This window comes from Lutibacter oricola, assembly GCF_900106565.1.
Classification (GTDB): Bacteria; Bacteroidota; Bacteroidia; order Flavobacteriales; family Flavobacteriaceae; genus Lutibacter; species Lutibacter oricola.
The window spans coordinates 1-115,343 of record NZ_FNNJ01000009.1; the positions used below are offsets into that span (position 1 = coordinate 1).

The 115,343-nt window shown below is 30.6% G+C and carries 108 protein-coding genes and 1 tRNA gene (1 of these 109 running past the window's edge); 38 read left to right on the forward strand and 71 right to left on the reverse strand.

The features are described from left to right. The first annotated feature begins 141 nt into the window (after positions 1 to 141). Positions 142 to 381, forward strand: a complete 240-nt coding sequence (locus tag BLU40_RS13695; RefSeq protein WP_090124686.1) for a hypothetical protein — start codon at positions 142 to 144, stop codon at positions 379 to 381. Positions 382 to 603: 222 nt separating this feature from the next. On the opposite strand, the gene BLU40_RS13705 is transcribed toward BLU40_RS13695, so the two are convergent. The 5 genes from BLU40_RS13705 to BLU40_RS13725 form a co-directional block, all read right to left on the reverse strand. Further along, positions 604 to 1,158: a TIR domain-containing protein gene (locus BLU40_RS13705; RefSeq protein ID WP_175454797.1), complete on the reverse strand. Its 555-nt coding sequence runs from the start codon at positions 1,156 to 1,158 to the stop codon at positions 604 to 606. A 5-nt stretch (positions 1,159 to 1,163) separates the two neighbouring features. Next, the gene (locus tag BLU40_RS13710) at positions 1,164 to 2,048 is read right to left on the reverse strand and encodes a DUF4231 domain-containing protein (protein WP_090124694.1); all 885 of its coding nucleotides are present in this window, start codon (positions 2,046 to 2,048) and stop codon (positions 1,164 to 1,166) included. Next, positions 2,049 to 2,633, reverse strand: coding sequence for a TIR domain-containing protein (locus BLU40_RS13715; protein WP_090124697.1), 585 nt, complete (start codon positions 2,631 to 2,633; stop codon positions 2,049 to 2,051). It abuts the gene before it with no gap. A 184-nt stretch (positions 2,634 to 2,817) separates the two neighbouring features. Then, the gene (locus BLU40_RS13720) at positions 2,818 to 3,177 is read right to left on the reverse strand and encodes a DUF2493 domain-containing protein (RefSeq protein ID WP_090124700.1); all 360 of its coding nucleotides are present in this window, start codon (positions 3,175 to 3,177) and stop codon (positions 2,818 to 2,820) included. A gap of 93 nt (positions 3,178 to 3,270) precedes the next feature. Further along, positions 3,271 to 3,675 (reverse strand): DUF6943 family protein, encoded by a 405-nt coding sequence (locus BLU40_RS13725; RefSeq protein WP_090124703.1) that lies wholly within the window; start codon positions 3,673 to 3,675, stop codon positions 3,271 to 3,273. A 521-nt stretch (positions 3,676 to 4,196) separates the two neighbouring features. Here BLU40_RS13725 and BLU40_RS13730 point away from each other — a divergent pair. Beyond that, on the forward strand, positions 4,197 to 4,916 hold the full coding sequence (locus BLU40_RS13730) for a T9SS type A sorting domain-containing protein (protein WP_090124705.1): 720 nt from the start codon (positions 4,197 to 4,199) through the stop codon (positions 4,914 to 4,916). A gap of 1,464 nt (positions 4,917 to 6,380) precedes the next feature. Here BLU40_RS13730 and BLU40_RS13735 read toward each other — a convergent pair. From BLU40_RS13735 to BLU40_RS13830, 20 genes are all read right to left on the reverse strand, one after another. Continuing rightward, positions 6,381 to 7,052 (reverse strand): P-loop NTPase family protein, encoded by a 672-nt coding sequence (locus BLU40_RS13735; RefSeq protein ID WP_090124708.1) that lies wholly within the window; start codon positions 7,050 to 7,052, stop codon positions 6,381 to 6,383. A gap of 238 nt (positions 7,053 to 7,290) precedes the next feature. Continuing rightward, positions 7,291 to 7,974, reverse strand: coding sequence for a hypothetical protein (locus BLU40_RS13740; protein WP_090124710.1), 684 nt, complete (start codon positions 7,972 to 7,974; stop codon positions 7,291 to 7,293). 5 nt (positions 7,975 to 7,979) lie between these two features. Continuing rightward, a complete protein-coding gene (locus tag BLU40_RS13745; protein WP_090124712.1) occupies positions 7,980 to 8,258 on the reverse strand; it encodes a helix-turn-helix domain-containing protein in 279 nt (92 codons plus the stop codon). A 362-nt stretch (positions 8,259 to 8,620) separates the two neighbouring features. Next, positions 8,621 to 9,466, reverse strand: coding sequence for an RteC domain-containing protein (locus BLU40_RS13750; protein ID WP_090124714.1), 846 nt, complete (start codon positions 9,464 to 9,466; stop codon positions 8,621 to 8,623). Between the two features lie 57 nt (positions 9,467 to 9,523). Further along, entirely contained in the window at positions 9,524 to 10,792 is a 1,269-nt protein-coding gene (locus tag BLU40_RS13755; protein ID WP_090124716.1) for a site-specific integrase, read from the reverse strand. A gap of 222 nt (positions 10,793 to 11,014) precedes the next feature. Then, a tRNA-Arg gene (locus BLU40_RS13760) sits at positions 11,015 to 11,088 on the reverse strand. A 16-nt stretch (positions 11,089 to 11,104) separates the two neighbouring features. Further along, positions 11,105 to 11,554, reverse strand: coding sequence for a GatB/YqeY domain-containing protein (locus tag BLU40_RS13765; protein WP_090124718.1), 450 nt, complete (start codon positions 11,552 to 11,554; stop codon positions 11,105 to 11,107). 126 nt (positions 11,555 to 11,680) lie between these two features. Then, positions 11,681 to 13,702, reverse strand: coding sequence for a cell division protein FtsZ (ftsZ, locus tag BLU40_RS13770; RefSeq protein ID WP_090124720.1), 2,022 nt, complete (start codon positions 13,700 to 13,702; stop codon positions 11,681 to 11,683). 33 nt (positions 13,703 to 13,735) lie between these two features. Further along, positions 13,736 to 15,088, reverse strand: a complete 1,353-nt coding sequence (gene ftsA / locus BLU40_RS13775; RefSeq protein WP_090124722.1) for a cell division protein FtsA — start codon at positions 15,086 to 15,088, stop codon at positions 13,736 to 13,738. A gap of 3 nt (positions 15,089 to 15,091) precedes the next feature. After that, positions 15,092 to 15,814, reverse strand: a complete 723-nt coding sequence (locus BLU40_RS13780; RefSeq protein ID WP_245729954.1) for a cell division protein FtsQ/DivIB — start codon at positions 15,812 to 15,814, stop codon at positions 15,092 to 15,094. Further along, the gene (gene murC / locus BLU40_RS13785) at positions 15,804 to 17,150 is read right to left on the reverse strand and encodes a UDP-N-acetylmuramate--L-alanine ligase (RefSeq protein ID WP_090124724.1); all 1,347 of its coding nucleotides are present in this window, start codon (positions 17,148 to 17,150) and stop codon (positions 15,804 to 15,806) included. The genes BLU40_RS13780 and murC overlap by 11 nt, the downstream gene beginning before the upstream one ends. Further along, positions 17,151 to 18,242 carry an undecaprenyldiphospho-muramoylpentapeptide beta-N-acetylglucosaminyltransferase gene (gene murG, locus BLU40_RS13790; RefSeq protein ID WP_090124726.1) on the reverse strand — a complete coding sequence of 364 codons (1,092 nt, stop codon included), beginning with the start codon at positions 18,240 to 18,242 and terminating at the stop codon, positions 17,151 to 17,153. Continuing rightward, a complete protein-coding gene (locus tag BLU40_RS13795; RefSeq protein ID WP_090124729.1) occupies positions 18,226 to 19,419 on the reverse strand; it encodes an FtsW/RodA/SpoVE family cell cycle protein in 1,194 nt (397 codons plus the stop codon). The genes murG and BLU40_RS13795 overlap by 17 nt, the downstream gene beginning before the upstream one ends. Continuing rightward, positions 19,419 to 20,750 (reverse strand): UDP-N-acetylmuramoyl-L-alanine--D-glutamate ligase, encoded by a 1,332-nt coding sequence (gene murD, locus BLU40_RS13800; RefSeq protein WP_090124732.1) that lies wholly within the window; start codon positions 20,748 to 20,750, stop codon positions 19,419 to 19,421. Before murD ends, BLU40_RS13795 begins: the two co-directional genes overlap by 1 nt. Continuing rightward, positions 20,751 to 21,977 (reverse strand): phospho-N-acetylmuramoyl-pentapeptide-transferase, encoded by a 1,227-nt coding sequence (gene mraY / locus BLU40_RS13805; protein WP_090124736.1) that lies wholly within the window; start codon positions 21,975 to 21,977, stop codon positions 20,751 to 20,753. It lies immediately after the preceding gene. A gap of 3 nt (positions 21,978 to 21,980) precedes the next feature. Continuing rightward, positions 21,981 to 23,444: a UDP-N-acetylmuramoyl-L-alanyl-D-glutamate--2,6-diaminopimelate ligase gene (locus tag BLU40_RS13810; protein WP_090124739.1), complete on the reverse strand. Its 1,464-nt coding sequence runs from the start codon at positions 23,442 to 23,444 to the stop codon at positions 21,981 to 21,983. Next, on the reverse strand, positions 23,445 to 25,355 hold the full coding sequence (locus BLU40_RS13815) for a penicillin-binding protein (RefSeq protein ID WP_317040141.1): 1,911 nt from the start codon (positions 25,353 to 25,355) through the stop codon (positions 23,445 to 23,447). It abuts the gene before it with no gap. Between the two features lie 83 nt (positions 25,356 to 25,438). Continuing rightward, on the reverse strand, positions 25,439 to 25,765 hold the full coding sequence (locus BLU40_RS13820) for an FtsL-like putative cell division protein (RefSeq protein ID WP_090124746.1): 327 nt from the start codon (positions 25,763 to 25,765) through the stop codon (positions 25,439 to 25,441). A 4-nt stretch (positions 25,766 to 25,769) separates the two neighbouring features. After that, positions 25,770 to 26,663 (reverse strand): 16S rRNA (cytosine(1402)-N(4))-methyltransferase RsmH, encoded by an 894-nt coding sequence (gene rsmH / locus BLU40_RS13825; protein ID WP_090124749.1) that lies wholly within the window; start codon positions 26,661 to 26,663, stop codon positions 25,770 to 25,772. Then, positions 26,653 to 27,123, reverse strand: coding sequence for a division/cell wall cluster transcriptional repressor MraZ (locus tag BLU40_RS13830; protein ID WP_090124751.1), 471 nt, complete (start codon positions 27,121 to 27,123; stop codon positions 26,653 to 26,655). Before BLU40_RS13830 ends, rsmH begins: the two co-directional genes overlap by 11 nt. A gap of 209 nt (positions 27,124 to 27,332) precedes the next feature. On the opposite strand from BLU40_RS13830, the gene BLU40_RS13835 reads away from it, so the two are divergent. Genes BLU40_RS13835 through BLU40_RS13845 form a run of 3 tightly spaced genes read left to right on the forward strand, consistent with a single transcriptional unit; the run spans position 27,333 to position 29,398 of the window. Continuing rightward, entirely contained in the window at positions 27,333 to 28,097 is a 765-nt protein-coding gene (locus BLU40_RS13835; RefSeq protein WP_090124754.1) for an alpha/beta fold hydrolase, read from the forward strand. A gap of 1 nt (position 28,098) precedes the next feature. Next, a complete protein-coding gene (gene yihA, locus BLU40_RS13840) occupies positions 28,099 to 28,710 on the forward strand; it encodes a ribosome biogenesis GTP-binding protein YihA/YsxC (RefSeq protein ID WP_090124757.1) in 612 nt (203 codons plus the stop codon). Position 28,711: 1 nt separating this feature from the next. Further along, positions 28,712 to 29,398, forward strand: a complete 687-nt coding sequence (locus BLU40_RS13845) for an RluA family pseudouridine synthase (protein ID WP_090124760.1) — start codon at positions 28,712 to 28,714, stop codon at positions 29,396 to 29,398. A 93-nt stretch (positions 29,399 to 29,491) separates the two neighbouring features. Here BLU40_RS13845 and argH read toward each other — a convergent pair whose 3' ends face one another. The 17 genes from argH to BLU40_RS13930 form a co-directional block, all read right to left on the reverse strand. Beyond that, positions 29,492 to 30,769 carry an argininosuccinate lyase gene (gene argH / locus BLU40_RS13850; RefSeq protein WP_090124763.1) on the reverse strand — a complete coding sequence of 426 codons (1,278 nt, stop codon included), beginning with the start codon at positions 30,767 to 30,769 and terminating at the stop codon, positions 29,492 to 29,494. Positions 30,770 to 30,940: 171 nt separating this feature from the next. Beyond that, positions 30,941 to 31,999, reverse strand: a complete 1,059-nt coding sequence (locus BLU40_RS13855; RefSeq protein ID WP_090124766.1) for a M20 family metallo-hydrolase — start codon at positions 31,997 to 31,999, stop codon at positions 30,941 to 30,943. 72 nt (positions 32,000 to 32,071) lie between these two features. After that, a complete protein-coding gene (gene argB, locus BLU40_RS13860) occupies positions 32,072 to 32,854 on the reverse strand; it encodes an acetylglutamate kinase (RefSeq protein ID WP_090124769.1) in 783 nt (260 codons plus the stop codon). Between the two features lie 109 nt (positions 32,855 to 32,963). Next, positions 32,964 to 33,911 carry an N-acetylornithine carbamoyltransferase gene (locus BLU40_RS13865; RefSeq protein ID WP_090124771.1) on the reverse strand — a complete coding sequence of 316 codons (948 nt, stop codon included), beginning with the start codon at positions 33,909 to 33,911 and terminating at the stop codon, positions 32,964 to 32,966. An 88-nt stretch (positions 33,912 to 33,999) separates the two neighbouring features. Further along, positions 34,000 to 34,779, reverse strand: a complete 780-nt coding sequence (gene proB / locus BLU40_RS13870) for a glutamate 5-kinase (protein WP_090124773.1) — start codon at positions 34,777 to 34,779, stop codon at positions 34,000 to 34,002. Further along, complete coding sequence (locus BLU40_RS13875; RefSeq protein WP_090124776.1) at positions 34,763 to 35,959, reverse strand: glutamate-5-semialdehyde dehydrogenase; 1,197 nt, start codon at positions 35,957 to 35,959, stop codon at positions 34,763 to 34,765. The genes proB and BLU40_RS13875 overlap by 17 nt, the downstream gene beginning before the upstream one ends. Continuing rightward, positions 35,959 to 37,083, reverse strand: a complete 1,125-nt coding sequence (locus BLU40_RS13880; RefSeq protein ID WP_090124778.1) for an aspartate aminotransferase family protein — start codon at positions 37,081 to 37,083, stop codon at positions 35,959 to 35,961. Before BLU40_RS13880 ends, BLU40_RS13875 begins: the two co-directional genes overlap by 1 nt. A 3-nt stretch (positions 37,084 to 37,086) precedes the next feature. Next, the gene (gene proC, locus BLU40_RS13885; protein ID WP_090124781.1) at positions 37,087 to 37,881 is read right to left on the reverse strand and encodes a pyrroline-5-carboxylate reductase; all 795 of its coding nucleotides are present in this window, start codon (positions 37,879 to 37,881) and stop codon (positions 37,087 to 37,089) included. A 21-nt stretch (positions 37,882 to 37,902) separates the two neighbouring features. After that, positions 37,903 to 38,880, reverse strand: coding sequence for an N-acetyl-gamma-glutamyl-phosphate reductase (gene argC / locus BLU40_RS13890; RefSeq protein ID WP_090124784.1), 978 nt, complete (start codon positions 38,878 to 38,880; stop codon positions 37,903 to 37,905). 2 nt (positions 38,881 to 38,882) lie between these two features. After that, entirely contained in the window at positions 38,883 to 40,064 is a 1,182-nt protein-coding gene (gene argG, locus BLU40_RS13895; protein WP_090124787.1) for an argininosuccinate synthase, read from the reverse strand. 4 nt (positions 40,065 to 40,068) lie between these two features. Then, on the reverse strand, positions 40,069 to 40,686 hold the full coding sequence (locus BLU40_RS13900; RefSeq protein WP_090124791.1) for a GNAT family N-acetyltransferase: 618 nt from the start codon (positions 40,684 to 40,686) through the stop codon (positions 40,069 to 40,071). Between the two features lie 428 nt (positions 40,687 to 41,114). Further along, entirely contained in the window at positions 41,115 to 42,377 is a 1,263-nt protein-coding gene (gene ilvA, locus BLU40_RS13905; RefSeq protein WP_090124794.1) for a threonine ammonia-lyase IlvA, read from the reverse strand. Between the two features lie 12 nt (positions 42,378 to 42,389). Next, positions 42,390 to 43,862, reverse strand: a complete 1,473-nt coding sequence (gene ilvC / locus BLU40_RS13910) for a ketol-acid reductoisomerase (protein ID WP_090124797.1) — start codon at positions 43,860 to 43,862, stop codon at positions 42,390 to 42,392. Between the two features lie 18 nt (positions 43,863 to 43,880). After that, positions 43,881 to 44,402 carry an acetolactate synthase small subunit gene (gene ilvN, locus BLU40_RS13915; protein WP_090124803.1) on the reverse strand — a complete coding sequence of 174 codons (522 nt, stop codon included), beginning with the start codon at positions 44,400 to 44,402 and terminating at the stop codon, positions 43,881 to 43,883. 2 nt (positions 44,403 to 44,404) lie between these two features. After that, positions 44,405 to 46,138, reverse strand: coding sequence for a biosynthetic-type acetolactate synthase large subunit (gene ilvB, locus BLU40_RS13920; RefSeq protein WP_090124806.1), 1,734 nt, complete (start codon positions 46,136 to 46,138; stop codon positions 44,405 to 44,407). A 3-nt stretch (positions 46,139 to 46,141) separates the two neighbouring features. Further along, entirely contained in the window at positions 46,142 to 47,824 is a 1,683-nt protein-coding gene (gene ilvD / locus BLU40_RS13925) for a dihydroxy-acid dehydratase (protein WP_090125050.1), read from the reverse strand. 379 nt (positions 47,825 to 48,203) lie between these two features. Continuing rightward, the gene (locus BLU40_RS13930; protein WP_090124809.1) at positions 48,204 to 49,748 is read right to left on the reverse strand and encodes a hypothetical protein; all 1,545 of its coding nucleotides are present in this window, start codon (positions 49,746 to 49,748) and stop codon (positions 48,204 to 48,206) included. A gap of 150 nt (positions 49,749 to 49,898) precedes the next feature. Here BLU40_RS13930 and BLU40_RS13935 point away from each other — a divergent pair, with 150 nt between their 5' ends. The 7 genes from BLU40_RS13935 to BLU40_RS13965 all read left to right on the forward strand — a co-directional run bounded on the left by BLU40_RS13935 (position 49,899) and on the right by BLU40_RS13965 (position 57,000). Next, entirely contained in the window at positions 49,899 to 51,074 is a 1,176-nt protein-coding gene (locus BLU40_RS13935; RefSeq protein WP_090124812.1) for a 2-isopropylmalate synthase, read from the forward strand. Between the two features lie 40 nt (positions 51,075 to 51,114). Continuing rightward, the gene (gene leuB, locus BLU40_RS13940) at positions 51,115 to 52,230 is read left to right on the forward strand and encodes a 3-isopropylmalate dehydrogenase (RefSeq protein ID WP_090124815.1); all 1,116 of its coding nucleotides are present in this window, start codon (positions 51,115 to 51,117) and stop codon (positions 52,228 to 52,230) included. Between the two features lie 142 nt (positions 52,231 to 52,372). Next, the gene (gene epsC, locus BLU40_RS13945; RefSeq protein WP_090125053.1) at positions 52,373 to 53,164 is read left to right on the forward strand and encodes a serine O-acetyltransferase EpsC; all 792 of its coding nucleotides are present in this window, start codon (positions 52,373 to 52,375) and stop codon (positions 53,162 to 53,164) included. After that, entirely contained in the window at positions 53,161 to 54,045 is an 885-nt protein-coding gene (gene cysM, locus BLU40_RS13950; protein WP_090124818.1) for a cysteine synthase CysM, read from the forward strand. Before epsC ends, cysM begins: the two co-directional genes overlap by 4 nt. Positions 54,046 to 54,133: 88 nt before the next feature. After that, the gene (locus BLU40_RS13955) at positions 54,134 to 55,261 is read left to right on the forward strand and encodes a DegT/DnrJ/EryC1/StrS family aminotransferase (RefSeq protein ID WP_090124821.1); all 1,128 of its coding nucleotides are present in this window, start codon (positions 54,134 to 54,136) and stop codon (positions 55,259 to 55,261) included. Positions 55,262 to 55,264: 3 nt separating this feature from the next. Beyond that, positions 55,265 to 56,272 carry a UDP-glucose 4-epimerase GalE gene (gene galE, locus BLU40_RS13960; protein WP_090124824.1) on the forward strand — a complete coding sequence of 336 codons (1,008 nt, stop codon included), beginning with the start codon at positions 55,265 to 55,267 and terminating at the stop codon, positions 56,270 to 56,272. A 155-nt stretch (positions 56,273 to 56,427) separates the two neighbouring features. Beyond that, entirely contained in the window at positions 56,428 to 57,000 is a 573-nt protein-coding gene (locus tag BLU40_RS13965; RefSeq protein WP_090124827.1) for a hypothetical protein, read from the forward strand. A 64-nt stretch (positions 57,001 to 57,064) separates the two neighbouring features. On the opposite strand, the gene fabD is transcribed toward BLU40_RS13965, so the two are convergent. Next, a complete protein-coding gene (gene fabD, locus BLU40_RS13970; RefSeq protein ID WP_090124830.1) occupies positions 57,065 to 57,946 on the reverse strand; it encodes an ACP S-malonyltransferase in 882 nt (293 codons plus the stop codon). Between the two features lie 74 nt (positions 57,947 to 58,020). On the opposite strand from fabD, the gene BLU40_RS13975 reads away from it, so the two are divergent. Beyond that, positions 58,021 to 58,710: a queuosine precursor transporter gene (locus tag BLU40_RS13975; protein ID WP_090124832.1), complete on the forward strand. Its 690-nt coding sequence runs from the start codon at positions 58,021 to 58,023 to the stop codon at positions 58,708 to 58,710. Between the two features lie 76 nt (positions 58,711 to 58,786). Continuing rightward, entirely contained in the window at positions 58,787 to 61,387 is a 2,601-nt protein-coding gene (locus tag BLU40_RS13980; RefSeq protein ID WP_090124836.1) for an AsmA-like C-terminal region-containing protein, read from the forward strand. 291 nt (positions 61,388 to 61,678) lie between these two features. Here BLU40_RS13980 and BLU40_RS13985 read toward each other — a convergent pair whose 3' ends face one another. Both BLU40_RS13985 and BLU40_RS13990 read right to left on the reverse strand, forming a co-directional pair. Next, positions 61,679 to 62,581, reverse strand: a complete 903-nt coding sequence (locus BLU40_RS13985; RefSeq protein WP_090124839.1) for a YitT family protein — start codon at positions 62,579 to 62,581, stop codon at positions 61,679 to 61,681. A gap of 7 nt (positions 62,582 to 62,588) precedes the next feature. After that, positions 62,589 to 63,386: a DUF2797 domain-containing protein gene (locus BLU40_RS13990; RefSeq protein ID WP_090124842.1), complete on the reverse strand. Its 798-nt coding sequence runs from the start codon at positions 63,384 to 63,386 to the stop codon at positions 62,589 to 62,591. 45 nt (positions 63,387 to 63,431) lie between these two features. Between BLU40_RS13990 and BLU40_RS13995 the strand changes: the two genes are divergently transcribed. Then, positions 63,432 to 64,943 (forward strand): GH3 auxin-responsive promoter family protein, encoded by a 1,512-nt coding sequence (locus tag BLU40_RS13995; protein WP_090124845.1) that lies wholly within the window; start codon positions 63,432 to 63,434, stop codon positions 64,941 to 64,943. On the opposite strand, the gene BLU40_RS14000 is transcribed toward BLU40_RS13995, so the two are convergent. From BLU40_RS14000 to BLU40_RS14040, 9 genes are all read right to left on the reverse strand, one after another. Then, the gene (locus BLU40_RS14000) at positions 64,944 to 67,595 is read right to left on the reverse strand and encodes a DEAD/DEAH box helicase family protein (protein WP_090124848.1); all 2,652 of its coding nucleotides are present in this window, start codon (positions 67,593 to 67,595) and stop codon (positions 64,944 to 64,946) included. Continuing rightward, the gene (locus BLU40_RS14005; RefSeq protein ID WP_090124850.1) at positions 67,573 to 68,550 is read right to left on the reverse strand and encodes a polyprenyl synthetase family protein; all 978 of its coding nucleotides are present in this window, start codon (positions 68,548 to 68,550) and stop codon (positions 67,573 to 67,575) included. Before BLU40_RS14005 ends, BLU40_RS14000 begins: the two co-directional genes overlap by 23 nt. Positions 68,551 to 68,588: 38 nt before the next feature. Beyond that, positions 68,589 to 69,626: a dual-specificity RNA methyltransferase RlmN gene (gene rlmN / locus BLU40_RS14010; protein ID WP_090124852.1), complete on the reverse strand. Its 1,038-nt coding sequence runs from the start codon at positions 69,624 to 69,626 to the stop codon at positions 68,589 to 68,591. Positions 69,627 to 69,696: 70 nt separating this feature from the next. Further along, positions 69,697 to 70,746 carry a tRNA preQ1(34) S-adenosylmethionine ribosyltransferase-isomerase QueA gene (gene queA / locus BLU40_RS14015; RefSeq protein ID WP_090124855.1) on the reverse strand — a complete coding sequence of 350 codons (1,050 nt, stop codon included), beginning with the start codon at positions 70,744 to 70,746 and terminating at the stop codon, positions 69,697 to 69,699. 88 nt (positions 70,747 to 70,834) lie between these two features. Beyond that, on the reverse strand, positions 70,835 to 72,049 hold the full coding sequence (locus BLU40_RS14020) for a 3-phosphoshikimate 1-carboxyvinyltransferase (protein WP_090124858.1): 1,215 nt from the start codon (positions 72,047 to 72,049) through the stop codon (positions 70,835 to 70,837). Between the two features lie 209 nt (positions 72,050 to 72,258). Beyond that, positions 72,259 to 72,498: a hypothetical protein gene (locus tag BLU40_RS14025; protein ID WP_090124864.1), complete on the reverse strand. Its 240-nt coding sequence runs from the start codon at positions 72,496 to 72,498 to the stop codon at positions 72,259 to 72,261. Further along, on the reverse strand, positions 72,498 to 72,824 hold the full coding sequence (locus tag BLU40_RS14030) for a nucleotide pyrophosphohydrolase (RefSeq protein ID WP_090124867.1): 327 nt from the start codon (positions 72,822 to 72,824) through the stop codon (positions 72,498 to 72,500). The genes BLU40_RS14025 and BLU40_RS14030 overlap by 1 nt, the downstream gene beginning before the upstream one ends. 42 nt (positions 72,825 to 72,866) lie before the next feature. Next, the gene (aat, locus tag BLU40_RS14035; protein ID WP_090124870.1) at positions 72,867 to 73,505 is read right to left on the reverse strand and encodes a leucyl/phenylalanyl-tRNA--protein transferase; all 639 of its coding nucleotides are present in this window, start codon (positions 73,503 to 73,505) and stop codon (positions 72,867 to 72,869) included. 76 nt (positions 73,506 to 73,581) lie between these two features. Further along, entirely contained in the window at positions 73,582 to 73,953 is a 372-nt protein-coding gene (locus tag BLU40_RS14040; RefSeq protein ID WP_090125056.1) for a DUF3127 domain-containing protein, read from the reverse strand. Between the two features lie 212 nt (positions 73,954 to 74,165). Here BLU40_RS14040 and BLU40_RS14045 point away from each other — a divergent pair, with 212 nt between their 5' ends. Beyond that, a complete protein-coding gene (locus tag BLU40_RS14045; protein ID WP_090124873.1) occupies positions 74,166 to 75,317 on the forward strand; it encodes a sensor histidine kinase in 1,152 nt (383 codons plus the stop codon). On the opposite strand, the gene BLU40_RS14050 is transcribed toward BLU40_RS14045, so the two are convergent. Both BLU40_RS14050 and greA read right to left on the reverse strand, forming a co-directional pair. Then, positions 75,314 to 75,703, reverse strand: coding sequence for an HIT family protein (locus BLU40_RS14050; protein ID WP_090124875.1), 390 nt, complete (start codon positions 75,701 to 75,703; stop codon positions 75,314 to 75,316). The two genes, BLU40_RS14045 and BLU40_RS14050, sit on opposite strands and share 4 nt — an antisense overlap. A 75-nt stretch (positions 75,704 to 75,778) precedes the next feature. After that, positions 75,779 to 76,255, reverse strand: coding sequence for a transcription elongation factor GreA (gene greA, locus BLU40_RS14055; protein WP_090124878.1), 477 nt, complete (start codon positions 76,253 to 76,255; stop codon positions 75,779 to 75,781). Between the two features lie 65 nt (positions 76,256 to 76,320). Here greA and BLU40_RS14060 point away from each other — a divergent pair, with 65 nt between their 5' ends. The 3 genes from BLU40_RS14060 to purE are packed head-to-tail and all read left to right on the forward strand — an operon-like array spanning position 76,321 to position 78,540. After that, positions 76,321 to 76,794: a Rieske (2Fe-2S) protein gene (locus BLU40_RS14060; protein ID WP_175454798.1), complete on the forward strand. Its 474-nt coding sequence runs from the start codon at positions 76,321 to 76,323 to the stop codon at positions 76,792 to 76,794. 48 nt (positions 76,795 to 76,842) lie between these two features. Next, positions 76,843 to 78,000: a 5-(carboxyamino)imidazole ribonucleotide synthase gene (locus tag BLU40_RS14065; RefSeq protein ID WP_090124885.1), complete on the forward strand. Its 1,158-nt coding sequence runs from the start codon at positions 76,843 to 76,845 to the stop codon at positions 77,998 to 78,000. Positions 78,001 to 78,048: 48 nt separating this feature from the next. Continuing rightward, positions 78,049 to 78,540, forward strand: coding sequence for a 5-(carboxyamino)imidazole ribonucleotide mutase (gene purE, locus BLU40_RS14070; protein ID WP_090124887.1), 492 nt, complete (start codon positions 78,049 to 78,051; stop codon positions 78,538 to 78,540). Here purE and BLU40_RS17850 read toward each other — a convergent pair. Continuing rightward, complete coding sequence (locus tag BLU40_RS17850) at positions 78,535 to 78,660, reverse strand: hypothetical protein (protein WP_262493714.1); 126 nt, start codon at positions 78,658 to 78,660, stop codon at positions 78,535 to 78,537. The genes purE and BLU40_RS17850 overlap by 6 nt on opposite strands. A gap of 166 nt (positions 78,661 to 78,826) precedes the next feature. Between BLU40_RS17850 and BLU40_RS14075 the strand changes: the two genes are divergently transcribed. From BLU40_RS14075 to BLU40_RS14110, 9 genes are all read left to right on the forward strand, one after another. Next, positions 78,827 to 80,857, forward strand: coding sequence for a M3 family metallopeptidase (locus tag BLU40_RS14075; protein ID WP_090124890.1), 2,031 nt, complete (start codon positions 78,827 to 78,829; stop codon positions 80,855 to 80,857). A 442-nt stretch (positions 80,858 to 81,299) separates the two neighbouring features. Further along, entirely contained in the window at positions 81,300 to 81,809 is a 510-nt protein-coding gene (locus tag BLU40_RS14080; protein WP_090124893.1) for a CAP domain-containing protein, read from the forward strand. A 43-nt stretch (positions 81,810 to 81,852) separates the two neighbouring features. Beyond that, positions 81,853 to 82,026 (forward strand): hypothetical protein, encoded by a 174-nt coding sequence (locus BLU40_RS17630; protein WP_175454799.1) that lies wholly within the window; start codon positions 81,853 to 81,855, stop codon positions 82,024 to 82,026. Positions 82,027 to 82,205: 179 nt separating this feature from the next. Next, positions 82,206 to 83,606, forward strand: coding sequence for a dihydrolipoyl dehydrogenase (gene lpdA / locus BLU40_RS14085; protein WP_090124896.1), 1,401 nt, complete (start codon positions 82,206 to 82,208; stop codon positions 83,604 to 83,606). A 66-nt stretch (positions 83,607 to 83,672) separates the two neighbouring features. Next, positions 83,673 to 84,974: an aminodeoxychorismate synthase component I gene (pabB, locus tag BLU40_RS14090; RefSeq protein ID WP_090124898.1), complete on the forward strand. Its 1,302-nt coding sequence runs from the start codon at positions 83,673 to 83,675 to the stop codon at positions 84,972 to 84,974. 14 nt (positions 84,975 to 84,988) lie between these two features. Next, on the forward strand, positions 84,989 to 86,332 hold the full coding sequence (gene tilS / locus BLU40_RS14095; protein ID WP_090124901.1) for a tRNA lysidine(34) synthetase TilS: 1,344 nt from the start codon (positions 84,989 to 84,991) through the stop codon (positions 86,330 to 86,332). Between the two features lie 25 nt (positions 86,333 to 86,357). After that, positions 86,358 to 86,720, forward strand: coding sequence for a hypothetical protein (locus BLU40_RS14100; protein WP_090124904.1), 363 nt, complete (start codon positions 86,358 to 86,360; stop codon positions 86,718 to 86,720). Between the two features lie 103 nt (positions 86,721 to 86,823). Continuing rightward, complete coding sequence (locus BLU40_RS14105; RefSeq protein WP_090124907.1) at positions 86,824 to 89,412, forward strand: phosphoenolpyruvate carboxylase; 2,589 nt, start codon at positions 86,824 to 86,826, stop codon at positions 89,410 to 89,412. A gap of 6 nt (positions 89,413 to 89,418) precedes the next feature. Next, on the forward strand, positions 89,419 to 89,934 hold the full coding sequence (locus BLU40_RS14110; protein ID WP_090124911.1) for a DinB family protein: 516 nt from the start codon (positions 89,419 to 89,421) through the stop codon (positions 89,932 to 89,934). Between the two features lie 92 nt (positions 89,935 to 90,026). Here BLU40_RS14110 and BLU40_RS14115 read toward each other — a convergent pair whose 3' ends face one another. The 4 genes from BLU40_RS14115 to BLU40_RS14130 form a co-directional block, all read right to left on the reverse strand. Then, entirely contained in the window at positions 90,027 to 90,758 is a 732-nt protein-coding gene (locus BLU40_RS14115) for a T9SS type A sorting domain-containing protein (RefSeq protein ID WP_090124913.1), read from the reverse strand. 3 nt (positions 90,759 to 90,761) lie between these two features. Beyond that, positions 90,762 to 91,040 (reverse strand): hypothetical protein, encoded by a 279-nt coding sequence (locus BLU40_RS14120; protein WP_139170974.1) that lies wholly within the window; start codon positions 91,038 to 91,040, stop codon positions 90,762 to 90,764. 248 nt (positions 91,041 to 91,288) lie between these two features. Then, positions 91,289 to 93,457, reverse strand: coding sequence for a histidine kinase (locus BLU40_RS14125; RefSeq protein ID WP_175454800.1), 2,169 nt, complete (start codon positions 93,455 to 93,457; stop codon positions 91,289 to 91,291). After that, on the reverse strand, positions 93,396 to 94,118 hold the full coding sequence (locus BLU40_RS14130; RefSeq protein ID WP_090124925.1) for a LytR/AlgR family response regulator transcription factor: 723 nt from the start codon (positions 94,116 to 94,118) through the stop codon (positions 93,396 to 93,398). Before BLU40_RS14130 ends, BLU40_RS14125 begins: the two co-directional genes overlap by 62 nt. Before the next feature lie 203 nt (positions 94,119 to 94,321). Here BLU40_RS14130 and BLU40_RS14135 point away from each other — a divergent pair, with 203 nt between their 5' ends. The 3 genes from BLU40_RS14135 to BLU40_RS14145 all read left to right on the forward strand — a co-directional run bounded on the left by BLU40_RS14135 (position 94,322) and on the right by BLU40_RS14145 (position 99,380). Then, the gene (locus BLU40_RS14135; protein ID WP_090124927.1) at positions 94,322 to 96,712 is read left to right on the forward strand and encodes a penicillin acylase family protein; all 2,391 of its coding nucleotides are present in this window, start codon (positions 94,322 to 94,324) and stop codon (positions 96,710 to 96,712) included. Beyond that, positions 96,705 to 97,739 (forward strand): LacI family DNA-binding transcriptional regulator, encoded by a 1,035-nt coding sequence (locus tag BLU40_RS14140; protein ID WP_090124929.1) that lies wholly within the window; start codon positions 96,705 to 96,707, stop codon positions 97,737 to 97,739. The genes BLU40_RS14135 and BLU40_RS14140 overlap by 8 nt, the downstream gene beginning before the upstream one ends. A 105-nt stretch (positions 97,740 to 97,844) precedes the next feature. Continuing rightward, on the forward strand, positions 97,845 to 99,380 hold the full coding sequence (locus tag BLU40_RS14145; protein WP_090124932.1) for a YifB family Mg chelatase-like AAA ATPase: 1,536 nt from the start codon (positions 97,845 to 97,847) through the stop codon (positions 99,378 to 99,380). Between the two features lie 3 nt (positions 99,381 to 99,383). On the opposite strand, the gene BLU40_RS14150 is transcribed toward BLU40_RS14145, so the two are convergent. After that, complete coding sequence (locus tag BLU40_RS14150; protein ID WP_245729955.1) at positions 99,384 to 100,226, reverse strand: DMT family transporter; 843 nt, start codon at positions 100,224 to 100,226, stop codon at positions 99,384 to 99,386. Between the two features lie 357 nt (positions 100,227 to 100,583). Between BLU40_RS14150 and BLU40_RS14155 the strand changes: the two genes are divergently transcribed. Further along, on the forward strand, positions 100,584 to 101,009 hold the full coding sequence (locus BLU40_RS14155; RefSeq protein ID WP_090124935.1) for a hypothetical protein: 426 nt from the start codon (positions 100,584 to 100,586) through the stop codon (positions 101,007 to 101,009). A 67-nt stretch (positions 101,010 to 101,076) separates the two neighbouring features. On the opposite strand, the gene ahcY is transcribed toward BLU40_RS14155, so the two are convergent. Next, positions 101,077 to 102,393 carry an adenosylhomocysteinase gene (gene ahcY / locus BLU40_RS14160; RefSeq protein ID WP_090124938.1) on the reverse strand — a complete coding sequence of 439 codons (1,317 nt, stop codon included), beginning with the start codon at positions 102,391 to 102,393 and terminating at the stop codon, positions 101,077 to 101,079. A gap of 86 nt (positions 102,394 to 102,479) precedes the next feature. Between ahcY and BLU40_RS14165 the strand changes: the two genes are divergently transcribed. From BLU40_RS14165 to BLU40_RS14190, 6 genes are all read left to right on the forward strand, one after another. Next, the gene (locus BLU40_RS14165) at positions 102,480 to 103,118 is read left to right on the forward strand and encodes a 4'-phosphopantetheinyl transferase family protein (RefSeq protein WP_090124941.1); all 639 of its coding nucleotides are present in this window, start codon (positions 102,480 to 102,482) and stop codon (positions 103,116 to 103,118) included. Continuing rightward, on the forward strand, positions 103,111 to 103,818 hold the full coding sequence (locus BLU40_RS14170; protein WP_090124944.1) for a phosphoglycerol geranylgeranyltransferase: 708 nt from the start codon (positions 103,111 to 103,113) through the stop codon (positions 103,816 to 103,818). The genes BLU40_RS14165 and BLU40_RS14170 overlap by 8 nt, the downstream gene beginning before the upstream one ends. Before the next feature lie 3 nt (positions 103,819 to 103,821). Next, entirely contained in the window at positions 103,822 to 104,454 is a 633-nt protein-coding gene (gene pnuC / locus BLU40_RS14175; protein ID WP_090124947.1) for a nicotinamide riboside transporter PnuC, read from the forward strand. Then, a complete protein-coding gene (locus tag BLU40_RS14180) occupies positions 104,415 to 104,990 on the forward strand; it encodes an AAA family ATPase (protein WP_090124950.1) in 576 nt (191 codons plus the stop codon). The genes pnuC and BLU40_RS14180 overlap by 40 nt, the downstream gene beginning before the upstream one ends. A gap of 21 nt (positions 104,991 to 105,011) precedes the next feature. Then, the gene (arfB, locus tag BLU40_RS14185; RefSeq protein ID WP_090124953.1) at positions 105,012 to 105,416 is read left to right on the forward strand and encodes an alternative ribosome rescue aminoacyl-tRNA hydrolase ArfB; all 405 of its coding nucleotides are present in this window, start codon (positions 105,012 to 105,014) and stop codon (positions 105,414 to 105,416) included. 207 nt (positions 105,417 to 105,623) lie between these two features. Beyond that, the gene (locus BLU40_RS14190) at positions 105,624 to 108,011 is read left to right on the forward strand and encodes a TonB-dependent receptor (protein WP_090124956.1); all 2,388 of its coding nucleotides are present in this window, start codon (positions 105,624 to 105,626) and stop codon (positions 108,009 to 108,011) included. Positions 108,012 to 108,084: 73 nt separating this feature from the next. Here BLU40_RS14190 and BLU40_RS14195 read toward each other — a convergent pair whose 3' ends face one another. From BLU40_RS14195 to BLU40_RS14230, 8 genes are all read right to left on the reverse strand, one after another. Further along, positions 108,085 to 109,395: an NAD(P)/FAD-dependent oxidoreductase gene (locus BLU40_RS14195; RefSeq protein WP_090124959.1), complete on the reverse strand. Its 1,311-nt coding sequence runs from the start codon at positions 109,393 to 109,395 to the stop codon at positions 108,085 to 108,087. A gap of 111 nt (positions 109,396 to 109,506) precedes the next feature. Further along, positions 109,507 to 109,713, reverse strand: coding sequence for a YgaP family membrane protein (locus BLU40_RS14200; protein WP_090124962.1), 207 nt, complete (start codon positions 109,711 to 109,713; stop codon positions 109,507 to 109,509). A gap of 58 nt (positions 109,714 to 109,771) precedes the next feature. Then, complete coding sequence (locus BLU40_RS14205) at positions 109,772 to 110,047, reverse strand: heavy-metal-associated domain-containing protein (RefSeq protein WP_090124965.1); 276 nt, start codon at positions 110,045 to 110,047, stop codon at positions 109,772 to 109,774. A gap of 208 nt (positions 110,048 to 110,255) precedes the next feature. Then, positions 110,256 to 111,713, reverse strand: a complete 1,458-nt coding sequence (locus tag BLU40_RS14210; protein ID WP_090124967.1) for an NAD(P)/FAD-dependent oxidoreductase — start codon at positions 111,711 to 111,713, stop codon at positions 110,256 to 110,258. A 3-nt stretch (positions 111,714 to 111,716) separates the two neighbouring features. Further along, on the reverse strand, positions 111,717 to 112,283 hold the full coding sequence (locus BLU40_RS14215; protein ID WP_090124970.1) for a Tll0287-like domain-containing protein: 567 nt from the start codon (positions 112,281 to 112,283) through the stop codon (positions 111,717 to 111,719). Between the two features lie 2 nt (positions 112,284 to 112,285). Further along, positions 112,286 to 112,696, reverse strand: coding sequence for a rhodanese-like domain-containing protein (locus BLU40_RS14220; RefSeq protein WP_090124973.1), 411 nt, complete (start codon positions 112,694 to 112,696; stop codon positions 112,286 to 112,288). 118 nt (positions 112,697 to 112,814) lie between these two features. Next, the gene (locus BLU40_RS14225; protein WP_090124977.1) at positions 112,815 to 114,233 is read right to left on the reverse strand and encodes an MBL fold metallo-hydrolase; all 1,419 of its coding nucleotides are present in this window, start codon (positions 114,231 to 114,233) and stop codon (positions 112,815 to 112,817) included. 115 nt (positions 114,234 to 114,348) lie between these two features. After that, positions 114,349 to 115,343, reverse strand: the 3' portion of a protein-coding gene (locus BLU40_RS14230) for a SulP family inorganic anion transporter (RefSeq protein WP_217633402.1). It continues 745 nt past the right edge of the window; 995 of the gene's 1,740 nt are visible here — the last part of the coding sequence; its start codon lies beyond the right edge, outside the window — the gene reads right to left on this strand; the stop codon is at positions 114,349 to 114,351.

The following is a 115,343-nucleotide window of genomic DNA, read 5'->3' on the forward strand; positions in this document are numbered from 1 at the left end:
GGTTGTATTGCTCCGGTTACCTATTTATCTGGTATTGGAAAAGGAACTACTTCAAAACTATTATTTCAAAAAATTGTATCGCTATGCTACCAAGCTTTTGAGCGAAAAGAAAAAGTAATCTTAACCATTAAATCATAACTTATGAAACTTAAAGAACGTTATAAAAAACCTACTCCTCCATTTTTTAGAAAATTGAGAAATATTGGAATTGCATTAGCCACCGCAGGTGGTGTTATAATTGCTGCTCCAATTTCATTACCTGCAGCAGTAATTACTGTTGCAACTTATTTAACTGTTGCCGGAACAGTAGCTACGGCTGTAAGCCAAGCTGTTGTTTCTGATAAAAAGAAAGACAAGGATCTAGATTCTAAAATTGACTAACTCTTAAATTTAGCAATTGAATTGGAAAACAATATTCAAATAAAGTCTGGGGTTATTGGTGGGACTTTGCTATCCACTGCACTAAACATTAGCATAAACGATGTAATTTTTACCGTTGTTATGGCTGTTATTGGAGCAGTGGTTAGTTTTTTTGTTTCATTGTTCTTAAAACGATTGTTTGGTCAGTGAAATTAATGGGCTTATAAACGCTGTAGTCAATAATTATTTTATTTGTTCAATTATTGCTTTTGGATTGAAACCAATTATTTCATCTGCCGAATTTTCAATATATTTTGGAATCTGTTTACTTTGCCAAGGTTTTACAGCAATTATTTTTTTACCTAGAGACTTTGCTATTTCAACTTCTTTTTTTATCCAATAATTGTTCGAATATTCTCCTGCAAGAACAAGTAAGCATCTAGCATATAATAAATGATTCTTAATTCTTGTTTCTATTTCTTTTGAGTTTTTTGAATCATCATTTTTTTCAATAGATATGCTATTGTTATAATATTGAAATCCTTGTTTCTCAAAACCATTTATTAATTTATTATAGTCATTATTATGCTCCCATGAATGACTAACAAATATCCGAGGTTTTTTTTCTCTTTTCTTCTTATTAGATATTTTTTTATCAGAAGACTCTTCAATATCTGATGTTTCACTATTAATTAAATAACTAACTAATTTTGATATTAAATGAGCAATTAAAATTAAACCTCCAATAGATATTATTAGTGGAAGCCACGAATTATTATTTGTTTTGTTGTTTTCCATATATTTTATTTTCTTCTTTGTGCAACCCATAAAGTATGCTCTCGTGAGATTGCATTCTCTGAATCTAAAATAAATTTTGATAATTCATCTTCTGTTTTTACTTTTTCGGATAATGAAACGATAAAATTTAATTCTTGAGAAGCTGTTGTGTATGCTTGTTTTAATTCTTGATATTGTTTTAGTTGCAACCAACTTATAGAAGAGGATGCTACTGTTGTAAATAGGCCAACAAAATTCCAATTATTTTCAGGGTTTTTAATTAGAAAGACAACACTTATTAAAGCTAGAACTTGAGAAATAATAATTATATAAAACCATAAGTTATACTTCCCTTTATTGTGCTCTGCTTTTGTTGAATACCATTCCTTTTGGTCTTCAATTCTTTTGGAAATATAATAGGATTTTCTATCTGAAAAATCCATAGCTCTTAATTCAAGCATTTTTTTTGTTACAATGGGAAGATTTAATGTTTTTGAATTCAATTCTTTAGTTAGAGAACTGAATTCATTAGTAATTTCTTTTATTCTTTCAATAAACCTTTCTTTAACTTTAATTTCTAAAATATTTTTTTCGAAATATTCTGAACACATAATGAATCTCCAAGTTAATGTTTTGCAAGATTCAGCTAAAGCTCTTCCTTGATACCAAGTATCTTCAAAATTTTTGCTTTTTAAAATGATGGTTAAAACTAAACTTAATAATAAAAGAAGTCCTGATATTATATAAATGAATAATTTATATTCTGTTAATTGATAATTATAAATTGCTAAAGCCGAAGCTAAAATCATAGATACTAAATCTACTCTAATAAAATGTAAATAATTTGATTGAGATTGGACTGATATATTATCTGAAGCTTGAAAGTAATTTGGAAAATCCGAGTAATTCATTTATGGTTTTACTTTAGTTTTATTTGCAATATCATTACTTCTTTTATCAAATGCGTTATTGATGAATATTTCTGGGTTTGCAATGAAATCCTCCCATTTTACTAAAACACAATATCTATCTTCTTCTGCCCAAGAACACTTATCATTAGGAATGTAATAGTTATATGAAAACTCTTTTATTACTGTGCTATCATTTATTTTGACATTCGTATGAGAATTGTTACAAATTGAGCAGTTATATGACCCAGCAAAAATTGAGCTATACATATTAGGCAACACTATTCCTAGTATTCCACTTTTCGTATTATTTTGACCATCATATAATGAAGCTTGTAATTCTCTTTTTATAAAATTTTGATTTTGAAATATAGAGTTTTCAGCACTAACATTTCCAATTAAAAAAATAGTAACAGTCGATTCAGATAAATAATCTTCACGAATTTTTCGCATTATATAATCTTCATCTTCTGAATCGATAGGTTCATTCATTGATTTATCTATCATATCTACATCTAAATCATTCTGAATGTAATCCTTATAATCAGAATCTTCTGTTTTAAATGAGATGAAACATTTGTGTCCCATAGTTCTTTTTTAAATTATTGCCAACTTGTTATATCAAGATAAATTATCCTCTTTAACAATTCTTATATATATTAAAAAGTGAAATTTGTAAAAATAAATGATACTAAAGCTTTGCAATTTTTATTAGTATTTCAAATTTATAACAAGTAGTTGAGTTATTTAGTGATAATTGTCAGAATTGTTTTCAATTAGTATTATTATAAATAGTTCTAATTTTTAAACCTCTTATTTCTGCAAGTTGTATCATATTTTTAGTCCCTCTACTTTCCCCATCCCAAAAGGCAATTAAAGTATCTGCGTAATTTGCCATATGCTGGTTGCGTTTTGGTCCTGCAGCTCTTCCAAATTTATTCCAGTATGCAGGAAATCTAGTTATTTTATATCCTCTCTGTTTTGCGTATAGCTCTCCTAATTTATCGGCTCCTCTGTAATAAGCTCCAGATACAATTTCAATATTGCTTTGATCCTGGAGAATGTTGTCGCATTCAGTGCATAATTTTTTGTAGTCGGTGAAGGTTCTGGTTCCGGCAATTATTAGTTTCATAGTTTTTAGTTTTAAATGGTGAGATTCCCAGTCAAGCTGAGAATGACGATTTCCACCCCCTTTGTCCCCCTTGAAAAGGGGGAGATTTATTTCTTAGGACCTCAACAAAGCAACTTTCAATTTTGAAATTGCTTGTAATTGTAATTTTAGATTTTGCTCAAAGGCTGTTATTTTTTTAAGCTTTTCAACTTTTGATTCCCATTGCTGCAGTTCATAGTTTTGTAAGGCTGTGTTTATTACTTTTTTAGCATCTGAAATACAGATAAACGGAATAACACTACCTTTTAAATAGTAGCCAAAGAATTGACCTGTTTTAAGTGATAAACACAGGTAATACAAAGACTCTCGGGTTTCTTCTGAAACTGTTGTGATTACAAAACAGTTTGGGCAAGGTTGCTCCATTGGCCTACCACTATTTAAACCTTTGTTTAAAATAAAAAAGTGCGGTTTGTTGTAGGTTCTTCCTTCCTGGTGTGTCTTGATTTCATAAGTTGACATAGCTTCGCATTTAAAATTATGCGCTTCGCGCACATAATTTTCTTCGGAAGTGGAGAAAAAAGACAGCTACAATACTGGTTGTGGGGGAATGCTGTCAAGGTTTTTGGAGAAATATTTTGATGATTTGTGAGAAGTGAAAAGTTAGAAGTTAGAAGTGAGATGTTATGAGTTCTTATGCAAAATATTTTTTCAAAACCCGTAGGGCTTGACCTTGATTGCATTCGTGCGGCTGGTGATGGGAACAACCTATTTTTGCTAAGTTTTTTTAATATTAAATTCGACAAAAGATGATATAAATCACAATATGATTCTAACAAATAACATAAATTAGCTGAACTATAAAACTAAATCCCTGCAACGATTGCTATTAAAAATTACTTGTTTTCTCAAACTATAGAAATTCTATACGGATATTCAGTGAGCCTGTTCTTGCTAGTTTACCAGTTTATTATTACAACTATTTTAAATAATGCTGTCAGCAGAAATTAAAACCAAGTTTAATAATTAAAAATTCAAAATTTATGAAACAATTTTACAATGGAACAATTTTAGCTATTTGCTTAATTGTATTTAACTTTACTCAAGCACAAACATATAATATTAATTCTTCCGGAAATGGTGATTGCGGGACCGGAGGAATAGATGGGCCATATATATGTGCGACGTATGGACAACCTGCAGTAGATTTAGGAACTTTCACAGATACAAATGCACCTGGAGAAGAAATTACTTCTATGACCTTGGTTGTATATAATGCGTGTAATGGAGAATTTGAAATTTTCCTTAATGGAGTGTCTATAGCAACAGGAACGAATTCTGGAACTGGATGTTCTTGTGAAACAATTGCATCAAACTCGAATATAACTAATACTATAGACGTTACCCTTACACCTGCTATAATTGCAGCTTATGTAGCTGGAGGTAGTAATACTTTATCTGTATCGACATCAATTAGTACACAATGTTTTTATGGTGCAGATGTTACTGTAACTACAGGTACATTAGATGTTAATGAATTAGATTATAGTACCGTTAAAATATTTCCAAATCCTGTTTTGGACAGAATTACAGTAAAAGGATTGATAAAGTCTGAAAATTATAAAATTTATGATATAATTGGAAATGAAATACTTAAAGGAGAGATAGATAGCGATAAAGAGATTGAATTCAAGAATTTTGCAAAAGGTCTATACTATTTAAAATTTGAAAATGGAAATACTTTAAAATTCATAAAAAGATAACTGCATTAAAAATGTACAAATTTTATGTAAAAAAAGACCTTTCTTCTGAAAGGTCTTTTTTTATTTTTTTCTAATTCACAATAATAACATGTTTATTCTGTTCTAATCTTTTTTGATTTGCTTGACAGGTAATCGCAAGCAAAAATGCAATAGCATTTACGCGAGCCGCCGCGAGCTGAACGGAGGGTGTTGGAGCAAAAGTACGTTGCCATCGGCATAAGTACGTGCAACGACTACGTGGTACACGCAAAGGGTGGCGGTGTTTTTGATGCGGATGGCAAGACAAGGGCAATTTATGTAGTGGTATTTATTGTTAGTCATATTCATTTTGCCTTGATGCAAAACGAAGCAAAAAATCAAGACTTCTTAAAATAGCTTTGAATACTACGCTATCTCACTTTCGACTCCAGGCCGCTTCGCTCTTTGGATTACTCATGCGTTTCGATAACTTGTATTTCTACAGCTATTTTAATAGGTCGTTTTTGTGAGTGTATTTTAAATATTAAATAATTATTAATCCTATAAATATAACGGAATACTTTGCTCTTGTGTGCGTTTGCAATATGTTTTAAGAGTGACTGAAAGAAGCGATTAAATTATATGCAAAATGGATGCAATCAAAAACTGTGACACCCTTTTTTTAGCCCGAAGTGAGCAGCAGGCGAGCGAAAATAGTGTAATAGCGGTTTGCCCCTAATAATTATGAATTGATACCTAAGTGGGTTTTAGGGGCAAAAGATAGCTATGCGTGAGTAATACGTGGAATGTGTGTAGTAAAATAAGTAACTAGTGCTAAATGAGGACTGTGGACGAATTAGTGCTATTTATGGTATATGCAAGGGAATTCTTAACCCCTCCACCGTTGGCACCTCCCTTTTAAAAAGGAGAGGATTTATGTTTTATGTATTGAATGCCCTTGCAGATATATTTTATGAAACAAAATGGAGCATATTGCGAACACCTTATTACCTGCGGAATATTCTGTTTTGTAGTTCATATTTTTATGGAAACGGATTTAAAAAGCGCAAAGGCTAAAAGTAAGTGCTTTTTTTAAGCTCTTACTGTGCGGAATTGAAAGCTGTATGAAATGGAGTGCTAACGGAATGGAATAATGCTGGAAATGAAAGGCTTTGAGATTGTTCAAACATTATAATTTAGTTCAAAATTAATTAGAAGACTCAAGTATTTGAATAGTTCGAGGTAAACGTATGTTGGCTAAACAATGAAATAAACGCATTGTTCCGTACAGTTAATCTATTTTGAAACCTTTAAATCAACACTAAATACACCAGAATGAATGAAATAATTTATTTAGAAATATTATTTAACTATTTCTATGCACGCATTGTTAAAGTTCTAAAAAAGAGTATCGCTAATAGGTATAATTACTATATTTGAGTGTTAGGTTTTCATAGGCCTAATCTTTTTCATAGCAATTTTCCCCACCTGATAAGGTGGGGTTTTTTATTGCCTTTTATCTTTTGAATTTTCATCAAAGCTTATCAAATTAAACATTTGCCTTAACCTACTTCTTACTCTATTTCCATAACGCTTTTCTAATTCTTTTGCGTTTAGGTTTGTGGTGATATGCGTAAAAACTTTTCTTTGTGGTTCTGGATTGCAAAAGAGCTCATAACGTGATAATAGAATTTCACCCATTACATTACATTCTTTCGCATAATGACTACCGGTTGGTTCAACTCCTAAATCATCAAAGCAATAGTTTTGAGTTTGGTTGTATTTTTCTAAAACATCGTAACCTTTTGCATTGAAATTAAAAACAATACTCCTAGTTGGTATTAATTCAAAATAAGTTTTGTGCGGAGCTAAATGTACCAATAATTTCATCAGTGAAGTTTTACCACAGCCTACTGGTCCGGTTAATAACAATCCTTTGTTGGTGTCTATACCAAATTGAGCGCAGCTCAAATGGTCTTGAATGAAGTAGCAGCATAGTTTGAAAAGCAAAGGCTCGTCTTCTTTATAAATTTTAAAGTTCTTACCAAACAATAAATGGCCTTTTATGTTGAGGTATGTTTTTATTTTTTCGAATTCGTAATGTACGGTGTTGTTTTTTATTTCTCCTATTTGAAATTTTGAATTTCCTTCGATTTTTATGTGTGGTTGTGGTTTCATAATTTTTGTTTTATCCTTTTCATTTTGCCTTGATGCAAAACGAAACAAAAAATCAAGACTGATTTTAATTTCTTTGAATTCTACAAATGTTTCGCTTTCGCCACCAGACCGCTACGCTCTTTGGTTTACTCAAACGCTTCACAATTTTGAATTACTATAGAAATTAAAATAGGTCAAGTTTTCATAGTTAGTACTTTCTTTTTGATGAGATTCCTGCCTACGCAGGAATGACAACTTCTTATAAAGGTTCGTTGTAGTTTTTATTTTGGTTCGTGTGGAGGTTGTCTTGATTTTGGTCAAGTGGTAAATCGTTTTCATTGTTTGTTCTCGACTGCGCTCGAACTGACAAATTCATTTCTCCAGCTTTTAGCATCCAACTTCTGGCCGTAGCTTGCCAATCAACCATTTTTGCTTTACCTCCAACTTTCCATCCAATTCCCTGGTAATGATTGAAGAATTTTTCAGCTTCTAATTCGGGATAATTTTCTTTTTTAAAAAAATCTAAAATCAATTTTTCTTTTGCGATTGCCTCTAGTTTAATAAAGTTTATATTATGTTTATTAATGTTTATATTAGATACCACTGCTTGTCCATTTATGGTAGAGTCTAAATACAAGGCTTGCTTATCACTTGTACTGAAATTAAACAACTTCACTTTACTGCCTTTAAATGGATTGTGAGAAGGCTTGTAAAGAATATATTTCCAATGACTTAACTCTTTAATACAACGATGATATGTTGTGTTAGAACCAATTTTAGAGAACTTCATTACTTCCTCTCGATTTATATAAAATTCATCTGGAAATCGATTGTAATTCCAAAATTGAAACAGAGCAACATATAGGCTTATATGTGTTGGATTTAAACGCGTGTCTTTTGAGAATTGATGAAAGATACCGTTGAGGTGTTTTATGTAATTCACAATTTTTAAAATTTATTGTGAATACTATTTTCTTTCATCACTTTTGAAATTTCATCTGCATCGTAAAAAATAATTCCTCCAATTTTTGTGTATGGCAGGGTTCCATTAATTCTTAAAGTTTGAAGTGTTCCTGGACTTACTTTTAGCATTTCCATTAACTCATTGGATTTTAAATATTTTTTAGATGATGAAGTACTTGAATTTTGAAGTAAACTTTTGATGTCTTGTAGTAATTCAATTTTGAATTCTCTTAAATCATCTGTTGTAATAATTTCTGTAGGCATTGTTTCAACTTTTTTTAGATTAATAATTTTTATAGCGATTTGACTTTCGTGCTACAAAGCTGAATTGTTTTTTTGAGAATTCTTAGGTAGTCATTAGGTACTACCTAAAAAATTTAACATTTATAAAACTTCAACATATTAAATATCAATACTTTACAGATTTCATACTTTCAAAAAAACTTAAAATTCAGATTTATACAGGGTTATAGTTCAAAAAAGGGTGTGTTTTTCAATGAAAAGAGACGTCTTTTTAGTAAAAAACGTCTCTTTTTTCATTTTTAGGTAGTCATTAGGTAGTCCTATTTATTTTAATTTGCTAAAAAATCATAATCAACTACATTACAGATGTTTAACACGAAAATCTAATTAGATTCAATTCTATTAATAAGTCCTATTTTTAAAGAATCTATAAATTTTGTTTGATCTTTCTCTCTAGCTTTAATTTGCTCAAAAATTTTATAAATATTACCTAATTCAATTTCAAAAAGTAATTCAATTACATTTTTGATTTTTTTAAGTTCTGCTCTCCCATTTCTTAAAACTCCTGATTCTTTTAAAGCAAAAATTAATTCAACTAAATCTGTTTTAGTCCCTGTCCAATTTAAATCTTTTAAAATGGCAGGTTTAACCTCTTCTAAAGGGGCGGCATTTGATTTCTTGTTTTTAAGTATTTTCAACTCGTTAGAAAAATATGCAATTAATAAATCGTGTGCTATAATTTTTGATACTAGGTAATCGTGACTGGTGGTAAACTCTGGGTCTTTAAAGTGATGAGATCTATCAACAAATAAATCTAATTGTTCAATATCTCTTAAAAAATAAAGGTGATCTAGTTTACGGTGATTTAACCTATAATACTTAACAAATTCCATTTGTTTACACCTCCTATTATCTAACTTGTTCAGCTCATTGGATATGAACTTTTGTTGTTTTTGGGTTCCAGAAACAGGCTTTTCAAGTAGATAATTATGTAATTCTTTAAAATACTGAAGTCTTCCTTCTACATAAGGTTTTTGATATTTAAAGAATGTTATTTCATCTTTCTTTAAAGGAAACTTTTTAGACCTTACTAGAGTGCTAAATTCATTTAAACATTCTCTTGAGAGTGTAATCCCTTGTTTTAAATTTGTTAAATTGTTTAAGTTTGATTTTTCAATTACAGCAATAGATTTCTTATACCTATTAAAGGCTGGGTTAATTCTCTTCATAATGGGTTTTTCAATTTTTTTAGATGTCTAAAAATAATAAAAAAACCCAAATAATTGTTAACTGCTTGATTTACTCTGATTCTCTTCTAAATTTTGCTTTGATTTATTGCTTAATAGTGTTTTCAACGCATTCATATCATCGCTAACTTTTCTTTCAATAACACGCGCATAAATTTGTGTTGTTGCAATTTTTGTATGCCCCAACATTTTAGAAACTGTTTCTATTGGAACTCCGTTGGTCAAAGTTACTGTAGTTGCAAATGTATGTCGTGCCATATGAAAAGTAAGGTTCTTTTTAATGCCAGAAAAGTTTGCAACTTCCTTCAAATATGCATTCAACTTTTCATTTGTGATAACCGGAAGAAGCGTACCCGTGATTTGAGTAATAGGATGATTTTCATATTTACCTATTATAAATTGTGCCTTATCAAGTAATGGAACTTTAACCAATGTATTCGTTTTTTGCCGTTTTGTAATTATCCAATTACTACCATCAATTCCTGGTAAAAGATTGTCTTTTGTTAACTTCATTATGTCTACATAAGCTATTCCAGTATAACAACTAAAAACAAATAAATCACGAACACGTTCTAGACGTTCAGAAATAAAATCATATGTTTCTAGATTCGATAATTCACTATCTGAAAGAAATTGTCGATTCGTCTTTTCAAAAGTTGGTTTCCACCTTCTAAAAGGGTCCTTGTCAATCCATTCTAGATGATATGACAGCGTAATCATTTTTCTAAGTCTTTGTATGTGTTTCATCACAGTGTTATGACCCAGAGCCTTCGGATGGTTTTTTGGCCAAAAACAATGTAAGAAGTTTTCAAAATCACAAATAAATCTATAATCCAATTGATTAAGAAAAAAATCAGATGTCTTCATCTTTTGTTCTAAAAACTTTTTAATATACCCTTCAGTTACAGCATAATTTCTAATTGTTCCTTCAGCAAATGTTCCTTCAATTTTATTTGAATGATACTTTATTAAATCATTTAAAGATTTATTATCTTCTCCTTCACCTAAATAAATTGACTTAATCAACTGAGCAGTTATTAATTTATCGTTATTTCTTAAATCTTGATGAATTAAAATTAATTTCGATTTTACACTGTCTAAATATTGATTTAACAAACGTGCATTTTGACTATTACCTTTAGCTCCCGACTTTGATTTGTCCCAGGAATTAATATCAATTTTTCGCTTTAAACTAATATTAGCACGTTTTTGATTTACAGTAATTCTTGCAAAAATTTCTGCTACATTATTTTTTGCACGTGAAGCATTAATCCAAATTAGGATTGAAAAGGTTGTTGATGTTTTCATAGTTGTCGTCTTTTTTAAGTTAAACTTTGTTTAAGACGAAAGTCAAATCAACTATGTTTTTTTGGTCATCTGGTCAACAGTGTTGACCACATATTATTTTGTTGACCGATTTGTTGACCAAATATATGAAATTAAATCAATAAATTTGATAATCAAAAAAACAAAAACCCTTGTAAAATATAGGATTTACAAGGATTAAGGTTTATTTGAGTATAACTCTAGTGACCTCGATAGGATTCAAACCTACAACCCTCGGAGCCGAAATCCGATGCGCTATTCAGTTGCGCCACGAGGCCAATTATTCTCTTTAACTTAAGCTAAAAGTTCTTTAACAGCTTTAGAAATAGCTTTACCATCAGCCTTACCAGCTAATTGTTTAGATGCCATACCCATTACTTTACCCATGTCTTTCATAGTTGTAGCTCCTGTTTTTTCAATAATTTCAGCCACCACTTTTTTCAATTCATCTTCGCTAATTTGCTCTGGTAAAAATTGAGCAATAATTTCAACTTGTGCTAATTCAGGTTCAGCCAAATCGCTTCTACCTTGTTCTGTATATAATGCTGCACTATCTTTACGCTGTTTCACTAACTTTTGAAGCAACTTAATTTCTTCTTCTGCACTTAAATCTTCAGTAGCTCCACTTTTTGTTTTAGCTAATAATATTTCTGATTTAATTGCTCTTAATGACTCTAAAGCTATAGCATTTTTTGCTTTCATAGCTTCTTTCATTTTAACCATTATATTTTTTTGCAGACTCATAATACCGTGTTTTATATTTTATACGAAGATAAAAAAAAAGAACCCGAAATTCCTCATTTTGTTCTGAAGAATTCCGGGTTAAAACTTAGAAAATAATCTAAGGGTAATCGTCTTTGGGCAATATTATTAATCTACATTATCGTGTAAATAAGAATTATTAGATCTTAACTGTATATCATCATTATCATCTACATCTAAAGTTGTTCTAGATTGTGTAGTATCTGATGAGTGCGTTGTTTCATCTAATTCCACGCCCATTCTTTTATAAGCTGGCTCCTTTTCTATCTCGTCAATGTTTCTATTTACTTTATTATGAAATTTATAGTTGAAGTTTTTAAACTTCTCACGTCTTTCCATTGCTTTTGCTTGCAATTCAGAAATAGTTAGGTCTAAAGGCGAAACTTCTTTATGACCAACCACTTCAGTATCATTAATACTAACATCTTCTTTAGCTTCAGATCTAACTGTAATATTTAAATCATCAACTATTTCCTCTTCTATTGAAACAGGTTCTACTTTTTTTGCATTCACCAAATTTTCTTCAACAACATTATAATCTTCTAATGTAAAGTAAACTTGTTCTTCTACCTTTTTAATTTCTTCAACTGGCTCAACAACTTTATGATCTACAACTTCAATTTGGTTTATTGTTTTTAAAGTTGGCTCATCAATTACATCCTGTACTTTATTTACAATTTCTTTAGGAGTTTTTACCTCTTCAACAACATCTTTTTTTAATTCTTCTACCTCACTCAAAGGCATATCAAAAGTAAATGTAATTTGTTGCTCTTCTGGCTTTTCTTCTTTTACCTCTGCAATAACTTTCTCAATCACTTCTTCTTTTTCTGGAGTAACTGGTGTAATTACAAAGTCTTTTTCTTCTATTTTATCTAAAGAAATTTCTTCATAAACCACATCTAAATTTTTAATAAATTCAGTAGTAGGTATCATATTAATTTCTTCTTCCTCTATTTCTCCTAAATCAAATACTATTTTTTCTTCAGCAACAACTTCAACCTCTTGCTCAATAGCATCTTCTACAGAAGGAATTATTGTTTCTGTTTCGGTATTTTCTACAATTTTATTTTCGGTAAAATCGTATTTAGCCTCTTGCTCATCACCTAAAGTGTGAATTATTTTTTTAGCTTCTGTATTAGAAATCTCGTGCTGTTGATCTTTATTAAAACCTGTTGCAACAATAGTAACAGCAATAGAATCTCCTAGAGCTTCATCTTCACCAACACCCATAATAATGTTAACGTTAGATTTTGCTTCAGACTGAATAAAGTCGTTAATTTCTCCTATTTCATCAATTGTTATTTCCTCAACACCAGACACAATTAATAATAATACATTTTTGGCTCCTGTTATTTTATTGTCATTCAACAATGGAGAATCTAATGCTTTTGAAATAGCATCTTCAGAACGATTTACACCAGATGCTGTTGCAGATCCCATAATAGCAGTTCCACTATTTGAAAGAACTGTTTTAGCATCTTTTAAATCGATATTTTGAGTATAGTGATGTGTAATTACTTCAGCAATACCACGAGCTGCAGTTGATAACACTTCATCAGCTTTAGAGAAACCAGCTTTAAACCCTAGATTTCCGTAAACCTCTCTTAATTTATTATTATTTATAACCACCAAAGAATCTACATACTCTCGTAATTTTTCGATTCCTTTTTGAGCTTGATCGTTACGCATTTTTCCTTCAAAAGAAAATGGAATTGTTACTATACCAATAGTTAACAAATCTAATTCTCTTGCAATTCTAGCAATAACTGGCGCAGCACCAGTACCTGTACCACCACCCATACCAACAGTGATAAATACCATTTTAGAATTTGAAGCTAACATATCTTTAATATGCTCAATACTTTCTTCGGCCGCTTGTTCTCCAACTTCAGGATTTGCACCTGCTCCTAAACCTTCAGTTAAGGAAACACCTAATTGAATTTTTGTTGGAATTGGACTGCTTTGCAACGCTTGCGCATCGGTATTACAAACCACAAAATCTACACCGTTTATACCTTGGGTATACATATGGTTTACGGCATTACTACCTCCACCACCTACACCAATTACCTTGATTACGTTAGATTGATTTTTTGGTAAATCAAATGAAATGTTATTAAATTCGCTCATACTATGGTATTTTATATTCTTTTTCTAAATCTTTTATTCTGCGTTATCTAAAAAGTCTTTCAACTTATCTCCCCATTTCTCAAAAATGGATTTTTTTGGTTCTGTTGCTTCTTCTACAGGTTTAGTTTCAACTTGCTCTTCAACTGTTTCTTCTTCTACAACCGTTTCTTCAATCTTATTAGCATTCAATTGCTCTAATTCTTGTTCTCTAGCTTTTTGTTTTTCTAACTTATTTAAACCATTCATTAACAAACCAACTGCTGTTGCATAAAGAGGGCTCGAATAATTTTCGTCAGAATCTCCTGCTAAATTTTCATTCGGATACCCAATTCTAGTATCCATTCCTGTAATATATTCTACTAATTGCTTTAAATGCTTTAATTGTGCTCCTCCACCTGTTAAAACAATACCTGCAATTAATTTTTTCTTTGGCTCTTCGTGTCCGTAATTTTTTATTTCTGAAAAAACTTGTTCTATAATTTCAACAACTCTAGCATGTATTATTCTAGATAAGTTTTTTAATGTAATTTCCTTAGGATCTCTTCCTCTTAAACCTGGTATTGATACTATTTCATTGTCTTTATTTTCTCCTGGCCAAGCCGAACCAAATTTGGTTTTTAATAACTCTGCCTGTTTTTCAATAATTGAACAACCTTCTTTAATATCTTCTGTAATTACATTTCCTCCAAATGGAATAACTGCCGTATGACGAATTATACCGTTTTTAAAAATTGCTAAATCTGTTGTTCCTCCACCTATATCAATCAATGCTACTCCAGCTTCTTTTTCTTCGTTACTTAAAACAGCTTCGGCGCTTGCTAAAGGTTCTAATGTAATACCAGCCAAGTCTAAACCTGCACTTTTAATACAGCGCCCAATATTTCTAATTGAAGAAACTTGCCCTACAACTACATGAAAATTAGCTTCTAGTCTTCCACCATACATTCCAACTGGCTCTGTAATCTCTGCCTGTCCATCAATTTTAAACTCCTGCGGAAGTACATGAATAATTTCTTCTCCAGGAAGCATTACTAACTTGTAAACTTGCTTTTCTAAAATATCTAAATCATCATCGCTTATTACTTCTTCTGAATTGCTTCTTGTAATATAATCGCTGTGCTGTAAACTTCTAATATGCTGCCCAGCAATACCAACAACTGCTTCTTCAATTTTAATTCCAGAAACATTTATAGCCTCATCTACTGCAACTTGTATAGACTGTATTGTTTGTGTAATATTGTTTACAACACCTCTATGAACTCCTAAACTTTTAGCTTTTCCAGTTCCTAACAATTCAATCTTCCCATAATCATTTCTACGCCCAATCATAGCAACAATTTTGGTTGTTCCTATATCTAGTCCTACTGAAATATCATTGTGTTCCATATTCTACTTTTTTGTACACACAACTTGGTTGTTGTATTTTAAATTTAACGTTGAATAATTATTAATAGTTTTATCACCCATTGTTTTATTGTAAAACGATTTTAAGTTCTTAAACTTCACTAACAAATTATTTAATTTGCCTAAAACAATATTGTGCTCACCAACTCTTGGTTTTAATATATACTCGTTTTGCGGCGTTTTTTTAATTCCAACTATCTGTTTTCTTAAAAAATCGTCGCTCAAAATGGCTGATACTAAATAATGAATTTCGGAGTTATCTTCTTCAGAAACACTCCCCGAAACCAACAAAACTCTTGCAGAGTGATTTTTTGACAAAGGCATTATTTTAGCCTGACTATCAATATAATAACTCTTATTACCTGTAAGGATTCTTGCAATAGGTGTGCGTTGTTTTATCTTCGTTTTTAACGAGCCATCAACTGTTAAATATACAGAAGCATGCGCTACCATGGGGTGTGATAGTATATTTACCTCTAATTTGTGTAAATCTATAACAGATTTAGGCTTATTTTTCAGCTGCTCTTCATTTTGTATTAACAACTTATTAACCATTTGGTAATCCATAAAAAGATTGTTTCCTTCTTCAAATTCAATTTTAATAGCATCAATTTTTTTTGCACTATTTCTCTCATTCGAGAAACCGAACAAAAACATTACCAATGCAAGTAATAAAAAACCTTTTATGTAAGTCCAATTAATTTTCAACGGTTAAACTATCTTTTACTTTAAATATTAGTTCTCCAATATCCCCTGCTCCAATCATAACAATAACCTGAGCGTTTGATTCTATAATTTTAGCAACCACATTATTTTTAGTTACTAATTGCTTTTTTTCTAATTTTATTTTATCTAATAACCAAGCTGAAGTAACGCCTTCAACAGGCAATTCTCTAGCTGGATAAATATCCAACAACAACAACTCGTCAAACTTTGCCAAACTCGTTGCAAAATCTTCAACAAAATCATTTGTTCTACTGTATAAATGTGGCTGAAAAACACCTAAAACATTCTTAGCTGGGTACATTTCTTTTACAGCATCTACCACAGCATTAATCTCTGTAGGATGATGTGCGTAATCATCAATTAAAACCAAACTATCCGTTTTAATTCTATACGAAAAACGTCTTCTAATTCCTTTAAATGTTAGTAAAGCCTTAGCAATAACAAGTATTGGAACTCCAAAATTATTTGCCATTGCTAAAGCTGCTACTGTATTTAGCACATTATGTTTTCCTGGTAATGTAGTTTTTATGCCCTTTACAAATTCTGTAGGAGTTTTAATATCAAAAACATACTCACCATTTTCTATTCTTAAATTTTTAGCATCAAAATCTGCTTCTTCATTAATTCCATAGGTTAAACCTTTAACCGGTAATCCTTTTTTTACAATTAATATGTCACTTACTTTTGAAGCGAACTCGTTAAACGAAGCTTCCAATTCACTTGCATTTCCATAAATATCTAAATGGTCTGCATCCATAGAGGTAATACAAGCTATATTTGGTGAAAGTTTTAAAAAAGATCGATCAAATTCATCTGCTTCTACAACCGATATTTCATTACCGCCTAATATTAAATTAGAATTATAATTTTCTGAAATTCCACCTAAAAAAGAAGTTGCATTTGTATTTGCTTCTTTTAAAATATGACCTAATATTGTTGATGTTGTTGTTTTACCATGTGTTCCAGCAACTGCCAAACAAGTCGAATTTTTAGTTATTTCACCTAAAATTTCAGATCGTTTTAGCACTTTAAAACCTGCATTTAAAAAATAATTCAATTCTGAATGGTCTTTAGGTACTGCTGGTGTATAAATTACTAATGTTTTATTAGTGTTTTTATAAACTTCTTCAATATTGCTAACTGCATCTTCAAAGTGAATTTGAATACCAATTTCAACCAAAGATTTAGTTATTGGTGTTGAAACCCTATCATAACCAGCAACATTTTTACCTGTACTTTTAAAATAGCGAGCCAAGGCACTCATTCCAATGCCTCCAATTCCAACAAAATAAACGTTATGTATATTTTTTAAATTCAATTAACTTATTAGTTTTTCAATTTCTTTAACAATATCTTTTGTGGCATTTGGCAATGCCAATTGCTCTATATTTTTGCTTAATTTAATTTGCAAAGCCTCATCATTTAACAATTCTAAAAACATAGTTTGAAACATTGCTAACTCAGTTTCCTTCAACAGCAACGCTGCATCTTTATCTACAACTGCCAATGCGTTTTTTGTTTGATGATCTTCAGAAACATTAGGCGACGGAATAAATATTACCGGCTTACCAACAATACATAATTCTGAAATACTACCTGCTCCTGCTCTACTAATTATAAAATCTGCAGCAGCATAAGTTAAATCCATTCGGTTTAAAAAAGCATAGGTTTTAACACCTTCCAACTCATCATACTTTTTAAACTCGTTATAATACAATTTACCTGTTTGCCAAATAACTTGAACATTGTTTTCTACTAACCAGTTAATTTGACTTTCAATTAAATTATTAATAGTTCTAGCACCTAAACTACCTCCAATAATAACTAATGTTTTTTTAGCTGCATCTAACTCAAAATAGTTTTTAGCTTCTACTTTTTTGCTTTCGATTTCTAACAAATCTTGACGAACAGGATTTCCAGTTTTAATCATTTTTTCTGCAGAAAAAAATCGCTCTAAATTATCGTAAGCAACACAAATTTTATCTGCCTTTTTGCTTAAAAGCTTATTTGTAATTCCCGGAAATGAATTTTGCTCCTGGATTAAAGTTTTTACTCCCAGTATTTTTGCAGCATACAGAGTTGGTCCACTCGCAAAACCACCAGTACCAATTACAACAACTGGCTTAAACTTTTTTATAATTTTAAAAGCATTCCATAAACTACTTATTAATTTAAACGGAAACGCTAAATTTTTTAATGTTAATTTTCTTTGAATCCCTGTAATCCACAAACCTTCTATTTCGTAACCTGCTTGTGGTACTTTTTCCATTTCCATTCTATCCTTTGCTCCAACAAACAAAAATTTTGCATCAGGATATTTCTCCTTCAGCTCATTTGCTATTGAAACCGCAGGATAAATATGTCCGCCTGTTCCACCTCCACTTAATATGATATTAACCGATTGTTTCATGTAAAACGTCTAATGGATTTTCTTCATCATTTTCTTTATCTAACTTTTCTTTATTTGCTGTTACGCTTAATATTATTCCTATTGCAAAACAAGTCATCCAAACGGATGTTCCTCCACTACTAATAAGAGGTAATGTTTGCCCAGTTACAGGAAATAAATTAACTGCAACTGCCATATTTATTACTGCTTGAAATATTATTGGCATTCCTACACCAATTACTAATAACGAACCAAAAACACTACTTGCCTTTTTAGCCGCTACCATTATCCTGAAGAGCAATAAAAAATAAAACGTCATAACCGAAAGTGCTCCAAACACCAATCCGTATTCTTCAATTATAATTGCAAAAATAAAATCGGATGACGATTGCGGTAAAAAATTTTTTTGAACACTTTTTCCAGGGCCTCTACCAGTTAAAACACCTCCACTTGCAATTGCAATTTTTGCTTTTTCAACTTGATAACCTTCAGCACTATTATCTGAGAAATTTTGAATTCTACTTACCCATGTATCGATTCTATTTGGTAAAGCTTCAGGAAATGCTTTAGCTGTTAAAATAAACAGACTAAAAGCTAAAGCACCTAAACCTATTATTGATAAAATATATTTTTTAGGATACCCGCCAATAAAGCACAGTAACAAAACCATACAAAAAATAATGGCTGTTGTAGAAAAGTTTGCAGGCAAAATAAAACCTAATATCACTCCAACAGGAACCCATAAAGGCAGAATACTTTCTTTAAATGTAATTTGTTTCTCTTTATTCTTAGCCAAATATCTAGCCACATAAACCATTACAACAACACTTGCAAAAGTTGATGTTTGAAACCCTACTCCTAAAAACGGAATTTTAATCCATCTGCTCGCATTTGCACCGCCCATTGTTGTACCTTGAGATAAGGTAAATACTAACAACAAAAAAACAAGGGGCAACATAAATACCGAGCCACCACTAAAATACCTATACGGTATTTTATGAGTACCATAAATAATTAGAAAACCAAAAAACAACAATACTATATGCTTAATTAGGTGATAAGCTGGTGTGCCTAAATTAACCACATAAACCAAGTTTGTGCTAGCACTATATACTGGCCCAAAAGACATAAATGCTAAAACTAACACTATACCCCAAATGGCTTTGTCGCCTTCAATATTTTCAAATAGTTTTTTCACTATAAAGCTCTAACTGCGTTTTTAAATTTTCGCCCTCTATCTTCGTAATTTTCAAATAAATCGAAACTTGCACAAGCAGGTGATAATAAAACTGTATCGCCTTTTTCTGCAATTTTATAAGCAACTTTTACAGCTTCTTCTGCACCTGCAGTTTCCACTATCAAATCAACTACATTAGAAAAAGCATTAATTATTTTTTGATTTTCTACACCTAAACAAACAATAGCCTTTACTTTTTCTCTAACCAAAGACATTAGCTCTAAATAATCATTTCCTTTATCAACTCCTCCAACAATCCACACAGTAGGTGTTTTTACACTTTCTAGCGCATAAAACGTTGCATTTACATTGGTTGCTTTTGAATCGTTTATATATTGAACTCCATTTATTTTTAAAACATTTTCAAGCCTATGTTCCGCACCTTCAAAATCTTCTAAACTCTCTCGAATAGAATTACTTCTAACCTTCAATAATGAAGCCGTCATAGCAGCCGCCATTGCATTTTTTGTATTATGCTTACCTTTTAATGCTAATGTTTTTATACTCATTATCTTTTCTTCTGTTTTATATTTTACAACTATATTATTATCTTCTAAATAAACTCCTTGATCTAATTTTTCGACTAATGAAAATGGTAATAAAGTAGCTTTCACTTTATTTTCCGAAAGCCAATCCCTTATCACTTCATCATCGTAATCGTAGATCAAATAATCTTTCTCTGTTTGATTTTTTGTAATTCTAAATTTCGAATTAATGTAATTTTCAAACTTATACTCATACCTATCTAAATGATCTGGTGTAATGTTTGTAATAATTGCAATATGTGGTGCAAATTTTACAATACCGTCTAACTGAAAACTACTCAACTCCAGCACATACAAATCGGAATTAGCATCTGCAACTTGCTGTGCAAAACTATCTCCAATATTACCCGCCATACCAACATTTAAACCAACTTTTTTTAACAGGTGGTTTGTTAACATTGTTGTTGTTGTTTTTCCATTAGAACCTGTAATACCAACTATTTGATTATTGGTATATTCAGCAGCAAATTCAATTTCTGAAACTACAGACACACCTTGCTTTACTAATTTTTGAATTAAAGCAACCTTATCTGGAATTCCAGGGCTTTTCATTACAACATCTGCATCAATTATTTTTGATTCAGTATGAATTTTTTCCTCGAAAGGAATATTGTTATTTAAAAGAACTTCTCTATATTTTTCTGCAATTGCTCCCTTGTCAGAAACAAAAACTTCATAACCTTTTTGTTTACCTAAAATAGCTGTACCTACTCCACTTTCTCCTGCTCCTAATACAACTAATTTCATTTACATCAACTTTAATGTAACTATTGTTAACACTGCCAACATAATTCCAACAATCCAAAAACGTGTAACTATTTTACTTTCGTGATATCCAGATTTTTGGTAATGATGATGAAGTGGAGACATTTTAAATATTCTTCGCCCTACTCCGTATTTTTTCTTAGTTAGTTTAAAAAAAGAAACCTGTAAAATCACCGATAAATTTTCAACCAAAAATATCCCTGCTAAAATTGGAATCAATAATTCTTTTCTAACAGCAATAGCTAAAACAGCAATAATTCCACCAATTGTTAAACTACCTGTATCTCCCATAAAAACCTGAGCCGGATATGTATTATACCATAAAAATCCAACCAACGCCCCAACAAATGCCGCAATAAAAACAGTCATTTCTCCAGAATTTGGTATATACATAACATCCAAATAATCTGCAAAAATTATATTACCAGACACCCAAGAAAACACTCCCAGCGTTAACACAATTATTGCCGAAGAACCAGCAGCCAACCCATCAATACCATCGGTTAAATTTGCACCATTTGAAACAGCTGTAATTATAAAAATTACAATAGGAATAAATAACAACCACGCAAAATCCTTAGCGCCATCTCCTACCCAAGAAATAGCAGCAGCATAATCTAATTCATTATCTTTTAAAAATGGGATTGTTGTTTTGATCGATTTTTTTGCTTCAGCAAATAAAACAGGAGCACCTTGCTCTGAAACATATTGATACTTTGTTGGTAATTGCTCTTTCATCGTTACACTTGGATGAAAATACAACATTGCACCCACAAAAATTCCTAATGTAACCTGACCTAATATTTTAAATCTACCTTTTAAGCCGTCTTTATCTTTTTTGAATATTTTAATGTAATCATCAATAAATCCAATAGCTCCCATCCACAATGTTGTAACCAGTAAAATTACAATGTACACATTGTCTACAATTGAAAATAATAGCACAGGAATTAATGTAGCTAATATAATAATAACACCACCCATTGTTGGAGTTCCTGCTTTTTCAACCTGGCCATCCAAGCCTAAATCACGAACGGATTCACCAACTTGTTTACGTTGTAAATAGTTAATAATTCTTTTTCCGTAAACGGTAGAAAACAACAACGAAACAATAAATGCCATTGCAGAACGAAATGTAATAAACTGAAACAAACCTGCTCCAGCCAAATCGAAGTGTTTATCTAAATATTCAAATAAATAATATAACATTCTCTAGTTTTCTATTGCGTTTAAAATTTCTGATATTTCTTTATAATCATTAAAATAGCTTCGTTCACCATTTATCTCTTGATAAGTTTCATGACCTTTACCAGCAATTAAAATAATATCTCCTTTTTTCGATAATTTAGCTGCCGTTTTTATTGCCTGCCTTCTATCTAATACAGATAAAGTTTTTTTATAATCTTGAGGCTCAACCCCAACTTCAATCTCATCAATTATTGTTTGCGCGTTTTCACTTCTTGGATTATCAGAAGTAAAAATTACTTGAGAACTTAAAAGAGCAGCTATACGCCCCATAACAGGGCGCTTAGCTTTATCTCTATCTCCACCGCATCCCACAACGGTTATAACTTGTTCGTTTCCAGTTCTAATATCATTAATAGTTTCTAGCACATTTTTTAAAGCATCTGGTGTATGTGCATAATCTACAATTGCAGTAATATCACCTTCAGAAATAAAATATTCAAAACGTCCAGATACATTACCTAGCTTACTAATTTCAGTTAAGGCTTCGGTTTTTTCAACACCCAACAATGTTGCCACACCATAAACAGCTAACAAATTATAAGCATTAAAACTTCCTATTAGCTTAGCCCAAACTTCACTATTATCTATATTTAATAACAGTCCTGAAAACTGATTTTCTAATATTTTTGCTTTAAAATTCGCCATTGTTTTTAAAGCATAAGTTTGTTTATTTGCCACTGTATTTTGCAGCATAACCTCACCATTTTTATCATCTACATTTACCAATGCAAAAGCAGATTTTGGTAGCGAATCAAAAAATGCTTTTTTTACATCTCTATAATCTTTAAATGTTTCGTGATAATCTAAATGGTCATGTGTTAAATTTGTAAACACACCACCAACAAATTCTAGCCCTTCGGTTCTTTTTTGATGAATTCCATGTGAGCTAACCTCCATAAAACAATACTCAACACCATCGTTTAACATTTCACTTAAATATTTATTTATTTGAAGTGAATTTGGAGTTGTATGTGTTGCAGCATATTCTTTTTTATCAACTAAAACTTTTACTGTTGACAACAAACCAACTTTATATCCTAAATTCGAAAATAATTGATACAATAAGGTTGCAATAGTAGTTTTACCATTTGTACCTGTTACACCAATTAGCTTTAATTCCGAAGATGGGTTGTTATAATAATTCGAAGCTAATATTGCCAAAGCACTATCTGAATTTTTAACCTCTACATAAGTCACTTCGCTGTTACAATTTTCAGGAATTTCTTCGCAAACAATTGTTTTAGCACCTAATTCAATAGCTTTATCAATAAATTTATGGCCATCGAAAACCAATCCTTTTTGAGCTACAAACAAACTATTATTTACAACTTTTCTTGAATCAAATTCAATAGTAGACACACCCACTGTTGTATTACCAACAATAGCATTTACGTTAACCTTAAACAATATGTCTTTTAAAACTTTCAATTAGCCTAATGTTAATTTAATTACAGCTCCTTTTTTAATCTTTTCTCCAACAGAAATAGATTGTTTTTTTACTTTTCCATTTCCTGAATACTCAACTTTTAAATCTAGATTTTCTAAAAAAGGAATGGCGTCCATTAACGCCATTCCCTTAACGTTAGGGATAGAATTGAATTCCTTTTCAGAAATCACATTGAACGAGTTAAAATTTCTTTTAATCTCATCACTTATCGGGGTAACGTTATTAATACTATTAACTACATGATTAGATGTATATATTTTTTGTGCAATATCTTTAAAAACCGGACCTGAAACATCTGCTCCATAAAACCCTTTTTGAACATGTGGCTTATGAATTACCACCATACAAGAATATTTTGGATTTTCCGCAGGAAAATAACCCGTGAACGAAGACACGTAACGCTTATCCTTTAACCATTCTTCATAATTTCCATATTCAGTTCTAGCCGTTCCTGTTTTACCTGCCATTGAAAAATTTTCAGAATACAATTTCTTAGCTGTTCCTCTTTTCACAACATTTTTTAAAACTTCTCTCACTTTTTTAACTGTAGCTTCCGAACAAATTTTATCGTCTATAACTTCCGTTTCAAAAAACTCAATACTTTTGTCTCTAGATTTTATTTCCTTAACAAATTTTGGTTTTACCATTTTGCCATTATTTGCAATTGCATTGTAAAACGTTAATGTTTGCAAAGGCGTTAATTTCAAGTTATACCCGTACGAAATTGAAGGCAATGCATTTTTACTCCACAAACTATGTTTTGGACCTGGTATAACCGGCGCACCTTCACCTTTTATAGGCAACCCTAGTTTTGAATTCAAATGCATACGATTTAAAATTCCAATAAATTTTTCTGGTTTATTTTTGAAATTTTCATCAACCAAACGAGCAAAACCTATATTAGATGACACCTCCAACGCACGAGCTGCAGAAATTTCACCATAACCTCCTCGTTTAGAATCATTAATATACCTACCATACATTCTATATCTTCCCTTTCCTGTGTCAACCATTGTACTAGTATCAATAACTTTTGCTTCCAAAGCAGCCACCAATGCCATTAATTTAAATGCAGAACCAGGCTCTTGAGATTCGTAAACAGCATAATTTCTTTTTTCGAAATACTTTCCGTCAGATGTTCTTCCTAAATTTGAAATTGCCTTAACATCTCCCGTTTTCGCTTCCATAACAACCACACAACCGTGATCCGCACTGTAATATTCTAGCTGTCTCAATAAAGAATGATGCGCTATATCTTGAATATTAACATCTATAGTTGTAATAATATCTTTACCATCAACTGGTTCTTTTTCATTATTATCGTTAATAGGCTTCCATTGTCCTTTAGCAATTTTTTGCTTTTTTCTCCAACCATACTCACCTTTTAGGTAATCTTTATAAGCACCTTCAACACCAACAAGGCCTCTGTAATTATCGTATCCAATAGTACGCTCTGCTACTTTACCTAACGGATGCGCTCTTACTGTAGATTGCTCTGCAATAAAACCACCTTTATACATACCCAAATTAAAAATTGGAAAACTTTTAATTTTCATATAATCATTATAACCAAGTCTTCTAGCTATAAATAAATACCTGTTTTTTTTATTTCTAGCTTTTTTTATTCTAGTCTCCCAATGCGAAGTAGAATTACCCAACATTTTTGAAAGCTCAGAAGCTAAACCTCTAATATTCTTTTCGAAAACCTCACTTTTAACAGTGTAAGCATCCATTCTAATTTCATACTGAGACATTGAAGTAGCTAATAAACTACCATCCGATGAAAAAACACTTCCTCTATTCGCAAAAATAGTGTCATTTCTAACCGTTAATTGCTTGGACAATTCTCGATACCTTTCACCATCTCTAAACTGAATATTAACCACGCTCACTAACACCGCTATAAATAAAATAGCGATAAAACCGAACACAAAGTACAGTCTATTAGTTATATTTTTTTGAGCTACCGCCAATACTATCTCTTTTTTGAAATTACTTTTATTACTTGAGGCGGAGTCTCACTTGGCTTCAACCCTACCACTTCTACATTTTTTTTAACTGTTGATTCTAATTTCATTTTCATTGAAATTGAGCGAGTATCAACAAACTCAGCCCTTAATTCCTTAATCTCCTTATTTAAACGAGCAACCTCCATTACCTTTTTATCTGAGCTATGGGAACTCGCAATCATTAACAACATTAACAAAACTATAAACGATATAAATCGCCAATTTTTAAATGAATCTTCATTCACCAAAAAATTACCCTTCAGTAAGCCATATATTCTACTCTTAAAACTCATTCTCTTATGAAAGTGTTGCTAATCTAAGTTTTGCGCTTCTAGCTCTATTATTCACTTTTATCTCCTCGGAAGTTGGAACAATAAGTTTCCCTACTTTTTTTAACGGAACAGAAACGTTACCGTAAAAATCTTTCTCTGGTTCACCATCAAACATTCCATTTCTAATAAATCTTTTCACCAACCTATCTTCTAATGAATGGTATGAAATTACACTCAACCTACCTTTTTCATTCAACAACTCTGGCATTTGATTTAAAAACTCTTTCAACACTTCAATCTCTTGATTTACCTCAATTCTAATTCCTTGAAATATCTGAGCTAATATTTTATGCTCTTTCGCTTTCGGAATAAAAGAACTCAACACCTCTTTTAACTGAAAACTTGTTTTTATTCTTTTTTCTGAACGCGCTTCAACTATTTTTTTTGCAATAGACCTAGCACTTCTTAATTCTCCATACTGAAATAAAATATCCGCTATTCGATTTTCATCATATGTGTTCACCACTTCATAAGCAGACAACCCTACAGATTGATTCATTCGCATATCTAACTCCGCATCAAACCGTGTAGAAAAACCTCTTTCAGCCTCATCAAATTGATGAGATGAAACTCCTAAATCTGCTAAAACACCATCAACTTTTTTAACCCCATAAAACCTTAAATATCTTTTTATGAATCTAAAATTTTGAGGAATCAATGTAAATCTTGAATCTTCAATAAGGTTACGTTGCGCATCCTCATCCTGATCAAAAGCAAACAACTTTCCGTTTTCACCTAGCCTACTTAAAATTTCTCTAGAATGACCACCTCCTCCAAAAGTTACATCCACATACACTCCACCAGGCTTAATATTTAAACCATCAACACTTTCTTTTAACAATACTGGATTATGATACATTAGAGTCTGTATTTTTATTTCCCATTACATCTTCAGCCAATTCTGAAAATGGAACTTCTGAATTATTTACTGATGATTCATACATATCCTTATCCCAAATTTCTAAATAACCACCAACTGAACACAGAACAACTTCTTTTTTTATACCCGAAAAAGCCATCAAATCTTTTGGAATTAAAAATCTTCCCGAAGCATCAAGCTCAACTATTTTTACACCTGCATTAAACCTTCTAATAAAATCATTATTCGCCTTAACAAATCGATTTAACCCACTTACTTCTTTGTTTACCAACGCCCATTCAGACATTGGATAAAGCTCTAAACACGATTCAAAAACCGAACGTTTCAAAACAAAACCATCTTGTAAAACACTGGACAACTGCTTTTTAAACCCAGAAGAAAGAGCTACCCTTCCTTTTGCGTCTGCTTTGCATTCGTATGTTCCAATCAGATTAATCATTATATACAAGTATGAATTCAAAAATATAAAAAAATTCCCACAAATCACCACTCTCCCCCACTTTGTTGATAACTTTTACCACAAACCCCTATATAACAGCTAAAAAATTGAGTTTTAAATTGTTAAACTAAATTTACTTTCGTTTTTACATTAATGTTATACTTACAAAAAAAAGGCTACATTTGTACTTACTTTAAAATTGATGTTTAATGAGCAATACACTCATAAAAGAAGGTAAATTTAGCTACCTAGAAAAAGGAGAAGGACAACCAATTATTTTACTACATGGGTTAATGGGTACCCTTAGTAATTTTGATTCTGTTCTAGAACATTTTTCTCAGAAAGGGTACAAAGTAATTATACCTGAATTACCCATATACACTCAGCCTCTATTAAAAACTAATGTTAGAAATTTAGCTAAATTTTTAAAGAGTTTTATCGATTTCAAAAATATTGAAAAAGCAATATTATTAGGAAATTCTTTAGGCGGACATATTGCATTATACTTTACAAAATTAAACTTAGACAGAGTTGCAGGTTTAGTACTTGCTGGAAGTTCTGGTTTATATGAAAAATCGATGGGAGATACTTACCCAAAGCGAGGAAACTACGAGTATATTGAAACTAAAACTCAAGAAGTTTTTTACGACCCTAAAGTAGCTTCAAAAGAAATGGTTGATGAAGTTTTTGAAACCGTAAACAACAGAAATAAAGTTATTAAAACCTTAGCAATTGCAAAAAGTGCTATTAGACATAATATGGCTAAAGATTTAGGCGCTATGCACACACCTGCGTGTGTAATTTGGGGTAAAAATGATACAGTTACTCCACCTGAAGTTGCTGTGGATTTTGAAAAACTATTACCAGATGCTCAATTATTTTGGTTAGACAAATGTGGACACGTACCTATGATGGAACATCCTGAGAAGTTTAATACTATTCTTGAAAACTGGTTAAAAGACAGGGATTTATAACATGAAAATTAAATCTGCCAGTTTTGTAATTAGCAATTCTGACGTTTCTAAATGCCCAAAGGATAGAATTCCTGAATATGCATTTATTGGAAGGTCTAACGTTGGTAAATCATCACTTATAAATATGCTAACCAACCAAAACAAGTTAGCAAAAACATCTGGACGACCAGGAAAAACACAACTTATAAATCATTTTAAAATAAATGACAGTTGGTTTTTAGTAGATTTACCTGGCTACGGTTATGCTAGAGTTTCTAAAACTATTAAAAAAACATTTCAAGGTTTTATAAAAAAATATTTCCTTCAACGCGAACAACTTATTTGCACTTTTGTATTAGTTGATTGTCGACACGAACCACAAAAAGTTGACTTAGAGTTTATGGAGTTTTTAGGCGAAAATGGCATTCCTTTTTGCTTGGTATTTACAAAATCTGATAAGCTTAAACTTTCTGAATTGAACAGAAACATACAGCAGTATTCTAAAAAAATGACGAATACTCTCTGGGAAGAAATGCCACCTTATTTTGTTACTTCTGCAACTTCTTCAGATGGAAAAGAGGAACTACTTAAATATATTGAAGAAATAAACAACAGACTGGATAAAAACCTTTAAAATGGCTTCAACTAAAGATAATTTAGAAGTTTTATTTGAAGACAACCACTTAGTAATTGTCAATAAAAAATCTGGAGATATTGTTCAAGGTGATAAAACTGGAGACAAACCTTTAAGCGATGTTGTTAAAGAGTACATTAAAGATAAATACAACAAACCCGGCAATGTTTTTTTAGGTGTTGTACACCGATTAGATAGACCAACTACAGGCATTATTGTTTTTGCTCGTACTTCTAAAGCTTTGGAACGTTTTAATAAAATGTTACGCGATAAAACCGTAAACAAAACGTATTGGGCAGTTGTAAAAAACAAACCTAAAAAAGACAAAGATACATTAATTGGCTTTTTAAGAAAAAACCCGAAAAACAACAAATCCACTTCTTATTCTTCTGAAATTGAAGGAAGTAAAAAAGCAATTCTTCATTACAAAATTCTTAAATCTTTAGACAACTATCATTTACTTGAAGTAGATTTAGAAACGGGAAGGCATCACCAAATTCGTTGTCAACTTTCCTCAATTGGAAGCCCTATAAAAGGTGATTTAAAATATGGTTTTAACCGTAGTAATAAAGATGCAAGTATCCATTTACATGCTCGAAAGATAAATTTTATTCATCCTGTAACTAAAGAGGAAATTAATATAACTGCACCTACTCCAAATGAAGTAATTTGGAAGGCTTGTAATTAATAAAAATTAACTGCTCAATGTAGGATTCTTCACTACGTTCAGAATGACAAATAAAATAAAAAAGGCTGCTCAATTTGAACAGCCTTTTTTATTTTATGCTTTATTTTTCTTGGCTACAATTTCATCCAAACACAAATTACCAACACTACCTTTATGCGTGTGTTTTACTTTTTTATCCGGATTAAAATTACCTTCATTAATATCTTTACCTACAATTTTATAAGCATCTCTAAAAGGCGTTCCATTTTGAACTAATTCATTTACAACCTCAACACTAAATAAATACAAATACTTATCTTCTTCAACAATATCTTCTCTAACTTTAATGTTTTTTAATGAATACGTCAACATTTCTAAACAAGCTTTTAATGTTGAAAATGATGGAATTAATCCTTCTTTTAACAACTGTAAATCTCTGTGATAACCACTAGGTAAATTATTAGTTATCATAGTAAATTCCATTGGTAAAGCTTGTAATTTGTTACATTTTCCACGAATCAATTCAAAAACATCAGGGTTTTTTTTATGAGGCATAATACTTGAACCTGTTGTTAATTCATCTGGAAAAGAAATAAAATTAAAATTCTGGCTCATATACAAGCAAATATCCATACTCATTTTTGCCAACGTAGCAGCAACAGAACTCAATCCAAAAGAAACTGATTTCTCTAACTTACCACGCCCCATTTGAGCCGCAACAGAATTGTATTTTAAGGTTTCAAAATCTAACAATTTCGTTGTTTCATCTCTATCAATTGGGAATGAACTTCCATAACCAGCCGCTGATCCTAATGGGTTTTGATCTGCAACTTTGTAAGCCGCTTTTAAAAAGTAAATATCATCAATTAATGTTTCTGCATACGCTGAAAACCACATTCCAAACGATGATGGCATTGCCACTTGCAAATGCGTATAACCTGGCAATAATACATTTTTATACTGCTCCGCTAATTGGATTAACAAATCAAATAATTCATCTACACCATCGTTAATTTCAATTAAAGCATCTTTTAAATACAAATGTACATCTACCAAAACTTGATCGTTTCTAGACCTAGCTGTATGAATTTTCTTACCAGTATCGCCTAACTTTTCAGTAAGCATATGCTCAACTTTTGAATGTACATCTTCAAAAGAATCTTCAATAACAAACTCACCAGCTTCAATAGTTTTTAAAATTGCATTTAATTCAACTTCTAAATTTTTAATTTCCTCAGAAGTTAATAAGCCTATTTTATGCAACATTTTAGCGTGTGCAATGTTTCCAATAACATCGTATTTTGCTAGTATTAAATCTAGTTCTCTGTCGTTTCCAACAGTGAAAATATCTATTTTTTTATCGGTTGAAAATCCTTTATCCCAAAGTTTCATTTTGTTTATTTTAGTTGGTGGTTGAGCGGAGTCGAAACCACATTGTTTTACTTTATTATCACTTCGACTCCGCTCAGTGACCTTATATTTTTTTGAATGTCATATTGAGTTTTCTAAAAATATCTCACTCAAACCGAAGAGATTCTTCATTGCATTCAGAATGACATTAAATTATACTATTTCTTCTAATATTTTAATATACAATTGCACACCTTCTTCTATTTCACTTACATAAATAAACTCATCAGCAGTATGTGAACGCAAGCTTTGTCCTGGCCCTAATTTTAATGAAGGACAACTCAATACTGCTTGATCTGACAATGTTGGAGAACCATATGTTTCTCTTCCTAATTTAATTCCTGCTTGTACAATATCGTGATCTTTTGGTATTGAAGAAGAATTTAACCTTAACGATCGTGGACAAACTTCAGATTTAACATTCTCTTTTATAATATCAAATACTTCTTGATTTGAATAGGCATCTGTAACACGAACATCTACTACATATTTACAACTTGCCGGAATTACGTTATGCTGACTTCCAGCCTCAATTTGTGTAACCGTCATTTTTACCTTCCCTAGCGTTTCTGATACTTTAGGAAATTCATACGTTTGAAACCAATTAATATCTTCAATAGCATTATAAATAGCGTTATCACCTATTCCGTGAGCAGCGTGACCTGGAGTTCCTTTACCCTCACAATTCATAACCATCAACCCTTTTTCAGCAATAGCTAAATTCATTAACGTTGGCTCACCAACAATGGCAAAATCAATTTCAGGAATAATTTTCAACATTGAATTTAATCCATTTGAGCCTGAATTTTCTTCTTCAGCAGAAGCAACAATTACAAAATTGTATTTTAAATCTTCTCTGTTATAAAAATAAGTAAATGTTGCTAATAAAGAAACCAAACAACCGCCAGCATCATTACTTCCTAAACCATACAATTTACCATCAATAACTTCTGCTCTTAACGGATCACGCGTATAACCTTTATTTGGTTTTACCGTATCGTGATGTGAGTTTAATAGAATTGTTTTTTTTGAAGCATCAAAATGCTTGTTTTTTGCCCAAACATTATGCTTATCACTTTCAAACGAAATATCGTGATGAGATAAAAATTGCATTATTAACAATGCTGTTTCATTTTCTTCACCCGAAAAAGATTGTGTTGCAATTAATTTCTTAAGCAATTCTATTGCTTCTTTTGTAAGCTGCTGTATCATTTTACACTTTTTTATTCGTCAGCCTGAATCTATTTCAAAATGACGATTATTTATATTTATAAACCTTCTATATCACAAACTTAATGTTGTGTATAATTTAGTTGATTTTTTCACTAGAGAAGCGTCTCCTATTTTCACCTTTCCTACTCCTTTTTTTAGCGAATTGAAACAATTATGCATTTTAGGAAGCATTCCGTCTGCTATTATTCCTTGAGCTACTAACTGCTCATATTTTTCGGCATTAATTTCAGTAATAACAGAATCTTTATCGTCTATACTTTCTAAAACACCTTTTAGTTCAAATACAAAATTTAATTCTGTATTGTATAATTCACTCATTCCAATGGTTACTTCAGAAGCTATTGTATCTGCATTTGTATTTAATAACTGTCCTTTTTTATTGTGTGTAATAGCACAAAAAACTGGAGTTACACCATTTTTTAACAACACATCAATTATTTCAGAATTTATTTCATCTACATCGCCAGCAAAACCGTAATCAATATCTTTTACTACACGTTTATGTGCCAAAATACAATTTGCATCAGCACCAGACAATCCCATAGCGTTGCAGCCAAAACTTTGCAATTTTGCTGTTACTTTTTTATTTAACAAACCTGCATACACCATTGTTACAACTTCAACAGTTGCCTCGTCAGTTACTCTTCGCCCATTAATCATTTGAGGTTTTAAACCCATTGCAGAAGATACCTCGGTAGCTTTTCTACCTCCACCGTGTACTAATATTTTTGGGCCATCTAATTCAGAAAAATCTTTTAAAAATGAAAATAATGCTTCTTCATTATTAATTACATTCCCTCCTATTTTTACAACTTTTAGTGTTTGTTTAGTCATTGTTTTAATTTGATCTTTATGTCATATTGAGCTAAAGCGAAACATCTCCACTAATGGTATGAGATTCTTCATTTCGCTATCTCTTCATTCAGAATGACAATTACTGTAATTACATATCCTCCAATATTCTTTTCAACACAATTTGCGCTGAATACGTACGGTTATTTGCCTGTTCAATTACTACTGAATTTTCTGAATCTATAACCTCATCAGCAACCACCACATTTCTTCTAACTGGTAAACAGTGCATAAATTTAGCACTATTGGTTACAGCCATTTTATCTCCATTAATCATCCAATTTTCATCGGTATTATCTACTTTACCGTAATTTTTAAATGAACTCCAATTTTTTACATACACAAAATCTGCATTTTCAAAAGCTTTCTTTTGGTTGTATTCTATTTTAGAATTTTTTGTAATCTCTTCATCCAACTCATAACCTTCAGGATGTGTAATTACGAAATCTGCATTTTGCAACTGCATCATCTCCACAAACGAATTTGCAACAGCATGTGGCAAAGCTCTTGGATGTGGTGCCCAACTTAACACAACTTTTGGTTTTTCAGCAACCTTATACTCCTCCATTGTAATTGCATCTGCCAAAGCTTGCATTGGATGCCCAGTAGCACTTTCCATATTTACAACCGGAATTCCTGCTAATTTTTTAAAACTCTCTAAAACAATTTCTGCTCTATCTTTTTCCTTATCCGTTAAACTTGCAAACGCTCTTATGGCAACAATATCGCAATATTGAGCTATTACTTTTGCAGCTTCTTTTATATGTTCAGCTTTATCTTGGTTCATTACAACTCCATCTTCATACTCCAATTGCCAACCTTCACTTCCAAAATTCATTACAACTACATTTAACCCTAAATTTTGAGCTGCTTTTTGAGTACTTAAACGCGTACGCAAACTATTATTAAAAAATAATAAACAAATTGTTTTACCTTTTCCTAACTCACTAAATTCTAGTTCATTTTTCTTTAATTCAATTGCTTCTTCAACAGTTTTTTGAAGATTTTCAACGTTGTTTATATGTAAATAGTGTTTCATACTCTTATTGTTTTAAAAACTTTGCAAAAACCGTTATTCTGAAACAAATTCAGATTAACGAAAACAAAACTCTTCTCTACTCTTTATTCTATTTTGTAATTATTTTGGTGAAATCGGATTCATTATTTATTGCATTCACAATAAAATTATCTTTCAATCCATTTACAATCCAAGTTTCAATATTTGCTTCTTGAGCAATTTCGGCAGCTGCTATTTTTGTTGCCATACCACCAGTTCCGTGTTTTGAAATTGAGTTACTTTCTACCTGAGCTTTTAGCGGTTCAATTTCAGAAGTTTCCTTTATTGTTTCAACTTTATCAGCTTCAATAGAAGCCTTCGTATAAATACCATCTGTATTCGTCGCAATCATTAACAAATCAACATTTAATAATGCAGCAGTTAAGGCTGAAAGCTTATCATTATCTCCAAACTTAATTTCATCAGTTGCAACGGTATCATTTTCATTAATTACAGGAATGTAATTGTTATTTACCAACACGTTAATTGTGTTTTTAATGTTCTTTCTAGATTTTTCTTTTTTGAAATCGGAATACGATAATAAACACTGAGATGTAAACAAGCCTAATTCCCAAAAATTTTCATGAAAAATACGCATTAAATGAGGCTGACCAATTGAAGCCAACGCCTGTTTAACATTTATGAGCCTTCCATTACTTTCTAACTCTACAAATTGTTTTGCCACAGCAATTGCTCCTGAACTTACTATTACAAACTCGTAATCATCTTTTAATTGAGCTATTTGACGTGCAATATCCTCAAGTTTTCCTCTTGAAATTTGATTGGTTTCCTTTGTTAACACATTGGAACCTACTTTTAATAATATTCTTTTTTTATCTGATTTGCCCATTTCCTTTTACATACCATTTATTAGTAACCAAATGATGTAATCCCATTGGGCCTCTGTGATGCAATTTATCTGTACTTATTGCTAATTCCCCACCTAAACCAAACTGACCTCCATCGGTAAAACGAGAAGATGCATTTTGATACACTGCAGCACAATCTGTATTTTCCATAAATATTTCAGCTGTCTCGTCATTTTTAGTAATAATTACTGCGGAATGACCTCCACTATATTTATTAGATTTGGCGATTGCTTCTTCTGTAGAATCTACACTTCCTATAACAATTTTGTAATCTAAAAACTCTTGATACCAAATTGATTCATTTTCATATGAAGAAATATTATTATAATTCGACAGTTCTTCATCGCCTAATATTTCAACATTAGCTTCTAGTAATTTATTAACCAAGGTTTTTATAAATTGATCTTTATTCGCCAATTTCGAATTAATCAACACCTTATCTACCGCATTACATACAGAAATATTTGCTGTTTTCCCATTATTAATAATACTTAAAGCAACATCAACATCTGCTTCGGAATCTACATACACAAAGTTATTACCTCGTCCGCTAACAATTACCGGACATTTAGCATTTTTCTTTACAAACTCAATTAAACGTTCTCCTCCACGAGGCACAATTAAATCTAATTGCTGTGTTGGGTTTTCTAAAAACGCTTGTGTTTTTGTACGATCATAATTTAAATACTCAACCCAATCAGTACTAACATTATGCTGCTTTAAAGCTTTATGCCATAATTCAACAATTTTTAAGTTTGAATTTAATGACTCTTTGCCTCCTTTTAATAAAATTTTATTACCAGATTTAAAAGCAATTCCTGCAGCTTCAACCGTAACATCAGGTCTAGATTCATAAATAATTAAAACCGTTCCAAACGGAGCTGTTTTATTTACAATTTTAATTCCATTATCGTGTGTAAAGTTGTACAATTCTTTGCCAATAGGTTCAGAATCTGCCACTAATTGATTTAAAGACAACATCATCCCTTCAATTTTAGCGTCGTCAACTTTTAAACGTTTTTCCATTGCTAAATCGCCTCCATTGTAACCTTCAACATCAATTTTATTTGCTGAAATTATTGAAGCTTGCTCTTTATTGATTAATTGAGCCATTGTGCTCAATACATCATTTTTTTGTTGTGTAGTTAATAGCGTATTCATTATAAAACCTCTTTTAATGCATTAATAAAAACATCTACCTGCTCTTTATTCATTGTTAAAGGAGGCAAAATTCTTAATAGCTTTTTATTCATAGCTCCACCTGTAAAAATCTGTTTTTCAAAAATTAGTTTTTTACGTAATTCACCAACTTCAAAATCGAATTCGACACCTAACATTAAACCATTTCCTTTAACTTTTTGAACTTGAGAAACGCTTTTAATTTGCTCTTTAAAATAAGTCGAAACCTCATTTACGTTTTTCATTAACTGCTCCTCCTCAATAATATCTAACACTGAAATTGCAGCGGCACACGCTAAATGATTTCCACCAAAAGTAGTACCTAACATTCCAAATTTAGCTTCGTGTTTATCTAAAATTAATACGCCTCCAATTGGAAAACCATTTCCCATACCTTTAGCAGTTGTAATAATATCTGGTTGAATATTATGATACTGGAAAGCAAAAAACTTTCCACTTCTACCATAACCACTTTGAATTTCATCTAAAATAAGAAATACTTCATGTTGCTTACATAACTTCTCTACTTCTTGAAAAAAATCAGTTGTACCTTCATCTAAACCACCAACACCTTGAATTCCTTCAATAATTACAGCTGCAACATCTCCTTTACCAATTTCGCGTATAACCAATTCAATAGAATTTAACGGTAAAAATGTTACTTCTTGCTGAAGATTTATGGGTGCATTTATATTTTTATTATCGGTTGCTGCAACTGCTGCTGAAGTTCTTCCGTGGAAAGAATTATTAAAAGAAATAATTCTACTTTTCCCAGTTTTAAATGATGCCAATTTTAAGGCATTTTCATTTGCTTCAGCTCCTGAATTACATAAAAATAAATTATAGTTTTCACATCCAGATAATTCACCTAATTTTTTAGCCAATTGCTTTTGCAAAGGGTTTTGAATTGAATTAGAATAAAACCCTAAATTATTTAATTGGTTTGAAATAGCACTTACATATTTCGGATGCGTATGCCCAACAGAAATAACTCCGTGACCACCATATAGATCTAAATATTTTGTTCCTTTTTCATCCCAAACATATTCTGCTTCAGCCTTAACTGGTGTAACATTATACAACGGATAAACATCAAATAATTCCATAATTTAAATCTGATTAATTTTTTCGAAAGAAGCTTTTACTCCTTTTATTAATGACGAACTTAACCCTTGGTGTTCCATTTCGTTTAAACCTTCAATAGTACAACCGTTTGGCGTTGTAACCTTGTCTATTTCTTCCTCTGGATGATTACCCGATTTTAACAATAAACTCGCAGCACCTAAAGCTGTTTGCATTGAGAGTTCTTGTGCCTCTTCCGCATCAAAACCTAGTTGTACTGCTCCCTGTGTAGATGCACGTATTAAACGCATCCAAAAAGCAATTCCACTAGCGCAAATTACCGTAGCCGCTTGCATTAATCGCTCTTCAATACACATAGTTTTACCTAACGAATTAAAAATAGATTTTGCTATTTCAATATTTTCTTTTCCTTTTTCATTTGCACTTAAACAAGTCATTGACTGCCCAACTGAAATAGCCGTATTTGGCATACTTCTAATTATTGAAATTTCATTTCCAATAATACTTTCAATTTCATTGATTTTTCTACCGGTTACAACAGAAATTACTGTATGCCTTTTTAGATTTAATTGTGGTTTAATTTCTTCTAAAACACCTTGCAATTGCTTTGGCTGAACCGCTAATATTATAACATCAGAAAAACGTACAGCCTTTTTATTATCCGTTGAAATTTTTACATTGGGCAACTTATCCCACTTCTTTAAAGAATCTACATTTCGTTTAGTTAAGTATAAGTTTTTTAAGTTAAAATTATCTTGCGATAAAATTCCCATTGCTATGGAATACCCTAAATTTCCTGTTCCTAAAATTGCTATTTTCATAAGTTAGTTGTGTTGTTACTTTTAAAATGAATTAGCTTTTAATTTTAATCCTTCAGTTTCATTTAACCCAAACATTAAGTTCATATTTTGAATTGCCTGACCTGATGCTCCTTTTAATAAATTATCTATTGCTGAAGTAATTAATAACTGATTTCCGTGCTTCTGAAGATGTAAAAAACAATTATTTGTATTTACTACTTGCTTTAAATGAATTGGTGATTTTGAAACGTGCGTAAACTTTGCATCTTTATAAAAATCTTCAAATAATTCGAACGCTTTTTCAATACTATCTTCAAACTTTAAATAAATTGAAGCAAATATTCCTCTACTAAAATTACCTCTGTTTGGAATAAATAATAATTCTTCATTAAAACCATCTTGAAGTTCAGCTAAACTTTCACCTATTTCACCCAGATGTTGATGTGTAAATGCTTTATAAACCGAAAAGTTATTATCTCTCCAACTAAAATGCGTAGTTGCCATTGGCGAAACTCCAGCTCCTGTAGAACCGGTAGTTGCGTTTACATGCACTGTATCGTTTATTTTTGAAGCTTTTGCTAAAGGTAATAATGCCAATTGAATTGCTGTTGCAAAACAACCTGGATTTGCAATATTTGTAGCTGATTCTATCTCACTTTTTTGAGATTCTGGCATTCCGTATACAAATTTTCTTCCTTGAAAAACGTCATCAGCATTCAATCTAAAATCGTTACTTAAATCGATAACTTTAGTTGAGTTTGAAAATGAATTATTTTCTAAAAACGCTGTTGAATTTCCGTGACCTAAACACAAAAACAACACGTCTACGTTTTCATTAATTGTATCTGTAAATTTTAAATCTATTGAACCTAATAAATCTTGATGTACTTGATAAATGTAGTTTCCTGCATTTGACGTACTGTACACAAAATCTAATTCAGCTTGCGAATGATTAACTAACAATCTAATTAACTCACCTGCTGTATAACCAGCTCCACCTACTATTCCTACTTTAATCATAATTACGAGTTTACGCTGTGATATATTTTATTTGCTGTTCCTAGAATTTTAATAAATCCTTTTGCGTCATCTGCACTCCAAGCTTTGTTCGTTTCGCCGTACTCACCAAATTTAGATTTCATTAAATCGTGTTTAGATTCAATACCATTTAAACTAAAATGATAAGGTTTTAAAGTTACAAAAACTTCACCTGTTACTGCTTTTTGAGAATTAGTTAAAAAAGCTTCTAAATCTCTCATTGCAGGCTCAAAATATTGACCATCATGCAATAAAGTTCCGTAAGTACTTCCTATTCCTTCTTTTAAATTTTGTTGATATTTAGAAAGCGTATGCTTTTCTAATAAATGGTGCGCCTTAATAATTACGGTTGCCGCAGCAGCTTCAAAACCAACCCTACCTTTAATACCTACAATGGTATCTCCTACGTGAATATCTCTACCAATTGCATATTTCGAAGCTATTTCTTCAATTTTTAAAATGGTATTTACTGGTGTATCAAATTGGTCATTTAAACCAACAATCTGTCCTTTTTCAAAATGCAATTTAATATCTGTTGGCTCTGTTTTTTCTAACTGACTTGGATAAGCCTCTTCTGGCAATGCTTGGTGAGATGTTAAAGTTTCAACACCACCAACACTAGTTCCCCAAATTCCTTTATTTATTGAGTATTTTGCTTTAGACCAAGGATAATCTACACCATGTTCTTTTAAATAATCAATTTCTACTTGTCTAGAAAGTTTTAAATCTCTAACAGGTGTTATAATTTCAATATTTGGAGCAAGGGTTTGAAAAATCATATCAAATCTTACTTGATCGTTTCCTGCACCAGTACTTCCGTGAGCTATGTATTTTGCATCTATTTTTTTAGCATATTCAACAACTTCAATTGCTTGAAAAACTCTTTCTGCACTTACTGATAATGGATATGTATTATTTTTTAACACATTACCGTACACCATAAACTTAATAGCTTTATCGTAATAAATATCTAAAATATTTTGATTGGTATGCGATTTCACTCCCATATCATAAGCTTTCGCTTCAACCACTTTCAATTCTTCTTCAGAAAAACCTCCAGTGTTAACCAATACACTGTGAACTTCTAAATTTAATTCGTTTTGTAAATACTTAACACAATATGATGTGTCTAAACCTCCGCTATATGCAACTACAACTTTATCCATGATTTTATTTTTTATTCTTTTTAAGAAATAATGCTTGTTTTATTTTTTTTAATCTGCTTAATACTTTTGAATTGTATTTATGATCTTTTACATCTTTATCATGTTTAGGATCATATAACATTCCTGTACATAGGCACATTTTTTTGTCAGTTCTCATTAAAACATCGTAATTTTTACATGTTTTACATCCGTTCCAAAAAGCTTCGTCGTTTGTTAATTCTGAAAAAGTTACGGGTTGATATCCTAACTCGTAATTTATTTTTAACACCGCCAAACCAGTAGTAATACCAAATATTTTAGCATCTGGATATTTCTCTTTAGAATACTCGAATATTCTTTTTTTAATTTTTTTAGCCAGTCCCTGATTTCTAAAATCTGGATGTACTATTAAACCAGAGTTAACTACAAAAGATTTATTATCCCAGGTTTCTATATAACAGAACCCTGCAAATTTGTCTTTATCTAATGCTATAACAGCATCACCTTTAGTAATTTTATCTGCAACATAATCAGGAGTTCTTTCAGCAATACCAGTACCTCTAACCTTAGCAGATTCTTTAATAGTATCACAAATTATTTCTGAATATTTTATATGCGATTTATCAGCTATAACAATTTTCATTGTTTACTTTTTGAATTATAAAATTGTATTATTTATGTGTTTTTGAGAAGCGAAAACGAACTCATCGTTTTCAATAGAAAATTACGCCCGAAAGGGGCGACGTGTGAAGCGGCGTACAATAGTAGTATGTAACTTGTTAATTTTCATTAGTACAATATTACGCCTTTTTTCTAATATATTACCCTCTTTGTTTAATATTTAACAACATTTACTTAAAGACCCTATATAATTAACAATTATCTTTAATTATTAATTAAGAATTACGAATTCCCAATCGAAACTACCTTCAATAAAAACCAAACAACTAGATAACACGATTAATAAACCCTACACTCACTTGTTTATCCGCCTCTTAAAAAATTAAAGAACGTTAAAATTATTACTTTAAACCTAACAGGTTTTAGAAACCCGCTAGGTTAGTATGCTTTTTAAATTAAGAATTGAAAAAGTTCAGGGTTATCATTTAGATAATCACCTAAAAATCCTTTTTCCTTCATTCTAGAAACCAAAGGTTCAAAATCATCTTTAGATTCTAATTGAATTCCCACTACTGCAGGACCTTTATCTCTATTATTTTTCTTGGTGTATTCAAAGTATGTAATATCATCATTAACTCCCAGAACATCTACCACAAATTCTTTTAACGCACCTGCTCTTTGCGGAAATCGGATAATAAAATAATGCTTTAAACCTTTAAAAAGTAAGGCCCTTTCTTTCATTTCTTCCATTCTGGTAATATCATTATTACCTCCACTTACAATACAAACAACCGTTTTACCTTTAATTTGCTCTTTATACTGTTCTAAAACTGCAATAGACAATGCTCCTGCTGGTTCAACAACCAAAGCATTTTCGTTATAAACTTTTAAAATTGTTGTGCAAATTTGTCCTTCACAAACAGTATCCGTATCATTTAATAATTCTTTACAAAACTCATAGGTAATTTCGCCCATTCGTTTAACTGCTGCACCATCAACAAATTTTTCAATTTCGGTTAATGTAGTGTTTTTTCCATTTTTTAATGAAGTAGTTAATGATGGCGCACCTTTTGGTTCAACACCAATTAACTTAGTTTCTGGACTTAATGATTTAAACACATTTCCAACACCCGAAGCTAAACCTCCACCACCAACTGGCATAAACAAATAATCAACTTGCGTATCAATATCATTCAATATTTCAAGCCCTATTGTTCCTTGTCCTGCAATTACATCTATATCATCAAACGGATGCACAAAAGTACTTTGATTAGCGTCGCAAAATTCCTTTGCTGCTATTTGGCTATCATCATAACTATCTCCAATAAGCTGAACTTCCACATACTCGCCACCAAACATTTTTACCTGATCAATTTTTTGATGAGGCGTAGTAACCGGCATAAAAATAGTTCCATTTACCTGTAATTTCTTACATGCAAAAGCAACTCCTTGCCCGTGGTTTCCTGCACTAGCACACACTATTCCATTTTCTAATTCTTTAGCTGTTAAGCCTTGAATTTTATTATAAGCTCCTCTAATTTTATACGAACGTACAACTTGAACATCTTCTCTTTTAAAATAAATGCTGGCTCCATACTGTTCAGAAAAATTTTTCATAAACATTAAAGGAGTTGCTTGCACAACTCCTTTAATGCTCTGTTGAGCTTTATAAATTTTTTCTAATGAAATACTTTTTTTAGTAGATTCACTCAAAATTTTAACTGTTTAAACAATTTTTTTCATTGCTGTCATAGATTCTCTTAAAAACTCACCAATTTCTTCAACTGGATGATTTCTAATTGCATCATTTATTTCAATTAATTCTTTATTGTCAACACCATTATCACCGCTATTAAAAGGACGACCAACTAAGTTACTCGGCGCGTTTTTAACGTATTCTTCAATTAATGGTTTACAAGCGTGATCGAATAAATAACATCCATACTCTGCAGTATCAGAAATTACACTATTCATTTCGTATAATTTTTTACGTGCAATTGTATTTGCAATAAGTGGCGTTTCGTGTAAAGACTCGTAGTAAGCAGACTCTTCAATAATACCAGCATCTGTCATAGCTTCAAAAGCTAATTCTACACCAGCTTTTACCATTGCAACCATTAACACACCGTTATCAAAATATTCTTGTTCAGAAATTTCAACATCTCCTGCAGGAGTTTTTTCAAAGTTAGTTTCTCCAGTTGCAGCTCTCCAAGTTAATAAGTTAACATCATCATTTACCCAATCTTCCATCATAGTTTTAGAAAAATGACCTGAAATAATATCATCCATATGCTTTTGGAATAACGGACGCATAATATCTTTTAATTCTTCGGAAGCTTTAAAAGCAGCAACTTTAGCTGGATTTGATAAACGATCCATCATATTTGTAATACCACCATGTTTTAGAGCTTCTGTAATAGTTTCCCAACCATATTGAATTAATTTTGAAGCATAACCAGCATCTACACCTTCAGCAACCATTTTATCGAAACATAAAATAGAACCTGTTTGTAACAATCCACAAAGAATTGTTTGCTCACCCATTAAATCTGATTTTACCTCTGCAACAAATGACGAACGTAAAACACCAGCTGTATGACCACCTGTAGCAACAGCATAAGCTTTTGCTTGATCCCATCCTTTTCCTTCAGGATCATTTTCTGGATGCACAGCAATTAATGTTGGTACACCAAAACCTCTTTTATATTCTTCTCTAACTTCAGAACCTGGCGACTTAGGAGCTACCATAATTACTGTAAGATCTTTTCTTACCTGCATTCCTTCTTCAACAATATTAAAACCGTGAGAATAAGAAAGTGTTGCACCTTTTTTCATTAAAGGCATAACAGCATTTACAACATTTGTGTGTTGTTTATCTGGTGTTAAATTAATTAATAAATCTGCCGTAGGAATCATTTCTTCATAAGTTCCAACATTAAATTTGTTTTCTGAAGCATTTAAAAATGATTGTCTTTTTTCAGCAATTGCTGCTGGTCTTAATGTATAAGAAACATCTAAACCAGAATCTCTCATATTTAAACCTTGGTTTAACCCTTGAGCTCCACAACCAATAATTACAATTTTTTTCCCTTTTAGTGCTTCTACACCTTCACTAAATTCTGATCTATCCATGAATTCACATTGTCCCAATTGTTCTAATTGTAAACGTAACGGAAGTGTGTTAAAATAATTTGCCATTTCTTTGTTTTTATTCTTTTAATTAATTTCTTCTAATATTTCTGATATTGCCATTTTTGGACGCGTAATTGCTATACGACCTGAGCGTACAAATTGTAGTAAACCATAAGGTTTTAACCTTTCGTACATTTTATCAATATTTTCTTTTGAACCAGATGCTTCAATAACAAAATAACGTTCTGTTATTGTAAGTATATGCGCTCGTCTAAATTTAAATTTTTTCTGCAATTTCTCATCATACAAATGTTCAGTAGAAATTTTAAATAACGCTGTTTCGTTATAAATAGTTTCATCCTCAGTATGGTAATAAGCACCTATTACTTCAATTTGCTTTTCTAACTGCCCAATAATTTTTGCAATTCTAACTTCTGAAAGGTTAACTACAAACGTAAATCTATGTACATTTTCTATTTCAGATTTCGAAACCGTCATACTTTCAATATTCACATGACGTTTTAAAAATATTGCTGAAAGGCGATTTAAAATTCCTATATTATTTTCGGTATAAACCGACACTGTATATAATTGTTCTTCTTCCATAATTAACTTAATCTTATATCTGAAACTGTTGCTCCGGTTGGTATCATTGGAAATACGTTATCTTCTTGCTCTATAACAACTTCTAAAAAGAAGGCTTCTTTTGAAGCCATCATTGTTTTTATAGCATCTTCTAAATCTTCTCTTTTAGAAACTCTTGTTGCTTCAATATCATAAGCGCCTGCAAGTTTTACAAAATCTGGACTTATCATTTCTGTTGAAGCATAACGTTTATCAAAAAACAACTCTTGCCATTGACGTACCATACCTAAATAACTATTGTTTAAAACTACAATTTTTACTGCAGCTTTTGTTTGAAGAATAGTACCCAACTCATTACAAGTCATTTGGTAACCACCATCTCCAATAATTGCTACAACTTCTCTTTCTGGAACGCCTATTTTTGCTCCAATTGCAGCTGGCAAAGCAAAGCCCATTGTGCCAAGACCTCCTGAAGTAACACTACTTCTAGATTTAATAAAATCTGCATAACGACACGCAAACATTTGGTGTTGCCCTACATCAGACACCACAACAGCATCACCATTAGAAACCTTATTAATTCCGCCTAATACTTCACCCATAGTTAAACCTTCTTTTGTAGGATTTAACTGATCGTTTATTACTTTATCTACTTCAATTTGATATAATTTATCAAACTCACTCATCCAGCTTTTATGATCTGCCTTATCCACAAGCTTCATAACCTCAACTAATGTTTGTTTTACATTACCTAAAACAGCAACATCAGTCTTTACATTTTTATCAATTTCCGCAGGGTCAATATCAAAATGAATTACTTTAGCTTGTTTTGCATATGTGTTTAAATTACCTGTAACACGATCATCAAAACGCATTCCAATAGCAATTAAAACATCACACTCATTTGTTAATACATTTGGTGCATAATTTCCATGCATACCAACCATACCAACATTTAATGGGTGTTTAGTTTCTAAAGCCGATAAACCTAAAGCTGTTGAAGCCGAAGGAATATCTGTTTTTTCTATAAAGTTTTTAAACTCTTGTTCTGCCTCACCTATAATAACACCTTGCCCCCAAACAATAAATGGTTTTTTAGCATTATTAATAATAGTTGCAGCTTCTTGAATTTTTTCAGCATTCATTTTTGGAACAGCACGATAACTTCTTACTTTTTCGCATTTTTCATAAGAATAATCTAACTCTCCAAATTGAGCATCTTTTGTAATATCAATTAAAACTGGCCCTGGTCTACCTGATTTTGCAATGTAAAAAGCTTTAGCCATTACTGCTGGTATTTCAGAAGCTTTTGTAACTTGATAATTCCACTTTGTTACTGGTGTTGAAATACCAATAATATCTGTTTCTTGAAACGCATCTGAACCTAATAAATGAGACGCTACCTGACCTGTAATACAAACCAATGGTGTAGAATCTATTTGAGCATCTGCAATACCTGTTACCAAGTTTGTTGCACCTGGCCCTGAAGTTGCAAAAACAATACCCGGTTTACCGGTAACACGTGCAAAACCTTGAGCTGCGTGAGCAGCACCTTGTTCGTGACGAGTTAATACGTGGTGAAATTTATCGTGATATTTATAAATTTCATCATAAACTGGCATAATTGCACCTCCTGGATATCCAAAAGCTAAATCTGCATTTTCTTCTAGCAAACATCTAATAACCGCTTCGGCTCCTGAAATTTTAACAGTTTTTGCTGTCTCCTTTTGTTTCGCTTCCATGTTTAATGTTTTCATCTCTTAAAATTTATCTGTAACACATCCTTCTGAAGCAGAAGAAACTGTTTTAGCATATTTATATAATATTCCTTTTTTGTGTTTTGGTGCTGGCTCTACCCATTTTGCTTTTCTTTCAGCAAGTATTTCTTCAGAAACTAATACATCTATAGTGTTATTAGCTGCATCAATTTTTATCATATCACCATCTTCTATTAAACCTATATTTCCGCCAGATTGTGCTTCTGGCGTAATATGCCCCACAACAAAACCATGTGTACCTCCAGAAAAACGACCATCAGTAATTAATGCTACTGTTTTACCAAGTCCAGCTCCCATAATCATAGAAGTTGGCTTTAACATTTCTGGCATTCCTGGGCCTCCACGAGGGCCAACATACCTAATTACAACTACATCTCCTTTTGAAACTTTACCTGCTCCAATACCATCATTTGCATCTTGCTCGCTATTAAACACAACTGCTTTACCTTCAAACAAGTTTCCTTCCTTACCACTAATTTTGGCAACTGCACCTTCTAAAGCTAAGTTTCCGAATAAGATTTGTAAGTTCCCTGAAGATTTTAACGCTTTGTCTGTTGGATAAATAACATCTTGCTCATCTTCAAATTTTATAGCCTGAACATCTGCTAAATTTTCAGCAAGTGTTTTACCTGTTATTGTCATACAATCACCGTGTAAAAAACCTTCTTCTAATAAATATTTCATAATTGCTGGCGTACCACCAACCCCATGAACATCTTCCATTAAGTACTCTCCACTTGGTTTTAAATCTGCAATTAACGGAGTTCTATCACTTACTCGTTGAAAATCATCTAACGTAAATTCAATTCCAGCCGCATGTGCAATTGCTAAATAATGCAGCACTGCATTTGTTGAACCACCTAAAGCATTAACCACTGTAATCGCATTTTCTAACGATTTTTTTGTGATTATATCTAAAGGTTTTAAGTCTAACTCCAATAAATTTTTAATAGCTACTGCTATTCGCTCACTTTCAGTTTCTTTATGTGGATTTTCTGCTGGAATAGATGAATTGTACGGTAATGCAAATCCCATAGCTTCAATTGAAGATGCCATTGTGTTTGCCGTATACATTCCACCACAAGCTCCTGCTCCTGGAATAGATCTCTTAATAATTTCTTTGTATTCTTCTTCTGAAATTTCTCCAGCAATTTTTTGTCCAAGCGCTTCAAAAGCAGAAACAATATTTAATTTTCTTCCTTTATAATTTCCCGAAGCAATAGTACCACCGTAAACCATTAATGATGGACGATTTAAACGCAACATTGCCATTATTGCTCCTGGCATATTTTTATCACAACCAACAACGGTAACTAAACCATCGTAACTTTGCGCATTCATTACTATTTCAATAGAATCTGCAATAACATCTCGAGAAGGTAAAGAATAGTTCATTCCTGATGTTCCCATAGAAATACCATCACTAACTCCAATTGTGTTAAATTTTAATCCTACAAGTTCATTTTTATTAACTTCTTCTTGAATAAAACCAGCCAACCCATTTAGGTGCATATTACACGGATTACCATCGTAACCTGTACTAGCAATACCTACCTGAGGCTTATCCATATCGCTATCAGTCAAACCTACGCCATACATCATTGCTTTTGCCGCTGGTTGCGTTGGATCTTGTGTTACTCTTTTACTATATTTATTTAGTTGCATTTTTATTAACAATATTTTATTTTCTTTGAATTATATTCAAAGTTTTTAATTTTTCGCCGCATTTAATTTAACGAACTACAAATTTAATTTTAGCATTTATTATTTTTAGTGTTTTTTATTTTTTATTACAACACTCACTTACTTAATATTGACCATACACTACTGATTTTATGATAGTTAAACCTATTTATTTTACAATGATTATGAAATAAAAAAAACCTCCCTAATAAAATTAGGAAGGTTTTTTAAATATTATTTTGTGCAATATTTTTCCTAATCGGTTTGTGTTTGAATCACAACGACTACAATAGAAATAATATTTACAATAACTTGTTTCATTTTCTTCAACAAATATTAAAAATAATTCACGACTTACAAATTATTTTATCATTTTTTTTGCTTTTTCCTGAATTATACTTTCAACAGATACATTTTTTATATTACTCTCTAACCACGAAATAATATCTAAATACAAAAATGCTCTTCTTTCATAAGGATGATCTTCAAACTTAATAAGCTCTGCATGTAATTCAATAAAAGCATTTTTAATGTCGTGCGGATATATATTACTTAAATTCTTTAAGAACAAAATCATTTTTTCTTGAACCTGATTGTAGTCATTCATTTTTCTTAAAAACTTATATGTAGAAACTATCAGTTTTTCAATATTTAAATCTAAACCAGCTTCGTAATGAGCTACTAAATTTAAAACTCGTGAAAAACATAACAAGTCTTCACGCATTTTTAAATCTTTATTATTAATTATTTTTTGAAGGTAAACAATACATTCTTTGTTTTTACCTGCTCCAAAATACATACAGGCAATTTTATAATAAAACACCATAATATGATGTTCATCAATTCTTGAAGTATGAGACTCAATTTCTTCTAACAATTCATCTACATAACTTAATCCTTCGGTAAAGCGCCCTTCTAAAAAGTATAAATTAAGTTTGTTCTGATTTAAATATAAAAATTTTAGAATTTGTGTATTTGCGTTCAATGCAATATTACCACTATCAATATCTGTTTCTAGCATTGTAAGTACTGAATTGAATTTTGTTTTATGTTTTAAGAGATATAAAGACTCTAACAAATAATTAACTCCTTTCAAATAAAATACAGGATTCTGTTTTTTCATTTCAGGGTTATGTGTAAACAAATCAACCCATTTTTTAGAATACTTAAAACTCGATATAAAATCTTGCATAATTAAGCTTCTCCATAAATAAGCTTTATACAAAAAAAGCTTTTCTCTAAAACCTAAATCTGATAATTGATACTTAGGCAATCGCTTCTCAAAATACTTTGTAATTTCTTTTGAAGTTCCATCATTCTTAACATAACCTTCCTTCAACATTAAACTATACAATTGTAACGATAAATTTGACAGTTTACTAATTCTAACATTACGCAAGCTTAACTCCTTTGCTTGTATAGCCAGCTCATCTGCCCTATTGCTCATACTTCTAGTAATATATTGAGATTCTATCACTTTCTCGAACTGAACAATTTCGTACCCTAAATTATTTTCTCCGTTTTTAAGCGCTAAGTCTTTCGCTTTTTCTAAAATTTTTAAGCTCTGTTTATACAATCCTTTGCTATAAAGTATAGCCGCAAAATCGAATTGCTCTCTTATTTGAGAACGTATATTTTGATGTACTGGATTAAAACGCAAACTCACCAAAATTTGCTTATACAAATGCGCCTTCGTATTCGAAATTTGTTGCTTTTTAATTTTAGTTTTTTTCAAAATTAACTCATCATTATAATCGCTAACTTTATCTAACAAATTAAATAGCGTCATAAAATTCGCTTCGGAATTTCCACCTAACCTACCAACATATAGCTTAAATTGCCTCTTTTCTGATTTAGACAAAGATTTAATTAATGAAAAAAGTGCATCTTTTTGCTCAATAGCCATTGTAACTGAAATATTTTTATTTAATTGTTTTTCAACAACTTAAACCCTATACGGATAAATTGAATATAGTAAACTTACGTAATTATTACAAGAAAGGAATAACCTATAAGTATATTTTTGATTTTCAAATGTGATAAAAAAAAATCAATAATGAGTAATAATAGAGTCCAAATTTTTGACACCACCTTAAGAGACGGAGAGCAGGTCCCTGGCTGTAAATTAAATACACAACAAAAATTAGTTATAGCCGAACGACTAGATTTATTAGGTGTTGATGTAATTGAAGCTGGATTCCCAATCTCTAGCCCAGGAGATTTTACTTCTGTAGAAGAAATTTCTAAACTAGTAAAAAACGCAACAGTTTGTGGCTTAACTAGAGCAAATAAAAAAGATATCGAAGTTGCTGCTGACGCTTTAAAATATGCCAAAAGACCTAGAATCCATACAGGTATTGGAACTTCAGAATCTCATATTAAATTTAAATTCGCTTCAACACAAGAAAAAATTATAGAACGTGCTTATGATGCCGTTGCTTTTTCTAAATCTTTTGTTGAAGATGTTGAATTTTATGCTGAAGATGCAGGTAGAACAGATAATGAATATTTAGCAAGAGTTTTGGAAGCTGTAATTAAAGCCGGAGCAACTGTTGTAAACATTCCAGACACTACAGGTTATTGTTTGCCAGATGAATATGGAGCTAAAATTAAATACTTAAAAGAAAACGTAAAAGGTATAGACAATGTTATAATTTCTTGCCATTGCCATAACGATTTAGGTTTAGCAACTGCTAACGCAATAGCAGGAGTTCAAAATGGAGCTAGACAAATTGAATGTACAATTAATGGTATTGGAGAGCGAGCTGGAAACACTGCTTTAGAAGAAGTTGTAATGATTTTAAAACAACATCCTTACCTTAATTTAGATACTGGTATTAACACAAAACTTTTATACGATACAAGCTTACTTGTGCAGCGAAGTATGGGAATGATTGTACAACCTAACAAAGCAGTTGTTGGTGAAAATGCTTTTGCTCACAGTTCTGGAATTCACCAAGATGGTGTTATTAAAAACCGTGAAACTTATGAAATTATGGACCCAGCAGATGTTGGTGTTACAGAATCTTCAATTGTTCTAACTGCAAGAAGTGGTAGAGCTGCATTAGCTTATAGAGCAAAAAATGTAGGTTACGATTTAACTAAAATTGAGTTAGATGATGTTTATCCTCAATTTTTAAAATTTGCAGATAAGCATAAAGAAGTTAATGATGAAGATATTCACCATTTAATGGAATTAAATCATGTTGCAAAATCTAATACTGCAATATAATTTAGTTACTTTTGAAGTAAGAATTTGAAAATGATAGATTATGAAGTTGAAAATAGCCTTACTTCCTGGAGATGGAATTGGACCCGAAGTTATTCAACAAGCCGTTAAAGTATTAAACGCTATTGCTGAAAAGTATACGCATACTTTCGAATACAGCAAAGGTTTAGTTGGCGATGTTGCAATAAAAGAATTTAACAACCCATTACCCGAAGAAACTTTAAAAATTTGTGCCGATGCAGATGCCATACTATTTGGTGCTATTGGCGATCCAAAATACGACAACAATCCTAACGCTGAAGTAAGACCTGAACAAGGCCTACTTCAGCTTAGAAAAAAACTAGGCCTTTTTGCAAATATTAGACCTGTACACACTTACACATCTTTACTTCATAAATCTAATTTAAAAGAACACGTAATTGACGGAGCCGACTTAGTTATTTACCGTGAATTAACTGGTGGAATTTATTTTGGAGAAAGAAAACTAAGTGATGATAAATTATCAGCTGTAGATACTTGTAACTATTCTGTTGAAGAAATAGATAGAATTGCAATACTAGCTTTTGAAGCCGCTAAACTTAGACGAAAAAAACTTACCCTTGTAGATAAATCTAACGTTTTAGAAACTTCTAAACTTTGGAGAACAAGAGTTGCCGAAATTTCAAAACAATTTCCAAGTGTAAAACTCAACTTCTTATATGCAGATAACGCTGCAATGCAACTAATTTTAAAACCTACTCAGTTTGATATTATATTAACTGAAAATATGATAGGAGACATCCTTTCTGATGAAGCAAGTGTAATTTCAGGATCAATAGGTTTATTGGCATCTGCATCCATTGGTAAACATACAGCACTTTTTGAACCAATCCACGGGTCGTACCCTACTGCAAAAGGAAAAAACATAGCAAATCCTTTAGCTGCTATACTTTCTGCAGCTATGCTGCTAGATCATTTTGAATTGTATGATGAAGCAGAAAACATAAGATTAGCAGTTGAAAAATCTATAGACCTTAATATAACAACACCAGATTTAAATACAACAAATCATTTTTCAACAACAAATGTTGGAAACTTTATAAGCGATTTTATTCTAGACGACGACAACACGTTTTACAATAAAAGCAATATAGATCTTGGTCAATCTACCATAATTTAACAAAACCTTATTATCAACCAGAAATACTTCAAATTAAAAAAAAAGTTATTTTTGTGAATATTAGAAATACATTACATACAATTTTATAATGTATAGTAATTATTTAATTAAAGTAGCGACAAAAAAGGCAAAGCGTAAATTTATGACAGCTAAAGAGAACATAATTCATAAAATAATTGAGAGTAAAAACAAACCTCAATTAGATTTTAGTTTAAAGCGAAAAACAGAAGCTTTTACAAACAATTTGTTCAATACTCTATTCGATTCTAATGAATGCGTTGAAAATAATATTGAGCAATTAGAAGCAGATTTTAAAGAAATTTACAACTTAGCTATTAAAAGCGTTAATCATTGCTGCGAAGATATTTGGAATGATTTTTTAAGAGGATTACCAGAAATTTTTGAAAATCTAAATGCAGATGCTAAATCTTTAGTTGATAATGATCCTGCTTCTAACAATATTGAAGAGGTTTATTTAGCTTACCCAGGATTTTATGCCGTTGCTATTTATAGGTTAAGTCATTCACTTTTTAAATTAAAAGCACCTCTTATTCCTCGATTAATGAGTGAATATGCACATAGTAAAACAGGAACTGATATTCATCCTGGAGCAACTATTGGAAAATCATTTTTTATTGACCACGCAACAGGAACTGTAATTGGTGAAACGTGTATAATTAAAGATAATGTAAAAATTTATCAAGGTGTTACTTTAGGTGCTTTACAAGTTTCTAAAGAGTTGAAAAATGTAAAGCGTCATCCTACTGTAGAAAATAATGTAACTATTTACGCAAACGCCACAATTTTAGGAGGAGAAACAGTGATTGGAGAAAATTGTATTATTGGAGGTAACGTATGGATTACAGAATCTGTACCACCAAACTCTTTGGTTTATCACAAACCAGAAACACAACTTAAGCAAAAGAAAGTATGATCGAAAATATAACTAGTTTAGTAGGAAACACACCCCTAGTAAAACTAAATTCTGTAATACAAAAAAAAGAAATTGAACTATACGTAAAACTAGAAGGAAACAATCCTGCAGGAAGTGTAAAAGATCGTGCTGCAAGAAATATGATTGTTTCTGCTTTAGAACGTGGTGATATAAAAAAAGGTGATTATTTAATTGAAGCTACAAGTGGAAACACTGGTATTGCTTTAGCTATGGTTGCTCAACAATACGGCTTAAAAATGGAGTTGGTAATGCCTGAAAATTCCACTAAAGAACGTGTACAAACAATGCGTGCTTACGGTGCAAAAGTTACCTTAACTTCAAAAGATGTTGGTATTGAAGGTTCTAGAGCTTATGCTGAAAAAGTAGCCAAAGAAAAAGGTTATGTTATTTTAGATCAATTTGCAAATGACGATAATTGGAAAGCTCACTACAAAACCACAGGGCCAGAAATTTGGGAAGCTACAAATGGAGAAATCACTCACTTTGTATCTGCAATGGGAACTACTGGTACAATTATGGGAACTTCTACTTATTTAAAAGAACAAAATAGCGAAATTCAAATTATTGGAGCACAACCTATGGACGGTTCAAGTATTCCTGGAATTAGAAAATGGTCTCCTGAGTTTGTACCAAAAATCTTCAACCCTAAAAAAGTAGATCAAGTAATCGAAGTTAATGAAGATGAAGCTCGAGAAATGACCAAACGATTAGCTAAAGAAGAAGGTGTTTTCTGCGGAATGAGTGGTGGTGGTGCTGTTGTTGCTGCTATTAAACTTTCAGAAACCATTGAAAATGGCAAATTAGTTACTATAATTCCTGATAGAGGTGATCGTTATTTATCATCTGACTTATTTGAATAAAACGTTGTAGTTTTTATAACATTTATTAATTGTATTACATACGCTTTTATTGTATTTTTGTGACTCACAAATCCTTAGTTACTTACCAATGAATAAAATTCAAATGGTTGACCTAAAGGGTCAATACAATAAAATAGAAAAACAAATAGACGAAAAAGTCTTAGAAGTTTTAAAATCTACAGCATATATAAACGGACCAGAAGTCCACGCTTTTCAAAAAGAATTAGAAGAATATTTAGGTGTTAAAAACGTAATTCCTTGTGCCAACGGTACAGATGCTTTGCAAATTGCAATGATGGGATTAGGTCTTCAACCTGGTGATGAAGTTATTACAGCCGATTTTACTTTTGCAGCTACTGTTGAAGTTATTGGGTTGCTAAACTTAACACCTGTTTTGGTTGACGTTGAAAAAGACACCTTCAATATAGATATTAATGCTATTAAAAAAGCAATTACACCAAAAACAAAAGCTATTGTGCCAGTTCATTTATACGGACAGTGCGCAAATATGGATGCTGTTTTGGAAATTGCAAAAGAGCACAACTTATTTGTAATTGAAGATACTGCACAAGCAATTGGAGCAAATTATACGTTTAAAGATGGTTCTAAAAAGAAAGCTGGAACTATTGGTAATGTAGGTACAACTTCTTTTTTCCCTTCTAAAAATTTAGGATGTTACGGTGATGGTGGTGCAATTTTTACTGATGATGATGATTTAGCTCATATTATTAGAGGAATGGTAAACCACGGAATGTACAAACGTTATTACCACGATGTAGTTGGAGTAAATTCTAGATTAGACAGTATTCAAGCTGCTATTTTAAGAATTAAATTACCATTATTAAATGGTTATTGTGAAGCTAGAGGAAAAGCTGCAGCTTATTATTCTAATGCATTCGCTTCAAACCAAAACATTGTAACACCTGCAATAAGTGATTTTACTTCGCACGTATTTCACCAATACACATTACAAATATTAAATGGTAAACGTGATGAATTACATCAGCATTTATTAGATAATGGAATTCCAAATGCAATATATTACCCAGTTCCATTACATAGTCAAAAAGCATATGCAGATGAACGTTACAACGAAGCAGACTTTCCTGTAACCAATGAATTAAAAGATACAGTTATTTCTTTACCAATGCATACTGAGTTAGAGGAAGAACAATTAGAATTTATTACATCTACAATATTAAATTTTATTAAATAAATTATGAAAAAAGTATTAGTAACAGGAGGTTTAGGATTTATTGGATCTCACACCGTGGTTGAACTACAAAATGAAGGGTTTGAAGTTTTAATAATCGATAACTTATCGAATTCAAGTATTGAAGTTTTAGATAGAATAACATCAATTACTGGAACTAAACCAGCTTATTTTAATATAGACTTAAGAGAAAAAGCTGCTGTTAAAGATTTTTTTGCAAATAATAAAATAGATGGAATAATTCATTTTGCAGCATCAAAAGCTGTAGGTGAAAGTGTTCAAAAGCCATTAGAATATTACGAAAACAATATTGGAACTTTAGTATACATTCTTCAAGAATTAAAAGCTAACAACTTAAATAATTTCATTTTTAGTTCTTCTTGTACAGTTTACGGGCAAGCGGATGAATTACCAATTACTGAAAACGCACCAATAAAACCTGCTGAATCTCCTTATGGAAATACTAAACAAATTGGTGAAGAGATTATTAAAGATGCTACTAAAATTTCAGAATTAAAAGCAATTGCTTTACGTTACTTCAATCCTATTGGAGCACACGCAACTGCAAAAATTGGAGAATTACCAATTGGTGTACCTCAAAACTTAATTCCTTTTGTTGTGCAAACTGCAGCTGGTATTAGAGAAGAGCTTTCTGTTTTTGGTAGCGATTACGATACTCCTGATGGAACTGCTGTTCGTGATTACATTCACGTAGTAGATTTAGCAAAAGCACATATTGTTGCTTTAAAAAGATTAATTGAAGATAACAATAAAGCACAATACGAAGTATTTAATTTAGGTACCGGTAAAGGAAACTCTGTTTTAGAAGTAATTAAATCTTTTGAAAAAGTTACGGGTAAAAAAGTAAACTACAAACTAGTTGATAAAAGAGCTGGTGATATTACTGCAGCTTATGCAGATACAAATTATGCTAAAGATGAATTAGGTTGGAAAACGGAACTTACTTTAGACGATGCACTACTATCGGCCTGGAAATGGCAAGAAACTTTATAATAAAAAAAGCCTCTGATTTTCAGAGGCTTTTTTATTAAAATCCATTTATCGACAGTAATTTTCTGTTTATCGATAGTTAAACCTTACTTGTCTTAATTTTCAAATTACACCCAAAAACAACAATATTTTTGACGTATAATTAATCATTGAAAATTATGAATTCAAGAATATATATACTAATCTTACTTTTTGCAGCTACGTTTACAACGTACGCTCAAGACACGCATAAAGATGTTCATAACGTAACAATAGGAGTACCAGAAGTTGCATTACTAGATTTAGAATCTTCAAAAGATAAAAACATCGAATTCAACATACAAGCTCCAACTGAAGCCGGAAGTGCTGTAAAAATTACAAATATGAATTATGATATGTGGATTAACTACTCATCAATAGTTGGTTCAAAAAACGCATCTAGAAGTGTTAATGTGCAAATTACTGACGGGAAAGTTGCCGATGGATTACAGTTATATATTTATGCATGGGGAGATGCAAAAGGTGGAAGCGGGCAAATGGGTAGCTCTTCTAAATATCTTATGAAATTATCAGGCACTGAAGCAATCTCAATAATTACTGGAATTGGAAGTGCATACACAGGAAATGGGCCAAACAAAGGACACAGAGTACTTTATTACTTAACAAAAAGTAGCGATAAAGATTATTATTCTAAATTAAATTCAGATCAATCAGAAACATTAACAATTACATATACATTAACTGACGATTAATAAAAATATTATAACCATAAAAAAAGCCGCTTAAAGCGGCTTTTTTTAGTTCTATTCTTTTATTTTAGATACTTGCTCCACTTGCAGCAACACTTCTATCAATTTTACGCATTAAGCCTTGTAATACTTTACCAGGACCAACTTCAACAAATTCAGTACCGCCATCCGCAATCATAGCTTGTACACATTGTGTCCAACGTACTGGAGCCGTTAATTGTGCAATTAAATTCTCTTTAATTTCTTCTGGACTAGTCACAGCTTTAGCAACTACATTTTGGTAAACCGGACAAGTAGGTTCACTAAATGTTGTGTTTTTAATTGCTTCAGCTAACTCTTCTCTAGCTGGCGCCATTAAAGGTGAGTGAAATGCTCCTCCAACTGGCAATTTTAATGCACGTCTTGCTCCTTTTTCAGTTAACGCTGCACACGCTTTGTCAATAGCTTCAATTTCTCCAGAAATAACTAATTGACCTGGACAGTTATAATTTGCTGCAATTACAACTCCATCAATACTAGCACAAACTTCTTCAACAACCTCATCATCTAACCCTAACACTGCTGCCATTGTAGATTCTTGAGCTTCACACGCTTTTTGCATAGCTAAAGCTCTTTTTGAAACTAGTTTTAAACCATCTTCAAAAGTTAAAACACCATTTGCTACCAACGCAGAAAGTTCTCCTAAAGAATGACCAGCAACCATTTCTGGTTTAAAATCGTCTCCTAAAACTTTAGCTAAAATTACAGAGTGTAAAAATATAGCTGGTTGTGTTACTTTTGTTTGTTTTAATTGTTCTGGAGTTCCTTCAAACATAATATCTGTAATTGGGAATCCTAAAATTTCGTTTGCTTGTTCAAATAATTCTTGAGCAGCAGGATGGTTTTCGTATAAATCTAATCCCATACCTGTAAATTGTGCTCCTTGACCTGGAAAAATATATGCTTTCATATTGTATTGTTTCAATTTAATTTCAAGATGCAAAAATAGTAATTATTTGTTATATTCGTGTCAAGTAACTACAAATGAATAACAAACTTAAATCTGAAGCGCTTACAATTTATTTAATTTTAGCTTCTATGTTTATAGCAGCTTTAGTAGCTTCGAACTTAATATTTCAAAAATTCTTTTATTGGAACCCATTTGGATTGTTTAGGTTTGAACTTTCTGTAGGTATTTTACCGTATCCAATTACTTTTTTAGTTACCGATATAATTTCAGAAATATATGGAAGAAAAAAGGCTAATCAAGTTGTAATTGCCGGTATTTTTGCTTCCTTTTTCTCTATGCTAATTGTGTTTGTAGCTAATTATACACCTGCTATTGAGAGCTCTCCGGTAAATAATGCTATTTTCTCTCAAGTTTTTGGCCTGTCACCAATAGCCGTTTTAGCATCGATGTTGGCCTATTTATTTGCGCAATTTATTGATATAAAAGTTTTTCACTTTTGGAAACGCATAACTAATGGTAAACATTTATGGTTGCGTAATAATTTCTCTACCTTCTCTTCTCAATTAATAGATACACTAACGGTAGTAACTTTACTTTGTAGTTTTAAAGTTTTACCGTGGAGCTTATTCTATACACTTGTAATTAGTGGATTTTTGTTTAAAATATTAATTGCACTTTTAGACACACCAATATTATATTTTATTGTGTTTTTATTTAGAAGTAGATTTAAATTAAAAGTTGGTGAAGAAATTCAAATTCATTAATAAAATTTTAGCATAATATTTTTACTATTCTTCATTTTTTTTCGTTTTATTTGAACTCGCTAAAATTGTTTGATTTATGAAAAAAGTTGTAAAAATATTTATAGGTTTATTAATTGTTATTTTAGGAATATTAATAGCCATTCCTTATTTTTTTGAAGATAAAATTGTAGAACTTATAAAAGAAACTGCAAACAACAATGTAAATGCAAAAGTAGATTTTAACAATGTTGATATTAGTTTAATTTCTAGCTTTCCAAATGCAAAAGTTAGCTTAAACAACTTATTAATTATCAACAAAAAACCTTTTGAAGGAGATACGTTGGCAAGTGTAAAAAATATTGCTCTTAAAATGCCCATTTCGAGTTTATTCTCATCTTCATCTAACAAAATAAAAGTGAGTTATATTTCTGTTGAAGAAGGAAATATTAATGTTTTAGTTAATAAAAACGGAGAAGCAAATTATAATATTGCTAAAGAAAACACAACCTCAACTACAGAAAATAACGAAGAAAAAAGTGGGCTAAAGTTACAATTAGATGGCTACTCCATTGAAAATAGTAATATTTATTATACAGATACTTCTTCAAAAATGACTTTAAAACTAGAAAACTTTAACCATAAAGGAAGTGGTAATTTTTCTGAAGCTGTTTCTGAACTTAAAACAGAAACTAGCTCTAACGTTTCATTTAATTATGAAGATGCTAGCTATTTAAAAAATAATTCAATCCAGTTAAAAGCAGCTATAGCAATGGATTTGAACGAACAAAAATTTACTTTTTTAGAAAACGAAGCGCTTATAAACCAACTCCCTTTAATTTTTGATGGGTTTGTAAAAATGAATGAATCAAATCAAGAAATTGATATTCATTTTAAAACTCCTTCATCTGAATTTAAAAACTTTTTAGCACTAATTCCTGAACAATACTCAAAAGATATTAGTGATGTAAAAACAACTGGTAAATTCTCTGTTGAAGGAAACGCTAATGGAATTATTGACGATAAACACATTCCAAAATTAACTATTAAACTAGCCTCTAACAATGCAAGTTTTAAGTATCCAGATTTACCAAAAACTATTGAAAACATTCAAATAAAAACAACCATTTTAAATACTACTGGAATTACCAACGATACAAAGGTGAATATTCAAAATTTATCGTTTAAAATTGATGATGATGCTTTTACTTCAAGTGCATTTATTAGCAATATAATTAACAACCCTAAAGTAAAAGCCAAAGCTAAAGGAACTATAGATTTAGTAAAAATTAGCAAGGCATACCCAATGGAAAATGTTAAAAATTTACAAGGAATTGTAAATGCAGATTTTGAAACTGCTTTTGATATGAAATCTATTGAAAATAAGCAGTATGAAAACACCCAAAATTCTGGTCATATTAATTTGTCTAATTTTAATTATGAAGGAGATGAAATGGCAAGTCCGTTAGATATTTCTACCGCAAAAGTTACTTTTAATACTAGAACGGTACAGTTAAATAATTTTGAAGCCAAAACAGGAAAATCTGATTTAAAAATGAACGGAACCATAGAAAACCTAATTGGCTTTGTTCTAAATAATGAAGATATAAAAGGGAATTTTAACCTAAATTCTAACAACTTTAATGTAAACGATTTTATGGTTGCTGAAGCTGAAACTTCAGAAAAAGAATCTACCGAAAACACAACAACAGAGCAATTAAAAATTCCTTCATTTTTAGATTGTACCATTACTGCAAATGCTTCAAATGTTGTTTATGATAATTTAAACTTAAAAAACACAAAAGGAACATTAATTATAAAAGATGAAAAAGTAGATTTAAAAAATTTATCATCTAGCTTATTTAATGGTAATATTGTTTTAAATGGAAATGTTTCTACCAAAACCAAAACACCAACTTTTGCTTTTAATATGGGTATTAAAAATTTTGACATTGCGCAATCTTTCACCCAATTAGATATGTTTAGTGCTTTGGCACCAATTGCAAATACACTTCAGGGAAAAATAAATACTGATTTAAAAGTTTCGGGTAATTTAAATGATGATTTAACTCCAAATCTTGCTACAATTAGTGGTAATGGTCTTTCTGAATTATTAACTTCAAAAACTAGTTTAGAAAACTCTAAAGCACTTTCGTTATTAAGCTCTAACCTTAATTTTATTGATTTAAAAAAACTAGATTTAGATAAAATTAAAGCCTCAATAGCTTTTGAAAATGGAAAAGTTGCTATTAAACCTTTTAATGTAGATTATAAAGATATTCCTATTGAAATTAGTGGTAAACACGGTTTTGACCAAACAATGGATTACAATGTTACTTTTGATGTGCCTGCAAAATATTTAGGTGGTGATGCTGCAAACCTTATTGCAAAATTAAGCGAACAAGAAAAGGATAAAATTACCGTTCCTGTAACGGCAAATATTTTAGGGTCATTTACAAAACCAAGTGTAAAAACCGATTTAAAACAAGCTGTAACCAACCTAACAAAACAATTAGTTGCTAAGCAAAAAAATAAATTAATTGATAAAGGTACTAACGAGTTAACTAAATTATTAAACGATAACAAAAAAGAAACAGACTCTACAAAAACCAATTCGAACGACTTAATTAAAAATACGGCAAACGACTTAATTAAAGGATTGTTTAAAAAGAAAAAGAGAGACACTGCTAAAAAACAGTAAACTTAATGCCAATATTTTTGGCATACTTTTTGAAATATTTAAATCAAATAGGTAACAAAATAAGCTACTTATTGATTTATAAGTGTAAGTGAAACATAAAGTAAATGCACAGCATCACTAAAAAGAAACATTTACAAATATAAATCCCAACTAAAAAAAGTCAAAACCCTATTTTTGAAATTTTAAAATTTTGGTATTTTTTAGGTTAAAAATAGTTGAGTCTTCAAATAAAAGACATCAATATTTAACTCTAATTAATGTTACTTGTGCAGTATATTGTTAACTCGAACCTTATTTTAGAGGCCTCTTTTTAATCATACCACCTTTGGTATCTTTAATGCTATTCATAAACAAAAAAGCATCTGGATCTATTTTGTCAATTTCAGTTTTTAACTTTCTAATTTCTAGCCTAGTTACTATTGTGTAAATAATATCTTTTGGTTCTGATGATTTTCCTTCTTTTACATATCCGCCTTTACCAGAATAAATAGTTAATCCTCTTCCTAATGTCTCGGTTATCATTTCTCTAATACTTTCACTTTTGTCTGAAATAATTGTAATACCCGTGTACTCCTCTACTCCTTCAATAATAAAATCTACTGTTTTAGCAGCCGCTATATATGTTAACATTGCATATAATGCAACTTCAACAGATAAAATATAAGCTCCAAAACAAAATATTACAACGTTAAAAAGTAAAATTATATCTCCTATAGAAAGCCCCGTTTTTTTACTTAAATATATTGCTAAAACCTCAGTACCGTCTATAACTGCACCACCACGAATTGATAAACCAATTCCACCACCTAAAAAGAATCCGCCAAAAACAGCAATTAATAACTTATCGGAAGTAATCAACGGATAAGGAATTAGATAAATTGACAATGCCAACATAACAATTGCAAAAATACTTTTGAAAGCAAATTGCTTTCCAATTTGCCAAAAACCTAAAATAATAAAAGGTAAATTAACAACTACAACTAATACAGAAAGTGGAAATTTTGTGGTTTCAGAAATTAATAAAGCAATTCCCATTGCACCACCATCAATAAATAAATTAGGTAATAAAAATCCTTTTAAACCAAAACCTGCACAAAACACACCTACTAAAATGAACAATACATCTTTACCTATATGTGTTAAATTAAATTTGAATGTACTTTTTTGGTTTATTAAAAACGATTTATTACTCATATATTAGTTAATTAATTGAAATTAATACTTTAAAACCTTCATTATTTCTAACATTAAAAACAGTTGAATCTTCGAATAACAAATACTGCCCTTTTACTCCAATTAATTTACCTGTGTAACTTTGAGTTTTCTCAATATTTAAAGATTTTACCTTGCTAGAATATTGTTGAACTGGATACTTAATTTCAGTAACATTGTTATTATTTTCTAAAAAGTAAGGCTTTACTTCTTCTGGAATGTATTGTTTTAACTTCTCTCGAGTTTCAATTAAATCTTCTTCAGAAATATCGTTTTTAAGCATTTTTTGCCAACTTGTTTTATCGGCAACAAACTCTTTTAAAGCAACCTCGGTAATACCGGCTAAATATCTATTTGGCACTTCAACAATTTCAATTGCTTTAGTAGCTCCTTGATCTATCCAACGTGTTGGAACTTGTGTTTTACGCGTTACACCAACTTTTACATTGCTAGAAAGTGCTAAATACACAATATGTGGCTTCAATTGCACTTCTTTTTCGTATGCTAAATCACGATCTTCAATATCTAAATGCGCTTTACTCAATTCTGGTTTCATAATCCAATCTCCAACTGCTGCGCTTTTATAAAAACAATCGTAACAGAATCCTTGACGAAATATTTTTTTTGCTTTTCCACAACACATACATTGGTAACCTTCAAAACTAATTTCTAAGGTTCTACCCAATAATTGATTCAAGTTCAAAAAATTATTATCAGTATCAAGGTAATATTGAACTTCTTCGCCCAATTCTGTCATCATTTTTTTTAAAACTGCTGTGTATTGCATAAAAGTTTTTCTTAAATTTAACACGCTAAAGATAGTTAATAAAAAATGCCATTTACAATACTTAATTCAATAATTTCTTGGTTCCTTAAAAAAAGGAAACATCAAATGGAATTATTTTTAAAATACCCAATTGATGTTCAACACGAACTGTTATTTAAGCTTCTAAATAAAGCAAAAAATACTGAAGTTGGTAAAAACTATGAGTTTTCAACTATTAAAAACTACAAACAATTTACATTAAAAGTACCTATACAACAATACGAATCTATTGAACCTTTAATAGAAAGAACTCGTAAAGGAGAACAAAATGTTTTTTGGCCAACGCATATAAAATGGTTTGCAAAATCTAGCGGCACCACCAATTCTAAAAGTAAATACATACCTGTAAGTGATGAAGCGTTGGAAGATTGCCATATGAAAGCTGGTAAAGATATGTTGTGCCTTTATTGTAATAATAATGAAGAAGCTCAACTTTTTACTGGTAAAGGGTTACGTTTAGGAGGAAGCAGTGCTGTTTATGAAGATAACGATACTTATTTTGGAGATTTATCGGCTATAATTATTGAAAACATGCCTTTTTGGGCAGATTTTAGTAGCGCTCCAAAACAAGAAACAGCTTTAATGGGCGAATGGGAAACTAAAATGCAAGCCATTATTGAAGAAACTATTGATGAAGATATAACAAGCTTAGTAGGTGTACCAAGCTGGATGTTAGTTTTACTAAATAAAGTTTTAGAACGAACAGGAAAAAACAACATTTTAGAGGTTTGGCCAAACCTGGAAGTATACTTTCACGGAGGTGTAAATTTTAATCCTTATAGAGAACAGTTTAAAAAATTAATACCTAAAAAAGATTTTAAATATTACGAAACCTACAATGCTTCGGAAGGTTTTTTTGCCATACAAGACGTAAATAATTCAACAGAAATGCTGCTAATGTTGGACTATGGTATTTTTTATGAATTTATTCCAATGGATAAGTTTGCGGGTGAAGATTCTGAAGCTATACCGCTTGAAAAAGTAAAACTAAACACTAATTACGCGGTTGTAATTACTACCAACGGAGGTTTATGGCGCTATTTAATTGGTGACACCATTAAATTTACTTCTCTTGAACCACATCGAATTAAAATTACAGGTAGAACTAAACACTTTATCAATGTATTTGGCGAAGAATTAATTATTGAAAATGCTGAAGAAGCTTTAAAACAAGCTTGTTTAAAAACTAATGCTGAAGTTTTAGAATTTACAGCTGCTCCAATTTTTATGAATGGAGACAAAAGTGGTGGACACGAATGGGTAATTGAATTTAAAAAACATCCACAAAACATAGATTATTTTACTGAGCTGCTAGATAATTCTTTAAAATCTATCAATTCAGATTATGAAGCCAAACGCTATTTAAATATGACTTTAGCAATGCCCAAAGTTAATATAGCCAAAGAAGGTTTGTTTTATAATTGGCTAAAACTGAACAATAAATTAGGAGGACAACATAAAGTTCCTAGGCTTTCGAATTCAAGAAAACATTTAGATGAATTAATTAAACTTAATTAACTACTTCCAAAGAACTTCGGTTTTAGATTTCTTTTTCATGTAGTAATCTAAATTATGTAACCTTGCCTTTAAAATTAATTTTCGCCCTACGGTATTTCTACAATAAATAAGTTTAGATTTACCTACGTGTTTTTTCCAATTTTTAAAAAATAATTGAGCAGCAACTTTATTTGTTTCAAATATTTTTGGAACCGCGTGTACATTATAAATTCCTATTTTATCCTTTAACCAGTTTTTACGTTCAATTACATATTTTGGACTATCAATTGGAGCTAAAACCTCATCTAAACTAGCTACAAACGTAGAATTTTCGAAATATGAAGCACCAACTAAAGTACATTCCAACATTCCTTTTTTACTTCTATTTAATTCAATAGTAATAGCATCTATTTTAGTAGTAAGCAATTTACTTTCTTGCATTGATTGTAAAATAGTTTCTGCAATTTTACCTATTAATTTATGAGCACTTCCAAATATAAAATACGATCTAACTGCAATTACTGTTTTTGGTAAAAACACCATAAAAATTCCAATAAAAAAGTACTTTATTAAGTAAACTACATTTCCTAAAGCAATGTGGTACAAGTTTTTTAAAACAAACTCGTACAGAAAATATAGAAAACCTATACCCAACTCTACAAACATATTTCTAACCATATCCTTATAATTAGATTTGCTATTTTTAGTATGTTTTTTTAAGTTTAAATACTTTAAATTAATTACCTTTTTAAGCTCAAACCCATTTTCAATTGCAGTATTCCAATTCGTTTTTAATACATTTCTGTTACTTGCTTTTTCAAAAGTTAACGCATTAAACTTTTGTACCTCAACCTCATCAAAAGATTGTGGTAACTCTATTCTACCAATCCCATTTTTAATACTATTATCATGTTCGCTTAATCCAACAAAAGACTCAAACCGCTGCGTTAGTTTTTCTATATCATCTCCACCAGTTGGGTTCGAAGAATCTACACTTGCCAAATGCCAAATATGTCCGGTTTTATGCTCTCCATTAACCCTTATTGCTCTCCCTCTCATTTGGTTTGAAGACACAAACGAACCTATATTTGAAGCTAATATTAATGAATTAATCGATGGCGCATCCCAACCTTCACCTAATAAAGATTTAGTACCTACTAAAATTTTAATTATTCCGCGTTCAAACAAGTTGGTTATAGCAGCTACAATTAAGTTTTTAGATCCACCTTGCAATTCAACTTCAACAAAATTATTGCTATTTGGAACAGGTTTTATATGTAATTTTTTATTAGGAAATAATTCCTTCAACTCATTTACACAAACTTTATTTACAACAACTAAAGTTCCTGACAATACAGCTAAAGAAGAAGTATCGTCTACATATTTTTTTAAATAATGAAATATTGGAACTACACCTATTTTGTTAATTTGAGTTGTAAAATCTTCATTCAACCAAAAAAATTCCTTTCTAATAAAATCGGTTAGCACAACCAACCTTAAGTCATTTTGCAATTGCTTCTTTTCAAATTTTACAATTGAAACAACACTATTAAGTTTACTAGTACTATTGGTAATTTTTTTAAAAATAGTATCGTTAGATAAAAGGTTTACTTTTTTATTATGAATCCCTCCTATTTTTTTTAAATCCTTTTCTACCCTAGCAAGTATTTCTTCAAATTCTATAAGCGTTTCCCTATCATCAAACAATATTTTTTGAAGTAATAAACGTATCCAATCTCTGGTTAACTCTGGAAATTCAACAGTTTCTTTTTCTTCAAAACCTAAAACTTTTAATTTTTCTTCGGAAATTACCTCACCAACGTGATTTAGAAAAATTAATATTGCCGAAAAATAAGACGGATCTTTATAAATATCATCAAGAACGATTTCCGTTTTTAAATAATACGGATGATTTTTAAGAAACTCAACAAAAGCCCTATCATCTTTTAAAAATTGAATAAAAGTTCCTATTCGTAATCTATAGTTTACAATATAATCTATCTCCGTTTTTTCTGGTGTAGAAAAATAAATATAATCTTGATGTGGACATAAAGCCTTTTCTGCAACCAATTCTGGAATCGAAATTTCTTCATCAACCTGTCCACATAAAGCATAATACCTATTCATTTCTAGGTTAGAACTATCAAAAGGTGGTGTTGCTGTTAAGGCAATAATTATTAGTGAAGAATTATTTTTTAACTCCATTAAAACTTTCCACCACTCTCTTTTTAAATGATGCGCTTCATCGAGTACTAAAACTTCAATTTGATTTGTTTTAAAATAATTTACAAATGCAGCTTTATCTTCAAAATCTTTAAATAAAGAATAAACTCCTTGGTATGTGCTAAAGTTTAGTTTTTTTAAACTCTTAACATCTGTAGAAATATTATTAAAGCTATTTTTAGTATCAAAAAACTCTTTAAATCTTTTATTCCATTGGTTTTTTATGGTTAAAGTTGGAGCCAAAATTAATGTTCGCCTATTTACCCTTAATACCATTTCTAAACCTAAAATGGTTTTACCTGCTCCAGGTGGTGCAATTACATGTAAGTGATTGTCTTTAAAATGGTGTTGAAAGTTGGTTAAAAATTTTTCTTGATAAGCCCGCCAACTATATTTGAAACGGATAGAATTATTAAATATTGAACTATTACTTTTTTCGTTCAATAACATAATTTACCATAGTAAGTAGTGAATCTTTATAAGGCGAAGTTGGATAACTATTTAAAATAGCCAAAGCTTTTGTTTGGTAATCTTTCATTTTAGAAACGGTATACTCAATACCTCCCTTATCTTTTACAAACTGAATAACTTCTTTTACCCTTTTTTTATTTTTATTATGCTTTTTTACCGATTGAATTAACCATTTTCTTTCCTTATCGCTACAATTATTTAGCGTATAAATTAAAGGTAAAGTCATTTTTTGCTCCTTAATATCTATACCTGTTGGTTTACCTATTTGAGCATCGGTATAATCAAACAAATCGTCTTTTATTTGAAAAGCAATACCTATTAACTCTCCAAACTCTCGCATTTTTTCAATTTCTTCTGAAGTACTTCCAACAGATGCTGCACCAATACCACAACAAGCAGCAATTAAGGTAGCTGTTTTTTGCCTTATTATTTCGAAGTAAATATCTTCTGTAATGTCTAATTTTCTAGCCTTTTCAATTTGTAACAATTCACCTTCGCTCATTTCACGAACGGCAACAGAAATTAATTTTAGCAGATCAAAATCTTCATTATCTATAGATAATAACAAGCCTTTAGACAATAAAAAATCTCCAACTAGTACTGCAATTTTATTTTTCCAAAGTGCATTTACCGAGAAAAAACCACGTCTTCTATTACTTTCATCAACAACATCATCGTGTACTAAAGTAGCCGTATGAATTAATTCTATAATTGAAGCTCCTCTATAAGTTCTTTCTTCAAACTTACCATTAGAAACCATTTTAGCCACTAAAAAAACAAACATTGGTCGCATTTGTTTTCCCTTTCGCCTAACTATATAATGTGTAATTCTATTTAATAGAGGTACCTTGGTAAGCATGGCTTCTTTGAATTTATCTTCAAAGAGTTCCATTTCTGTAAGAATCGGTTTTTTAATTTGCTCTATTGGTTTCATTTAGTACTCAAAAATAACTAAAAAATTAGAATGTACAATTAACTTTTGTTAGCTAATTGTCCGCAAGCTGCATCTATATCTTTTCCTCTACTTCTTCGCACATTTACAGTTATATCGTGCATTTCTAAATTTGAAATATAATTATTAATCGCCGAGTTACTTGCTTGTTGAAATTCCCCATCATCAATTGGGTTGTATTCAATTAAATTTACCTTACACGGTATGTGCTTACAGAACTTTACTAAAGCATTAATCGCTTCTTTAGAATCGTTAATTCCTTTCCAAACAACATACTCATAAGTTACTGCATTGTTTGTTTTTGCATACCAATATTGCAAAGCTTCTTTTAATTCTTTTAAAGGAAAAGCTTTACTAAAAGGCATAATTTTAGAACGAACTTCATCAATGGCTGAATGCAACGAAACGGCTAAATTAAATTTAACATTATCATCTGCTAATTTTCTAATCATTTTTGGAATTCCAGAAGTAGAAACGGTTATTCTTCTAGGCGACATGCCTAAACCTTCTGGTGAAGTAATTTTTTCAATAGATTTTAAAACATTGTTGTAATTCATTAATGGTTCACCCATTCCCATAAAAACAATGTTAGATAATTTGTGATTGTAATACAATAAACTCTCTTGGTTTATTGCTGAAACTTGATCAAAAATCTCATCTGGATTTAAGTTTCTCATTTTCTTTAGCCTTGCTGTTGCACAAAAACTACAATCTAAACTACAACCTACTTGGCTCGATACGCAGGCAGTAGTACGCGTATCTGTTGGTATTAAAACCGATTCTACAATTAAACCATCGTGTAAACGTACTGCATTTTTTACAGTACCATCATTACTACGCTGCATTGTATCTACTTTTATGTGGTTAATAACAAAGTTATCTTCCAACATTTGGCGTGTTTCTTTAGAGATATTAGTCATATCTTCAAAAGAGTGAGCACTTTTAGCCCACAGCCATTCGTATACCTGATTTCCTCTAAAAGCTTTATCTCCTTGTTCAACAAAAAAATCTCTTAATTGATCTTTAGTTAAAGCTCTAATATCTTTTTTTGTACTCATTTTAAAATCAGGTTTATAAAAGAATTCCCGCAATAGCGGGAATTCAAAATATTTAAAATATTGTTTTCTTTTAGATAATTAACATTGCATCACCATAAGAGTAGAATTTATATCCTTCTTTTACAGCTTCTTCATATGCTTCCATTAAAAAATCGTAACCAGCAAAAGCGGCAACCATCATCATTAATGTAGATTTTGGTGTATGAAAGTTAGTAATCATAGAGTTTGCAATACTAAAATCGTAAGGAGGGAAAATAAATTTATTTGTCCAACCATTAAACTCATTCAAATGCTGATTTGAAGATACCGAACTTTCCATAGCACGCATTACTGTAGTACCTACAGCACAAATTCGTTTTTTATTATCTATAGCTGCGTTTACAATTTTAGTTGTATCTGCATCAATAATTGCTTGCTCAGAGTCCATTTTATGTTTAGATAAATCTTCAACTTCAACAGCGCTAAAAGTACCTAAACCAACGTGTAAAGTTACTTCTCCAAAATCGATTCCTTTAATTTCTAAACGCTTCATTAAGTGTTTAGAAAAGTGTAAACCAGCCGTTGGAGCAGCTACAGCACCTTCGTGTTTAGCATAAATTGTTTGGTAACGTTCTTCATCAGAAGGTTCTACCTCTCTTTGAATGTATTTTGGTAATGGTGTTTCTCCTAGTTCTTCTAATTTTTTTCTAAATTCTTCATATGAACCATCATATAAAAAACGTAAAGTTCTACCTCTAGAAGTAGTATTGTCAATAACCTCAGCTACTAAACTTTCGTCATCACCAAAAAATAATTTATTTCCAATTCTAATTTTACGAGCTGGATCTACTAAAACATCCCACAATCTACTTTCGGCATTTAATTCTCTTAATAAAAACACCTCAATTCTTGCTCCAGTTTTTTCCTTTTCACCGTACATACGAGCTGGAAAAACTTTTGTATTGTTTAAAACCATTAAATCACCTTCGTCAAAATAGTCGATTAAATCTTTAAACATTTTATGTTCAATAGTTTGCTCTTTTCTATTCAACACCATTAAACGTGCTTCATCTCTGTGCTCTGCAGGGTATTCAGCCAATAAGTCTACTGGTAAATCGAATTTAAAATGTGATAACTTCATGTATATTTCTTATTAAATGTGCGCAAATATACAACATCGGCATAGGCGTTGTCAAGCATTTTGCAATAAAAGTTTGTTTAATAGATTTTTAACGGGTTACTTTTTCAAAATCTAACCAAAAAGTTGGGTACGATTTCGATACAACTTCTGGCTCTTCAATTACTATTGGAACCTTAAGTGCTAAAGGAGCAAATGCCATTGCCATTCTATGATCATCGTAAGTAGCAATTGCAATATTTTTGTTTATTTTTTCTGAAGGAAATAATCGTAACGACTCATTGGTAATTTCAATTTTACCTCCTAATTTTTCAATCTCATTTTTTAAAGCAACTAATCTATCTGTCTCTTTAATTTTAAGTGTGTGTAAACCTGTTAAATAACACGCAACACCCATACCAAAACAAGTTGCTACAATTGTTTGGGCAATATCTGGTGCACTTGCCAAATTTAATTCTTCAAAATACGATGTATTAATTGCCGAATTATTTTTTAATACTAATGCATTTGTTTTGTAGGTAGTTTCAACTCCTAAATTTTTATAAATTTCTGCCAAAACAGAATCTCCTTGTAATGAGTTTTGTTTGTATGAAGAAATTGTAACTTCGGCATTTTTACTTAAAGCCACTAAACTATAATAGTATGATGCCGAACTCCAATCTGACTCAATTACAACTTTTTTAGTTTCTAAATTAGCTTTTGGCAAAATAGTAATGGTATCTCCTTCCCAAGAACTTTCTATAAATAATTCTTGCAACAAACCAAGTGTCATTTTAATATATGGTATTGAAGTTACTTTACCCTTAAACTTCAATTTAAGTCCGTTTTGTAATGTTGGTGCAATTAATAATAATGCCGAAATGTATTGGCTACTAACTCCTCCATCAATTTCAACAAAACTATCTACTAACTTTTGCCCTTTTATTTTTAATGGTGGATAGCCATCTTTTTCTAAATATTCAATATTTGCACCAAGACTTCTTAAAGCTTCAACTAAAATTTTAACGGGTCTGTTTTTCATTCTATGAGAACCTGTTAAAACAATTTCTGAATTTTCTTTTACCGAAAAATAAGCTGTTAAAAAACGCATTGCAGTACCTGCATGACCAATATTAACTTTAGAGGTTGTATTTGCCAATGCTTTTTGCATTAACTCAGAATCGTCTGAATTTGAGATGTTTTCTATTTCTAAATTTGAATAAAATTGCTGTAAAATTAATAATCGGTTAGATTCACTTTTAGAACCCGTAATTTTTACAGTACCGTTTACAGTTTTAGTTATTTTTTCCAGTTTCAACAAATCCATTCTTTCAATTGGCTTGTAGCCTTTAATTTAGTTAGTAGTTGGCAAAGTTAATGCGCAAAAAATAGTATGCAAATTTTAAAAAGGATAATTAATTCTTTAATGCGACTTAGAATTACTCAATTTTTTATAATTCTGAATGAAGAGATAACGAAATTCAGTATCTCATGTTGCAATATTAAATTCTTCACTTTGACTCAGAATAACAAAGTTTACTTTTTTATAAACTTATAATAGCCTGCCATAAACAAACCGTAACAAACCGAACCTATTAAAATTTGAAATAAAAATTTATATAAGGTATCGGGGCCAAAATAATCTGCCACCATTTGATCAAAACTTCCTGTTCTAACAATTTTCATTAAAACTTTTACTATAGAAAATAACACAACAAATGCAGCAGCAAACCTAATTGCTAATTTTATAAACGATTCGTTTTTATACTTATTCATTATTTTAATTTTTTGTTATTATGGTGGCGATCGTGGTCTCGTTTTGTTTTTACATCCATTTTTTTATCAAAAGCGTCTTGTAAATCAATTCCTGTTTGGTTTGCTAAGCAAAGTACAACAAAAACTACATCGGCTAATTCTTCTCCTAAATCTTTGTTTTTATCACTTTCTTTTTCACTTTGCTCTCCATATCTACGAGCAATAATACGCGCTACTTCTCCAACTTCTTCGGTTAATTGCGCCATATTTGTAAGTTCATTAAAGTATCGAACTCCGTGCTCTTTTATCCAATTATCAACTACTAATTGTCCGTTTTTTAAATCCATTTATTTTATTTTTTGAAGTTCAAATATACTGAACTTTTAATGTTACTTTTTAAGATATGTTAAGAAATCATTTCTAGGAATTTCTCTAGCACCTAAACTTTCTAAATGACTTGTATGCATTTGACAGTCTATTAATTTATACTGTTCTTTTTCTAACTTTTGAACCATACTTATAAATGCCATTTTTGATGCATTACTTACTTTACTAAACATACTTTCTCCACAAAAAACGGTTCCTAAATCTATACCATACAAACCACCAACTAGTTCGTTATTTTGCCAAACTTCAACAGATTTTGCTATTCCTTTTTTATGAAGCCTAATATAAGCCTGTTCCATTTCGTTAGTAATCCAAGTTTGTCCATAATCTGATGCTCTATAAATATTTTTACAGTTAGCTATAACCTCTTCAAAATTCTGATTAAAAGTTACCTTAAATTCTCCTTTACGTATAACTTGGCGCATACTTTTAGACACCTTTAATTCATTTGGAAACAACACCATTCTTTGTTCTGGACTATACCAAACAACTGGTTCACCTTCGTTAAACCAAGGAAAAATTCCTGATTTATATGCTAGTTCTAATCTTTCTACAGATAAATCACCACCAACGGCCAACAAACCATCTTTGTTCGCTAAATTCACAGCTGGAAAAACTAGTTCTTTCGAAATTAAATACATAATTGCAAATATACTTAAACAAAAAAAGAGAAAACCAGTTGGTTTTCTCTTTTCATAAAATATTTTAATTTACAATTTAGAATGGTAAATCGTCTGGTTCGTTATCGTTAGTTTTAGAAACTGACTCTAAATTATCTAATGGTGCAACTGGTGGTGCAGCAGCTCCTTCTGGTTGTGCAGCTTCAATTCTCCACCCTTGAATAGAGTTAAAATACTTAGCTTCTCCTTCTGGGTTAATCCACTCTCTACCTCTCAAGTTTATCGATATTTTTACATCTTGTCCTACTTGGTAACTATTTAATAAATCACACTTATCCTGTACAAATTCAACCATTAACATTTGAGGATATTGCTCATTAGTAGTAATAACTAATTCTCTTTTTCTAAATCCGCTAGCACCAAATGTTTGTGTTTCGTTTATTAATTTAATTTTCCCTGTAACTTCCATTTTTTCTTTATTAATTTGATTAGTAGCACTTTCCAAGCACTAAAAAAGTCTTTTATTCACATTAAATGTATTGGCAAATGTAATTTTTTTAACGCAGCAATCCCAAAATAATTATAAGCATATTTAGTAAACTTATTAACATAAATTATCTTCGCTCTAAATAATATTGACATTAATTTTAAGTTATATGAACATATATTTATATTTGACTAATGGCTACATATAAAAACATTCATATAGTACGTTGGGTACTTATTACTTTATCATTTATTATTGTTACTCTTATTTTATGGAATACGTTTACATTTTTTCAGAAGTTTAAAACTGAAGAACGTATAAAAATGGAGCTTGTAGCTGCTGCACTTGAAGAAATTAATGCAAATAAAGATTTAGATGCTAGAATTGAATTACCCTTAAACATTTTAAGTAGTAATAAAAGTATACCAATGGTGTTGGTTTTAAATAAAGATAGTATTACTGGCTTTAATAACCTTGACCCCGAAAAAGCTTTAAAGAAAGATTACTTAAAAAAACAGGTTGAAATAATGAAAAACGAGAACACTCCTATTTCAATAAAATCTGGAAATAACACTCAAACTATTTATTACCGAAATTCCGATTTATTAAACAAGCTTAAATACTACCCTTTAACCTTATTAATTATCCTTTTTTTATTTGCAGCAGTAATTTTTTTATTTTTTAAATCTAATAAAATTGCTGAACAAAATAAATTATGGACTGGTATGGCCAAAGAAACGGCTCATCAAATAGGTACACCTCTCTCTTCTTTATTAGGCTGGATTGAAATATTAAAGCTAGAAGATACCGACCCTAATACTGTAAGTGAAATTGAAAATGATGTACATAGGCTAAACACTATTGCTGAACGTTTTTCTAAAATTGGATCTATTCCTGTATTAAAAAATGAAAATGTAGTTGATATTACTAAAACTGCTTTTAACTATTTACAATCTAGAAGTTCTAAACAAGTACATTTTAATTTTAATTCAGATTCTACAAGCATAACCTCTGCAATTAACCAACAACTATTTAGTTGGGTTATAGAAAACTTAGTTAAAAATGCAATTGATGCTATGGAAGGTAAAGGATACATTTCTTTAAAAATTTCAGAAAACCCTAAAAACATTGCTATTACAATTACCGATACAGGAAAAGGAATTTCAAAAAATCTTCAACAAAAAATATTTACACCAGGTTACACCACAAAAAAACGAGGCTGGGGATTAGGTTTATCTTTAGCTAAAAGAATTATTGAAGATTACCATAACGGTAAAATTGGTGTTTTAAATTCTGAACTAGGTAAAGGAACCACCTTTAAAATAACACTAAAAAAAGCTATTTAAATTCCTTTTGAAATTGCTTCTGCAATAGCTTCAAATTCTTCTTTTTCTAAAGAAACTTTTTTAATAAACTGAATATCTTCCATTTTTTGAAGCGGAATTAAGTGCACATGTACATGTGGTACTTCTAAACCAATAACAGCCATTCCAACCCTATCACACGGAACTGCTTTTTCTAAAGATTTTGCAATCTTTCTTGAAAAACTCATTAAACCATTATATAAATCCTCTTCCAAATCAAATAAACGGTTTACTTCTTTTTTAGGCACTACCAAAGTATGCCCTTTGGCATTTGGGTTAATATCTAAAAATGCATAAAAATTTTCATCTTCAGCAATTTTATACGAAGGAATTTCTCCATTAATAATTTTAGTAAAAATAGAACTCATAATTTTTATTTTAATTAAAAAACCCTTTCTAATTTAACAACTAAAAAGGGTTTATAGTACTTGTGTTAATAATTTTTATGCTCTAGAAATCTCAACAATTTCAAATTTCATAACTCCAGCAGGAACTTTAATTTCGGCCACATCGCCTACTTCTTTACCTAATAATCCTTTACCAATTGGTGAATTTACCGAAAGTTTACCTTCTTTTATATTAGTTTCTGAATCAGCCACCAATGTGTATGAAAACTCCATTCCATTAGCTACATTTTTAATTTTAACTATTGAATGTATTAAAACTTTTGATGTATCTAATAAAGATTCATCAATAATTCTAGCATTGGATACAACTCCTTTTAATTTTGCTATTTTAAGTTCTAAAAGAGATTGCTCTTCTTTAGCTGCATGATATTCAGCATTTTCACTTAAATCTCCCTTATCTCTTGCTTCAGCAATTTCATTACTAACTCTTGGACGCTCAACATTTTCTAAATGATCCAATTCGTCCTTTAATTTCTTCATCCCTTCTTCGGAATAATACGAAACGTTACTCATAATTTTATGGTTTTATTAAAGACAAAAAATCTCAAAACTGGAATCCAGAATGAGATTTAATACAAATGTACAAAATATTTGTAAATTGCAAACGTTTTGAAAATAAACCGAATACTCCAATGCGTAAACTAATAGCACTACTTCTTTTATTTTCATTTATTTCGTGTGAAAAAAATGAAACTAACGACATTTTACCAGATGTAAAAGTAAATTTAACAATAGATTTAAAATTACCTCAATATAACGATTTACAAGTACCAAGTGGTTGGTCTTACGCTAGTGGTGGTATTAAAGGTATAATTATTCAAAATGTAGGTGTTGGAAATCCGCCTTACAAAGCTTTTGAAAGAGCCTGCCCAAATTACGACTGCTCTAACCCTATGACATTTGATGGAAGCTTAAAATTAACGTGCCCTTGCGATGGAAATGTTTATAGTATTATTGATGGCTCGCCGCAAACAAGTGGTGATACACAATACGCTAGAGAATATAGAGTTAATGTAATTAATAGCTTTTCGTTAAATATTACTAACTTTTAACTTCCTAATTAAAAACAGATTACTATTTTTGTGCGAAAGCATAAAATCGTGATAAATTATTTTTCTTCAAACTTTAAACTTGGTGTTTTAGGTGGTGGGCAATTAGGTAAAATGCTACTTACCGAAACTCAAAAATTTGACATTTACACCGTTATTTTAGATAGCGCTGCAGATGCTCCTTGTTCTCAAATTTGTAATGAATTTCATATTGGAAATTTAATGGACTTTGATACTGTTTACAATTTTGGTAAAAAAGTAGACCTTTTAACTATTGAAATTGAACATGTAAATATTGATGCTCTATTTAAATTAGAAGAAGAAGGTCTGGAAGTTTACCCACAGCCAAGTGTTTTACAAACAATACAACACAAAGGAAGACAAAAAGATTTTTTTGTTGAAAACAATATTCCAACATCTCCGCACAAACGTTTTACTTCAAAAGAAGAACTTTTAAAAGAAACGTTTAATTACCCGTTTGTATGGAAATCTGCACAATTCGGGTACGACGGAACTGGAGTTAAAATAGTAAAAAACGAAAACGACTTAAACTCTTTAAATGACACCGACTGTATCATTGAAGATTTAATTCCGTTTAAAAATGAGTTAGCTGTAATAGTTGCTCGTAATAAAAAAGGAGACATAAAAACATATCCGGTAGTTGAAATGGAATTTCATCCGGAAGCCAACCAAGTTGAATATGTTATTTGTCCTGCCAGAATTGAAGATAGCGTGGCGAAAAAAGCAAGAGAAATTGCTTTAAAAGTTGCCGAATCTTTTGAACATATTGGTTTATTAGCTGTTGAAATGTTTCAAACTGAAAATGATGAAATTATTATTAATGAAGTTGCTCCAAGAACACACAACAGCGGTCATTATAGTATAGAAGCATCATACACTAGCCAATTTGAACAACACGTACGTAGTATTTTAAACCTACCTTTAGGCGCTACAGAAAGTAAAGCTGCAGGAATTATGGTAAACCTAGTAGGTGAAGAAGGGTTTTCAGGAAAAGTAGTTTATGAAAATATGGAGGAAATCCTATCTATGGATGGTGTTACACCTCATATTTATGGTAAAAAAGAAACTCGTCCGTTTAGAAAAATGGGACACGTTACCATTGTAAACGATAATCTTGATGAAGCTAGAAAAATTGCCCAAAAAGTAAAAAACACCATTAGAGTAATCAGTAATTCGAAGCGAAATTAATTTTGATTTCATTCAATTTTTGAAGTATTAAATTTTAAATAAAAAAACATGAGCAAAGTAGGAATTATTATGGGAAGCAATTCAGACCTTCCAATTATGCAACAAGCAATTGATATTTTAAAAAATTTCGATATTGAAATTGAAGTAGACATCGTTTCAGCTCATAGAACACCTGAAAAATTATTTGATTATGCTGCTAACGCACATAAAAGAGGTGTTGCAGTAATAATTGCTGGTGCTGGTGGCGCTGCACACTTACCTGGTATGGTAGCTTCAATGAGCCCGTTACCTGTAATTGGTGTACCTGTAAAATCTAGAAATTCTATTGATGGTTGGGACTCAGTATTATCTATACTTCAAATGCCAGGAGGTGTTCCAGTTGCAACTGTAGCACTAGACGGAGCATTAAATGCAGGAATTTTAGCTTCCCAAATTATAGGTTCTTCAAATAAAGTTGTTCTAGATAAAATTATCGAATACAAAGAAAACCTTAAAACAAAAGTTTATAAGGCTGCAGAAGAAGTTAAAAACAACCTATAAGGCTGTTTTTACAAGTTTTACTAAAACACCTAAGTGATTTACATAACTAAAGTTAGGTATTATTGTATTTACACTAATTTCCTCAACTTTTTTTACTGGTTTATTTATTAAAGCTTCCATGTCTTTTTATTTTTTGTATACTAATAACGTATAAACTTTAGAGTTATTATATTTGGTTAAACACCGGTGTTTTTAATTAACCTTTATGAACTCTATTTATTATGACACCAATTATTTTTGCAAGTCACTTTTAGTAAAAAATCTGCTTAATTAACAAAACATTACAATGAAAAATCCATTATTAGAAAACTTCAACAAACCATATACCACTGCACCTTTTAACGCAATTAAAAATGAACATTTTAAACCTGCTATTATTGAAGGAATTAAAATTGCTAAAGATGAAATAAACACAATTGTTACAAATAATAACGCTCCAACCTTTCAAAACACTATTGAAGCATTGGAGTATACAGGAGAAAAATTAGATAGAATTACCAGTATATTTTTTAACTTAAACTCTGCCGAAACAAATGATGAACTTCAAAAAATAGCTCAAGAAGTTTCACCTTTATTAACTGAATTTTCTAACGACATTAGATTAAACGAAGAGTTGTTTAATAAAGTTAAAGCTGTTTACCTTCAAAAAAAAGAGCTTAAATTATCTAACGAGCAAGAAGTTTTATTAGATAAAAAATACAAGAGTTTTTCTAGAAATGGAGCTAATTTAAATGAAGAAGACAAAGCCACACTTAGAGAAATAGATACCCAACTTTCTCAATTAAGTTTAAAATTTGGAGAAAATGCACTTGCAGAAACAAACAATTTTGAATTACATATAACTAACATAGACTTATTAGATGGTTTACCAGAATCTGCTCTTGAAGCTGCAAAAATGATTGCTAAATCTAAAAATAAAGAAGGATGGGTGTTTACTTTAGATTATCCAAGCTATATTCCATTTGTAACATATGCTAACAATAGAGAGCTTAGAAAAAAAATGTCGTTAGCCTTTGGAGCAAAAAGTTTTAAAGGTAACAAGTTCGATAATCAACAAATTGTTTTAGACATTGTTAAACTTCGTTATAAAAGAGCCAATCTATTAGGCTATAAAACGCACGCAAATTTTGTTTTAGAAGAACGAATGGCCGAAAACCCAGAAAATGTTTTACAATTTTTAAATGATTTACTAGAAAAAGCAAAACCAGAAGCCCTAAAACAATTTAAAAATTTAGCCGAATTTGCTAAAACGCTAGATATAGATAAACTTCAGAAATGGGATGGTGCTTTTGTTTCAGAAAAACTTAAAAAAGAATTATTTAACTTAGATCAAGAGCAATTAAAGCCATATTTTAAATTAGAAAATGTAATTGATGGTGTTTTTGAAATATCAAATAGACTTTTTGATTTAAATTTTGAAGAAATAAATACAATAGATAAATACCACGAAGATGTAAAAACATACAAGGTTACAAATTCTAATGGCGATTACATATCTGTGCTTTACGCAGACTTTTTCCCTAGAAAAGGTAAAAGAAACGGAGCTTGGATGACTTCATTTAAAAACCAATGGATAAAAGATGATAAAAACTCAAGACCTCATATATCTATAGTATGTAATTTTACCAAGCCAACCGAAACTAAACCTTCATTATTAACTTTTAATGAAGTAACAACCTTGTTTCACGAATTTGGACACGCTTTACACGGTATGCTAGCAAATACAATATATCCAAGTTTATCTGGCACAAATGTACATTGGGATTTTGTTGAACTACCAAGTCAGTTATTAGAAAACTGGTGCTACGAAAAAGAAGCTCTGAGTCTTTTTGCCACACATTATAAAACAAATGAAGTAATACCAATGGATTTTGTTGAAAAAATTAAACAATCTGCGAACTTCCTTGAAGGGCTCCAAACTTTAAGGCAATTAAGTTTTGGTTTATTAGATATGCAATGGCACGGAACAAACCCAACTCTTATAAATAATGTTAAGGAATTTGAAGACGCAGCTTTTGAAAACACAAAACTATATCCTAATGTAAAAGAGAATTGCATGAGCACCTCTTTTTCTCATATATTTCAAGGAGGATATTCATCCGGATATTACTCTTATAAATGGGCCGAAGTTTTAGATGCTGATGCTTTTGCTTACTTTAAAGAAAATGGAATCTTCAATAAAGAAATCGCCAACAAACTAAAATCTAATATTCTTGAAAAAGGAGGTACGCAAAAACCAATGGAACTATATAAATTATTTAGAGGAAAAAAACCTACAAATAAGGCTCTTTTAAAAAGAGCAGGACTTCAAGAATAGCACTTATTAACTTTTTAAAAAAGAGGTTTTCTTTACGAAAACCTCTTTTTTTATGTCGTTTTTAACAAACAAACTGCACGTTTAAATAAATAAATGGTATTTATTCAAGAACAAATAACACACTAAAACACATTAAATGTACTGTTTTACCATACAAATGGTAAGTTTTTATATATAAATGGTGTTTTTTAGGTGTTTTTATTTTTTTATTAAAGAAAAGTTTTCTAAATTTGAGTAATTAAAAACACATAAACCCCCATAACAGTATGTTTTTTTATAGGATTAAATATCAACCCCCAAATGATTCTTTCGTAAGAAAGAGGACAATGAAACTCATTAAATAAGTTGACCCCAAAACTAATTTAATGAGTTCCAACCCTTAAATCCCCAATCAGTGAATAAATAAATCAACCCCCAAAACACCAACCAAAACCCCTCAAAAATGAAAACGAATATTCAACTAATTCTACCCCTACTAGTTTTAAGTTTTTTAAGCTTTTCATGTAGTACCGAAAACAATGATGATCTTTACAGTCAAGAATCTGAAATAACTATTGACGCATCGACTGTAACCTACACAAGTTTAGAATCTAATATATTAGATCTTGTTAACGCTCACAGAACTTCCATTGGGCTTAACGATTTAGAAATTTTAAATCTAGTTTCTAGTGTGGCTGAAGAGCACACTATGTATATGATTGAAAATGGTCAAATTAGCCACGACAATTTTGACGATAGAGCACAACAATTAATGTCTGCTGCTAAAGCAAAATCTGTTGCAGAAAATGTAGCTTTTGGTTATAGTACTGCAGAAGGTGTTTTAGAAGGCTGGTTAAATAGTGATTCTCATAGAGCTGCAATAGAAAATTCAAAATTCACCCATTTTGGAATATCTACAGAATGTAACAATAACGGAAGAAATTATTTTACAAATATTTTTATAAAAAAATAATACAGGTGTCCCCACAACTGTAGTATAACCTAAATAGTTTATTATGAATGCAACACAATTAAGTTCGCCCCCAAAAAAGCATCATTTAAAAGTTGTTAAAAACAACGTAAAAAATAGTATTCCAAAAAGAGTTTACATTAACACCTTAATGCCAAACTTTGCATATTATAATGAAAAAGAAGAATTAGTATTAAAAAACAATTGCATTTTATTATAGAAAAAGATTTTTTTTGTAAAAACTCATTTAAACCTCAATTAGTTAGTCGTCACTTCTTCATTCAACCCGGTTTAAATGAGTTTTTTTTGTGCTTTAAATATAAACTTTACACCCTATAAGTAATTGTAATTCAATAATTATTTTATTTTTGCATCTAAACCTATTAAGTAAAAATCTAAATGAGTAAATATGATGTTGCCGTAATTGGCTCAGGACCTGGCGGATATGTTGCCGCAATACGTTGCGCACAATTAGGATTAAAAACTGCCATTATTGAAAAATACAATACACTTGGTGGAACTTGTTTAAACGTTGGATGTATTCCTTCAAAAGCATTATTAGACTCATCGCACCATTATTACGATGCCAAAAAGCATTTTACAACTCACGGAATAGACGTACAAGGTTTAGAAATAAACTTTGAGCAAATGATTACTCGTAAAAACGAAGTTGTTGCTCAAACATCTGGAGGTATAAATTACTTAATGGATAAAAATAAAATTGATATGTTTCAAGGCATAGGTAGTTTTATTGATGCAACTCATATTAAAATAACGAAACAAGATGGTTCTTCAGAAGAAATTGAAGCTTCAAAAACCATTATTGCTACAGGATCAAAACCTTCTACATTACCTTTTATTGAATTAGATAAAAAACGGGTTATTACTTCAACAGAAGCCTTAAGTTTAACTGAAATACCAAAACATTTAATTGTTATTGGTGGTGGAGTAATTGGTTTAGAGTTGGGTTCGGTTTATAGCAGGTTAGGTTCGCAAGTTTCTGTTATAGAATACATGCCAACTATTACTCCTGGAATGGATGCGATGCTTTCTAAAGAATTGCAAAAATCATTAAAAAAACAAGGAGTAAAATTCTTTACGAGTCATAAAGTAACATCTGTTGTAAATAATGGAGATGAAGTTGTGGTTACTGCAGATAATAAAAAAGGTATTCCTACTGAATTTAAAGGAGATTACACCTTAATTTCTGTTGGTAGAAAACCTTATACCGAAGGATTAGGATTAGAAAACGTTGGAATAAAAGTTACCGACCGCGGACAAATAGAAACTAACGAACATTTACAAACTAATGTTTCTAATATTTATGCCATTGGAGATGTTGTTAAAGGTGCAATGTTAGCTCATAAAGCTGAAGAGGAAGGAACCATGGTTGCAGAATTAATTGCAGGTCAAAAACCACATATAGATTACAATTTAATTCCAGGTGTTGTGTATACTTGGCCAGAAGTTGCTTGTGTTGGTAAAACTGAAGAGCAGTTAAAAGAAGCTGGTGTCAACTACAAATCAGGACAATTTGCAATGCGTGCTTTAGGTAGAGCCAGAGCAAGTATGGATATTGATGGACAAATAAAAGTTTTAGCAGATGCTGAAACTGATGAAATTTTAGGTGTACATATGATTGGTGCAAGAGCTGCAGACATGATTGCTGAAGCTGTTATAGCTATGGAGTTTAGAGCTTCTAGTGAAGATATTGCACGTTCATCACACGCACACCCAACATTTACCGAAGCCTTTAAAGAAGCTTGTTTGGCTGTTAATGATAGAGCTATACATAGTTAAAAATACAATAGATATTAAATAAAAAAAGTCCTTTCATATTGAAAGGACTTTTCTATTTTTGCCATAATGCAACGCACCAATAAAATAATTCAGGTTTCAAACATTACTGAATTTAAAACGAACCTTTTAACTTGGGCTCAACAGTTTAAAACTACTGTTTGGTTAGATAGCAACAACTATCAACAAAAGCATTCAAATTTTGATGCCGTACTTGCTGTTGAATCTTTTTCTGAAATAAATTCGACACCCAACAATGCATTTCAAAAACTTAAAGAATACCAAACCAATACAAACGATTTTATTTTTGGCTACCTAGGTTACGATTTAAAAAATGATGTAGAAAAGCTAGAATCATCTAATTTTGATGGTTTAGATTTTTCAGATTTGTTTTTTTTTCAACCTAAAAAAATATTTTTTATAAAAAAAAATACTGTTGAAATTAAATATATAAATGAGTTCTCTTCGGAAATTGAAACTGATTTAAAAACAATTAAGCAACTAAACACCAAAAACCAGCAACCAAAAGCTAATTCAATAAAAATTAAACTGAGAATACATAAAGACGAATATTTTCAGAAAATAAATACAGTTTTAAAACACATTCACCGTGGTGATATTTATGAAGCTAGTTTTTGTCAGGAGTTTTATAGTGAAAATTCAGAAATTAATCCATTAGAAATTTACGAGAATTTAAACCAAATTTCTAAGCCTCCTTTTGCTACTTTTTTAAAATTGGATGATAAATTTTTATTATCAGCTTCGCCAGAGCGTTATTTAAAAAAAGATGGAAATACGGTAATTTCTCAACCTATAAAAGGAACTGAAAAAAGAGCAACTTCAAAAAAAGAAGATTTAAAATTAATAAAAGAGCTAGAAAATAATCCGAAAGAACGTGCCGAAAATATAATGATTGTAGATTTGGTGAGAAATGATTTGTCTCGTTCTGCAATTAAAGGCTCTGTAAAAGTTGATGAATTGTGTAAAGTTTATACTTTTGAACAAGTGCATCAATTAATTTCAACTATTTCTTGCAAAGTAAAACCAACCATTCACCCTGTTGATATTATTAAAGACACTTTTCCAATGGGAAGTATGACTGGCGCCCCTAAAATTTCAGCAATGAAAATTATTGAAGAGTTAGAAGAAACAAAACGCGGTTTATACTCTGGTGCTGTTGGTTATTTTACACCAAATGGAGATTTTGATTTTAACGTAATTATTAGAAGTATTTTATACAATGCCTCGAAAAAATATATTTCATATTCTGTTGGTGGGGCTATTACTGCAAAGTCTGTTCCTGAAAAAGAATATGAAGAATGCTTACTTAAAGCAAAAGCAATGAAACAAGTTTTATTAAACACTAATTAAGTATATTTATCCCTATGCGAACTGCTGTTGAAAACCACATTAATGATAACTTACCTTTTTTAAAAGGTAAAAAAATACTAATTGCAATTTCTGGAGGAATTGATAGTATTGTGCTAACTCATATATTTCACAAATTAAAATTCGATATTTCTTTAGCACATTGTAACTTTTCGTTAAGAGGAAAAGAAAGCAATAAAGATGAGCAGTTTGTTATTGAGTTAGGCGAAAAGCTAAAAAAAGAAACTTTTACAATTGTTTTTAATACAGAAGAATACTCTAAAGAAAACAATGTTTCTACACAAATGGCTGCTCGAGATTTACGCTACAATTGGTTTCAAAAATTAAGTGTAGAAAATGGTTTTGAATATATTTTAACTGCGCATCAAAAAGATGATGTTATTGAAACTTTTTTAATAAACTTAACTAGAGGCACCGGTTTAGATGGTTTAAATGGCATACCAGAAATTAATGGAAATATTGTACGCCCTTTATTAAACTTTAGTAGAAATGAAATTTTAGTGTACGCCACTAAAAACAAACTAAATTGGAGAGAAGACAGCAGTAACTCTTCAATAAAATATACTAGAAACAAAATTAGACATAAAGTTGTTCCTGTTTTAAAAGAATTAAATCCTAGTTTATTAGAATCATTCCACAATACTCTGGAAAACCTCAACGATAGTCGACAACTTATTAATGATCGTATTAAAGCAGTTTCAGCAAAAATTATTACTAAAATTGAAAATGAAACACATTATAATTGTGATGAAATTTTAAAATTAAACAACCCAAAAGCTTATTTATACGAGTTTTTAAAAGATTTTAATTTTACACAATGGAGTGATATTGTAGATTTACTAAGTGCTCAAACTGGTAAACAAATTTTAAGCAGCACACATAGATTATTAAAAAACAGAGACGTTTTAATTTTAACTGAAATTGCAAAAGAACCTGCTCCAAAAGAATACGAGATAACTAAAGGCACTTCCAAAATTACAACACCTATTAACCTAAAATTCAAGGTAGAACATGTAGTTAATGGAGGAAAAAGTAAAACCAACGCTTTTGACTTCTTTTTATCTAAAACCGAAAATACTATGACGGTAGATTTAGACAAGCTTACATTTCCGTTAAAACTTAGAAAATGGCAAAAGGGAGATTATTTTTACCCTATTGGCTTAAACGGAAAAAAGAAATTAAGTAAGTTTTTTAAAGACGAGAAACTATCGCTTCTAGAAAAAGAAAACACTTGGTTACTTACTTCAAATAACGAAATAGTATGGGTTATTGGAAATAGACTAGATGATAGATTTAAGGTTTCTAAAAAAACACAATCTGTTTTAACAATTTCTAGATAACATTTATTTTTTGTATTTTTATTGAATGAAAACGCTTAAAAATCTTTTAGTTACAAGTTTATTTTTAATTGCTACCACAATTGTTTTTGCTCAAAAAAACAGCAATAAATTACCTACTAGCATTTACACCACCACTTTTAACACAGAAAACACATCGAGTTCTTTTTTTATTAATAATAAATTAGATTTAAAAAGTTTAGAGTTTGGAATTGTAGATTTACAAGATTTAAAATTTAATTATTTTACCATACCTGCTATTTCAGTAAAAGGAAAACCTTCATCATATATTTACGATTCTTATAATAAAGCTCAATTATATAAAGATTTAGAAAAAAGCTTTTTTAAAATTGAAGAATTATACCGTGTAAGAACAAAAATGAATTTATAACACTTTTTTAGTTCACAGAAAAAACGATTTCGTTAAATTAGCAAAATAAAGCTATAATTTTTAATGAAGCTTTCGTATTTTTCGAGCCTATAACTAAAAAAGCATGCATAAACAACCAAAATTAACAAGGTTTAACGAGAACGTATTGTCTAAATATCAAATATACAATAGTATATTTATGACTCTTCCGTTCGATACAGTAACCCAAACTGGGGTATTACTACCTCTTTTTCATGATATTTGTAAAAAAGGTTTTTCTGAAAAACAAAACCCTACAGAAATTGTAGAATCGTTTTTTAAAACGTATCAAGAAAACCCAAGTGAAGAAGAAAAACTGAATTTATTATTTAAGTTTATTCAATATATAGAGCGTCAAGTTGTATTATTTGATGCTATTGAAGATGCTGCCTTTCCTATTGTAAACAATATGGATGGTGTTGGTACTTTACGTAATAGTAAAGAAACCGCAGCTTTAGAAAACAAAACAGAAGCTTTAAAAAAACATTTAGAAGATTTTAAAGTTCGTGTAGTTTTAACAGCTCACCCAACGCAATTTTACCCTGGAACGGTTTTAGGTATTATAAACGATCTTACTGAAGCTATTGAAAATAACGACCTTTTAGTTATTAATCAACTATTAGCTCAACTAGGTAAAACACCATTTTTTAAACACGAAAAACCTTCACCTTATGATGAAGCTGTGAATTTAATATGGTATTTAGAAAATGTATTTTACCATTCAATTTCTAAAGTTTACGATTATATACAAAGTAATATTTTTGATGGTGAAACATTAGCAAACGAAGTTATAAACTTAGGTTTTTGGCCTGGAGGAGATAGAGATGGTAATCCGTTTGTAACTACAGAAATTACATTAAATGTTGCTAGAAGGTTAAAACAATCTATTTTAAAAAACTATTATAGAGATATCCGTTTATTAAAAAGACGTTTAACTTTTGATGGTGTAGAACAAACTATTACGGAGTTAGAAACTATTTTGTTTGAAAATAGTATTGACCCTGAAAAAAATACGATGATACCTTTAAATGAGTTTAAAGAAAAATTAAACCAAATTAAAGAAACATTGATTTCTAAACATCAATCTATTTATTTAACAGAAATTAACGACTTTATAAATAAAGTAAGCATTTTTGGTTACCACTTTGCAACTTTAGATATTAGACAAGATAGTAGAGTGCACCATAGTGTGTTTTCAGAAATTGTAAATGCACTTCAACAAAATGGAAGCAACCTTTTCCCTTCTAATTATTCAGAGCTTTCTGAAGGTGAACAAATAGACATTCTTTCAAAAGTATCAGACAATGTAGAAGTTTCTATGTTTGAAGATGAAATGGCTGCTAAAACTATTGGTTCTATTTATGCTGTTAAAACCATACAAGAAAACAATGGCGAAAAAGGTGCAAACCGTTATATAATTAGTAATAACCAAACGGCTGTAAATGTAATGCAAACATTTGCAATGTTTAATTTATGTGGTTTTAACCACAATATTACTGCTGATATTATTCCGTTATTTGAAACTGTAGACGATTTAATTAACGCTGCAGATGTAATGCGTAAATTATATACAAACCCAGCTTATAAAAAACACTTAACTGCTAGAAATAACAAACAAACTATTATGCTTGGTTTCTCTGATGGAACTAAAGATGGTGGTTATTTAATGGCTAACTGGTCTATTTTTAAAGCAAAAGAAAACTTAACCAAAATTTCGAGAGAGTTTGGTATTAAAGTCATTTTCTTTGACGGTCGTGGTGGACCTCCGGCTCGTGGTGGTGGAAAAACACATCAATTCTACGCTTCATTAGGCCCAACTATTGAAGACGAAGAAATTCAATTAACAGTACAAGGGCAAACTATTAGTTCTAATTTTGGAACTTTAGATGCTTCGCAATACAATATCGAACAGTTATTAAGTTCAGGTATTTCAAACGAATTATTTAGTAATGCCAACAACATTATGACCAAAAAGGATTCGGAAATAATGACCGATTTAGCTGAGACAAGTTACCAAGCTTATGTAGATTTTAAAAATCATCCTAAGTTTATGCCTTATTTAGAGCATATGAGTACGCTTAAATATTATGCTAAAACTAATATTGGAAGTAGGCCTTCTAAACGTTCAAAATCTAGCGAATTAGAATTTTCAGATTTAAGAGCCATACCTTTTGTAGGTTCTTGGAGTCAATTAAAGCAAAACGTACCTGGTTTTTATGGTGTAGGTACTGCTTTAAAGAAATACGAAGATGCAGGAGAGTTTGATAAAGTTGTTGCTTTTTATAATGGATCGGACTTTTTTAAAGCCCTTATTGGAAACAGTATGATGGCGCTTTCTAAATCATTTTTTGAATTGACAGAATATATGGCGGATGATAAAGAATATGGAGCGTTTTGGAAAATAATTCACCAAGAGTATTTAACTACAAAACGTTTGATTTTAAAACTCTCTGGTTATGATGTATTAATGCAAAATAACCCAGTTGGAAAAGCTTCAATTGATATTAGAGAGAATATTGTATTACCATTATTAACAATTCAACAGTTTGCATTGCGTAAAATTCAAGAGTTACAAAAAAACGGTAATGTAAACCCTGAAGAGTTAAAAGTTTACGAAAAAATGGTAACTAGATCTTTATTTGGTAATATTAACGCTAGTAGAAATTCAGCATAAGAGAATATGAATTCAGTACATTTAAGCAACAGTGAATACGCTCCTTTTTATAGCGATTATATAAAAGCTTTAGGAGAGGTAGATTTACGTAAGGTTTTAAAATCTTCATTAAAAGATTTAAACAAAACCATTAAAAACTTACCTGAAGAAAAGCTTTTATTTAAATATGCTGAAGGAAAATGGACTATTAAAGAATTATTACAACATATTATTGACACTGAACGTATTTTAAGCTATAGAGCTTTGCGTTTTTCAAGAAATGACGCTTCTGATTTACCTGGTTTTGATGAAAATTGGTACGTAGCAAACTCTAATGGAAACGAACGCTCAATAACCGATTTATTAGATGAGTTTAAGTTTGTTAGAAAATCTACGTTAGCTCTTTTTAAAAGTTTTACTTCTGAAATGTTTACCAAAACTGGAACTGCAAACGGAAGTGACATGACGGTTAGAGCTTTAGGTTTTATTATTGCCGGGCACCAAACACATCATTTAAATATTATTAAAGAACGGTATCTTTAAATAATTCTAAAAAAGTATATAAAATAAAAAAGGCTCAACTTAAATTTAAGTTGAGCCTTTTTTTTATACAATTATTGAAATGCAAACTTTTATTATTCTTTTATAAATTTTAATGTATTTCCGTTCTCAAGTTTTAAAAAATACATTCCTTTGTTTAAATGCTGAATTCCTATTTTTTCTTTACTAGAGATAACGCCATTCTTTAATTCTTCACCTAAAACGCTATAAATAATATATTTTTCATCTTCGATTAACCCAGATATTTGAATAAAATCTGACGTAGGGTTTGGGAAAACATTTACAGTTTCTTTTAATGAAATATCAAATATTGATAAAGTAGAAGAACTCTTTAAAACTAAATTATCAAAACCAAATTGATTTTCTGTAGGTGTGGATACTGTAAATGACGTTACGTTGATCCAATTCAAACTTACAGCTGGAGCACACCCATCAACAATAGAAGCAATAACTGGCGAATTTTCACCTCCTATTGCAGTAAAAGTATATGTATTACTTTGTCCTCTCCCATTAAAAGCAATAATCGAAGCTATATCAACTGGCTCGCTAAAACTGAAAGAAACTAACATCGTATCGGTTATCTCCCAAGAAACATTATTAGATGAATTACAATATCCCGATGGTGTATTTATTATTACATCACTTGTTTCATCATTTGCTCCGTGAAAAGTAACTGTAATTCCATCGATAGTCTCCGTTATAGTACTTCCATTATCGGTCGCTGTTAACCATTCAAAAGTAATTTGAGCGCTTAGATAGTTTAAATTCAATAAACTAATTATTATTAAAATGTAAAATTGTTTCATTCGTTATATAATTATTTTAAGTTCTTTTTTTACATCTATCAATTTATGGATGTCTTTAATCGCTAGCCCCATAGCACTTTCAATAAAATTCTCAAATTTGTCTTTAGTCTTTTTGTAGAGTTTTTTTAGAAACTCCCTACTAAATGGATTTTTCCCTCCTTTGATTTTCAAGTCGTTAGAACTCTTGATATAATCAATCAAATTTAACTTATTAAACTCTTTTTCGAATTTCTCAAAGAGTTGATCTTCTTTTAAAATAGCTTCTGTTGCTTTCAACTTCATAGTTTTCATATTTAATATTTATTGTGTATTGCTTGTGGCTAACTCCTGTTAAGAGTATAAGTAACGTTCTTTTCAAACCTCAAAATTAAGATGAATTACTCTTCCTTTTTAAAATTGTAAGATTACTTAATAAAACCCTCTATTTTATGTATGAAGTATATCTTTTACTAAATAAAGCAAGTATTACATATTGCCAAAATAGCTTAAATAATGATGAAAAAACGGCAAAAAACGCGTGTTAAATAAACTTAATTAGGGATTACAATTTTAATCTCTGTTCCTGCAGAAATATTTGTATTAAACAAATCTATAATTTCTATTGTAATATTAGTTTTATATAATTGGTTGTAAATTTCAATTTGTTTTTTATTTAAACCAATACCTTTTCCGCTTTTGTTTGGGTCTTTTTCAGTATTCAACTTAGCTTTTTCAAGTCCAATACCATTGTCTTTTAGTGAAATTTGAACAGCGTTGTTAGTGTGCTTAACTTTCAATTCTAACAAGCCTTCATTTTCAATTCCATTAAATGCATGTTTTACAGCATTTTCAGCAAAATTTTGCACTAATAATCTAGGTATCAAAACTTTTTCTGTATTAACAACCTCTCCAACAACAATTGTAAAACTAAACCTGTTTTTAAACCGCCCTTTCATTAAGGTTAAATAACTCTCGGTAAAGTTTAATTCTTCTTTTAAACTCCAATTATCTTTATCAGAAAAAAACATTGCCGAACGCATTAAACTAGAAAAATTTGTCATTAAATCATAAGCTTCAAAACGTTCGCCTTTTAAAACTTTTGCAGAAACAGTGTTTAACGCATTAAATGTAAAATGAGGATCTAATTTAGAATTCACTAATTGCAATTGCAACGCTGTAATTTCTTTCTGAAGTTTTTCTCTTTTTAATACAATATGTTTTCTAATTTTTTGAGGTAAATAAACAAAACCAACACTTAATAAATAAATACCTATAAATAATAAAAATCTATATGGATAATACACAGCCCTGGTTAACCTATATGTATATAAAAAATACCTATCTGTTACTTTCACCAATTGTGCTTTTTCTGTTTTTTTGGTTTGAGCATAAAAATTCCAGCTTTTTAAGTATAAATTTACATCAAACTCTAATTCCTGATTAAAATTATCTAAATACAAACTTGCTAAACCCGTTTTATAATTTTCACCTATAAAACCAAATTTGTTATCATCAACATTAAAAGGAATTAAACTAGAATTTGGTAAGCTACTTGTTAAACTATTTTGAGAGACAGTCATTTCATCTGGTTTGTATTCAAAATAATTTAAGTTACTATTTACAGAACCTTCTACAACAAAATGGTTTTGTTTATTTTCTGAAAAAACTAAAATTTTGTTTTTTAGAATTACACCTTTCTTTTTATCTTTTTTTAATACTTCTCCTTTATTATTAATTGAGAAAACATAATTATTATCTTTTTCTCCTTCTTCATTTACCACATAAAAATGATTTTCATTTTTAAAAACCAATGGTCCGTTTACTCTGGTAGCTGTACCTTTGAAAGAAATTGGTTCAAAAGCAAATTCTAATTTATCGTTAAATCCAAAAATCCACGAAGAATTATCTTTATATGGATACGGAAAATTAGGAGGACAATTATCTGTAGCTTTTGTTGTACTAATTAATAATAATTTGTTGCTCTCGGTTTTAATTGGCACTACAAAATGCTGGCTTCCAGTATTTATAGAGCTTATAAACTCATCATTTTTAAAGTCGTAAGCCATTATTTTTCTAGGTACTAAAGCAAAGCCTCCATTTAATAAAAAGTACATTTCATTTATACCATCATTATTATAATCGTAATTTACAATGGGTCTTAACACAAAATCTTTTGCACCTTCATCTAAACCAATTTTAGAAACAAACTTTCCATACAACACTACTTTTGAAGTCTTAAAATCTACGGCGTTTAAAAACAATGAATCTGCCTTTTGTGTAAACACAAATAGCTCTTTAACGCCATCATTATTAACATCGTTAAAAATTGGAATATTTAAATTCTCCTGCTGAGGTAAATTTCCATAAAAATTGAATTGTTTTTTTAGTAAACTATTCTTTTCCTGAAAATAGCAACATGCATTTATATTTCTATAGTTTAAAACATCTATTTGATCTTTTACACCATCTTTATTAACATCTTCATAAAAAGTAAGTAATTTAGTTTTACCTCTCGCTTCTTTATGCTCTAATGTAAAATTATATTTATTAAATAAATTCGGTAATAATGAGCTAATAATAATTGTTGGAATTAATGCCAATAACCAAGGACTTGACAAGGCAATAAATAAATTATTTTTAAGAGTTTCTTTCCAAATCCTATACATTGTTAAATATGGAATTAAATTCTCTTGAAAATGTTGTTGAAACTGATAGTTCAATCTGCTTTTTATTTAATTTAAGTACGCATTTTTTATTCTTTTTATGAATTGAAATTATACTGTTTTTATGAACTACAGTAGAACGATTAATTTTAATAAACTCACATTTTGGAAACTTTTCTACTAGAACTCCCATATTAGCGGAAGCTATTAGTTTAGAACCATTTTTCAAATAAATATATGTATAATTTCCTTCAGCTTCAAAATATGCAACATCATTAGGCTCTACTATTATTGTATTTCCTTTTGAAGTAATTAATACTTTATTAGGTTTTGTTTTTACATCAATTTCTTCCAAGCTTTTTAGAAGCTTTTTTACTGTAGTTTTTAGTTCTGCCCTACTTACAGGTTTTAATAAATAGCTAAAAACATTGTGTTTAATTGCTTTAATAGCATAATTATTGTAAGCCGTAACCATAATAATTTTCACATTAGAATTACATTCTCTAATTTTCTCCAATAAATCTATACCATTAACCACAGGCATATTAATATCTAAAAAAATTAAATCGACAGTTGTAGTCATTAAAACTGGAAAAATATCTAACGGATTCGATATTTTTTTTAGCGTTTTAATTTGGGGGTATTCACTTAAAAGTATTTCTAAAGAATCTAAAGCGTCTTGTTCATCATCAACAAGAATAGTATTGATATTGGGCATAAAAACTGGGGGCAATTTTATTACATTCAAAAATACTAAATATTAACCTTTTAAAACAAAAAATACACTTAATTTACGTTTTTCCACACCTTTAAAACTCAATCGTTTGACTGCGTGATGATTATTAAATTACTTCAATAAAACAAGATAAATTTATAAATACTATATTTGAAGGTAACTAAACTAAATCTAATCAAAAAAACATGCGTGTATTAAAAAAAATAATACTTGCTTTTCTTGCCATTGTGGTTATTATGCTAATTGGTGGGTGGATTTATTATACATCTATGCAGCCTAATTATTCTGGTAATATTAAGCTTCATAAACTTCAAAAGGAAACCACTACATATTTTGATGATTATGGCATACCACATATTTATGCCGAAAACAAACTAGACGCTTATACAATGTTGGGGTATGTACACGCCCAAGACAGGCTTTGGCAAATGGAATTAATGCGAAGAATTGCTCCTGGAAAACTTTCTGAAATATTTGGTAAAGACATGTTAGAAAACGACAAGTTTTTTACAACTCTTGGTATTGATGAAGTGTCCGAAAAAGCTATAAATAATTTAGATAAAAACAGCGAAACTTATAAAATAGCAGAAGCTTATGCAAACGGAGTTAATCAATTTATAGATAATGGCGCTACACCTATAGAATTTACACTTATTGGCATAGAGAAACAAGCCTATACAATAAAAGACATGTACAACATTTTAGGATATATGTCTTTCAGTTTTGCAATGGCACAAAAAACAGACCCATTATTAAGTAGCATTAAAGAAAAACTTGGCAACGCTTATTTAAAAGATTTAAATATTGATGTAAATCCAAATACGTTGCTTATAAAAAATTCAAAACAACAAGTTGAAGAGTTTGAACAACTATCTGCACAAGTAACTAGAATTATAAACAAATCTCCAATACCTGCATTTATTGGCAGTAATAGTTGGGTAGTTTCAGCAAATAAAACAAGTACTGGCAATGTTCTTTTTGCTAATGACCCACATATAGGTTTCTCTCAACCAGGTGTTTGGTACGAAGCCCACCTTTCTGCAACAAATTACGAAATGTATGGATACCACATTGCTGGTGTACCTTTCCCTTTATTAGGACATAACAGAGAATACGCATATGGTTTAACTATGTTCGAGAATGATGATCTTGATTTTTACAAAGAAGAAAATCACCCAACAGATTCAACTAAGTATAAAACGGCTAATGGATATAAAAAATATAGCACAATTACAAAAACTATTAAAGTTAAGGATGCAAATGCTGTAACTTTAACTGTAAAAAACACAAGTCACGGACCTATAATTAATAATTTAATTGAAACTGTAAACCAACAAGAACCAATTTCTATGTTTTGGGTTTATACACATTTTAATTCAAAACTATTAACAGCTTTAAATTACATTTCTGGAGCTAAAAAAATGGCAGATGTTAAAAAAGGAGCTTCTTTAATACATGCTCCAGGATTAAATATAATGTATGGTGATGCTAAAGGAAATGTTGCTTGGTGGGCTGCCGGCAAATTATACAAACAAAAACCACATGTAAACAGAAAATTTATATTGAATGGTGTATCTGGAGAAGATGATGTTGTAAAATATTTAAATTTTAGTGAAAACCCAATGGCAGAAAATCCAACATGGAATTATGTATACTCTGCGAACAACCAACCAGATAGTATTGCAAACATGTTATACCCTGGATATTACTTACCAGAAGATAGAGCTAAAAGAATTGTTGAACTTATTGAGCAAAAAAACAATTGGTCTCGAAAAGATTTTTCGACTATGATTAACGATGTTACCTCATCTGTTTCTCCTTCAATAGTAAAAAAAATAGTACTAGCTCTTAAAAATGAACAATTAAATAATACAGAAAAAGAAGTCTTAGAAATTCTAAAAAAATGGGATGGTTCTAACACAACAGAACAAATTGCACCAACAATCTACCATAAATGGGTCTATTTATACTTAAAAAACACCTTTGAAGATGAATTAGGAGAACAACTATTTACACAAATTGTAAATACACATTTATTTAAACGCGTAATTGCAGACCATATTAACAAAGAAAACTCCATTTGGTGGGATAATGTTAAAACTTTTGACAAAAAAGAAACAAAAAATAACATTTTAGTAAAGTCATTTAAAGAAAGCGTTGTAGCTTTGCAAAATCAGTTAGGTAAAACGTTTGAAAACTGGAAATGGGGAAATGTTCATACAGTAGAACATTCACATCCTTTGGGAACCGTAGAAAGCTTAAAACCATACTTTAACGTTGGTCCGTTTGCTTCTAAAGGAACTCGAGAAGTTATTAACAATAGAGGTTTCGAATATAATAATAGTGGATTATACACTATTAAATCTGGACCATCAACAAGAAGAATCGTAGATTTTTCGGATATTGAAAATAGTATTAGTATATTACCAACTGGACAATCTGGAAATCCTTTCAGTAAACATTACAAAGATCAAGCAGAAATGTTTAATAAAGGTGAGTTTAGAAAAATGAGATTAAATAAAAACGAAATTATAAAAGTATCAACCAAGTTAACCGCACTACCTAAAAATGAATAAACGAATAACTATAAAGCAAATCGCCCAAGCGTTACACGTTTCTATTTCAACAGTTTCAAAAGCGCTTAATGATAGCTACGAAATTAGTGAAGAAACTAAAAAGAAGATACAAGAATACGCCAAGTTACATAAGTACAAACCTAATACACTTGCGCTAAGTCTTCAAAATAAAAAAACGAAAACTATTGGTATAATTATACCTAATATTTTAACTTACTTTTTTGCTCGTGTTTTAAGAGGTATAGAAAAAGTAGCTACAGAAAAAGGGTACAATATAATTACCTGTATTACTAACGAGTCTTATAAAAAAGAGGTAAATACTATGGAAATGCTTTCTAATGGTACTATCGATGGTTTTATTGCTTGCATGTCTGTTGAAACTTTAAAAAACAAAAAGTTCGAACATTTTCATGACATTTTAGAAGACGGAACCCCTATTGTATTGTATGATAGAGTTCATAAAGATATTAACTGCGATAAAGTTGTTACCGACAATGTAAAAAGTGCTTATAAAGCAACCCGTTTTTTAATGAGATCGCAATGTAAAAATATTGCTGTAATTTCTACTTCGGAAGGTTTAAGCATAAATAAATTTAGAATTAAAGGATATTTAAAAGCTTTAACAAAATATGAAGTTGAGCCTAATGAAAACTTAATAATTAGACAAGACGGAGAAGAAAACCTAAAAGAGCGTATTAACCATATGCTTGACAATAATGAAGTTGATGGTATTTTTACAGTAGATGAAATTTCTGGAGCTTTAACAACGCAAGTTTTAAATGAAAGAGGTATCAAAATACCTGAAGACATAGCCATAATTGGATTTACAAATGGTATACTTTCTCGTTATGGTTCGCCTCCTTTAACATCTGTAAATCGATTTGCTCATACAACAGGAGAAGTTGCTGCAAGCAGATTAATTGACAAGTTAGAAGATAAAATTCCTTTTGACGATATTAAAACTGAAATTATTAGAACTCAATTAGTAGAACGAGATTCTACTAAAAAAATGTTCATTAAATTTTAATAAAACAACACTAAAAAAGATCCAATTAAGGATCTTTTTTTTGCTTAAAACTCTTATTTATTGAATTATAGTTTTTTTACTACATTTATCAAAAAATAAATTGCTATGCTTGTAAAAATATATGGAAGCGCCGTTTTTGGCGTTGAAGCCACTACTATTACTGTTGAAGTAAATATAGACAAAGGTATTGGATATCATTTAGTTGGACTACCCGACAATGCAGTAAAAGAAAGTAGTTATCGTATTTCGGCTGCACTAAACAACAACAAATATAAATTACCTGGCAAAAAAATCACCATCAATATGGCTCCTGCCGACTTGCGTAAAGAAGGATCTGCGTACGACTTACCTCTTGCTATTGGTATTTTAGCCGCTTCTAATCAAATTAAGTCTGAAAAAGTTAGTGAATACTTAATTATGGGTGAACTCTCTTTAGACGGAAGTTTACAACCAATAAAAGGTGCACTACCAATTGCCATAAAAGCTAGGGAAGAAGGTTTCAAAGGTTTTATACTTCCAAAACAAAATGCTAAAGAAGCTGCTATTGTAAACGACTTAAATGTTTTTGGAATTGAAAATATTACAGAAGCCATTAATTTTTTTGATAACAAAAGCGATCTAAAACCAACCGTTATAGATACCCGTGCTGAGTTTTACAAATCGTTAGATAACCCTGAATTTGATTTTTGTGATGTAAAAGGACAAGAATCCGTAAAACGATCTATGGAAATTGCTGCTGCTGGCGGACATAATATTATTTTAATTGGCCCACCAGGAAGCGGAAAAACAATGTTAAGTAAACGATTACCATCTATATTACCGCCAATGACCCTCCAAGAAGCCTTAGAAACAACAAAAATACACTCTGTTGTTGGAAAGGTGAAGGACACTGGTTTAATGAATCATAGACCTTTTAGATCGCCACACCATACTATTTCTGATGTTGCACTTGTTGGTGGTGGTCAATACCCTCAACCAGGTGAAATTTCACTATCTCATAACGGTGTTTTATTTTTAGATGAATTGCCAGAATTTAAACGAACGGTTTTAGAAGTAATGCGTCAACCACTAGAAGACAGAGAAGTTACCATATCTAGAGCTAGATTTACTGTAACCTATCCAAGTAGTTTTATGCTAGTTGCAAGTATGAATCCAAGCCCTAGCGGCTATTTTAACGATCCTGATGCTCCTGTAACTTCATCGCCAGCAGAAATGCAACGTTACCTTAGTAAAATATCTGGTCCATTATTAGATCGAATAGATATTCATATTGAAGTAAATCCTGTTCCTTTTGAAAAACTATCTGAAAAAACAGAAGCCGAACCAAGTAAAAATATTAGAGAGCGTGTAACTAAAGCACGAGAAATTCAAACTAAGAGATTTTCCGAATTAAAAAACACACACTACAACGCACAAATGAGTGTAAAACAAATAAAGAAATTTTGCGAATTAAATGAGGATAGTAAAACATTACTTAAAAATGCAATGGAACGCTTAAACCTATCTGCAAGAGCTTATGATAGAATATTAAAAGTAAGTAGAACTATTGCAGATTTAGAAGGTGTTAACGAAATTTCTACAAACCATATTGCTGAAGCCATACAATACAGAAGTTTAGATAGAGAAGGTTGGCTAGGGTAACTACTAACTATTCTTTCTTTTTAAATAAACATTATAAATTAAGCCAAACATAATTAATAGAATACCAAAAAGGGTCCATAAATTATAAATTTCGCTAAACCAGAAAGCGCCAATAAGAATTGTGAAAACAACTTCTAAATATTTTAATGGAGCAATTACATTAGTTTCGTGAGATTGAAATGCTTTTGTTAAATATAATTGACCCACATAACCAAAAATACCCAAACTTAGCAACAGTAGTAACTCTAACAAATTTGGGGTCTTCCAATTACTAATAGACATTATTCCTCCAAAAATAAATGCCATAACCATAAAATAGTTAATAATTACTAATGGATGTTCTGAATCCCCAATTTTTCGAATTAACACAAAAATTAAACCCAAAAAAATTGCAGATAAAATTACTAGCAACAATCCCAAAGTATTTACATCTCCTCCAAAACCTTTGATAATTAAAACACCTATAAATGCAATTAAAAACAAGAACCATTGTATAGGTTTAATTTTTTCTTTCAAAAATATTAATGCAAAAATTGCTGCAAAAATTGGAGAAGTATATCTTAAAGAAACAGCAGTACCTAGTGCTAAATAATTTAAAGATTGAAAAAAACAAGTTAAAGAAACTACTCCTAAAAAACCTCTAAGCAATAGTCTTTTTCTATCATTACCTAAAATTGGAATTTTATTTTTTACTATTAAAGGAACTGTAAAAAACAATGTACCAATAGATCTAAAAAAAACAATTTGATAAGCGCTAAAATTATTTAAATATTTTACAACGGCATTCATTAGTGCAAATGCTATAACACTAAATATCATGTAAAAAATTGCTTTTGAACTATTCATAAAAAACCCTTAATCAATATGTTAAAATAATTAGCAAAATAACATTAATAAAACTTAAATTTCTAATACTATGTTACAATATTTAAAAAATTCAAGATTAGGAAAATTAAAAAGGGGTTATTTACCCTTATATTTTCAGTAAATACCCCCTACAATTTAAACTAAACTAGACGTAAGTTTGTATAAGAAAAAGAAAAGTACAGTATTGTTAATTATGGGAAATTGCAATCTAAAAAAACCACTCAGCGCTGAGTGGTTTTTTTTAATTAAAAAAGTATTACTTTTCCCTAATATCTCACTAGTTTTTTGTTTGAAAAAATTGTTTATTTGGCACCAAATTTGCTATAAAAAGAAACTATGAAAAAGACAACTCTATTAGGGGTGCTATTATTTGTATGTACATATACAAAAGCCCAAACATTTACACTTAAAAATCAAGACTTTATAAATTTCGATACTCACGAAATACAAGTCGATATTGATAATTTCTCCTATAAAGGTTATTATAAAGCTTTTAAATCTAAACAAGATAAAAAGGAATATTTAATTTACAGTTACTTCTCTCGAAGTGTTGTTTTAGAATTAAGCAAAACTGTAAAAGAAATTGACAGCAATACAAATGATCTTAAAATAAATTATGCTGTTGTAATTCATAATAATGATTTACAGCCTTTAATTAAAGCTATCTCAAAAAAAGGTATTAAAAATTTAGATGATTTTATAATTATTCATAAATCAACTAAGTTTAATACTCCATTTATAAATAAAAATATAATTAATTAATAAAAACATATTCAAATAAAAAAGCCTAGTAAAAATTTACTAGGCTTTTTTATAAAACTATTTTAGTTTAATATCTGTAATATTCTGGTTTAAAAGGTCCTTCAACCTTTACACCAATATAATCAGCTTGGTCTTCACGCAACGTTTCTAACTCAACTCCAATTTTAGCCAAATGTAAACGAGCTACTTTTTCATCTAAATGTTTTGGTAACATATAAACTTCATTTTTATAAGCATCTCTATTATTCCAAAGCTCTAATTGTGCCAATGTTTGGTTTGTAAATGAATTACTCATTACAAAACTTGGATGACCTGTTGCACAACCAAGGTTTACTAAACGACCTTCAGCTAAAACAAGAATTTCATTTTCACCAATAGTATATTTATCAACCTGAGGTTTAATTTCAACTTTGGTATTACCATAATTTTTGTTTAACCAAGCCATATCAATTTCATTATCAAAATGACCAATGTTACAAACTATAGTTTTGTCTTTCATTTTTTCAAAATGCTTAGACTGCACAATATCTTTATTTCCTGTAGTTGTAATTACAATATCGGCTTTTTCAACAACATTCTCTAAACGTTTTACTTCAAAACCATCCATTGCAGCTTGTAAAGCACAAATTGGATCAATTTCAGTAATTGTTACAATTGCTCCAGTTCCTTTAAATGAAGCAGCGGTTCCTTTACCAACATCTCCATAACCACAAACAATAACCCTTTTACCTGCTAACATAATGTCTGTTGCTCTTCTAATTGCATCTACAGCACTTTCTCTACATCCGTATTTATTATCGAATTTAGATTTAGTAACAGAATCGTTTACATTAATTGCTGGCATTGGTAAAGTTCCAGCTTTCATTCTGTCATATAAACGGTGAACTCCAGTTGTAGTTTCTTCACTTAAACCATTAATTCCAGCAGCCAATTCTGGGTATTTATCTAACACCATATTAGTTAAATCTCCACCATCGTCTAAAATTAAGTTCAAAGGTTTTTTATCTTCTCCAAAGAATAACGTTTGCTCAATACACCAGTCAAACTCTTCTTCAGTCATATCTTTCCAAGCATACACTGAAACTCCAGCAGCAGCAATAGCAGCAGCAGCTTGATCTTGTGTAGAAAAAATATTACAAGAACTCCAAGTTACCTCAGCACCTAAATCAACCAAAGTTTCAATTAAAACCGCTGTTTGAATAGTCATATGCAAACAACCAGCAATTCTTGCACCAGCTAAAGGCTTTTTACCTTTATACTCTTCTCTTAAACTCATTAAACCTGGCATTTCTGCTTCGGCTAACTCAATTTCTTTTCGCCCCCAATCTGCAAGATTGATGTCTTTTACCTTATATTTTACGTAAGTTGATGTTTCTGAACTCATATTTATTAAATTTGTAATGTTATTTAAAACAAGTCTAAATTTGTTTTAAAGTTTTGCAAAAGTACAAAATACCTTTGATATTATAAATGCCTTTATATAAAACAATTAAACCAAACAAACACACAACAATTTACGTGTGGAAAATTGAAGCCTCTTTTTGTGAGCTTTCAGAAGAAATTGAATTAACTGAAAGAAGTAAAAATAGGTTACTATCAATGAAAAGTGAACTACATCAACGTGGCTTTTTAAGCATTCGTCATTTACTTATTAAAGCAGGTTATACCGATTTTGATTTATATTATAATGAAAACGGTAAACCACATTTAAAAGATGGCAAGCATATTTCTATAACACATTCATTCAACTTTTCTTCATTAATAATTAGTGATAGTATTGTTGGTATAGACATTGAAAAAAATAGAGAAAAAATTAAAATCATTCAACATAAATTTGTCAATTTTGAAAAAGGTTTTATTCATAAAGACGATGATTATATTCAACAGTTAACCGTTATTTGGGGTGCTAAAGAGAGTTTATATAAAATTTATCCGCACGGTGGCCTAACTTTTAAAAATGATATTGATATTAACTCTTTTGAAATGAAAGACCAAAAAACAACGGGCTGCATACATACCCAAGGTTGGAATAAAAAATATGATATTTATTTTGAACAAATTGAAAATTTTACACTAGTGTATGCTATAGACCCATTATCTAATGACTAAAAATATTTTAGCCAACATACAAGAAGCTTCAAAAAAAGAAAAAAAATTATTAGCAATTTTATTAGACCCAGATAAAAGTACGTTAGATGAAGCTGGTCTAATTTCAGAAAGAATAAAAAAAATAAACGCTAATTTTATTTTTGTTGGCGGCAGTTTTGTAGAAAAAGGAATCACAAATCTTTTTGTTGAAGAATTAAAAAAACACACCAATATTCCTATTGTTTTATTTCCTGGAGATTATTCTCAAGTAACAAACAAGGCTGATGGCTTATTGTTTCTATCATTACTTTCCGGCAGAAATCCAGAATATTTAATTGAACAACAAATAAAGGCTGTACCCTATTTAAAAAACTCGACGCTAGAAATAATTCCTACAGGATATATATTAATTGACGGCGGTACAAATTCTTCCGTTTTAAAAGTAAGTAAAACAACACCTATTTCACAAAAAAATATTGACCTAGTAGTTTCTACAGCAGTTGCAGGAATGTATAAAGGCAAACAATTAATTTATTTAGAAGCTGGAAGTGGAGCAAAAAATGTAGTAAACCCAGCTATTATAGCTGCAGTAAAAAAACAACTTAAAATACCATTAATTGTTGGTGGAGGAATTAGAACAAAAACTCAATTAACAAATGCATATAAAAACGGAGCCGATTTAGTGGTTATTGGAACCGCTTTTGAAAACAATATTATTTAAAATATGAACGAACTTATACATACATTATTTGGGCAATATAGCGATTACGAATCCATCGATATTTTTCTAGAAATAACAGCTGTTATATTTGGATTTTTATCTGTTTGGTTTTCGAAAAACAACAAAATTTGGGTGTTTCCTTCGGGTATGGTAAGCACTGCAATATTTGTTTATTTATTGCTAAAATGGGAATTACTTGGTGACATGATGATAAACGTTTATTATTTTATAATGAGTGTTTACGGCTGGTATATTTGGACCAGAAAAGTTGATGAGTCTCACAACACACCTATTTCTAGAACAACAAAAAAAGAAAAAACAGCATCAGTTTTTATATTTAGTGCCACTCTAGTATTTGTATTTCTAGTTTATAAATATTTCGATAAATGGACTAGCTGGGTAGCTTATGTAGACACTATTACTACAGCAATTTTCTTTGTTGGAATGTGGCTAATGGCAAAAAGAAAAATAGAAAATTGGACCTTTTGGATTATTGGAGATATTATTTCTGCACCGTTATATTTTTATAAAGGTTTTACCTTTACTAGTTTTCAATATCTTATATTTACAGTAATTGCAATTTCAGGTTATATCTCATGGAAAAAGATCTTAGACAAAAACAAACCAACATTATAAAAGTAGTTTTATTTGGGCCAGAAAGTACTGGTAAAACTACTATCTCTAGAAAATTAGCACGCCATTACAATACTGTTTGGGTTCAAGAATATGCACGTGAATACTTACAAAAAAAATGGAATAATAAGCGTGAATTATGTGATGGTAGCGATCAACTTCCAATTGCTTATGGCCAAATAAAATTAGAAAATAAGCTAGTAAAAAAGGCAGATAAACTTCAAATTTGTGATACAGATTTATTAGAAACTGTTGTTTATTTCGAAAATTATTATGACAAAATTATTGATCCTAACTTAAAAAAAGCTGCATTAGAAAATCATTACGATTTATATTTGCTAACCTATATTGATACTCCTTGGGAAGCTGATGATATTCGTGAAAACCCACATCAGCGTAAAGAAATGTTTAAAACCTTTGAACAAGCCTTAAAAACCTATAACAAACCTTATATTTTATTAAAAGGAAGTTTAGATGAACGACTAAAAATTGCGACTAAAGAAATTGATAAATTATTAAAACAAACAGCATCTGATTAAAGTTATTGAAATTAGCATAAAGTGAATTCAGAAATAATAATACAAGAATTAAAATTTAAGGCTGTTAGAAGTAGCGGAGCTGGAGGACAACACGTTAATAAAGTTTCATCTAAGGTTGAATTAAGTTTTAATGTTGAAACTTCTTTTGGGTTAACTGCTGAAGAAAAAGAAATAGTTTTATCTAAAATAGCAAACAAAATATCTAAGGAAAATGTGTTAATTATTTCCTGTTCAGAAAGTAGAAGTCAGCATAAAAACAAAGAACTTGTAATTAAACGTTTGTTTAAATTACTTAAAAAAAGCTTAACTAAACAAAAAGTACGAAGAGCAACAAAACCTTCAAAATCTAGTGTAAAAAAACGTTTAGATAACAAGAAAAAACAAGGGTCGAAAAAGGCTTTTCGAAAAAAGCCTACAATAGAATAAAAATTCTTGTTGTTTTATTTTAAATTTTATTTGTAATATTGCAACGTCTCAAAAGGGGTGCCGATAACGGCTGAGATCAAACCCAATGAACCTGAACAGGTAATGCTGTTAAGGGAAAAACTAAACACAAAGTGTGTTTAGTGGCGAACAGTTAATTATTCAAATCATCGATTAATTACCTCTTTTTAAATCGTTTTATTTAAAAAAATGAAACAATTTTTAAAACCAAAAATTCAAAAAGCAAAGTTATTAGTAGCTTTTTTACTTATTGCAACCATTGCAAATGCACAAGAAAAATTTACCATTTCTGGAAAAGTGGTAGACAAACAGGAAACTATTCCTGGAGCAAGTATTGTTATTAAAGGAACCAAAAAAGGAACTTCAACAGACTTAAACGGAAACTTTAGTCTAAAACTTAAAAAAGGAACTTACACTTTAGTAGTTAGCGCCTTAAGTGAACCTAAAGAAGTTAAGGTTAACTTAACAAAAAACACTTCAATAACTATTGATTTATCTAACAGTTTTTTAAAACTAGATGAAGTGCTAGTATCTGCGGTTCGGGTAAAAGCTACTTCTCCAGTTACACACAGTAATGTTTCTAAAAAAGAATTAGCAAAACGTAACTTAGGTCAAGACATTCCTATTTTAGTAAACTATTTACCTTCTGTAGTTACCACTTCTGATGCTGGTGCTGGTGTTGGTTATACTGGAATTAGAGTAAGAGGTAGTGATGCTTCTAGAGTAAATGTTACTATTAACGGAATACCTTATAACGATGCTGAAAGCCAAGGTACATTTTGGGTAAATATGCCAGATTTTACATCTTCAGTAGAAAATTTACAATTGCAACGTGGTGTTGGTACTTCAACAAATGGTTCTGGTGCTTTTGGTGCTAGTTTAAACTTGTTAACCGATGCTGTTTCTGAAGAAGCTTACGGAGAAATTAGTAGTGCTGTTGGATCATACAACACCTTTAAAAACACTATTAAATTTAGTACTGGAAAAATTAAGGATCATATTGAAATTTCTGGTCGTGTTTCTAAAATTGACTCTGATGGTTATATTGATAGAGCTTGGAGTGATTTGAAATCGTACTTTTTACAAGCCGCTTATGTAGATGATAATACATTAATTAAAGCATTAGCTTTTGGTGGTCACGAAAAAACGTACCAAGCTTGGTATGGTGTTACTAAAGATGAAATGGAAACTTTAGGAAGAACTCACAACCCATACACTTATAAAAATGAAATTGACAACTATAAACAAAATCATTTTCAATTACACTGGAATCAAAAATTAAGTGATAACTGGTCTACCAATATTGGCTTAAATTATACAAAAGGAAAAGGTTACTTTGAACAATTTAAAGAAGGTGAAGATTTTTCTTTTTACAACATAGCACCTGTTACTATTGATGGTGAAACAATTGACGAAACTGATTTAATTAGAAGACGTTGGTTAGATAACGATTTTTATGTTGCAAACCTAAATGCAACCTACAAGAAGAATAAAGTAGAATTTATATTTGGAGGGTCAATTAGCGATTATTCTGGTGACCATTTTGGAGAAGTTATTTGGGCAGAATACCCTAGCAACTCATCAATAGATGGTAGATACTATGAAAGTGATTCTAAAAAAACAGATGCTAATATTTTTGGAAAACTTACTTATGAATTAAGTGATAAATGGACGTTATTTACAGATATTCAAGGAAGGTTTATAAACTACAATACTGGTGGATTAACTTCTGATAAAGATCTTATTGATGTTGATAAAGATTTTTCATTCTTCAACCCAAAAGCCGGTGTAACTTTTAAGGCTAGTGATTTAAGTAGTTTTTATGCTTCGTATGCTAAAGCGCATAGAGAACCTAACAGAAACGATTTTGAAAACGGTGTGGATAAAGCTGAAAAATTAGATGACTTTGAATTAGGTTGGAGATATAAAAATGATAACGTACAAATAAACACAAATGCATATTATATGCATTATAAAGATCAGTTAGTATTAACTGGAGCTTTAGATGATGTTGGAGCGCCTATTAGAGCAACTAGTGGTAAAAGTTACCGTTTAGGATTAGAGGTTGATGCTTTATTTAAAATAGGAAATGATCTAATAATTCAACCAAACATTGCAATAAGCAGCAATAAAAATGTAGATTTTTTTGCTCCTATTAATGGAGTTCTTACTAATTTAGGTACTACCGATTTATCGTTCTCTCCTGAACTAGTTTTTGGAAATGCTTTTACTATTATACCTACAGATAATTTGCAGTTTTCTTTACTTTCTAAATTTGTTGGACAACAACAAATGAGTAATTTAAGTGGAGCTGTTTCGAACACTGATTTATTGAGAGCATATTTTGTAAATGACTTAAATATTACTTATAAAATTATTCCCAACAAATTATTTAAATCTATCACTTTAAATGCATTAATTAACAATATATTTAACGAAAGATATATTTCAAACGGATATTATTATACTTATGATGATACTTGGTCTTCAGCTACTCAAGTAACAACTATTGATGGTGCTGGTTATTATCCACAAGCCACTAGAAACTTTTTAGTTGGAGCTACTTTTAGATTTTAATTGGGAGAATTTTTATGAAAACAAAAAAGGTCGAGATTTAATCTCGGCCTTTTTTGTTTAAAACTTTTTTTTGTTAAACTTCAATTCCTTTCATCATTTTATTCCAATATAAATACGGAAGGCCGTACTTTTTAAGCATCCATAAACGCCAATGTTCTTTTGAAGAATCACTCAACAACATCGGGAATTGCTTTAATTTTGGATCTGGCATAAAATTCTTTTCATAATCAAACTCTGCCAAAACCATTTTTCCATAACCAGTAACTAACGGACAAGATGTGTAACCGCTATACTCTTTTGTTGAAAGTGTTTTAGCTTCTACCATTTTTAAAATATTAGCAACAGCAACAGGTACTTGCTTTCTAATTGCAGCACCAGTTTTTGACGTTGGTAAGTTAGATACATCTCCAAAACTAAAAATATTGTCAAATTTAGTATGCTGCATAGTTTTAGAATTTACACTTACCCAACCAGTTTCTGCAGCCAAAGGAGAATTTCTTACAAAATCTGGAGCACATTGTGGTGGAGCCAAATGCATCATATCAAAATGAACTCCATACCTATCACCATCTTTAGTTACCTTTACATCTTTATAATTGTATTGAATATCTCTATCTAAAGAAGCTTCATCTCCATCTGCTAAAGTAACACAACCTCCAGCAGATAAGTCTTTATCAATTTCGTACCAAGCAATTTTCTTATCTGCATCAACTTTTACCAACTTATGGAAAAACCGCACATTAATATCTTTCCTATCTACCACATCCATTAAAGTATCTGCAATTATTTTAACTCCAAAAATTGAAGCACTAGGCAACGCAAAAACAACATCTGTTTTATCTCTCAATCCATTTTTCTTGAAATAATCTTCAGCTAAGTACATAATTTTTTGCGGTGCTCCTCCACATTTAATAGGCGTGTTAGGCTGTGTAAATAAGGCAGTACCTCCTTTAAAATTCTTTAAAGTTTCCCACGTATGTTTTGGATTGGTGTAATTACTACAAACAACACCTTTATCCATAGCTTCTTGAAGACCTTCTACCATTTCTGGAGCAATTTTTAAACCCGGTACAACTACTAAATAATCATAAGTAAATTCATTCCCATTTTTGGTAATTACTTTGTTTAATTCTGGTTCAAAAGTTTCTGCAAACTCCTTAATCCAGCTTACTCCCTTTGGAATTAATGAAGACATTGGTCTTCCTGTTTTTTCAAAATTGTAGGTATTTGCCCCTACTAAAGTCCAAGCTGGTTGATAATAATGTGTTTCTGCTGGTTCTATTAAACCAATTTCAATTTCAGAATTTTTCTTTTTAAGCATCGAAGAAACCATAATTCCTGCGGTTCCCCCTCCTATTACTAGAACTTGAAAATGTTTTGACATGTAGTTGATTTTTTGTTAGTTATACTTTTCTGCGAGAAAAATATATAAAAAAAAATCGTTTAACGTGACAAACATCACATTAAACGATTAAATCTATTTTTTAAAGAATTATTAATTGTACTTACACGTATCCATTTTAAAAATACTATACAATGGACAACTTGCAGCAAATGTTGTTAAAACCATAATTGCCGAAAACACATACAATACAATTGGCAACCAACTTGATTCAAATGTTGTGGAATAAGCAAAGTACCCAACACCAATAGCTAAAATGGTTCTAATAATTCTATCTGTAACGCCTACATTTTTTTTCATTTTTTTCTAATTGATAAATTCTACTTTAAATTACAAAAAAAACTTTCAAAATAAAAAATTATTTTTCTGTTGACATTCTTCCTGTTGCACAACTTACAAATGATTTTGCTTTATGTATTACCGTATTAGCATCACCAACTTCTGGATATCCCATACTTGATAATTTTTGTTTTACTACTTCTAAAACTGCTTCATTATCAATTTCAACCAATACTTTTGAAGTTTCTAAATCTACATCAACAACACTTACTCCATCAATACCCAATATTCCTTTTTTTATTGAATTGGCGCAACCACCACATTTTAAGTTTACTATTTCTATATTTTGTTTCATTATATCTAATTTTATATATTAATAGTCGTATTTAGGAGTGTCCCTTTACAACTATTTTCATCACCTTCAAATTTAGTTTAAAAAAATTGAAAATTTGAATTATAAAACACGACCTCATAAACTTTACCATTCTTGTTGGTTCAGTTCCAAAAGACATATTACTGTACGGTATATTTTTATCTGTAATTTTACTCATAATTTTAATTTTTTATTCAGGAATTAACCACCAAAAAGGTTTTGCTTTTGCTTTATAAATAAACATGTAATGCATAAATAATTTCATCCAATGTCCTGCGGTACCCACAACTCCAACGGTATCATTAATATTTCTTCCCCATTTTGGATATTTTTCCCAATCTTGTACAATTGGATTCACAGTCATAACAGCTGCTTGTCCTTTACGTATTCCATAACCTGCAGAAACAATACAAGCTGCACCCATTTTAGCCATAGAAGCTTCGTGTGGATGTTCAATTTTACCCGTTTTTATTTGATGAATAATATTTTGAGCTGTAATTTTTCCAATTACTCCAGATGGCATTCCTGTACGCGGTGGCGTTGGAAAAATTTTTGTTCCATTTGGACTTTGCATTGGTTTAGAAATACCGTGTGGTGGTGCAAAAGCGATACCTGCTGCATATACATTTTTATAAGCACTGCTTTGGTAATTTAGAGGCCAATCTTTAGCGCTCCATTCTTCAAAAGGTTTTACAGTATAATCTGCATCAACTTTCATCATTCCATTAGCAGCAAAAACAATTTCACTAATATCGTTACCTTCTTTTCCGAAGGCTTTCATTCCAGCACCAGAAAAACCAGGAATAAGCATCGCAAAATCGAATTCTTTCGTTTTTAGTTCGCCTTTTAAATTTTCGTAATGAACAACACCTTCTTCAACCTTAGAAACTCCAGCTTGCTTTATCCAACGAACACCATATTCTTTTAAAATAGATTCGGTAAATATTTTTGTGGGAGTAATGTATCCATTTCGTTTTATATAGGCTCCACCCATTCCAAAATCACCTAATTCATACTCATTGGTAATCCACCATAAATCTGCTAAATGATTTAATTTTCTTTTATTTATTTCGAAAGCAATATTTAATATATACTCGAAGGCTGCCCCTTGGCAAGTTGCTAATGGATGACCGGTACCTATTAAAAATGTTTGCCTTTCGCCATTTTCCATTTTTTTGAAAGACTCTTGTAAGTTATCCCAGGCGTGTGCAGCGTGGTCATAAGTACAAACTGATTGGGTAAACTTTTTTGGACCAAGTCCTTCAGTTCCTTCAAAATTTAGTTTTGGCCCAGTTGCGTTTATTAAATAATCGTAAGTAACTTTTTCAACAGTATCTTTCTTTTCTTCAGAAACATATTTAATAGTTACATAACCTTTATCATTCTCTTTGTCTCCTTCTGGATGAATAGAAACACCCAAAGCTTGCTTATAATTAACTCCCATTTTTTTATAAACAGGTGCCAACTTAAATTTAACCTGATCTGGGGTCATTAAACCTACTCCTACCCAAATATTTGAAGGTACCCATTGAAAATTACTATTAGGCGAAACCATAACAACTTCGTGTCCTTTTTTTAAGTATTTACTTAAATAAGAAACGGCAGTATGTCCTGAAATTCCTGCTCCTAAAACAACAACTTTAGCCATAATTTAATTATTAAATGTTATACTCCATACTCCTCTAATATCACCTTCACTGTAACCAGTAGCAATATCAAAAGGATATATAGTTTTTATAATAGAGTCTGTTTTGGCTGTCATAGTTTCGTTTACTTTACCATGACATGTTAAGCATTTTGCTTGAATTTTTATTGGAGCATAAAACTGCTTATTTCCTTCGGCATCGATTTCAACAAATGGTTTTGTTTCTTTTTTTTCAGAATTTAGTTGCTTGTACATATCAATAACTTCCAATTCTCTTACAGTTGGTTCTATTTTACAACTTCTTAATTGATCTGAGGATCTTTTAATTATTGCATTATGCTCTTTAGATAGTTCTCCTAAAATATTTCTAGCTTCTTCTTTACAAAAAGGAATTGCTTTCGCTGGCCCACCTGCTTTCATTTGAGTCATTAAATTAGAGCTCAACTCTTTAAATGATGCTTGTGCTATTTCTTTTCCTTTTAATGTATATTCTTGCTTCTCTTTTTCAGAAAAACCTTTAGTACAAGCTACAAGGCTTATAAGTGCTAATATTAATACTAAATTCTTTATCATAATTATTTAACAATTTTAAATTTATTTTTATGCCAATTAGATATTCCTCCATGTAGATCGTAAATTAATGTAAACCCGGCATTGGCTAGTTTTTTAGATGCTGAAGAAGTTCTACTACCAGAACGACAATAAATAAAAATTGCCTTTGATTTATCATATTTTGCCATTTGAGTTAAAAAAGCTTTATCGAAATAATTAACATTTACTGCTCCTTCTAAATGCCCTTGTTCAAATTCTCTTGGGGTTCTAATATCAATTAAAATATTATCATCTAATTTACTGTTAAAATCTTGAGGAGTTACTCTATTAATTTCTCCATTTTGAGTAACAGTTTTAGAGGGTTTTGAATTATTACAACTAAATGCAATAAATGTAACTAACACTATAAAAGGTAGTTTTAAATATTTTTTCATGTTTTTGATTTTTACAAATGTAATTTTACCTGTACTATGTTCTAGTAACTAAAGTTACTAAAAACAAAAAAGAGAGTTTAAAATAAACTCTCTTTTTTAATATTAAACTCTAAAAGTCTTATAATAATGTTGTTGGGCAAACATAATCTGTTAATGATGCGCCAATTTCTTTTAAAGCTTTAAAACCACCTCTAACATCTGTTACTTTTTTAACTCCGTTAGCTTTAAAAATTGAAGCTGCAATAAGTGAACGATATCCACTTGCGCAGTGTAAAAAATATTCTTTTTCTGAATCTATTTCCGCAAAATTATTGTGTATAAAATCTAAAGGAAAGTTATTAACTCCAACTACGTGTTCAGATAAATATTCCGATTCTTTTCTAACATCAGTTGGTGCTTCCATTTCTCCTTTTTCAAGTTTATTTTTGAAATCCTCAGCAGAAATAGAACCAATTTTATCTATAGCATAACCTGCAGCTTTCCACGCTTCTAATCCACCATTTAAATACCCTAAAGTATTGTCATACCCAACTCTTGAAAAACGAGTAACAACTTCTTCTTCTGTTCCTTTATCTGCAATAAAAATTATTTTCTGGTTAATATCTTTTATTAAAGCTCCTACCCAAGGTGCAAAACTTCCTCCAATACCAATAAACCAAGCTCCTGGTACAGTTCCTTTAGTTGTATATGCTTCTTTAGAGCGAGTATCAACAATTAAAACATCTTGTTTTTCGCTCATTTCTTTAAACATTTCAGCATTTATAGCTGTTGTTCCTCTTTTAATAATTTCATCAATACTAATGTTAATACCTTTATTCATTTTTACATTATTCGGAAAATACTGTGGAGGCTGAACTAAACCTGTGGTAACCTCTTTTATAAATTCCTCCTTAGTCATATCTGCACGTAAGGCATAGTTAGTTTTCTTTTGATTTCCTAGGGTGTCAAAAGTATCCGAACTCATATTTTTTCCACAAGCAGAACCCGCACCGTGATTTGGGTATACAATAATATCATCAGGTAAAGTCATTATTTTATTTCTTAATGAATCAAATAAATGTCCTGCCAAATCTTCTTGTGTAATTGAACCTGATTTAACTGCTAAATCTGGTCTTCCAACATCTCCAATAAATAAGCAATCTCCTGTACAAACACATGGCGTATTCCCTTCTTCATCTGTAATTAAATAAGATGAGGACTCCATTGTATGCCCTGGTGTATGCAGCAATGTTATTTTACCATTTCCTAACTTAAACTCTTCACCATCTTTACCCTGGTGAATATCGTAATTAGGATTTGCATTAGGACCAAAAACAATAGTTGCTCCAGTTTTTTTAGCTAAATCTACTTGTCCAGAAACAAAATCTGCGTGAAAATGAGTTAAGAATACATATTTAATTTTGGCTCCATTTGCTTTAGCCATTTCAATATATGGTTCTGTTTCTCTTAATGGGTCAATTATGGCTGCTTCTCCATTAGACTCTATGTAATAAGCCATTTCTGCCAAACATCCGGTAAATAACTGTTCTACTTTCATAATTAACTAGTTTTTAAATTATTAATTTTTTTAGGTTGTAGTGTTTTCAAAACTACATGTTCAAATATTATCTGTTTGTAACCGTGGTTACACATCTATAAACTTTAAGATTTTTTTAATTATTAGTTTGCTTTACATAATCGAAATATTTTCGCTCAATATCTAAGTTTACTTTATTTTTATTATGAAGGTCAACTGCTTGGTGTACATTCATAAAACATTTTTCAAAACCTATCATTTTATAAATACCGGCTTTGCTTAAAATATCTCTTACAGGTCCTTTCATACCAGCAAAAGCAATATCTATATTCTTGGTTTCATAGGTCGAAATTATTTCTTTTAGCATATAAACAGCAGTACTATCTATTCTATTTATACTTTCCCCATCTATTACAATAAGTTTTAAACTAGTTCCTTTTTTAGCTACATATTCCGCAAGTGAATCTTTAAAAAATTGAACATTAGCAAAAAACAATTGCGCATCAAATCTTATAACCAAAATATCATCTTGGGTTTCTAATAAACCTTCGAACCTCGAAACATTTCTATAAAAATGTGTGTTTGGTACTTTTCCTAAAATAGCAATATGCGGATTTGCACTTCGGTAAATTAATATACCTACAGATAAAATTACGCCTACCATTACACCTTCCTTAATACCAATTGTTATGGTTACCAATAATGTTATTATAAGTACCATAAACTCTCTTATAGAGTATTTTAATAGTTGTTTGGGCACTTCAAAATCTAACAACCCAGAAACTGCAACCATAATTATTGCCGCCAATATTGCTTTAGGTAAGTAATAAAATAATGGTGTTAAAAATAATAGAGTTATTGCAACTACTATAGCTGACACTATACTTGCCAATGGAGTTTTTGCTCCAACATCATTATTAACCGCTGTTCTGGAAAGCCCGCCTGTTGCTGGATATGTTTGAAAAAAAGCCCCAACTAAATTCCCTAATCCAATTGCAATTAATTCTTTATTTGGATTTACTTTATAATCAGTTTGTGTTAATTCAATTGCTTTTGCAACAGAAATAGCTTCTAAAAAAGCTATTAGAGCTAATGTAAATGCTACAGGAACAAGTTCTTTAATTATTTCTA

Coding starts and splice junctions, on each gene's coding strand:
- BLU40_RS13695 (WP_090124686.1), top strand. CDS start 142: ATGAAACTTAAAGAACGTTATAAAAAACCTACTCCTCCATTTTTTAGA.
- BLU40_RS13705 (WP_175454797.1), bottom strand. CDS start 1,158: ATGGAAAACAACAAAACAAATAATAATTCGTGGCTTCCACTAATAATA.
- BLU40_RS13710 (WP_090124694.1), bottom strand. CDS start 2,048: ATGAATTACTCGGATTTTCCAAATTACTTTCAAGCTTCAGATAATATA.
- BLU40_RS13715 (WP_090124697.1), bottom strand. CDS start 2,633: ATGGGACACAAATGTTTCATCTCATTTAAAACAGAAGATTCTGATTAT.
- BLU40_RS13720 (WP_090124700.1), bottom strand. CDS start 3,177: ATGAAACTAATAATTGCCGGAACCAGAACCTTCACCGACTACAAAAAA.
- BLU40_RS13725 (WP_090124703.1), bottom strand. CDS start 3,675: ATGTCAACTTATGAAATCAAGACACACCAGGAAGGAAGAACCTACAAC.
- BLU40_RS13730 (WP_090124705.1), top strand. CDS start 4,197: ATGAAACAATTTTACAATGGAACAATTTTAGCTATTTGCTTAATTGTA.
- BLU40_RS13735 (WP_090124708.1), bottom strand. CDS start 7,052: ATGAAACCACAACCACACATAAAAATCGAAGGAAATTCAAAATTTCAA.
- BLU40_RS13745 (WP_090124712.1), bottom strand. CDS start 8,258: ATGCCTACAGAAATTATTACAACAGATGATTTAAGAGAATTCAAAATT.
- BLU40_RS13750 (WP_090124714.1), bottom strand. CDS start 9,466: ATGAAGAGAATTAACCCAGCCTTTAATAGGTATAAGAAATCTATTGCT.
- BLU40_RS13755 (WP_090124716.1), bottom strand. CDS start 10,792: ATGAAAACATCAACAACCTTTTCAATCCTAATTTGGATTAATGCTTCA.
- BLU40_RS13765 (WP_090124718.1), bottom strand. CDS start 11,554: ATGAGTCTGCAAAAAAATATAATGGTTAAAATGAAAGAAGCTATGAAA.
- ftsZ (WP_090124720.1), bottom strand. CDS start 13,702: ATGAGCGAATTTAATAACATTTCATTTGATTTACCAAAAAATCAATCT.
- ftsA (WP_090124722.1), bottom strand. CDS start 15,088: ATGGAACACAATGATATTTCAGTAGGACTAGATATAGGAACAACCAAA.
- murG (WP_090124726.1), bottom strand. CDS start 18,242: ATGAAACAATCGGTTAATATCATATTAAGTGGAGGTGGAACAGGCGGA.
- murD (WP_090124732.1), bottom strand. CDS start 20,750: ATGAAATTAGTTGTATTAGGAGCAGGAGAAAGTGGAGTAGGTACAGCT.
- mraY (WP_090124736.1), bottom strand. CDS start 21,977: ATGTTATATTATTTATTTGAATATTTAGATAAACACTTCGATTTGGCT.
- BLU40_RS13820 (WP_090124746.1), bottom strand. CDS start 25,765: ATGAGTTTTAAGAGTAGAATATATGGCTTACTGAAGGGTAATTTTTTG.
- rsmH (WP_090124749.1), bottom strand. CDS start 26,663: ATGTATCATAATCCAGTATTGTTAAAAGAAAGTGTTGATGGTTTAAAT.
- BLU40_RS13830 (WP_090124751.1), bottom strand. CDS start 27,123: ATGATTAATCTGATTGGAACATACGAATGCAAAGCAGACGCAAAAGGA.
- BLU40_RS13835 (WP_090124754.1), top strand. CDS start 27,333: ATGAGCAATACACTCATAAAAGAAGGTAAATTTAGCTACCTAGAAAAA.
- yihA (WP_090124757.1), top strand. CDS start 28,099: ATGAAAATTAAATCTGCCAGTTTTGTAATTAGCAATTCTGACGTTTCT.
- BLU40_RS13845 (WP_090124760.1), top strand. CDS start 28,712: ATGGCTTCAACTAAAGATAATTTAGAAGTTTTATTTGAAGACAACCAC.
- argH (WP_090124763.1), bottom strand. CDS start 30,769: ATGAAACTTTGGGATAAAGGATTTTCAACCGATAAAAAAATAGATATT.
- BLU40_RS13855 (WP_090124766.1), bottom strand. CDS start 31,999: ATGATACAGCAGCTTACAAAAGAAGCAATAGAATTGCTTAAGAAATTA.
- argB (WP_090124769.1), bottom strand. CDS start 32,854: ATGACTAAACAAACACTAAAAGTTGTAAAAATAGGAGGGAATGTAATT.
- BLU40_RS13865 (WP_090124771.1), bottom strand. CDS start 33,911: ATGAAACACTATTTACATATAAACAACGTTGAAAATCTTCAAAAAACT.
- proB (WP_090124773.1), bottom strand. CDS start 34,779: ATGGGCAAATCAGATAAAAAAAGAATATTATTAAAAGTAGGTTCCAAT.
- BLU40_RS13875 (WP_090124776.1), bottom strand. CDS start 35,959: ATGAATACGCTATTAACTACACAACAAAAAAATGATGTATTGAGCACA.
- BLU40_RS13880 (WP_090124778.1), bottom strand. CDS start 37,083: ATGGAATTATTTGATGTTTATCCGTTGTATAATGTTACACCAGTTAAG.
- proC (WP_090124781.1), bottom strand. CDS start 37,881: ATGAAAATAGCAATTTTAGGAACAGGAAATTTAGGGTATTCCATAGCA.
- argC (WP_090124784.1), bottom strand. CDS start 38,880: ATGATTAAAGTAGGAATAGTAGGTGGAGCTGGTTATACAGCAGGTGAG.
- argG (WP_090124787.1), bottom strand. CDS start 40,064: ATGGATAAAGTTGTAGTTGCATATAGCGGAGGTTTAGACACATCATAT.
- BLU40_RS13900 (WP_090124791.1), bottom strand. CDS start 40,686: ATGAAAATTGTTATAGCTGATAAATCGCATATAAAATATTCAGAAATA.
- ilvC (WP_090124797.1), bottom strand. CDS start 43,862: ATGGCAAATTATTTTAACACACTTCCGTTACGTTTACAATTAGAACAA.
- ilvN (WP_090124803.1), bottom strand. CDS start 44,402: ATGGAAGAAGAACAATTATATACAGTGTCGGTTTATACCGAAAATAAT.
- ilvB (WP_090124806.1), bottom strand. CDS start 46,138: ATGAAAACATTAAACATGGAAGCGAAACAAAAGGAGACAGCAAAAACT.
- ilvD (WP_090125050.1), bottom strand. CDS start 47,824: ATGCAACTAAATAAATATAGTAAAAGAGTAACACAAGATCCAACGCAA.
- BLU40_RS13930 (WP_090124809.1), bottom strand. CDS start 49,748: ATGGCTATTGAGCAAAAAGATGCACTTTTTTCATTAATTAAATCTTTG.
- BLU40_RS13935 (WP_090124812.1), top strand. CDS start 49,899: ATGAGTAATAATAGAGTCCAAATTTTTGACACCACCTTAAGAGACGGA.
- leuB (WP_090124815.1), top strand. CDS start 51,115: ATGAAGTTGAAAATAGCCTTACTTCCTGGAGATGGAATTGGACCCGAA.
- epsC (WP_090125053.1), top strand. CDS start 52,373: ATGACAGCTAAAGAGAACATAATTCATAAAATAATTGAGAGTAAAAAC.
- cysM (WP_090124818.1), top strand. CDS start 53,161: ATGATCGAAAATATAACTAGTTTAGTAGGAAACACACCCCTAGTAAAA.
- BLU40_RS13955 (WP_090124821.1), top strand. CDS start 54,134: ATGAATAAAATTCAAATGGTTGACCTAAAGGGTCAATACAATAAAATA.
- galE (WP_090124824.1), top strand. CDS start 55,265: ATGAAAAAAGTATTAGTAACAGGAGGTTTAGGATTTATTGGATCTCAC.
- BLU40_RS13965 (WP_090124827.1), top strand. CDS start 56,428: ATGAATTCAAGAATATATATACTAATCTTACTTTTTGCAGCTACGTTT.
- fabD (WP_090124830.1), bottom strand. CDS start 57,946: ATGAAAGCATATATTTTTCCAGGTCAAGGAGCACAATTTACAGGTATG.
- BLU40_RS13975 (WP_090124832.1), top strand. CDS start 58,021: ATGAATAACAAACTTAAATCTGAAGCGCTTACAATTTATTTAATTTTA.
- BLU40_RS13980 (WP_090124836.1), top strand. CDS start 58,787: ATGAAAAAAGTTGTAAAAATATTTATAGGTTTATTAATTGTTATTTTA.
- BLU40_RS13985 (WP_090124839.1), bottom strand. CDS start 62,581: ATGAGTAATAAATCGTTTTTAATAAACCAAAAAAGTACATTCAAATTT.
- BLU40_RS13990 (WP_090124842.1), bottom strand. CDS start 63,386: ATGCAATACACAGCAGTTTTAAAAAAAATGATGACAGAATTGGGCGAA.
- BLU40_RS13995 (WP_090124845.1), top strand. CDS start 63,432: ATGCCATTTACAATACTTAATTCAATAATTTCTTGGTTCCTTAAAAAA.
- BLU40_RS14000 (WP_090124848.1), bottom strand. CDS start 67,595: ATGTTATTGAACGAAAAAAGTAATAGTTCAATATTTAATAATTCTATC.
- BLU40_RS14005 (WP_090124850.1), bottom strand. CDS start 68,550: ATGAAACCAATAGAGCAAATTAAAAAACCGATTCTTACAGAAATGGAA.
- rlmN (WP_090124852.1), bottom strand. CDS start 69,626: ATGAGTACAAAAAAAGATATTAGAGCTTTAACTAAAGATCAATTAAGA.
- queA (WP_090124855.1), bottom strand. CDS start 70,746: ATGAAGTTATCACATTTTAAATTCGATTTACCAGTAGACTTATTGGCT.
- BLU40_RS14020 (WP_090124858.1), bottom strand. CDS start 72,049: ATGGATTTGTTGAAACTGGAAAAAATAACTAAAACTGTAAACGGTACT.
- BLU40_RS14025 (WP_090124864.1), bottom strand. CDS start 72,498: ATGAATAAGTATAAAAACGAATCGTTTATAAAATTAGCAATTAGGTTT.
- BLU40_RS14030 (WP_090124867.1), bottom strand. CDS start 72,824: ATGGATTTAAAAAACGGACAATTAGTAGTTGATAATTGGATAAAAGAG.
- aat (WP_090124870.1), bottom strand. CDS start 73,505: ATGTATTTAATTTCGAAAGAACTAGTTTTTCCAGCTGTGAATTTAGCG.
- BLU40_RS14040 (WP_090125056.1), bottom strand. CDS start 73,953: ATGGAAGTTACAGGGAAAATTAAATTAATAAACGAAACACAAACATTT.
- BLU40_RS14045 (WP_090124873.1), top strand. CDS start 74,166: ATGGCTACATATAAAAACATTCATATAGTACGTTGGGTACTTATTACT.
- BLU40_RS14050 (WP_090124875.1), bottom strand. CDS start 75,703: ATGAGTTCTATTTTTACTAAAATTATTAATGGAGAAATTCCTTCGTAT.
- greA (WP_090124878.1), bottom strand. CDS start 76,255: ATGAGTAACGTTTCGTATTATTCCGAAGAAGGGATGAAGAAATTAAAG.
- BLU40_RS14060 (WP_175454798.1), top strand. CDS start 76,321: ATGTACAAAATATTTGTAAATTGCAAACGTTTTGAAAATAAACCGAAT.
- purE (WP_090124887.1), top strand. CDS start 78,049: ATGAGCAAAGTAGGAATTATTATGGGAAGCAATTCAGACCTTCCAATT.
- BLU40_RS17850 (WP_262493714.1), bottom strand. CDS start 78,660: ATGGAAGCTTTAATAAATAAACCAGTAAAAAAAGTTGAGGAAATTAGT.
- BLU40_RS14075 (WP_090124890.1), top strand. CDS start 78,827: ATGAAAAATCCATTATTAGAAAACTTCAACAAACCATATACCACTGCA.
- BLU40_RS14080 (WP_090124893.1), top strand. CDS start 81,300: ATGAAAACGAATATTCAACTAATTCTACCCCTACTAGTTTTAAGTTTT.
- BLU40_RS17630 (WP_175454799.1), top strand. CDS start 81,853: ATGAATGCAACACAATTAAGTTCGCCCCCAAAAAAGCATCATTTAAAA.
- lpdA (WP_090124896.1), top strand. CDS start 82,206: ATGAGTAAATATGATGTTGCCGTAATTGGCTCAGGACCTGGCGGATAT.
- pabB (WP_090124898.1), top strand. CDS start 83,673: ATGCAACGCACCAATAAAATAATTCAGGTTTCAAACATTACTGAATTT.
- tilS (WP_090124901.1), top strand. CDS start 84,989: ATGCGAACTGCTGTTGAAAACCACATTAATGATAACTTACCTTTTTTA.
- BLU40_RS14100 (WP_090124904.1), top strand. CDS start 86,358: ATGAAAACGCTTAAAAATCTTTTAGTTACAAGTTTATTTTTAATTGCT.
- BLU40_RS14105 (WP_090124907.1), top strand. CDS start 86,824: ATGCATAAACAACCAAAATTAACAAGGTTTAACGAGAACGTATTGTCT.
- BLU40_RS14110 (WP_090124911.1), top strand. CDS start 89,419: ATGAATTCAGTACATTTAAGCAACAGTGAATACGCTCCTTTTTATAGC.
- BLU40_RS14115 (WP_090124913.1), bottom strand. CDS start 90,758: ATGAAACAATTTTACATTTTAATAATAATTAGTTTATTGAATTTAAAC.
- BLU40_RS14120 (WP_139170974.1), bottom strand. CDS start 91,040: ATGAAGTTGAAAGCAACAGAAGCTATTTTAAAAGAAGATCAACTCTTT.
- BLU40_RS14130 (WP_090124925.1), bottom strand. CDS start 94,118: ATGCCCAATATCAATACTATTCTTGTTGATGATGAACAAGACGCTTTA.
- BLU40_RS14135 (WP_090124927.1), top strand. CDS start 94,322: ATGCGTGTATTAAAAAAAATAATACTTGCTTTTCTTGCCATTGTGGTT.
- BLU40_RS14140 (WP_090124929.1), top strand. CDS start 96,705: ATGAATAAACGAATAACTATAAAGCAAATCGCCCAAGCGTTACACGTT.
- BLU40_RS14145 (WP_090124932.1), top strand. CDS start 97,845: ATGCTTGTAAAAATATATGGAAGCGCCGTTTTTGGCGTTGAAGCCACT.
- BLU40_RS14150 (WP_245729955.1), bottom strand. CDS start 100,226: ATGAATAGTTCAAAAGCAATTTTTTACATGATATTTAGTGTTATAGCA.
- BLU40_RS14155 (WP_090124935.1), top strand. CDS start 100,584: ATGAAAAAGACAACTCTATTAGGGGTGCTATTATTTGTATGTACATAT.
- ahcY (WP_090124938.1), bottom strand. CDS start 102,393: ATGAGTTCAGAAACATCAACTTACGTAAAATATAAGGTAAAAGACATC.
- BLU40_RS14165 (WP_090124941.1), top strand. CDS start 102,480: ATGCCTTTATATAAAACAATTAAACCAAACAAACACACAACAATTTAC.
- BLU40_RS14170 (WP_090124944.1), top strand. CDS start 103,111: ATGACTAAAAATATTTTAGCCAACATACAAGAAGCTTCAAAAAAAGAA.
- pnuC (WP_090124947.1), top strand. CDS start 103,822: ATGAACGAACTTATACATACATTATTTGGGCAATATAGCGATTACGAA.
- BLU40_RS14180 (WP_090124950.1), top strand. CDS start 104,415: ATGGAAAAAGATCTTAGACAAAAACAAACCAACATTATAAAAGTAGTT.
- BLU40_RS14190 (WP_090124956.1), top strand. CDS start 105,624: ATGAAACAATTTTTAAAACCAAAAATTCAAAAAGCAAAGTTATTAGTA.
- BLU40_RS14195 (WP_090124959.1), bottom strand. CDS start 109,395: ATGTCAAAACATTTTCAAGTTCTAGTAATAGGAGGGGGAACCGCAGGA.
- BLU40_RS14200 (WP_090124962.1), bottom strand. CDS start 109,713: ATGAAAAAAAATGTAGGCGTTACAGATAGAATTATTAGAACCATTTTA.
- BLU40_RS14205 (WP_090124965.1), bottom strand. CDS start 110,047: ATGAAACAAAATATAGAAATAGTAAACTTAAAATGTGGTGGTTGCGCC.
- BLU40_RS14210 (WP_090124967.1), bottom strand. CDS start 111,713: ATGGCTAAAGTTGTTGTTTTAGGAGCAGGAATTTCAGGACATACTGCC.
- BLU40_RS14215 (WP_090124970.1), bottom strand. CDS start 112,283: ATGATAAAGAATTTAGTATTAATATTAGCACTTATAAGCCTTGTAGCT.
- BLU40_RS14220 (WP_090124973.1), bottom strand. CDS start 112,696: ATGAAAAAATATTTAAAACTACCTTTTATAGTGTTAGTTACATTTATT.
- BLU40_RS14225 (WP_090124977.1), bottom strand. CDS start 114,233: ATGAAAGTAGAACAGTTATTTACCGGATGTTTGGCAGAAATGGCTTAT.